General features: G+C 71.1%; 106 protein-coding genes and 16 pseudogenes (2 of these 122 running past the window's edge). 66 read left to right on the top strand and 56 right to left on the bottom strand.

The window, feature by feature from the left end; translation table 11 throughout:
• Positions 1 to 374 carry the 3' portion of a siphovirus ReqiPepy6 Gp37-like family protein gene (locus tag LRS04_RS13425; protein WP_257816799.1) on the top strand. The gene continues 19 nt to the left of window position 1, outside the view, so the window shows 374 of its 393 coding nt (coding positions 20-393); its start codon lies beyond the left edge, outside the window; the stop codon is at positions 372 to 374.
• A 158-nt stretch (positions 375 to 532) separates the two neighbouring features.
• Here the strand turns inward: LRS04_RS13425 and LRS04_RS13420 are convergent, their stop codons facing one another.
• From LRS04_RS13420 to LRS04_RS13410, 3 genes are all read right to left on the bottom strand, one after another.
• Entirely contained in the window at positions 533 to 718 is a 186-nt protein-coding gene (locus LRS04_RS13420) for a hypothetical protein (protein WP_257816798.1), read from the bottom strand.
• 404 nt (positions 719 to 1,122) lie between these two features.
• Positions 1,123 to 1,359, bottom strand: a complete 237-nt coding sequence (locus tag LRS04_RS13415; protein ID WP_257816797.1) for a hypothetical protein — start codon at positions 1,357 to 1,359, stop codon at positions 1,123 to 1,125.
• Positions 1,360 to 1,413: 54 nt separating this feature from the next.
• A complete protein-coding gene (locus LRS04_RS13410) occupies positions 1,414 to 2,601 on the bottom strand; it encodes a tetratricopeptide repeat-containing glycosyltransferase family protein (RefSeq protein ID WP_257816796.1) in 1,188 nt (395 codons plus the stop codon).
• A gap of 90 nt (positions 2,602 to 2,691) precedes the next feature.
• Here LRS04_RS13410 and LRS04_RS13405 point away from each other — a divergent pair, with 90 nt between their 5' ends.
• Positions 2,692 to 3,354: a Crp/Fnr family transcriptional regulator gene (locus LRS04_RS13405; protein WP_257816795.1), complete on the top strand. Its 663-nt coding sequence runs from the start codon at positions 2,692 to 2,694 to the stop codon at positions 3,352 to 3,354.
• On the opposite strand, the gene LRS04_RS13400 is transcribed toward LRS04_RS13405, so the two are convergent.
• The 8 genes from LRS04_RS13400 to LRS04_RS13365 form a co-directional block, all read right to left on the bottom strand.
• Positions 3,351 to 3,578 carry a VOC family protein gene (locus tag LRS04_RS13400; protein ID WP_257816794.1) on the bottom strand — a complete coding sequence of 76 codons (228 nt, stop codon included), beginning with the start codon at positions 3,576 to 3,578 and terminating at the stop codon, positions 3,351 to 3,353. The two genes, LRS04_RS13405 and LRS04_RS13400, sit on opposite strands and share 4 nt — an antisense overlap.
• Positions 3,575 to 3,730, bottom strand: coding sequence for a VOC family protein (locus LRS04_RS13395; protein WP_257816793.1), 156 nt, complete (start codon positions 3,728 to 3,730; stop codon positions 3,575 to 3,577). Before LRS04_RS13395 ends, LRS04_RS13400 begins: the two co-directional genes overlap by 4 nt.
• The gene (locus LRS04_RS13390; RefSeq protein ID WP_257816792.1) at positions 3,727 to 5,352 is read right to left on the bottom strand and encodes a hypothetical protein; all 1,626 of its coding nucleotides are present in this window, start codon (positions 5,350 to 5,352) and stop codon (positions 3,727 to 3,729) included. Before LRS04_RS13390 ends, LRS04_RS13395 begins: the two co-directional genes overlap by 4 nt.
• A gap of 43 nt (positions 5,353 to 5,395) precedes the next feature.
• On the bottom strand, positions 5,396 to 6,049 hold the full coding sequence (locus tag LRS04_RS13385) for a nucleotide synthetase (protein WP_257816791.1): 654 nt from the start codon (positions 6,047 to 6,049) through the stop codon (positions 5,396 to 5,398).
• 1 nt (position 6,050) lies between these two features.
• Entirely contained in the window at positions 6,051 to 7,637 is a 1,587-nt protein-coding gene (locus LRS04_RS13380) for a toll/interleukin-1 receptor domain-containing protein (protein WP_257816790.1), read from the bottom strand.
• Between the two features lie 86 nt (positions 7,638 to 7,723).
• Positions 7,724 to 8,017 carry a hypothetical protein gene (locus tag LRS04_RS13375; protein ID WP_257816789.1) on the bottom strand — a complete coding sequence of 98 codons (294 nt, stop codon included), beginning with the start codon at positions 8,015 to 8,017 and terminating at the stop codon, positions 7,724 to 7,726.
• Positions 8,018 to 8,099: 82 nt separating this feature from the next.
• On the bottom strand, positions 8,100 to 8,624 hold the full coding sequence (locus tag LRS04_RS13370) for a DUF1697 domain-containing protein (RefSeq protein WP_257816788.1): 525 nt from the start codon (positions 8,622 to 8,624) through the stop codon (positions 8,100 to 8,102).
• Between the two features lie 13 nt (positions 8,625 to 8,637).
• A complete protein-coding gene (locus LRS04_RS13365; protein ID WP_257816787.1) occupies positions 8,638 to 9,270 on the bottom strand; it encodes a glutathione S-transferase family protein in 633 nt (210 codons plus the stop codon).
• An 86-nt stretch (positions 9,271 to 9,356) separates the two neighbouring features.
• Between LRS04_RS13365 and LRS04_RS13360 the strand changes: the two genes are divergently transcribed.
• The 3 genes from LRS04_RS13360 (at position 9,357) to LRS04_RS13345 (ending at position 13,067) form a co-directional block, all read left to right on the top strand.
• A complete protein-coding gene (locus LRS04_RS13360) occupies positions 9,357 to 10,877 on the top strand; it encodes an MFS transporter (RefSeq protein ID WP_257816786.1) in 1,521 nt (506 codons plus the stop codon).
• Positions 10,878 to 12,113: 1,236 nt separating this feature from the next.
• Complete coding sequence (locus LRS04_RS13350) at positions 12,114 to 12,764, top strand: hypothetical protein (protein ID WP_257816785.1); 651 nt, start codon at positions 12,114 to 12,116, stop codon at positions 12,762 to 12,764.
• A 102-nt stretch (positions 12,765 to 12,866) separates the two neighbouring features.
• Positions 12,867 to 13,067, top strand: coding sequence for a hypothetical protein (locus LRS04_RS13345; RefSeq protein ID WP_257816784.1), 201 nt, complete (start codon positions 12,867 to 12,869; stop codon positions 13,065 to 13,067).
• Between the two features lie 153 nt (positions 13,068 to 13,220).
• Here LRS04_RS13345 and LRS04_RS13340 read toward each other — a convergent pair whose 3' ends face one another.
• Positions 13,221 to 13,397: a hypothetical protein gene (locus LRS04_RS13340; RefSeq protein ID WP_257816783.1), complete on the bottom strand. Its 177-nt coding sequence runs from the start codon at positions 13,395 to 13,397 to the stop codon at positions 13,221 to 13,223.
• Positions 13,398 to 13,575: 178 nt separating this feature from the next.
• On the opposite strand from LRS04_RS13340, the gene LRS04_RS13335 reads away from it, so the two are divergent.
• From LRS04_RS13335 to LRS04_RS13310, 6 genes and pseudogenes are all read left to right on the top strand, one after another.
• Positions 13,576 to 15,063, top strand: a complete 1,488-nt coding sequence (locus LRS04_RS13335; protein ID WP_257816782.1) for an MFS transporter — start codon at positions 13,576 to 13,578, stop codon at positions 15,061 to 15,063.
• Positions 15,064 to 15,124: 61 nt separating this feature from the next.
• Positions 15,125 to 15,751, top strand: coding sequence for a glutathione S-transferase family protein (locus tag LRS04_RS13330; RefSeq protein ID WP_257816781.1), 627 nt, complete (start codon positions 15,125 to 15,127; stop codon positions 15,749 to 15,751).
• A 136-nt stretch (positions 15,752 to 15,887) separates the two neighbouring features.
• Positions 15,888 to 17,191 (top strand): annotated as a pseudogene (gene purB / locus LRS04_RS13325) (adenylosuccinate lyase).
• A 111-nt stretch (positions 17,192 to 17,302) separates the two neighbouring features.
• A complete protein-coding gene (locus LRS04_RS13320) occupies positions 17,303 to 19,219 on the top strand; it encodes a PAS domain-containing sensor histidine kinase (RefSeq protein WP_257816780.1) in 1,917 nt (638 codons plus the stop codon).
• Between the two features lie 9 nt (positions 19,220 to 19,228).
• On the top strand, positions 19,229 to 19,573 hold the full coding sequence (locus tag LRS04_RS13315; RefSeq protein WP_257816779.1) for an MmcQ/YjbR family DNA-binding protein: 345 nt from the start codon (positions 19,229 to 19,231) through the stop codon (positions 19,571 to 19,573).
• A gap of 36 nt (positions 19,574 to 19,609) precedes the next feature.
• A pseudogene (locus LRS04_RS13310) lies at positions 19,610 to 21,027 on the top strand (coniferyl aldehyde dehydrogenase).
• Positions 21,028 to 21,120: 93 nt separating this feature from the next.
• Here LRS04_RS13310 and LRS04_RS13305 read toward each other — a convergent pair.
• Positions 21,121 to 21,444 (bottom strand): DUF1476 domain-containing protein, encoded by a 324-nt coding sequence (locus tag LRS04_RS13305; protein ID WP_257816778.1) that lies wholly within the window; start codon positions 21,442 to 21,444, stop codon positions 21,121 to 21,123.
• 229 nt (positions 21,445 to 21,673) lie between these two features.
• On the opposite strand from LRS04_RS13305, the pseudogene purC reads away from it, so the two are divergent.
• From purC to LRS04_RS13275, 6 genes and pseudogenes are all read left to right on the top strand, one after another.
• Positions 21,674 to 22,417: pseudogene (gene purC / locus LRS04_RS13300) on the top strand (phosphoribosylaminoimidazolesuccinocarboxamide synthase); the annotation flags it as partial.
• 10 nt (positions 22,418 to 22,427) lie between these two features.
• Positions 22,428 to 22,667: a phosphoribosylformylglycinamidine synthase subunit PurS gene (gene purS, locus LRS04_RS13295; RefSeq protein ID WP_257819107.1), complete on the top strand. Its 240-nt coding sequence runs from the start codon at positions 22,428 to 22,430 to the stop codon at positions 22,665 to 22,667.
• A gap of 410 nt (positions 22,668 to 23,077) precedes the next feature.
• Entirely contained in the window at positions 23,078 to 23,740 is a 663-nt protein-coding gene (gene purQ / locus LRS04_RS13290; protein WP_257816777.1) for a phosphoribosylformylglycinamidine synthase subunit PurQ, read from the top strand.
• Between the two features lie 205 nt (positions 23,741 to 23,945).
• On the top strand, positions 23,946 to 25,694 hold the full coding sequence (locus tag LRS04_RS13285) for a CocE/NonD family hydrolase (protein ID WP_308238137.1): 1,749 nt from the start codon (positions 23,946 to 23,948) through the stop codon (positions 25,692 to 25,694).
• Positions 25,695 to 25,869: 175 nt separating this feature from the next.
• Positions 25,870 to 26,736 (top strand): annotated as a pseudogene (locus LRS04_RS13280) (DEAD/DEAH box helicase); the annotation flags it as partial.
• A gap of 424 nt (positions 26,737 to 27,160) precedes the next feature.
• Complete coding sequence (locus LRS04_RS13275) at positions 27,161 to 27,595, top strand: DbpA RNA binding domain-containing protein (RefSeq protein ID WP_257816776.1); 435 nt, start codon at positions 27,161 to 27,163, stop codon at positions 27,593 to 27,595.
• Here the strand turns inward: LRS04_RS13275 and LRS04_RS13270 are convergent.
• On the bottom strand, positions 27,592 to 28,080 hold the full coding sequence (locus tag LRS04_RS13270) for a pyridoxamine 5'-phosphate oxidase family protein (protein WP_257816775.1): 489 nt from the start codon (positions 28,078 to 28,080) through the stop codon (positions 27,592 to 27,594). The genes LRS04_RS13275 and LRS04_RS13270 overlap by 4 nt on opposite strands.
• A 156-nt stretch (positions 28,081 to 28,236) precedes the next feature.
• Here LRS04_RS13270 and LRS04_RS13265 point away from each other — a divergent pair, with 156 nt between their 5' ends.
• Positions 28,237 to 29,667 (top strand): MFS transporter, encoded by a 1,431-nt coding sequence (locus LRS04_RS13265; RefSeq protein ID WP_257816774.1) that lies wholly within the window; start codon positions 28,237 to 28,239, stop codon positions 29,665 to 29,667.
• Positions 29,668 to 29,706: 39 nt separating this feature from the next.
• Here LRS04_RS13265 and LRS04_RS13260 read toward each other — a convergent pair whose 3' ends face one another.
• The 4 genes and pseudogenes from LRS04_RS13260 to LRS04_RS13240 all read right to left on the bottom strand — a co-directional run bounded on the left by LRS04_RS13260 (position 29,707) and on the right by LRS04_RS13240 (position 34,879).
• Complete coding sequence (locus LRS04_RS13260; RefSeq protein WP_257816773.1) at positions 29,707 to 30,096, bottom strand: DUF885 family protein; 390 nt, start codon at positions 30,094 to 30,096, stop codon at positions 29,707 to 29,709.
• 91 nt (positions 30,097 to 30,187) lie between these two features.
• A pseudogene (locus LRS04_RS13255) lies at positions 30,188 to 31,495 on the bottom strand (DUF885 family protein); the annotation flags it as partial.
• Positions 31,496 to 31,579: 84 nt separating this feature from the next.
• Positions 31,580 to 33,514 (bottom strand): methyl-accepting chemotaxis protein, encoded by a 1,935-nt coding sequence (locus LRS04_RS13245; protein WP_257816772.1) that lies wholly within the window; start codon positions 33,512 to 33,514, stop codon positions 31,580 to 31,582.
• A gap of 150 nt (positions 33,515 to 33,664) precedes the next feature.
• The gene (locus tag LRS04_RS13240; RefSeq protein WP_257816771.1) at positions 33,665 to 34,879 is read right to left on the bottom strand and encodes a serine hydrolase; all 1,215 of its coding nucleotides are present in this window, start codon (positions 34,877 to 34,879) and stop codon (positions 33,665 to 33,667) included.
• 123 nt (positions 34,880 to 35,002) lie between these two features.
• On the opposite strand from LRS04_RS13240, the gene LRS04_RS13235 reads away from it, so the two are divergent.
• From LRS04_RS13235 to LRS04_RS13200, 8 genes and pseudogenes are all read left to right on the top strand, one after another.
• Positions 35,003 to 35,737: a hypothetical protein gene (locus LRS04_RS13235; protein ID WP_257816770.1), complete on the top strand. Its 735-nt coding sequence runs from the start codon at positions 35,003 to 35,005 to the stop codon at positions 35,735 to 35,737.
• A 16-nt stretch (positions 35,738 to 35,753) separates the two neighbouring features.
• A complete protein-coding gene (locus LRS04_RS13230) occupies positions 35,754 to 38,417 on the top strand; it encodes a S41 family peptidase (protein WP_257816769.1) in 2,664 nt (887 codons plus the stop codon).
• Positions 38,418 to 38,474: 57 nt separating this feature from the next.
• Positions 38,475 to 40,666, top strand: a pseudogene (purL, locus tag LRS04_RS13225) (phosphoribosylformylglycinamidine synthase subunit PurL).
• Between the two features lie 2 nt (positions 40,667 to 40,668).
• Entirely contained in the window at positions 40,669 to 42,048 is a 1,380-nt protein-coding gene (locus LRS04_RS13220) for an alanine racemase (RefSeq protein WP_257816768.1), read from the top strand.
• A 272-nt stretch (positions 42,049 to 42,320) separates the two neighbouring features.
• On the top strand, positions 42,321 to 42,764 hold the full coding sequence (locus tag LRS04_RS13215) for an ester cyclase (protein WP_257816767.1): 444 nt from the start codon (positions 42,321 to 42,323) through the stop codon (positions 42,762 to 42,764).
• Positions 42,764 to 43,495, top strand: a complete 732-nt coding sequence (locus LRS04_RS13210; protein ID WP_257816766.1) for an NADP-dependent oxidoreductase — start codon at positions 42,764 to 42,766, stop codon at positions 43,493 to 43,495. The genes LRS04_RS13215 and LRS04_RS13210 overlap by 1 nt, the downstream gene beginning before the upstream one ends.
• Positions 43,492 to 43,797, top strand: coding sequence for a zinc-binding dehydrogenase (locus LRS04_RS13205; RefSeq protein WP_257816765.1), 306 nt, complete (start codon positions 43,492 to 43,494; stop codon positions 43,795 to 43,797). Before LRS04_RS13210 ends, LRS04_RS13205 begins: the two co-directional genes overlap by 4 nt.
• Before the next feature lie 8 nt (positions 43,798 to 43,805).
• The gene (locus LRS04_RS13200; protein ID WP_257816764.1) at positions 43,806 to 44,645 is read left to right on the top strand and encodes a hypothetical protein; all 840 of its coding nucleotides are present in this window, start codon (positions 43,806 to 43,808) and stop codon (positions 44,643 to 44,645) included.
• Here the strand turns inward: LRS04_RS13200 and LRS04_RS13195 are convergent.
• The 5 genes from LRS04_RS13195 to LRS04_RS13175 form a co-directional block, all read right to left on the bottom strand.
• A complete protein-coding gene (locus LRS04_RS13195) occupies positions 44,642 to 46,123 on the bottom strand; it encodes a sensor histidine kinase (RefSeq protein WP_257816763.1) in 1,482 nt (493 codons plus the stop codon). The two genes, LRS04_RS13200 and LRS04_RS13195, sit on opposite strands and share 4 nt — an antisense overlap.
• 350 nt (positions 46,124 to 46,473) lie before the next feature.
• Positions 46,474 to 47,073, bottom strand: coding sequence for a S41 family peptidase (locus tag LRS04_RS13190; RefSeq protein ID WP_257819105.1), 600 nt, complete (start codon positions 47,071 to 47,073; stop codon positions 46,474 to 46,476).
• Positions 47,074 to 47,958: 885 nt separating this feature from the next.
• Positions 47,959 to 48,309: an iron chaperone gene (locus tag LRS04_RS13185; protein WP_257816762.1), complete on the bottom strand. Its 351-nt coding sequence runs from the start codon at positions 48,307 to 48,309 to the stop codon at positions 47,959 to 47,961.
• Between the two features lie 175 nt (positions 48,310 to 48,484).
• Complete coding sequence (locus tag LRS04_RS13180) at positions 48,485 to 49,159, bottom strand: SDR family oxidoreductase (RefSeq protein WP_257816761.1); 675 nt, start codon at positions 49,157 to 49,159, stop codon at positions 48,485 to 48,487.
• A 108-nt stretch (positions 49,160 to 49,267) separates the two neighbouring features.
• Positions 49,268 to 49,597, bottom strand: a complete 330-nt coding sequence (locus LRS04_RS13175; RefSeq protein WP_257816760.1) for a nuclear transport factor 2 family protein — start codon at positions 49,595 to 49,597, stop codon at positions 49,268 to 49,270.
• 105 nt (positions 49,598 to 49,702) lie between these two features.
• Here LRS04_RS13175 and LRS04_RS13170 point away from each other — a divergent pair, with 105 nt between their 5' ends.
• Positions 49,703 to 49,879: a hypothetical protein gene (locus LRS04_RS13170; protein WP_257819267.1), complete on the top strand. Its 177-nt coding sequence runs from the start codon at positions 49,703 to 49,705 to the stop codon at positions 49,877 to 49,879.
• Positions 49,840 to 50,634, top strand: a complete 795-nt coding sequence (locus LRS04_RS13165) for a LysR substrate-binding domain-containing protein (RefSeq protein ID WP_257816759.1) — start codon at positions 49,840 to 49,842, stop codon at positions 50,632 to 50,634. Before LRS04_RS13170 ends, LRS04_RS13165 begins: the two co-directional genes overlap by 40 nt.
• A 30-nt stretch (positions 50,635 to 50,664) precedes the next feature.
• Here the strand turns inward: LRS04_RS13165 and LRS04_RS27930 are convergent, their stop codons facing one another.
• Positions 50,665 to 50,853, bottom strand: coding sequence for a CinA family protein (locus LRS04_RS27930; protein ID WP_374577189.1), 189 nt, complete (start codon positions 50,851 to 50,853; stop codon positions 50,665 to 50,667).
• Positions 50,854 to 50,917: 64 nt separating this feature from the next.
• Positions 50,918 to 51,148: pseudogene (locus LRS04_RS27925) on the bottom strand (CinA family protein); the annotation flags it as partial.
• Between the two features lie 89 nt (positions 51,149 to 51,237).
• Between LRS04_RS27925 and LRS04_RS13155 the strand changes: the two are divergent.
• From LRS04_RS13155 to LRS04_RS13135, 5 genes and pseudogenes are all read left to right on the top strand, one after another.
• Positions 51,238 to 52,470 carry a serine hydrolase gene (locus tag LRS04_RS13155; RefSeq protein ID WP_257816758.1) on the top strand — a complete coding sequence of 411 codons (1,233 nt, stop codon included), beginning with the start codon at positions 51,238 to 51,240 and terminating at the stop codon, positions 52,468 to 52,470.
• Positions 52,471 to 52,518: 48 nt separating this feature from the next.
• Entirely contained in the window at positions 52,519 to 53,133 is a 615-nt protein-coding gene (locus LRS04_RS13150) for a LysE family translocator (RefSeq protein WP_257816757.1), read from the top strand.
• 20 nt (positions 53,134 to 53,153) lie between these two features.
• A pseudogene (locus LRS04_RS13145) lies at positions 53,154 to 53,386 on the top strand (BolA/IbaG family iron-sulfur metabolism protein).
• Between the two features lie 84 nt (positions 53,387 to 53,470).
• On the top strand, positions 53,471 to 53,821 hold the full coding sequence (gene grxD, locus LRS04_RS13140) for a Grx4 family monothiol glutaredoxin (protein WP_257816756.1): 351 nt from the start codon (positions 53,471 to 53,473) through the stop codon (positions 53,819 to 53,821).
• Between the two features lie 10 nt (positions 53,822 to 53,831).
• Positions 53,832 to 54,251, top strand: coding sequence for a thioesterase family protein (locus LRS04_RS13135; protein WP_257816755.1), 420 nt, complete (start codon positions 53,832 to 53,834; stop codon positions 54,249 to 54,251).
• On the opposite strand, the gene LRS04_RS13130 is transcribed toward LRS04_RS13135, so the two are convergent.
• The 3 genes and pseudogenes from LRS04_RS13130 to rpsD all read right to left on the bottom strand — a co-directional run bounded on the left by LRS04_RS13130 (position 54,248) and on the right by rpsD (position 55,809).
• Positions 54,248 to 54,697, bottom strand: a complete 450-nt coding sequence (locus tag LRS04_RS13130; protein ID WP_257816754.1) for a hypothetical protein — start codon at positions 54,695 to 54,697, stop codon at positions 54,248 to 54,250. The genes LRS04_RS13135 and LRS04_RS13130 overlap by 4 nt on opposite strands.
• Positions 54,687 to 55,055, bottom strand: coding sequence for a hypothetical protein (locus tag LRS04_RS13125; protein ID WP_257816753.1), 369 nt, complete (start codon positions 55,053 to 55,055; stop codon positions 54,687 to 54,689). The genes LRS04_RS13130 and LRS04_RS13125 overlap by 11 nt, the downstream gene beginning before the upstream one ends.
• A gap of 135 nt (positions 55,056 to 55,190) precedes the next feature.
• Positions 55,191 to 55,809: pseudogene (gene rpsD / locus LRS04_RS13120) on the bottom strand (30S ribosomal protein S4).
• Between the two features lie 536 nt (positions 55,810 to 56,345).
• Here rpsD and LRS04_RS13115 point away from each other — a divergent pair.
• Together LRS04_RS13115 and LRS04_RS13110 are read left to right on the top strand one after the other, a co-directional pair.
• Positions 56,346 to 57,002, top strand: coding sequence for a DUF4062 domain-containing protein (locus LRS04_RS13115; RefSeq protein ID WP_257816752.1), 657 nt, complete (start codon positions 56,346 to 56,348; stop codon positions 57,000 to 57,002).
• 32 nt (positions 57,003 to 57,034) lie between these two features.
• Entirely contained in the window at positions 57,035 to 57,565 is a 531-nt protein-coding gene (locus tag LRS04_RS13110) for a hypothetical protein (RefSeq protein ID WP_257816751.1), read from the top strand.
• 70 nt (positions 57,566 to 57,635) lie between these two features.
• Here the strand turns inward: LRS04_RS13110 and LRS04_RS13105 are convergent, their stop codons facing one another.
• Both LRS04_RS13105 and LRS04_RS13100 read right to left on the bottom strand, forming a co-directional pair.
• The gene (locus tag LRS04_RS13105) at positions 57,636 to 58,133 is read right to left on the bottom strand and encodes a glycerol-3-phosphate acyltransferase (RefSeq protein ID WP_257816750.1); all 498 of its coding nucleotides are present in this window, start codon (positions 58,131 to 58,133) and stop codon (positions 57,636 to 57,638) included.
• Positions 58,043 to 59,086, bottom strand: coding sequence for an FkbM family methyltransferase (locus LRS04_RS13100; RefSeq protein ID WP_257816749.1), 1,044 nt, complete (start codon positions 59,084 to 59,086; stop codon positions 58,043 to 58,045). The genes LRS04_RS13105 and LRS04_RS13100 overlap by 91 nt, the downstream gene beginning before the upstream one ends.
• Before the next feature lie 278 nt (positions 59,087 to 59,364).
• Between LRS04_RS13100 and LRS04_RS13095 the strand changes: the two genes are divergently transcribed.
• Both LRS04_RS13095 and LRS04_RS13090 read left to right on the top strand, forming a co-directional pair.
• Positions 59,365 to 59,637, top strand: a complete 273-nt coding sequence (locus tag LRS04_RS13095) for a hypothetical protein (RefSeq protein WP_257816748.1) — start codon at positions 59,365 to 59,367, stop codon at positions 59,635 to 59,637.
• Positions 59,638 to 59,773: 136 nt separating this feature from the next.
• Positions 59,774 to 59,956, top strand: a complete 183-nt coding sequence (locus LRS04_RS13090) for a hypothetical protein (protein ID WP_257816747.1) — start codon at positions 59,774 to 59,776, stop codon at positions 59,954 to 59,956.
• A 158-nt stretch (positions 59,957 to 60,114) separates the two neighbouring features.
• Here LRS04_RS13090 and LRS04_RS13085 read toward each other — a convergent pair whose 3' ends face one another.
• Both LRS04_RS13085 and LRS04_RS13080 read right to left on the bottom strand, forming a co-directional pair.
• Positions 60,115 to 61,197 carry a helix-turn-helix domain-containing protein gene (locus LRS04_RS13085; protein WP_257816746.1) on the bottom strand — a complete coding sequence of 361 codons (1,083 nt, stop codon included), beginning with the start codon at positions 61,195 to 61,197 and terminating at the stop codon, positions 60,115 to 60,117.
• Between the two features lie 308 nt (positions 61,198 to 61,505).
• Positions 61,506 to 62,030 (bottom strand): glycine cleavage system protein R, encoded by a 525-nt coding sequence (locus tag LRS04_RS13080; protein WP_257816745.1) that lies wholly within the window; start codon positions 62,028 to 62,030, stop codon positions 61,506 to 61,508.
• 215 nt (positions 62,031 to 62,245) lie between these two features.
• Between LRS04_RS13080 and LRS04_RS13075 the strand changes: the two are divergent.
• Positions 62,246 to 62,924: pseudogene (locus tag LRS04_RS13075) on the top strand (SDR family NAD(P)-dependent oxidoreductase).
• A gap of 140 nt (positions 62,925 to 63,064) precedes the next feature.
• Positions 63,065 to 63,583, top strand: a complete 519-nt coding sequence (locus LRS04_RS13070; protein WP_257816744.1) for a hypothetical protein — start codon at positions 63,065 to 63,067, stop codon at positions 63,581 to 63,583.
• Positions 63,584 to 63,589: 6 nt separating this feature from the next.
• Here LRS04_RS13070 and LRS04_RS13065 read toward each other — a convergent pair whose 3' ends face one another.
• A complete protein-coding gene (locus LRS04_RS13065) occupies positions 63,590 to 64,615 on the bottom strand; it encodes a hypothetical protein (protein WP_257816743.1) in 1,026 nt (341 codons plus the stop codon).
• 456 nt (positions 64,616 to 65,071) lie between these two features.
• Between LRS04_RS13065 and LRS04_RS13060 the strand changes: the two genes are divergently transcribed.
• On the top strand, positions 65,072 to 66,499 hold the full coding sequence (locus tag LRS04_RS13060; protein WP_257819103.1) for an ATP-binding protein: 1,428 nt from the start codon (positions 65,072 to 65,074) through the stop codon (positions 66,497 to 66,499).
• Positions 66,496 to 67,191, top strand: a complete 696-nt coding sequence (locus LRS04_RS13055) for a response regulator (protein ID WP_257816742.1) — start codon at positions 66,496 to 66,498, stop codon at positions 67,189 to 67,191. The genes LRS04_RS13060 and LRS04_RS13055 overlap by 4 nt, the downstream gene beginning before the upstream one ends.
• Here LRS04_RS13055 and infA read toward each other — a convergent pair.
• Positions 67,188 to 67,457: a translation initiation factor IF-1 gene (gene infA, locus LRS04_RS13050; protein WP_257816741.1), complete on the bottom strand. Its 270-nt coding sequence runs from the start codon at positions 67,455 to 67,457 to the stop codon at positions 67,188 to 67,190. The two genes, LRS04_RS13055 and infA, sit on opposite strands and share 4 nt — an antisense overlap.
• Before the next feature lie 90 nt (positions 67,458 to 67,547).
• Entirely contained in the window at positions 67,548 to 67,757 is a 210-nt protein-coding gene (locus tag LRS04_RS13045; RefSeq protein WP_257816740.1) for a cold-shock protein, read from the bottom strand.
• Positions 67,758 to 68,035: 278 nt separating this feature from the next.
• Between LRS04_RS13045 and LRS04_RS13040 the strand changes: the two genes are divergently transcribed.
• Complete coding sequence (locus LRS04_RS13040) at positions 68,036 to 68,182, top strand: hypothetical protein (protein WP_257816739.1); 147 nt, start codon at positions 68,036 to 68,038, stop codon at positions 68,180 to 68,182.
• 42 nt (positions 68,183 to 68,224) lie between these two features.
• Here LRS04_RS13040 and LRS04_RS13035 read toward each other — a convergent pair whose 3' ends face one another.
• The 5 genes and pseudogenes from LRS04_RS13035 to LRS04_RS13015 form a co-directional block, all read right to left on the bottom strand.
• Positions 68,225 to 68,791 carry a S46 family peptidase gene (locus LRS04_RS13035; protein WP_257816738.1) on the bottom strand — a complete coding sequence of 189 codons (567 nt, stop codon included), beginning with the start codon at positions 68,789 to 68,791 and terminating at the stop codon, positions 68,225 to 68,227.
• A 94-nt stretch (positions 68,792 to 68,885) separates the two neighbouring features.
• Positions 68,886 to 69,143: pseudogene (locus tag LRS04_RS13030) on the bottom strand (S46 family peptidase); the annotation flags it as partial.
• 112 nt (positions 69,144 to 69,255) lie between these two features.
• A pseudogene (locus LRS04_RS13025) lies at positions 69,256 to 70,221 on the bottom strand (S46 family peptidase); the annotation flags it as partial.
• A gap of 596 nt (positions 70,222 to 70,817) precedes the next feature.
• Positions 70,818 to 71,408: a hypothetical protein gene (locus LRS04_RS13020; protein ID WP_257816737.1), complete on the bottom strand. Its 591-nt coding sequence runs from the start codon at positions 71,406 to 71,408 to the stop codon at positions 70,818 to 70,820.
• A gap of 93 nt (positions 71,409 to 71,501) precedes the next feature.
• Positions 71,502 to 71,627, bottom strand: coding sequence for a hypothetical protein (locus LRS04_RS13015; RefSeq protein ID WP_257816736.1), 126 nt, complete (start codon positions 71,625 to 71,627; stop codon positions 71,502 to 71,504).
• Positions 71,628 to 71,878: 251 nt separating this feature from the next.
• On the opposite strand from LRS04_RS13015, the gene LRS04_RS13010 reads away from it, so the two are divergent.
• Positions 71,879 to 72,907 carry a glycine zipper 2TM domain-containing protein gene (locus LRS04_RS13010; protein WP_257816735.1) on the top strand — a complete coding sequence of 343 codons (1,029 nt, stop codon included), beginning with the start codon at positions 71,879 to 71,881 and terminating at the stop codon, positions 72,905 to 72,907.
• A 391-nt stretch (positions 72,908 to 73,298) separates the two neighbouring features.
• On the top strand, positions 73,299 to 73,535 hold the full coding sequence (locus LRS04_RS13005; RefSeq protein ID WP_257816734.1) for a hypothetical protein: 237 nt from the start codon (positions 73,299 to 73,301) through the stop codon (positions 73,533 to 73,535).
• A 205-nt stretch (positions 73,536 to 73,740) separates the two neighbouring features.
• Here the strand turns inward: LRS04_RS13005 and LRS04_RS13000 are convergent, their stop codons facing one another.
• The 4 genes and pseudogenes from LRS04_RS13000 to LRS04_RS12985 all read right to left on the bottom strand — a co-directional run bounded on the left by LRS04_RS13000 (position 73,741) and on the right by LRS04_RS12985 (position 77,741).
• On the bottom strand, positions 73,741 to 75,327 hold the full coding sequence (locus LRS04_RS13000) for an amidohydrolase (RefSeq protein ID WP_257816733.1): 1,587 nt from the start codon (positions 75,325 to 75,327) through the stop codon (positions 73,741 to 73,743).
• A 199-nt stretch (positions 75,328 to 75,526) separates the two neighbouring features.
• Positions 75,527 to 76,360, bottom strand: coding sequence for a TIGR00266 family protein (locus LRS04_RS12995; RefSeq protein WP_257816732.1), 834 nt, complete (start codon positions 76,358 to 76,360; stop codon positions 75,527 to 75,529).
• A gap of 32 nt (positions 76,361 to 76,392) precedes the next feature.
• Entirely contained in the window at positions 76,393 to 76,866 is a 474-nt protein-coding gene (locus LRS04_RS12990; protein WP_257816731.1) for a nuclear transport factor 2 family protein, read from the bottom strand.
• Positions 76,867 to 76,963: 97 nt separating this feature from the next.
• Positions 76,964 to 77,741: pseudogene (locus tag LRS04_RS12985) on the bottom strand (RNA methyltransferase).
• On the opposite strand from LRS04_RS12985, the gene bla reads away from it, so the two are divergent.
• Together bla and LRS04_RS12975 are read left to right on the top strand one after the other, a co-directional pair.
• Complete coding sequence (gene bla / locus LRS04_RS12980; RefSeq protein WP_257816730.1) at positions 77,740 to 78,795, top strand: class A beta-lactamase; 1,056 nt, start codon at positions 77,740 to 77,742, stop codon at positions 78,793 to 78,795. The pseudogene LRS04_RS12985 and the gene bla overlap by 2 nt on opposite strands.
• A 93-nt stretch (positions 78,796 to 78,888) precedes the next feature.
• Positions 78,889 to 80,106 carry an NADP-dependent isocitrate dehydrogenase gene (locus tag LRS04_RS12975; protein ID WP_257816729.1) on the top strand — a complete coding sequence of 406 codons (1,218 nt, stop codon included), beginning with the start codon at positions 78,889 to 78,891 and terminating at the stop codon, positions 80,104 to 80,106.
• Positions 80,107 to 80,197: 91 nt separating this feature from the next.
• On the opposite strand, the pseudogene alaS reads toward LRS04_RS12975, so the two are convergent.
• Together alaS and recA are read right to left on the bottom strand one after the other, a co-directional pair.
• Positions 80,198 to 82,862 (bottom strand): annotated as a pseudogene (alaS, locus tag LRS04_RS12970) (alanine--tRNA ligase).
• Positions 82,863 to 83,091: 229 nt separating this feature from the next.
• Complete coding sequence (recA, locus tag LRS04_RS12965) at positions 83,092 to 84,159, bottom strand: recombinase RecA (protein ID WP_257816728.1); 1,068 nt, start codon at positions 84,157 to 84,159, stop codon at positions 83,092 to 83,094.
• A gap of 329 nt (positions 84,160 to 84,488) precedes the next feature.
• Here recA and LRS04_RS12960 point away from each other — a divergent pair, with 329 nt between their 5' ends.
• Positions 84,489 to 84,977, top strand: coding sequence for a helix-turn-helix transcriptional regulator (locus tag LRS04_RS12960; RefSeq protein WP_257816727.1), 489 nt, complete (start codon positions 84,489 to 84,491; stop codon positions 84,975 to 84,977).
• A gap of 55 nt (positions 84,978 to 85,032) precedes the next feature.
• Here the strand turns inward: LRS04_RS12960 and LRS04_RS12955 are convergent, their stop codons facing one another.
• On the bottom strand, positions 85,033 to 85,767 hold the full coding sequence (locus LRS04_RS12955; RefSeq protein ID WP_257816726.1) for an SDR family oxidoreductase: 735 nt from the start codon (positions 85,765 to 85,767) through the stop codon (positions 85,033 to 85,035).
• A gap of 167 nt (positions 85,768 to 85,934) precedes the next feature.
• Between LRS04_RS12955 and LRS04_RS12950 the strand changes: the two genes are divergently transcribed.
• A complete protein-coding gene (locus tag LRS04_RS12950) occupies positions 85,935 to 86,834 on the top strand; it encodes an AraC family transcriptional regulator (protein WP_257816725.1) in 900 nt (299 codons plus the stop codon).
• A gap of 33 nt (positions 86,835 to 86,867) precedes the next feature.
• Here the strand turns inward: LRS04_RS12950 and LRS04_RS12945 are convergent, their stop codons facing one another.
• Together LRS04_RS12945 and LRS04_RS12940 are read right to left on the bottom strand one after the other, a co-directional pair.
• Positions 86,868 to 87,152 (bottom strand): DUF2218 domain-containing protein, encoded by a 285-nt coding sequence (locus tag LRS04_RS12945; RefSeq protein ID WP_257816724.1) that lies wholly within the window; start codon positions 87,150 to 87,152, stop codon positions 86,868 to 86,870.
• Positions 87,152 to 87,718 carry a PadR family transcriptional regulator gene (locus LRS04_RS12940; RefSeq protein WP_257816723.1) on the bottom strand — a complete coding sequence of 189 codons (567 nt, stop codon included), beginning with the start codon at positions 87,716 to 87,718 and terminating at the stop codon, positions 87,152 to 87,154. Before LRS04_RS12940 ends, LRS04_RS12945 begins: the two co-directional genes overlap by 1 nt.
• 119 nt (positions 87,719 to 87,837) lie before the next feature.
• Between LRS04_RS12940 and LRS04_RS12935 the strand changes: the two genes are divergently transcribed.
• The 4 genes from LRS04_RS12935 (at position 87,838) to LRS04_RS12920 (ending at position 92,421) form a co-directional block, all read left to right on the top strand.
• Positions 87,838 to 88,854 carry a hypothetical protein gene (locus LRS04_RS12935; protein WP_257816722.1) on the top strand — a complete coding sequence of 339 codons (1,017 nt, stop codon included), beginning with the start codon at positions 87,838 to 87,840 and terminating at the stop codon, positions 88,852 to 88,854.
• A gap of 47 nt (positions 88,855 to 88,901) precedes the next feature.
• Positions 88,902 to 90,632: an ATP-binding protein gene (locus tag LRS04_RS12930; protein ID WP_257816721.1), complete on the top strand. Its 1,731-nt coding sequence runs from the start codon at positions 88,902 to 88,904 to the stop codon at positions 90,630 to 90,632.
• 188 nt (positions 90,633 to 90,820) lie between these two features.
• Positions 90,821 to 91,117, top strand: a complete 297-nt coding sequence (locus LRS04_RS12925; protein WP_257816720.1) for a hypothetical protein — start codon at positions 90,821 to 90,823, stop codon at positions 91,115 to 91,117.
• A 113-nt stretch (positions 91,118 to 91,230) separates the two neighbouring features.
• Positions 91,231 to 92,421, top strand: coding sequence for an acyltransferase (locus tag LRS04_RS12920; protein WP_257816719.1), 1,191 nt, complete (start codon positions 91,231 to 91,233; stop codon positions 92,419 to 92,421).
• On the opposite strand, the gene LRS04_RS12915 is transcribed toward LRS04_RS12920, so the two are convergent.
• Entirely contained in the window at positions 92,320 to 92,865 is a 546-nt protein-coding gene (locus LRS04_RS12915) for a hypothetical protein (protein ID WP_257816718.1), read from the bottom strand. The genes LRS04_RS12920 and LRS04_RS12915 overlap by 102 nt on opposite strands.
• A 110-nt stretch (positions 92,866 to 92,975) precedes the next feature.
• Between LRS04_RS12915 and LRS04_RS12910 the strand changes: the two are divergent.
• From LRS04_RS12910 to LRS04_RS12900, 3 genes and pseudogenes are all read left to right on the top strand, one after another.
• Positions 92,976 to 94,802, top strand: a pseudogene (locus LRS04_RS12910) (DPP IV N-terminal domain-containing protein); the annotation flags it as partial.
• A 100-nt stretch (positions 94,803 to 94,902) separates the two neighbouring features.
• Positions 94,903 to 95,193, top strand: coding sequence for a prolyl oligopeptidase family serine peptidase (locus LRS04_RS12905; protein WP_374577186.1), 291 nt, complete (start codon positions 94,903 to 94,905; stop codon positions 95,191 to 95,193).
• Complete coding sequence (locus tag LRS04_RS12900; protein ID WP_257819101.1) at positions 95,190 to 95,894, top strand: SDR family NAD(P)-dependent oxidoreductase; 705 nt, start codon at positions 95,190 to 95,192, stop codon at positions 95,892 to 95,894. The genes LRS04_RS12905 and LRS04_RS12900 overlap by 4 nt, the downstream gene beginning before the upstream one ends.
• Here the strand turns inward: LRS04_RS12900 and LRS04_RS12895 are convergent.
• Positions 95,891 to 96,115: a hypothetical protein gene (locus LRS04_RS12895; RefSeq protein ID WP_257816717.1), complete on the bottom strand. Its 225-nt coding sequence runs from the start codon at positions 96,113 to 96,115 to the stop codon at positions 95,891 to 95,893. The two genes, LRS04_RS12900 and LRS04_RS12895, sit on opposite strands and share 4 nt — an antisense overlap.
• A gap of 37 nt (positions 96,116 to 96,152) precedes the next feature.
• Positions 96,153 to 97,235 (bottom strand): alpha/beta fold hydrolase, encoded by a 1,083-nt coding sequence (locus tag LRS04_RS12890; protein ID WP_257816716.1) that lies wholly within the window; start codon positions 97,233 to 97,235, stop codon positions 96,153 to 96,155.
• Positions 97,236 to 97,456: 221 nt separating this feature from the next.
• Here LRS04_RS12890 and LRS04_RS12885 point away from each other — a divergent pair, with 221 nt between their 5' ends.
• Positions 97,457 to 98,929 (top strand): hypothetical protein, encoded by a 1,473-nt coding sequence (locus tag LRS04_RS12885; protein ID WP_257816715.1) that lies wholly within the window; start codon positions 97,457 to 97,459, stop codon positions 98,927 to 98,929.
• Between the two features lie 61 nt (positions 98,930 to 98,990).
• Complete coding sequence (tauD, locus tag LRS04_RS12880; RefSeq protein WP_257816714.1) at positions 98,991 to 99,869, top strand: taurine dioxygenase; 879 nt, start codon at positions 98,991 to 98,993, stop codon at positions 99,867 to 99,869.
• A 181-nt stretch (positions 99,870 to 100,050) separates the two neighbouring features.
• On the opposite strand, the gene LRS04_RS12875 is transcribed toward tauD, so the two are convergent.
• The gene (locus LRS04_RS12875) at positions 100,051 to 100,632 is read right to left on the bottom strand and encodes a TIGR00730 family Rossman fold protein (RefSeq protein WP_257816713.1); all 582 of its coding nucleotides are present in this window, start codon (positions 100,630 to 100,632) and stop codon (positions 100,051 to 100,053) included.
• Positions 100,633 to 100,818: 186 nt separating this feature from the next.
• Between LRS04_RS12875 and LRS04_RS12870 the strand changes: the two are divergent.
• The 3 genes and pseudogenes from LRS04_RS12870 to LRS04_RS12860 form a co-directional block, all read left to right on the top strand.
• Positions 100,819 to 101,016: pseudogene (locus LRS04_RS12870) on the top strand (cold-shock protein); the annotation flags it as partial.
• A 148-nt stretch (positions 101,017 to 101,164) separates the two neighbouring features.
• Positions 101,165 to 101,386, top strand: a complete 222-nt coding sequence (locus LRS04_RS12865) for a cold-shock protein (protein ID WP_257819099.1) — start codon at positions 101,165 to 101,167, stop codon at positions 101,384 to 101,386.
• Positions 101,387 to 101,592: 206 nt separating this feature from the next.
• Positions 101,593 to 102,051, top strand: a complete 459-nt coding sequence (locus LRS04_RS12860) for a hypothetical protein (RefSeq protein WP_257816712.1) — start codon at positions 101,593 to 101,595, stop codon at positions 102,049 to 102,051.
• Here the strand turns inward: LRS04_RS12860 and LRS04_RS12855 are convergent.
• Positions 102,029 to 103,015: a phosphatidylinositol-specific phospholipase C1-like protein gene (locus LRS04_RS12855; protein WP_257816711.1), complete on the bottom strand. Its 987-nt coding sequence runs from the start codon at positions 103,013 to 103,015 to the stop codon at positions 102,029 to 102,031. The genes LRS04_RS12860 and LRS04_RS12855 overlap by 23 nt on opposite strands.
• A gap of 266 nt (positions 103,016 to 103,281) precedes the next feature.
• Here LRS04_RS12855 and LRS04_RS12850 point away from each other — a divergent pair, with 266 nt between their 5' ends.
• The 5 genes from LRS04_RS12850 (at position 103,282) to LRS04_RS12830 (ending at position 108,187) form a co-directional block, all read left to right on the top strand.
• Positions 103,282 to 103,569 carry a hypothetical protein gene (locus tag LRS04_RS12850; RefSeq protein WP_257816710.1) on the top strand — a complete coding sequence of 96 codons (288 nt, stop codon included), beginning with the start codon at positions 103,282 to 103,284 and terminating at the stop codon, positions 103,567 to 103,569.
• A 426-nt stretch (positions 103,570 to 103,995) separates the two neighbouring features.
• Positions 103,996 to 105,339, top strand: coding sequence for an EAL domain-containing protein (locus tag LRS04_RS12845; RefSeq protein WP_257816709.1), 1,344 nt, complete (start codon positions 103,996 to 103,998; stop codon positions 105,337 to 105,339).
• A gap of 205 nt (positions 105,340 to 105,544) precedes the next feature.
• On the top strand, positions 105,545 to 106,873 hold the full coding sequence (locus LRS04_RS12840; RefSeq protein WP_257816708.1) for an elongation factor G: 1,329 nt from the start codon (positions 105,545 to 105,547) through the stop codon (positions 106,871 to 106,873).
• A 15-nt stretch (positions 106,874 to 106,888) separates the two neighbouring features.
• Positions 106,889 to 107,575 carry a hypothetical protein gene (locus tag LRS04_RS12835; RefSeq protein WP_308238136.1) on the top strand — a complete coding sequence of 229 codons (687 nt, stop codon included), beginning with the start codon at positions 106,889 to 106,891 and terminating at the stop codon, positions 107,573 to 107,575.
• Positions 107,576 to 107,776: 201 nt separating this feature from the next.
• A complete protein-coding gene (locus LRS04_RS12830; protein ID WP_257816707.1) occupies positions 107,777 to 108,187 on the top strand; it encodes a VOC family protein in 411 nt (136 codons plus the stop codon).
• On the opposite strand, the gene LRS04_RS12825 is transcribed toward LRS04_RS12830, so the two are convergent.
• Both LRS04_RS12825 and LRS04_RS12820 read right to left on the bottom strand, forming a co-directional pair.
• A complete protein-coding gene (locus LRS04_RS12825; RefSeq protein ID WP_257816706.1) occupies positions 108,144 to 108,785 on the bottom strand; it encodes a glutathione S-transferase family protein in 642 nt (213 codons plus the stop codon). The genes LRS04_RS12830 and LRS04_RS12825 overlap by 44 nt on opposite strands.
• Positions 108,786 to 108,872: 87 nt before the next feature.
• Positions 108,873 to 109,490, bottom strand: a complete 618-nt coding sequence (locus tag LRS04_RS12820; protein ID WP_257816705.1) for a DUF2306 domain-containing protein — start codon at positions 109,488 to 109,490, stop codon at positions 108,873 to 108,875.
• 157 nt (positions 109,491 to 109,647) lie between these two features.
• Between LRS04_RS12820 and LRS04_RS12815 the strand changes: the two genes are divergently transcribed.
• Positions 109,648 to 110,075 carry the 5' portion of a LytTR family DNA-binding domain-containing protein gene (locus LRS04_RS12815; protein WP_257816704.1) on the top strand. The gene runs 328 nt beyond the window's last position, so the window shows 428 of its 756 coding nt (coding positions 1-428); the start codon lies at positions 109,648 to 109,650; the stop codon falls past the right edge of the window.

The raw sequence follows: 110,075 nt of genomic DNA, 5'->3' as shown, positions 1-110,075 counted from the left end.
TGCGCGGCTTCACCGGCCGCCCGGCGGCGATCGGGGCGCATCTGTCCGCCCATGCGGTGAACCCGGCGTCCCAGCCGGTGCTGTCGCGCATCCCCATGCTGACCTTGGCGGAGAGCTATGCGCGCGGGGAGGGATACCAGTATCTCGCCGCCTTCCAGCGCGCCTGCGCCGACGTCCTGGGCGAGGCGCTGGCCCGCACCGTCGTCGCCGACCTCTTGACCCTGCAGGAGACCGGCCTCGACCGGCTCTCCGACGAGCGGAAGGTCCGGCTCGTGGAGCGCTACGCCGCCTTCGACCACCCCGCCGCCCGCGAGGTCGTCGACTGGCTGCAGGGCGGCTACGCCATCACGGGCGAGGCCCTGCAGACGCAGTAGATGGATGGCTCCCTCCCTTAATGGGGAGGGTCGACTCGCCGCCAGGCGAGCGGGGGGGGGGAGTCGTGTCCAGGCCCTGACGCTCAGTCAGCCTCACGCCGCCCCACCCTGGCCGCTGTCGCGGCCTGTCCCTCCCCATTAAGGGAGGGAGGAAAATCTCACGTCCAGCGCAGCGCCTTCCGCACCGCCTCGATCTCGCCTCTGCGGCTGGCGCGGGCCGCGCCGTCGCGGATCAACTCGTCGATCCGGCGCTCGGCGTCGCGGCCGTACCGGGCCCGCAGGCGCCTGGCCTCCGCCTCCGCCTGCTCGGCGGCTTCCAGCGCCTTCATCCAGTAGTCGGTCATCGCCTGCTCTCCATAGAGCCTCCCACCCCTAGGGTAGCGAAGCTTCGCGAGGCGTGGCCTCAAAGCCGCGTGACCTTGGTCACGGTCGCGCGACCTGCCCGGCCCTTGCGCGAAAAACAGTGTTGCAAGCTCGCCAGCGCGTCAGTACAGTATTTACGCAACTAGTTAGTTTGCAGCAACCCTCGTCGCCCGACCTCGCGGCCGCCGGCATGCTTAGCCCCAGGCCCGCGGTCTCCCCCACTCCCCCAAGTGCGCGGGTCGGGCGGCGAGGTCTTGTCTTGTCGAGAGAAGCCCATGGCGTATCCCCCCGCACGCGGTCCTGTGCGCTACGAAATCCGCTGGATCCGCGCCGCCGAACTGGCCGCCGTCTCCGCCTCGCTGATCGCCCTGATCGCCCAGCTCTTCTAGCCGCCCTCGCCGCTGGTCTGGCCGGCGGTGGCGTCGGGCGGCCCGGACACGCCGTTGCGCTCGTCCGGGACCTTTGGCGCCTTGCCCGTCTCGGCTTCCCGGCCTGCGCCAAAGCTGCGGTCCTCCGTCTCGGGGCCCGGCTGCGCGCCGCCGTCCGTCAGGCTGCCTTCCACCTGGTCGCCGCTCACGCGGTCGGTCTGATCCCGGCCCGGGTTCTGGGTCTGCTGGCTCATCGCGTCCTCCTGGTCACCGGCCGCCAACGGCCCGCGTTCGCGGGAGTTCCGGGCTCAGCCCAGCACGGCGCCGAGATCGGCCAGCACGGCCTCCACCTGCGGACCCCAGTCGCCCGGCGTCGCCTGCCGGTAGAGCCTCATGCCCGGATACCAGGGGCTGTCCGTCCGTCCGCGCAGCCAGCGCCAGTCGGTCTTCAGTCCCGGCAGCAGGGTCAAGCAGGGCTTGCCCATGGCGCCCGCCAGGTGCGCCACCGAGGTGTCGATGGAGATCACCAGGTCGAGGCCATCGATGATCGCGGCGGTGTCGGCCATGTCGGCCGCGCCGGTGTCCTCCGGGTGCAGGCTCATCGCCCCGCGGTCCAGGATCCGCTGCGCCAGCGCCAGCGGCAGGCTCTTGTTGGCGCCGTTGAACCCCGTCGGGCTCGCCTGCCACGCGAGACCCACCCGCGCCTTGGGCTTCCAGCGCGCCTTGCGGTCCTCGGACGCGAACAGATAGGCGCCGGGCCAGAGGTCGCCCTCGCCCACGTCCAGCCAGCGCGGCAGGCTGAAGTAGCGCGTCCAGCAGCCCATCGGCTCCAGCCGCGCCTGGGCGCCCGGATCCAGCGCCACGACCGCGTCGACGCCCGGGGCCGTCAGGAACAGCGAGGTCAGCGGACCGCGGCAGCCTGCCACGACCCGCCCGGCGCCCCGCGCCTTCAGAGCCTGGGCGAAGCGGATCATCTGGATCTGGTCGCCCAGCCCCTGTTCCACGTGGATGAACACCGAGCGGCCCTCCAACGGCTCGCCCGCCCACTGCGGCCAGGCGGGGCCGGCCGGGATGACCTCCGGGTAGAGCGCGGCGCGGGCCTCCAGCAGCGGCCAGCCCTCGTCGTAGCGCCCGACCGACAGCAACAGGCCGGCGAGCGCGAGCTGGGCATGGCGATGCTCGGGCGCGAAGGCCAGCGCGGTGCGGAACTCGATCTCGGCCAGCGCGATCTCGCCCGCCGCCGCATAGACGCTCCCCAGCCGCTGGCGGATGTCCGGGTTCGACGGCCGGTGGCGGGCGGCGACCTGCAGCCGGAGGCGCGCCTCCTCGAACTGGCCGAGTTCCGTCAGGCAGACGCCCAGGTTGCCGATCGCCCTGAGCGTCAGCCGGGCCTCCGGCAGCCGGCGGTAGAGGGCCAGGGCGTCGGCCCAGCGCGCCTGGTTCTGCAGCTTCGTCGCCGCGGCGAAGATCTCGGGCTCGTCGGCGGAATCGGCCATGCGCCGGAATCCCTAGCCCAGCCGCGCCGCCTCCGTCGATGGACGCAGGAGCCGCGGCGCCGCACCATGCGCCGAGGGAAGGGGGACAGAGTGCAGCCGGAGCCGGCCCTCGCGGGATTCATCGCCGACGCCTTCGCCTGCCCGGCCGACGTGGCCGAGGCCATCGCCCGGCGCTGCGCCGACCGCAGCTTCCCCGCCCACGCCGCGCTGATCCGCCAGGGCGACGTCCGCGCCGAGACCTTCCTCCTGGTCCTCGGCCTCGCCCACGCCTTCGCCTACGGGTCCGAGGGCCAGGGCGTGCTGCTGCAGGAGTACCGTCCCGGCGACATCTTCGGCGCCGTCGTCGAGCGCCAGACGCCGCCCAGCCCCACCGAGGTCCGCGCCGTCGAGGCGGTGCGCGCCGCCGTCTTCCTGGCGCTCGACTTCCTGGCGCTCGTGGAACTCCATAGCTGCGTCGGCCTCGCCGTCTCGCGGATGCTGCTGCGCCAGCTCCAGGCGGCCACCGCCCGCATGGTCGAGCGCACGACGCTCTCCTCCGTCGGCCGGGTCTATGCCGAGATCCTGCGCCGCGCCGGCGACGCGCGTCGCATCAGCCCTCCGCCGGTGCTCTCCGATGTCGCGGCCCTGGTGAACACCACCCGCGAGACCGCGTCGCGCGCCGTCAACGACCTCGCCCGCCGCGGCATCATCCGCCGCGACGACGACGCCCTGGTCATCCTCAGCCCGCGCCGGCTGGAGGAGCTCGTCGTCTAGGCCTGCGAGAGGCTGAGCACATTGCCGTCGGGATCGGCGAACCAGGCGACCTTCGCCTTGCCGTCCGGGGCGGTCCAGATGCCGAGCTCGTCCTGGCCCAGGCCCTCGTAGATCGTCAGGGCGACGCCGCGCGCCTGCAGGTCGCGGACCGCGCCGACGATGTCCTCCACGTTCCAGCCGAACACCGGGTGCGCGCCGGCCTTGTAGTCGGGCAGAGCGGTCATCCGGACCAGCGCGCCCCGGGCCTCCAGGAAGACCCCGAACGGATCGGGTCGCGCACCGGCAGCCCCAGGGTGTCGCGGTAGAAGGCGAGGCCGCGCTCGCGGTCCGCCACATTGATGAACGCAACCGGTTGTCCCGCCATCGGCGTCGTCACGGCCAGCCCCTCCTGTTCCCGCCCGCCGACAATGGCACGCCCGGCCGGCGCGGCAAGCCTAGCCCACCGCGTGGATCGCCAGGGGCCGGTCGGCCGGCTGGCCCTCCAGCTCGCCCAGCGGCTCGGTCCTCACCGCCGACCCGTGCGCCAACAGCGCCGCGGCGAAGGCCTCGCTGACCTGGGCCGTCCCGGCCAGGGCCGCGCCCGCCAGCCGCCCCGGCAGCTCGGCCGCCTCGCCCAGCAGCAGCTCGCCGGCCCCGAACGGATCGTCCGCCGCCAGCGTCACCCCATAGTGGCCGCCGACCCGGACGCGCTCGCCGAACGCCGCCGTCAGCCGCGCCGCCGCCTCGGCAGCCTGCGCCGGCGTGGCATAGGCGAGGAACAGCCGCCCCTCCGCCCAGCGGGCGATCGCGGCCCCCTCGGCCAGGCCGGCCAGCCTCGGCAGCACCTCGGCCGCGGTCGCCTCGCCGCCGGTGTCGAACGCCGCCGTCAGCATGGCCGCCAGCCTGACGTCGTCCCGCTCCGTCTCCCCGCCCGGCGACGCCGCCGCCGGATCCCGGGGCGCGACGATGACGGTCGAGGCGCCCCCGCCCGGCCGCGGCCCAGGCCGCCCGGCTCCAGGCGCTGCCGCCCGGCTCGCCGGTCGATGGCTCCTCGTCGTCCAGCACCACGAGCTGCGCCGGCGTGGTCGCCAGGGTCCGGGCCTGCATGACCGCCAGCCCCATGGCCGCCTCGCTGGCGAGCTGCAGCGACAGCCTGTGGTCGGGCCCCGCCGCGCCGCCCAGCACGCGGACGCTGGCCGCGGCGTCCATCACCGCGTCGAACCTGGCCGCCCAGCCCTGGCCGAACCGGGCCACCGAGGCCTCGCGGAACGCCGCCCGCGGGCCCGGCAGCACCAGGTGCAGCTCCGCGCCGCGCCGCAGCAGCGCCTCGGCCACGACGATGTCCGCCCCGGCCGCCAGCGCGCCGTAGCCGAAGCCGGCGTTCAGCTCTGCCAGCGCCGCATCGACCCGGACGGCCAGGCCCGCGTCGTCCGGCGCCACCGCCATGTGGCCGGCGAAGGACACCGGCCGGGGCGGCCGGAGCGCGTCCAGCCAGCCGGCGTCCTCGCCCAGCGCGTCGAGCAGCAGCTCGAACTGGCGGAGCGTCGAGGCGTGGTCCGCCCAGGCCTCCGGCGCCTCGGCGATCGCCGCCGCCAGGGCCGCCTTGGCCTCGTCGACCCGGCCCAGCACCAGCAGGGCCTCGGCCGGCGTCGCGGCCCGGTAGTAGGCGGTCTCGTCCGGATCGGGCGGCGTCGCCAGCACCGTCTCGGCCAGCGCCCGCGCCGTCTCCGTCTCGCCCGCCAGCCGGGCCAGGGTCGCGGCGTTGACCAGCGGATAGAGCTCGCCGGACAGCGCGTGCGCCGCCAGATAGGCCTCCGCCGAGCGCCGCCAGAACCCGCGACGGTCGGCCCGCTCGGCCGCCCGCCGGGCCTCGTCCTTCAGCAGCCGGCCCTTGAGCGCCAGCGCCCCCGCATCCTCCACGCCTTCCAGCCCCGCCTCCCGGTAGAGCCGCCAGGCGAGCGCCAGCGCCCCGGCCCGCGCGGCGTGGATGATGGGAGCGAGAGGAAGAGGTGAGGACACGGGCGACTCCGGACCGGGGGTTCTGGCGATGCGGTCGACCGCCTCAGGGCGGGATCGGGAACCCGCCGTTGTTGCCCACGTCGGGATCGAAGATCACCTTGAGGCGGCGCTCGACCTTCTCACCGGGATGGGTCTGCAGGAATTCCACGTGGAAGTTGAAGTACTGGCTGGCGGGGTTGTCCTCCGTGCCCGCGTCCCGGCGGGCGGCGCCGAAGAACAGGAAGCGGCAGCCGTCTTTGGTCACCGGCTCGTTGAGCCCGCCCAGGCCGTCCCGATAGACGTGTCGCAGGCCGAAGTTGTCGCGGCCGTAGTCCTGCTTGGTCGTGCAGCCGAACTCGCCCTTGGTGAACTGCCAGTTCGCCACCCGTGAATCGAGCTCCACCAGCACCCAGCTCTGGCGCTCGATCATGATGTCGTAGGGCGATCGCGGCTCCTTGATCCCGCGTTCGAACGCGAACCCCGCCATCCGCAGGGCATAGTCCTCGATGCTCTCCGCCTTGGGATCCGGCGCCAGGTCAGCGGGGTCGGCGACCTTGAACTGCAGCCAGAGCGGGCCGTCGGCCCCGGGCGAGTCCGCCGGCCCGCCCATGGGTCCGAGGGTGAGGATCGCGTGGACGATCCGCTTCGCCTCGAAGCCGATGTTCGGATCGAAGGTGTCGGGCAGCGGCCGCAGCGCATTGTTCGGCGGTTCAGACATTTCAGGCCCCTTTGTCGATGATGTTCATGGTGCGGACCGAGGCGTCGATCCCGTCGCGGAGTTCGACCCAGGTCTGGTTCTCGGGATCGAAGGCGATCATCTCGAGCACGGTGGCGCGCGCGGCGGTCATCCGCCGCCGGGTCTCGGGCATGTCCCGCTGGACCCAGGCCAGGCCCGCATAGGCGCGCTGCAGGGTCACCCACTTCTCCTTGAGCAACAGGCTCCGGGGATCGGCCTGGATCAGGCCTGCCAGGATGACCTCCTGCCGCTGCCGCTCGGCGCGCGCGCGGGCATAGTCGCCCGATGCGCGATAGGCGTCGGCCAGCCAAGCGTGGCGGTTTGCGAGATCCAGGGCGACGCCCGCGTCGCCCGGCGTCGCCGCCGCGACCGCCTCCATCGCCGCCAGCGCGCGGCCACAGCGATCCACGGCGTCTGCGACGGCCGGGCTGGGTCGGCTCTCCAGGGCCAGCGTGCAGAGGTTGCCCTCCGCGTAGCCCAGCTCGCGGCGCCATTTCGCATTGTCCGGCGCGGTCCGGGTGAGCTGTTCCGCCAGCCGCCGGTAGCTCTCCCAGCTCGTCTTCGCCGGCCCCATCCGGCCCCGGCGGTAGTCCATGTAGCCCACCCAGTATTCGCTCTGGGCGTGGGCGAAGATGCGCTCCGGGTCGTCGGGCCTGGCCGCCAGCAGCGCCGCGGTGGTCCGCCGGGCCTCCTCGAACTGGCCCCGCGCCCGGTCGAGGTCGCCGCGCTTCTCGTCGTCCTCGCCCATGGCGTGCAGCAGCCGCGCGCGGCGCTCCAGCGAACTCGCCGGCAGGCGGTCGAGGTCCTGGCCCGCATAGTAGTCCAGCGCCTGGCGGTTCACGGCGGTCAGCACGTCCAGCCGGCCCACGCCCTCCAGGCGGTCGCGCAGGTCGGTCAGCATGAACTCCACGAGCGCCTCCGCTTCGGCGCGCTGGCGCTCGGCGTCGCGCCGGGCGTCCAGGGCAATGGCCGTGAGCACGCCCATCGCTAGCGTCGCGGCCAGCGCCCCGCCCGTGACGGCCATCACGCCGCGCAGCCGCCGCTGGGCGTCGCGCTGCACCAGTTCGTCGAGCCCGACGCCCGCCACGCCGGCCACCAGCTTCAGGAGCGCCAGCCGCGCACCGTCCTGGCCCGGCCGGAAGTCGGCGGCCAGCGGCTCGGCCCCGCCGGCCCGAAGCGGCGGGCAGAAGGCCTGCGAAGGCTCGCCGTCGATCAGGGCGGCCAGGATCGGCCGGTCGGGATGGAGTTCGCGGAACAGCTCCACCTCGCGCGCGACCCAGGGCGAGCCGGCGGCGTTCGGCGAGCAGACGACGATCAGGGCGCCGGACTGGGCCAGCGCCTGGCGCACCTCCGCCGTCAGATCATGCGCCGCCGACAGCTCCTCGCGGTCGCGGAAGATGGGCGACAGCCTGGCCGGCGCCGGGCCGCGCGGCGTGGCGCGACCGGCCAGCCGCCTCGGCAGCCGATAGCCCTCCAGCCGGCGGTGGAGCCGCCGGCCGAAGGCCGCATCGCGGTGGCTGTAGCTGATGAACGCCCGGTAGCGCTGAGCCGCCGGGGCTTCGCCCTCCATCGCCCCGTTCCCCGAACCACGTTCGCGCCGCACCCTGACAGAGGCGCGGACCGCTTACAACGTGTCCGGAGCGCTGGGGCCGGAGGCTAGTTCTTCAGCGACGGGTTCTCGGTCGACGGGGCTCCGACCACGCCCGGCGAGCCGCCGGCCGTGCCTTGCGGCGGCGTCGGCGAGACCGGCGGCGGGGAGCCGTCGGCGGGCACCCGGCCCGTGGCGCCGGCGTCGGGGGTGGTCAGCGCCATGTTGTCGGACTTGGGCGCCTCGGTGTCGGGCATGGCGGCGGCGACGGCGCTGTCCTGCGGCGCGGTGCCGGTGGCCCCCTCGCAGGCGGCGAGCGACAGGGCGGCCAGCGCGGACGCGGCGACGATCGTGAGCTTCATGGACGGTTCTCCCTGGGGACTGGTCTCGGCCATCAAAGGCCGAACCCTCCGCCGGGGTTCCTGATCTGGCTCTCGGACCGGCCTACTCCGCCGTCAGCGCCAGCAGCTTGCCCACGGTGTTCCAGTTGCGGGCCGTGCCCTTGGCCGCGTCGCCCTTCGCATTGGCCAGCTTCGAGCGCCCCGCCCCGTTCGGATAGGTGATGTAGAGGCAGCGCGGGCCGGCCGCGACCTCCTCCCCCGCCGTCGCCCACCGGGTCAGCGCCGACAGGTCCTCGGGCGGCGCGCCATCGAGGAACACCACCATCGTCCTGCTGGGGTGCTCGGCGGCGAACTTGCCGAACGGGTTGCCGTCCATCGCCGCCTTCAGCCCCGCATGGTCGCGCACGAAGACCTCGGTCCTCAGGCCGAGCTCGGCCGCCAGCGCCGCCTTCACCTCGGCCTCGACCTGGTCGGCCGGCTTGGCTGTCGCCACCACCGCATTGCCGCTGGCCAGCAGGGTCTGCGGGTCCGCGTAGCCCAGCCCGGCCAGCACCCGCTTCAGGTCGCTCATCAGCAGCTTGCCGCCGGCGACGTTGATGGCGCGCAGCAGGATCGCGACCTTCCGCATCGGAGCCCCCCTTTCAGGCCTTGGCGGCCCGCTCCCACTCCAGGAACTCCGGCTGCTCCAGCAGGCGCGCGGCGTACTCGCCCGCCCGGCCGTCGTCGCCGTAGTCCGACAGCCTCACGCCATAGGTCCGGAAGCGTGTCGCGACCGGCGTGTAGAAGGCGTCGGCGATCCCCCAGTCCGTCCCGCCCAGGAATGGCCCGCCGTGCCGGCCGAGCAGCTCCAGCCACAGCGCCACGATCCGCCGGATGTTCTTGTGCGTCGCCTCGGACAGTTCCGCCGCCCTGGGCTCGGCCGCCAGGTCCATGGGGCATTCGCCGCGCAGCGAGGCGAAGCCCGAGTGCATCTCCGCCGCCGCCGCGCGGCAGAGCGCCCTTGCGCCCTCGTCCTTCGGCCACAGGTTCGCCTGCGGATACCGCTCGGCGAGGAACTCGCAGATCGCCAGGCTGTCGACGATGGTCAGGCCATCCACCTTCAGCGCGGGAACGAGTCCGCTCGGGCTATGCGGACGGATCTCGGCCTCGGTCTGGTTGTCCGCCTGGCGCAGCGGGATCAGCGTCTCCGTGAAGTCCGCGCCCGCCCGCTTCGCCACGAGCCACGGCCTCAGCGACCAGGTCGACCACGCCTTCGTGCCGATCACCAGTTCCATCGCGCCAGCTCCAGTTGACCTTCGGGAAGCCCTATTGCCGAACCCGCCGGGCTTCCGTCTAGTGGCAGCCAACAATCAAGGACAGGGTGGAAGCGATCCGTATGACCAGCACAGCGACGCCTGACGCCGAGCCCCACGTCGCCCCGGCCGCCGCCGACGCCGCCCCGTTCAGCCGTGGTTACACCCGCTACGCCATGTGGCTGCTGCTGGGCATCTATGTGGTCAACTTCCTCGACCGCCAGGTGATCAACATCCTGGCCGAACCCATCAAGGAGGACCTGAAGCTCGCCGACTGGCAGCTCGGCCTGATGAGCGGCCTGGCCTTCGCGGTCTTCTACACCGTGCTCGGCATCCCGATCGCCCGCCTCGCGGAGCGCAGCAACCGGGCGGTGATCATCGGGGTCTCGGTGGGCGTGTGGTCGGGCTTCACCGCACTCTGCGCCACCGCCGGCAACTTCTTCCAGCTCGTCGCCTACCGGATCGGCGTCGGCGTCGGCGAGGCCGGCTGCACGCCGCCCGCCCACTCCCTGATCGTCGACTACGTGCCGAAGGAGAAGCGCGCCTCGGCGCTGGCCTTCTACTCCATGGGCACGCCGATCGGCTCCCTGCTCGGCCTCTTGATGGGCGGCATCATCGCTGACCAGTACGGCTGGCGGACCGCCTTCCTCGTCGCCGGCGCCCCCGGCCTGCTCTTCGCGGTCCTGGCGATCTTCACCCTGAAGGAGCCGCGGCGGATCATGGCCCGTCACGCCGCCCAGGTGGCCGGCAACATGGCCACCTTCGGCGAGACGGTGCGCTACCTCGCCACCAAGAACACCTTCTGGTTCATCGCCTTCGCCGCCGCCGTGAAGGCCTTCATCGGCTACGGCCACGCGCCGTTCACCGCCTCCTTCTTCCTGCGCAACCACGTGGCCGAGATCGCCAGCCTCGCCGAGTTCTGGGGTAACCTCCTCGGGCTGAAGCTCGGCCCGATCGGCTTCCTCGGCCCGGCGCTCGGCATCATCACCGGCGTCGCCGGCGCGCTCGGCGCCCTGGACCGGCGGCTGGATCGCCGACCGTTATGGCCGCAACGACCTACGCGCCTACATGGTCACTCCGGCCATCGCCAGCCTGGTCACCATCCCGATCTACATCTTCGCGGTCACCACCGAGTCGGCCGCGCTCGGCCTCTGCACGCTCGGGATCAACGCCTTCCTGGGCACGCTCTGGTATGGCCCGGTCTACGGCACCGGCCAGTCGATCGTGCCGCCGCACATGCGCGCCACCGCCGCCGCGCTGCTGCTGTTCATCATCAACCTGATCGGCCTGGGCCTCGGTCCGCTGGCGGTGGGCGCCGTCTCCGACATGATGGCCAATGTCTTCCTGGCCCCCGACGGTCTCAGCGTCGGCGCCTGCAAGACCGCGGTCGACGCGGCCAAGGCCACCTGCGCCTCGGCCGTGGGCGAGGGCGTCCGCTGGGCCCTCATCCTCTCCGCCGCCTTCGGCATCGTCGCCTTCGCCTGCTTCTGGATCGCGCGCCGCACCATCCGCGAGGACACGGTGAGCTGAGGGCGCTCCGCCGCGGCGACCATCGCGCGACCTTGCCGCCGCCCCTCAACCGGGCGTAGCGTCCTCGTACACGGCCGTCCGCCGTCCGCGTCCGTCCGGACGCAAGTTCAGTTCGCTTCCCGTGATCCGCGTCCCGTCCCGCGTCGCCCTCCTTGGCGCATGCGGCCGGCATCCGTTGGGAGAGAACCCATGAGCCTCGAGGACCTCGTCACGCCCGTCGCGTCGACCGCCCCGGCCGCCTGGACGGTGATCGCCGAAGACCCGGTGCTGGCCCAGCAAGGGCACGCCCCGGTCGCCGGCCAGCTCGGCGGCCGCCTGGGCCTCTGGAGCGGCCAAGGCGTGGCGGTCTCCGACGACGGAAGCCTCACCTGGCGCGGCCTGGCCCAGCCCTGGATGGATATCGCCTATGCCGCCGGCGCCGTGCACGCCGGCCGGGCCTGGCTGCTGGGCGGCTACGTCCGTGGCGCCCACGGCCCGGGCCGCTCGCTGGTCTACAGCTCCCCCGATCTCGCGAACTGGACGCCGGGGCCCGCCGCGCCCTGGGCCATGCGCTCGCGCCATGCGGCCGTCGCCTTCGGCGGCCGGCTCGTGGTGATGGGCGGCATCCTCGAAGGCGCCAACCCCCGCGAGTTCGCCGCCGACGTCTGGGCCAGCGCCGACGGGGCGACCTGGACCCAGCTCACCGGCGCCTTCCCCGCCCGCGCCGAAGCCGCGGTCGCCGTGCTCAGTGGCCAGATCCTGGTGATGGGCGGGCGCCGCGGCCGACCGGCGTCCCTGCGCCGAGACGCTCGCCAGCCGCGACGGCGCGACCTGGACCGCCGCGCCGGCGCCCTGGACGCCGCGCGCCGGCGCCCGCGCGGTCACCCTCGGCGACACCCTCTACCTGATCGGCGGCCGCGACGGCGCGGGCGCCACGCTCACCGACGTCTGGACGACGCGCGACGGCGTCGCCTGGACCCGGCTCGACACGCCCTGCCCCAGCCTGACCGAGTTCGCGGCCTGCACCGCCGCCGGCCGCCTGCTGATGCTGGGCGGCGTCGCGCCCGGCGGGGCCAACCCCCAGGTCTGCGCCTTCAATCCCTATCCCGCCGGCTGGACCCGGCTGGGCGAGTCCGACGATGTGGACCGGCTCGGCGCCCCCCGCCGTCCTGCCGCTGGGCGGCGCCGCCTTCGCCCTCAACGCCAGCGCGCAGGCGTCCGTCGCCCGGTCCGACGACCTCGTCACCTGGACGGGGCTCGGCACGCCGTTCTCCTATCGCCCCGGCGCCGCGGCCTGCCTGCACGAGGGCGCGCTGGTGGTCTCCGGCGGCCGGCGCACGGCCCGGCTCGACTACCAGGAGGTGCTGACCAGCACCGACGGCTTCACCTGGACCTCCACCCAGGCCGGCTGGCGCCAGCGCGCCTTCCACGCCATGGCCAGCCACCTGGGCGACCTGTTCGTCATGGGCGGCGAGGTCCAGGACCTCGGCCTCGGCGGCGACGTCTATGTCTACAATCCGCAGTACGGCTGGGGACAGGAGCGGGCCGGCGCCGTGCCGCCGTTCGCCGAAGCGTCCGCCATCAGCTACCAGAACCATCTCTGGCTGATCGGCGGCCGGACGGTCGCCGGTCCGGTGAACACAGTCTACATGCGCGCGTCCAACGGCGACTGGCTCCCGCGCGCCGCCGCGCCCTGGGCTCCCCGCCGGCGTCCCGCGGTCTTCACCTTCGGCGATGCGCTGTTCGTGGGCCTCGGGCTCGACGGGGCCGGCCAGCCGCTCGACGACATGTGGCTCACCGAGGACGGCCAGACCTGGCGGCCCGCCGACGGCCCGGTCCGCCCGGCGGGGCTGCGCTCGCAGCCCGCCTGGGGCCCCTTCGGCGACGGCCTCCTGGTGCTGGGCGGCAGCACCCTCCCGCCGCCCTCGCCGTCTCCGGTCTACCTCTACCGGCCCTTCGCCGGCTGAGCGTTCAGGCGCCGCCCTCCCGATCCCCGCCGGAGACAGGCTGGGCTCTTGCCGAACCCTCCGGCGTCTGAGCTTCTCCGGGCGGCAAGTCCCGGAGTTCCCATGTCCCTGCGTTGGCTGGCGCTCGCCGCCCTTCTTCTCCTGCCCAGTCCGGCCGCCGCCTGGTCCCCGGACAGCCTCGACGCCACCGTGCGTTCCGTCATGACCGACACCGGCGCCAAGGGCCTCGCGGTGGCGGTGATCGAGGGCGGCCAGGTCCGCGCGGTGAAGAGCTGCGAGACCGGCGTCCCCTGGGCCTGGTAGTACGGCGACCGGAAGCTGCTGGACTAGCGGGGCCATTCCTGCCCCATCGGGGGAGGGGGACCGCGGAACGCGGTGGAGGGGGTCCGCTCAGACGGCGGTTCTGACCCCCCTCAGTCCCTTCGGGACAGCTCCCCCGACGGGGAGCAACTGGATCTAGCGCTTGTCCTGGGTCTTCGAGACCACCACCCCGGCGCCGGCCCCGATCGCCGCGCCCACCGGACCGGCGACGATCAGACCGGCCGCCGCCCCCGTCGCCGCCCGCTGCTCGACGTTGTGCCCGCAGGCGCTCAGCGAGGTCGCGAGGATCAGAAGGGTGAGGACTGCGCGCACGGTCGGATCTCCAGGTTTCGAAGGCTCCGCCTGTTCACCGCCGATTCCGCCGAAATTCGGGCGGCGCGCCTCCCCTACGTCAGCCCCCTTCCCCTCGGCTCCGTTCCGGCCCAACCTCGCGCCCAAGGACACAGCGGCCGCCGACGAGCGGTCGCGCCAGACCGGGGAAGGAACGCCGATGAGCGCCGCCAACGACCGGGGCTCCGCGCCCGCCTTCACCGACGGGTACAAGGGGACGGTGCTGGCGCTGCTGGTGGTCGCCTACACCTTCAACTTCATCGACCGCACGATCATCTCGACCATCGGCCAGGCCATCAAGGAGGACCTGAAGCTCACCGACACCCAGCTCGGCTGGCTGGGCGGCCTGGCCTTCGCCCTGCTCTACACCGCGCTCGGCATCCCCATCGCCCGGCTCGCGGAGCGCAAGAGCCGGGTCAACATCATCGCCATCGCCATCGTCGTCTGGTCGGGCTTCACCGCGCTCTGCGGCACGGCCACCAGCTTCCTGCAGCTGCTGCTCTACCGGGTGGGCGTCGGCGTCGGCGAGGCGGGCCTCTCCCCGCCGGCCCACTCGCTGATCAGCGACTATTTCGAGCCCAAGAAGCGCGCCTCGGCGCTGTCGATCTATTCGCTGGGCATCCCCTTCGGCACCATGTTCGGAGCCATCGCCGGCGGCTGGATCGCCCAGAACGTCTCCTGGCAGGCGGCCTTCATGCTGGTGGGCCTGCCCGGCATCCTGGTGGCGATCGCCATCAAGGTCTTCGTCAAGGAGCCGCCCCGCGGCTGGAGCGAGCGCCAGGCCGTCGCCGCCGAGACCGGGATCGCCGTCGACGAGACCCCCGGGGCGCTGGGCCGCGAGGCGTCCGAAGCCGGCGCCCCCGACGCCGCGCCGCCCGAGAAGACCCCGTCCATGCTGCAGGTCGCCCGGCGCCTGTTCGGCACCTGGGGCATGTTCCACATGGCGGCCGGCATCACCATCGCCAGCTTCGCGGGCTACGGCACCGGCCAGTACGTGCCGCCCTACTTCATCCGCGAGTTCGGCCTGGGCCTCGCCGTCGTCGGCCTGGCCATCGGCCTGATCGCCGGCTTCTCCAACGGCATCGGCACCCTCTTGGGCGGCTACCTCACCGACTGGGCGAGCAAGCGATCGGTGCGCTGGTACGCCCTCGTTCCGGCCATCGGCCTGCTGCTGGCCACGCCGATCTACATCTTCGCCTATACGCGCGACAGCTATCAGCTCGCCTGGGCGATCCTGCTGGTGCCCGGCATCCTGCACTACACCTACCTCGGCCCGACGTTCGGGGTGATCCAGAACGTCATGGACGTGCGCATGCGGGCCACCGCCGTGGCTCTGCTGTTCTTCGTGCTGAACCTGATCGCCCTGGGCTTCGGCCCGCCCTTCACCGGCTGGTGCATCGACATGTTCGCCCAGCATGCGTGGGCGGCCGCGGGCAACGCCGGCGACTTCAACGCCGCCTGCCCGGGCGGCATCGGTCCCGAGGGCGGCCCCGCGGCGCTCGACTCCGCGTGCCGGGAGACCATGGCCGGCGCGACCCGCTCCGGCATCGTCTCCAACCTGCTGATCTACGCCTGGGCGGGCATCCACTACCTGCTGGCCGCGATCACCCTGCCGCGCGACATCGCCCGAGCGAAGGCCCAGGCCTAGGACGGGAAACCTTCGAGCTCGTTCGTGTGGTTCGGCTGGTTCGTGGACCTATACTGATCAAATGCTCCGCATCCTCGGCCGCACCTCCTCGCTCAACGTCCGCAAGGTGCTGTGGACCGCGCACGAGTGCGCCCTCCCCTTCGTCCAGGAGCCGGAGTGGGCCGGCGAGCGCTCGTCGCGGGAGCCGGCCTTCCTGGCGCTGAACCCCAACGGCCTCGTCCCCGTGGTCATCGCCGACGAGGGCGTGCTCTGGGAGAGCAACGCCATCGCCCGCTACTTCGCCAATATCGCCGGCCGCGACGACCTCCTGCCCGCGTCCCCCTTCGCCCGCGCCGAGGTGGAGCGCTGGATGGACTGGCAGGCGACCGAGCTGAACCGCGCCTGGGGCCCGGCCTTCCTGGCGCTTGTCCGCAACAGCCGGCCGCACCAGGCCGACCCCGAAGGCGTCGCGAAGAGCGCCCTCGACTGGACCGCCCACATCCTCATGCTCGAGGCCCAGGTCGTCCGCACCGGCGCCTATGTGGCGGGCGAGACCTTCACCCTCGCCGACATCGTCCTTGGCCTCTCCGTCCAGCGCTGGCGGCTGACCCCCATCGCCCACCCGCCGACGCCCGCCCTCGACGCCTGGACCGACCGCCTGCGCGCCCGCCCCTCGGCCGCGCCGGGCTTCGACCCCACGATCCCCTGAGGCCGGGACGCGGCCGGGACGCGGCCCTGACCGACCTGGACGTCCCCCGGAGCCAGCGCGCGGCCCGGCGCGCCGGCCGCACTTTTTTGCCTCGGAGGTTTGACTTTCCGCCCCCCCGCCGGGATATCCCGCCCCCATGATCCCCCGTTACGCCCGCCCCGAGGCCGCCCGCATCTGGGACCCCCAGACGCGCTTCAAGATCATGTTCGAGATCGAGGCCCACGCCGCCGACAAGATGGCCGAGCTGGGGGTGATCCCGAAGGAAGCCGCCCGGGTCATCTGGGAGAAGGGCCGCGACGCCATCTGGAACGTCGACCGCATCGACGCCATCGAGCGCGAGGTGAAGCACGACGTCATCGCCTTCCTGACCCATGTCACCGAGATCGTCGGTCCCGAGGCCCGCTTCCTCCACCAGGGCATGACGTCCTCGGACGTCAACGACACCACCCTGGCCGTCCAGCTCGTCCGCGCCACCGACTTCCTGCTGGAGGACGTCGACCTGGTGCTGGCCGCCCTGAAGAAGCGCGCCTTCGAGCACAAGCTCACCCCCACCGTCGGCCGCAGCCACGGATCCACGCCGAGCCCACCACCTTCGGCATCAAGCTCGCCGGCCACTACGCCGAGTTCCAGCGCGCCAAGGAGCGGCTGGCCATGGCGAAGTTCGAGATCGCCACCTGCGCGATCTCCGGCGCGGTCGGCACCTTCGCCAACGTCGCGCCCGAGGTGGAGGAGTACGTCGCCGCCCAGATGGGCCTGGCCGTCGAGCCGGTCTCGACCCAGGTGATCCCGCGCGACCGCCACGCGGCCTATTTCGCGGCGCTGGCCGTCGTCGCCTCGTCCGTCGAGCGCCTGGCCGTCGAGATCCGCCACCTGCAGCGGACCGAGGTCCTCGAGGCCGAGGAGTTCTTCGACGTCGGTCAGAAGGGCTCGTCGGCCATGCCGCACAAGCGCAATCCGATCCTCACCGAGAACCTGACCGGCCTCGCCCGCCTGGTCCGCTCCGCCGTAACACCGGCCATGGAGAACGTGGCGCTCTGGCACGAGCGGGACATCAGCCACTCCTCGGTGGAGCGCGGCATCTGCCCCGACGCCACCGTGCACCTCGACTTCGCGCTCCGCCGCCTGGCGAACGTCGTCGACCGCCTGCTGATCTATCCGGAGAACATGCAGAAGAACCTCGACCGCCTCGGCGGCCTGGTTCACTCCCAGCGCGTGCTCCTGGGCCTGACCCAAAAGGGCCTCTCCCGCGAGGCGAGCTATGCGGCGGTCCAGCGCAACGCCATGAAGGTCTGGCGCGGCGAGGGGAACTTCCTCGACTTCCTGAAGGCCGACCCGGAGATCACCCTGTCCGACGCGGAGCTCGAACAGCTCTTCGACCTGGGCTACCACTTCAAGAACGTGGACCGGATCTTCGCCCGGGTCTTCGGCGAGCAACCCTAGCGGCCCTCGCGCCGTTCCGTTTGGCTGGCTGGAGCGTTCGGTCAAAAGAGCGGAGGGCGGAGGGAAAAGCTGAGTAGTCCGCGCCACAAGTTCCTTCTGGGCGGAGGCGAGATGGGCGAGCGGATGCGCGCCCATGACTGGTCGACGTCATCGCTGGGCCCGCCGGAGACCTGGCCGCAATCCCTGCGCACCACGGTCTCGATCCTGCTCAACTCCGGCCACCCGATGTTCGTGGCCTGGGGCCCCGACCTCGGCTTCATCTACAACGACGCCTACGCCGTGATCCTCGGCGACAAGCATCCGGACGCGCTCGGCCGCCCCTTCGCCGACATCTGGGCCGACATCTGGACCGACATCCTGCCGCTGATCGAGACGGCGCTTTCCGGCGAGGCCACCTGGTCCGAGGACCTCTACCTCCGCATGTTCCGCCACGGCTATTGGGAAGACACCTGGTGGACCTTCTCCTACAGCCCGGTCCGTGGCGAGAGCGGCGGCGTCGGCGGCATGTTCTGCGCCTGCACCGAGACCACCGCCAAGGTGGTGGGCGAGCGCCGCCTGAAGTTCCAGCTGGCGCTCGGCGAGCGGCTGCGGCCGCTGACCGCCCCCGGCGAGATCAAGGGCGCCGCCACCCGATTGCTGGGCGAGGTCCTCAGCGCCGGTCGCGTGGGGTTCGCCGAGATGGAGGCCGACGAGAGCTGGCTGACCATCGAGGACGACTGGGCGCAGGGCGATCTTGGGCCCATCGGCGGCCGTTACCGGCTCGAGGACTTCGGTCAGGGACTGGCCGACTGCGTCCGCGCCAACCGGGTCCTGCGGGTGGACGATGTCGAGACCGATCCGATCACCGCCGGCCAGGCCGCCAACTTCGCCGCGATCGGCATCCGCGCCGTGCTGGGCATCCCGCTCGTCAAGGCCGGCCGGCTCGTCGCCCTGCTGTCCGTGAACATGGCCGCCCCTCACGCGTGGACGGACGACGACGAGGCGATGGCCCAGGAGGTGGTCGAGCGGACCTGGGGCGCGGTGCAGCGGGCGCGCGCCGAGAACCGCCTGCGCGAGAACGAGGAGCGCCTGCGGATGGTCCAGGCGGCGGGCGGCGTCGGATCCTTCGACTGGGACATGGTCTCCGGCCGCATCCACCGCTCCGCGGAATATCTCGAGCTCCAGGGCCTTTCGGAGGCGGCCGGCGACACCAGCGCCTATACCGACGACTGGCTCACCCGCATCCATGCGGAGGACCGCGACCAGGTGGCGCGCTGGTTCCAGGAAGACCGGGCGCGCACCGGCCCGTTCGACCGGGAGTACCGGATCGTCAGGCCGTCGGACGGCGAGGTGCGGTGGATCCACAACCGCGGGCGGATCGACGCCGACGCGGCGGGCCGGGCGGTGCGGCTGCTGTCGGTGCAGACCGACATCACCGACCGCAAGCGCGACGAGGCGCGCCAGCGGCTGCTCATCAACGAGCTGAACCACCGGGTGAAGAACACCCTGGCCGCCGTCCAGTCGATCGCCGGCCAGACCCTGCGCAACGCCCCGTCCGTCGCCCAGGCGAGGAGCGGATTCGAGAGCCGGCTCATGGCCCTGTCGCGGGCCCACGACGTCCTGACCCGCCGCACCTGGGAAGGCGCCGAGGTGGCCGAGATCGTGGCGGGCGTCGTCCAGTCGTTCGGGGCGGACAGCTTCGAGGTCGAGGGTCCCAACCTCAACTTGCCGCCGGGCGCGGCGCTCTCCCTCGCCATGGCGCTGCACGAACTGGGCACCAACGCCGCGAAGTACGGCGCCCTCTCCGTGGCGGAGGGCCGTGTGGCGGTGCGCTGGGAGCGGGAGGACGGCGCCCTGCAGCTCGTCTGGCAGGAGCGGGGCGGGCCGCCCGTCGTTCCGCCGACCCGTCAGGGCTTCGGCAGCCGGCTGATCGAGCGCGGCCTCCCCCGCGAGCTCGGCGGCAGGGCCCGGCTGGAGTTCGCGCCGGGCGGCGTGCTCTGCGAGATCTGCGTGCCCCTGCCGGATGACGCCTCCCGCCGCGCCGGCTAGGCTCCGGCCATGGCCACGCTCGACGACCTGCGGACGGCGGCCCTCGCGCTCCCGGGCGCCGAGGAGGTCTCCTATCGCGGCGAGGCCTGGTTCAACGTCGGCCGGAAGACCTTCGCCCTGACCTCCGGCGAGCGCGCGATCCTCAAGCTGGAGCGCGGCCATCAGGAGCTGCTGTTCGAGATCCGGCCGGAGACCTTCCAGCCCTGCCCGGTGGCGACGGTGAAGTGGGCTTACGTGGCCTACGACGGCCTCGACGCGGAGGAGCTCGCCCAGCTCCTGCGCGAGGCCTGGGCGCAGATCGTGCCCAAGAAGGTCAGCCGCCCCTATTTCGAGCGCTTGACGGTCGCAACGTAAGGGCCCGTCCTCTCCTCGCCGAGGGAGGACGCCACAATGGACATGCAAGCGATCCTGGCCGCCCAGAAGGCGGCCCATCTGCGCGACGGCGAACCGAGCGCCCAGACGCGCATCGACCGCATCGACCGCTGCATCCAGCTCCTGGTCGACAACCGCCGCGCCATCGAGGACGCCCTGAACGCCGACTTCGGCTCGCGCTCGAAGGAGGCCACCGCCTTCACCGACGTGGCCGGCTCCATCGGGCCGCTGAAGCACGCCAAGGCGAACCTCAGGAAGTGGATGAAGCCGGAGAAGCGGAAGCCGACGCCCGCCATCCTCGGCCTCTTCGGCGCCAAGGCCGAGGTCCGCTTCCAGCCGAAGGGCGTGGTCGGCGTGATCAGCCCCTGGAACTTCCCGGTGAACCTGACCTTCGCCCCGCTGGCGGGCATCCTGGCGGCGGGCAACCGGGCGATGATCAAGCCCTCGGAATACACCCCCGCCACCTCCGACCTGATGAAGGCGATGTTCGGCAAGGCCTTCTCGGAGGAGGAGATCGCCGTCGTGGTCGGCGGCCCCGACGTCGGCGAGGCCTTCGCCCACCTGCCCTTCGACCACATGATCTTCACCGGCGCGACGTCCATCGCCCGCCACGTCATGCGCGCCGCGGCCGACAACCTGGTGCCGCTGACGCTCGAACTGGGCGGCAAGAGCCCGGTGATCCTGGGCGAAAGCGCCGACCTCCCGGTGGCGGCCGCGCGGATCATGAACGGCAAGACGCTCAACGCGGGCCAGATCTGCCTCGCCCCGGACTACGTCCTGGCCCCGAAGGACAAGGTCGACGGCTTCGTCGACGCGGCCCGCGCCTCGGTCTCGAAGATGTTCCCGACCATCAAGGACAACCCCGACTACACCTCCATCGTGGCCCAGCGGCACTACGCCGCATCAAGGGCTATGTGGACGACGCCCGCGCCAAGGGCGCCCGGATCGTCGAGCTGAAGCCGGAGGGCGAGGACCTGACCCAGCAGGAGCACCGCAAGATCGCGCCCACCCTGATCCTCGACCCCACCGACGACATGAAGGTGATGCAGGAAGAGATCTTCGGGCCTGTCCTGCCGGTGAAGGGCTACACGAGCGTCGACGAGGCCATCGCCTATGTGAACGGCCGCGACCGGCCGCTCGGCCTCTACTACTTCGGCGCCGACGCCGCCGAGCAGGAGAAGGTGCTGGGCTCGACCACGCCGGGCGGCGTCACCGTCAACGACGTGATCATGCATGTGGCCCAGGAAGAGCTGCCGTTCGGCGGCGTCGGCCCTTCAGGCATGGGCAGCTACCACGGCCACGACGGCTTCAAGGAATTCAGCCACCGGAAGGCGGTGTTCAGCCAGATCAAGAAGGACATCGGCCCGCTCCAGGCGCTCCGCCCGCCCTACGGTCCCGGCATCCGAAAGTACCTGGAGGGCGCGATCAAGGCTTAAGGCGCGCCGATTTGGCTCGGCCGCTCAGTTCCACTCCTCTCCCCCCGCGAAGCGGAGAGGGAGAGGGTAGGGAGAGGGCCTGACCGGAGAGCCTCAGCCCTCGTTGCGGACGCTCTCGCGCGCCTGGGCCAGCAGTTCGGCCATCTTCATGCGCACTTCGCCTTCGGTCGTGGAGCCGCCGGCGCCCTTCAGGTCCTCGAAGACCTTGCGGAACACGTCCTCGTCGCCCGGCTGCTCGAAGTCGGACTTCACCACCGCCTTGGCGTACTCCGCGATCTGCGGCCCCTGCAGGCCCATCAGGCCCGCGGCCCATTCGCCGAGCATGCGGTTGCGGCGCGCGGTGGCCTTGAACTCCTGCTCCTGATCGAGCGCGAACTTCTTCTCGAAACCCCGTTCACGTTCGTCAAAGGTCGTCATGTGGTCCCCGAAAGCGCGGAAAGCGGGCGACCACATATCCCGGCAGGCCCCGGGCCGCAATCGAAAGCGGGGCTCGCGTCCCCACGTTTGCGCGACGCCCTGGCATCCGCTAATTTCCGCCCGCCTTGAATTGAGCGAGAGGCCGAGTCGGATCCGCGCGCGCAGGGATCAGCCGCGCGCGTTTTTCGTTTCACCGACCGGCAAGTCCTCGCGCGGAGAAGGCTGAGAGATGACCCGCCGTAAGAAGATCTACGAAGGCAAGGCCAAGATCCTCTACGAAGGGCCCGAGCCAGGCACGCTGATCCAGTACTTCAAGGACGACACCACTGCATTCGACGCGACCAAGAAGGCCGTGCTCGAGGGCAAGGGGGTGATCAACAACCGCATCAGCGAGTACATCATGACGCGGCTGAACTCGATCGGAGTTCAGAACCACTTCATCAAGCGTCTGAACCTGCGCGAGCAGCTCATCCGCGAGGTGGAGATCATTCCGCTGGAGGTGGTCTGCCGCAATGTGGCCGCCGGCTCGCTCTCCAAGCGCTTCGGCCTGCCCGAGGGCCAGGCCCTGCCCCGCTCGATCATCGAATTCTACCTCAAGGACGACAAGCTCCACGACCCGATGGTCGCCGAGGAGCACATCACCGCCTTCAACTGGGCGTCCACCCAGGAGATCGACGACATGATGGCGCTCACCCTCAGGGTGAACGACTTCCTGACCGGCATGTTCGGCGCGGTCGGCATCACCCTCGTCGACTTCAAGATCGAGTTCGGCCGCATCTGGGAGAACGACTACGCCCGGATCATCCTGGCCGACGAGATCAGCCCGGATTCGTGCCGGCTGTGGGACAGCCAGACGAACGAGAAGCTCGACAAGGACCGCTTCCGCCGCGACCTCGGCAACGTCATCGAGAGCTACACCGAGGTTGCGCGTCGGCTCGGGATCATGAAGGAGATGCCCACCGTGATTCAGGGGGCCTCCACTAGTGCGCGCGAAGGTTCACGTCTTCCTCAAGCCCGGCGTCCTCGACGTCCAGGGCAAGGCCGTCGAGCAGGCCCTGCACGGCCTGGGCTGGCCCTCGGTCGAGCACGTCCGCGTCGGCAAGACCATCGAGTTCGACCTGAAGGGCTCCGACCCCGCCGCCGCCGAGGCCGAGGTCAAGGCCATGTGCGAGAAGCTCCTCGCCAACACGGTCATCGAAAGCTACCGCGTGGAGGTGGCGTGAAGGCGCACGCCTTCGCGCTCCTCCCGATCCTCACCCTCATTGCGTGCTCTGAAGCCGACGCGCCCGCCGCGCCGCCGCTGCCGCTCGACTGCGGCAAGCCCTTCGAGGCCCAGGTCGCCGCCGTGACCGCCCAGGCGCTCACCAAGGCGCCCGGCGACCCGGCCGAGCCCTACCACTACTACTCCACCCCCGACGGCAAGGCCTCCTACCTGGTCACCCGTGAGGGCGCTCCCGGCCATCCCGCGATCATGATGCAGCAGGTGAAGGGCGCCGACGTGGTCACCACCGGCTGCCCCTACGGCGACAAGGCCGGCTACGACCAGCTCCACGCCTATCTCGACAGCCTGAAGAGCTGGAAGCGGCAATGACGCCCTTGACCTTCCGCCCAACCCCCGCCACGTGAGCCCGCCATGAAAGCCGCCGTCATCGTCTTCCCGGGGTCCAACTGCGACCGTGACTGCAAGGTCGCCATCGAGCGGTCGACCGGCGCGGATGTGGCCATGGTCTGGCACGGCGACACCGAGCTGCCGAAGGGCCTCGACCTGATCGTCCTGCCGGGCGGCTTCTCCTACGGAGACTACCTGCGCTGCGGCGCCATGGCCGGCCTCTCGCCGATCATGGCCGAGGTGAAGGCGGCTGCGGAACGCGGCGTCGCCACCGTCGGCATCTGCAACGGCTTCCAGATCCTCTGCGAGGTCGGCCTCCTGCCCGGCGCCCTGCTGCGCAACGAGGGGCTGAAGTACGTCTGTAAGCCGGTCGAGCTCGAGGTCACCAACGCCCAGACCCGCTTCACCGCCGGCTACCAGGGCCGTCGCGAGGTGACCATGACGGTCGGCAACGGCGAGGGGAATTTCTTCGCCGACGCCGAAACCCTCGACCGCCTCGAGGGCGAGGGCCAGGTGGTCTTCCGCTACCTCGCCAATCCGAACGGCTCGTCGCGGGACATCGCCGGCATCGTCAGTCCGGCCGGCAATGTGCTGGGCCTCATGCCCCACCCCGACCGCGCCTTCGAGGCCGAGCTCGGCTCGGCCGACGGCGCCATCCTCTTCCAGAGCGCCCTCGCCAGCGCCTGAGCTTGAGCTTCCCCGGGCGGCCCCGCTAGGGTCGTCCGCATGAAGCGCATCCTGCTCGCCGCCGCCACGGCCGTCGTCGCCCTCGCCGCCCCCGCCCGCGCCCAGACTCCCCCGATGACGCCGGACATCCCAGCGTCGTTCAAGGCGCCCACCGACCGCTTCGACTACGAGAAGCGCGAGGTGATGATCCCCATGCGCGACGGGGGTGAAGCTCTACACGGTGATGATCGTGCCCAAGGGCGCGAAGGACGCGCCGATCCTGCTGACGCGCACGCCCTACAACGCCAAGCGCTCGGCGGCCCGCAACCTCTCGCCCTACGCCGGCGCCACCGGCAGCCAGATGGACGAGGACTTCCTCGCCGACGGCTATATCCGCGTCTACCAGGACGTCCGCGGCAAGTACGGGTCCGAGGGCGACTACGTCCTCACCCGCCCGGTGCGCGGGCCGCTCAACGACACGCCCATCGACCACGCCACCGACGCCTACGACACCATCGAATGGCTCACGAAGAACACGAAGGAGGCCAACGGCCGGGTGGGCATGATCGGCTCGTCCTATCCGGGGTTCACCACGGCCATGGCGCTCACCGACCCGCACCCGGCGCTGAAGGCCGCCGTGCCGCAGAGCCCGATGATCGACGGCTGGATGGGCGACGACTGGTTCCAGAACGGCGCCTTCCGCCAGACCATGCTGGGCTGGTTCGTGAACCAGATGACCGTGCGCGGCATGGGCGAGGGCATCCCCAAGGAGGCGCTCGACGACTACGAGAACTTCCTGCGCGCCGGCTCCGCGGGCGCCTTCGCCAGGCAGGTCGGCGTCGACCAGATCCCGGCCTTCCGCAAGATGACCGAGCATCCGGCCTATGACGCCTTCTGGCAGGAGCAGGCGCTCGACAAGATCCTGGCGAAGCGGCCGCTGAAGGTCCCCACCCTCTGGGTCGGCTCGCTCTACGACCAGGAGGACATCTACGGCGCGATCCACGCCTACCGGGCCACCGAGGCGAAGGACACGAACAACGACATGAACTTCCTGGCGCTCGGCGCCTGGCGCCACTCCGGCGTCAACTACGAGCAGCGCCAGATGGGCGCCCTGAAGCTGCCCGGCGACACCGCCACCGAGTTCCGCCGCAAGGTGATGAAGCCGTTCCTCGATCAGCACCTGAAGGCCGGCGCGCCCAGGGCCGACATCCCGCCGGTCACCATCTTCCAGACCGGGACCATGCAGTGGACCCAGCACCAGACATGGCCGCTGGCCTGCGAAAACGGCTGTCCGTCCGCCATGCGCCCGCTCTACCTCCAGCCCGGCCTGAAGCTCGGCTTCGAGGCGCCGAAGGGCGGCGCCGCCTTCGACGAATATGTCTCCGACCCGGCCAAGCCCGTGCCCTACGTGCCCCAGCCGGTGCGCACGGACGTCGCCGACCAGTGGCGCTACTGGCTCTCGTCCGACCAGCGCCACGCCGCCTCGCGGCCCGACGTCCTGACCTACGTCTCCGAACCCCTGACCGCGCCGCTGCAGATCTCCGGCGAGCCGATCGTCAACCTCTTCGCCTCCACCAGCGGCACGGATAGCGACTGGGTCGTGAAGCTGATCGACGTCCAGCCGGACTTCGTGGCCTCGGACCTCGACATGAGCGGCTACCAGCTCCCCATCGCCATCGAGATCTTCCGCGGCCGCTATCGGGACAGCCTGGAGAAGCCCACCGCCATCCCGGCCGGCAAGGTCCAGAAGTACCGCTTCGAGCTCCCGACCACGAACCACGTCTTCCTGCCGGGCCACCGGATCATGGTCCAGGTGCAGTCGAGCCTGTTCCCGCTCTACGACCGCAATCCGCAGGCGTTCGTCCCCAACATCTTCTTCGCGAAGCCCGAGGATTACCGGAAGGCGACCCAGCGCGTGTTCCACACGACCGGCCAGGCCAGCGCCATCGAACTGCCGGTGGTCGCGGCCAAATAGCCGTTAAGCTCGCGGAAGGGGCGGGTTTCTGCTAGGAGCCCGCCTCGTTCCACTAACGCCACGTTCTTCGAGGCGACCTTCAAGGACCGCCCGATGCCGTTCCCCGCGACCCACCCTGCCCTTGCGCGCGCTAGAAGCCCAGGGCTACGCCGAGCCGACCCCCGTCCAGGCCGCCGTGCTGGAGGCGCCGGTCGACCGCGACCTGCTGGTCTCGGCCCAGACCGGCTCGGGCAAGACCGTCGCGTTCGGCCTCGCCGCCGCCCACCAGCTGCTCGGCGACGCCGCCGTCTTCGGCCCGGCCGAGGAGCCGTACGGCCTGGTCATCGCCCCCACCCGTGAGCTCGCCCTGCAGGTCGCCCGCGAGCTCGAATGGCTCTACGCCCCGGCCGGCGCGAAGATCGTCACCTGCGTCGGCGGCATGGACGCGCGCCGCGAACAGCGGGCCCTGGCCGCCGGCAGCCACATCGTCGTCGGCACCCCCGGCCGCCTGCGCGACCACCTCGAGCGCGGCAACCTGATCCTCAAGGACCTCCGCGTCGCCGTCCTCGACGAGGCCGACGAGATGCTCGACATGGGCTTCCGCGAGGACCTGGAAGAGATCCTCGACTCCACGCCGGTCGGCCGCCGCACCCTGCTGTTCTCGGCCACCCTGCCGAAGGACATCGTGGCGCTCGCCCGCCGCTACCAGCGCGACGCCCACCGCATCGACACCATCCGCCGCGACGAGGCCCACGGCGACATCGAGTACCGCGCCGTCCGCTGCGCGCCGACCGAGATGGAGAACGCCGTCGTCAACCTGCTGCGCTGGTTCGAGGTGCCGGGCGCGCTGATCTTCTGTTCGACACGGGAATCCGTCCGCCATCTGCACAGCGCGCTGCGCGAGCGCGGCTTCGCCGCCGTCCAGCTCTCCGGCGAGCTGTCGCAGAAGGAGCGCGCCGACGCGCTCCAGTCGCTGCGCGACGGCCACGCCCGGGCCTGCGTCGCCACCGACGTGGCCGCCCGCGGCCTCGACCTGCCCGACCTGGGCCTGGTGATCCACGCCGAGCTGCCGATCAACAAGGCGGCCCTGCTCCACCGGTCGGGCCGCACCGGCCGGGCCGGCAAGAAGGGCGTCTCCGTCCTGCTGGTGCCGCACAACCGCCGCCGCAAGGCCGAGCAGCTTCTCGACTCGGCCGGCGTCGAGGCCGAGTGGTCCGGTCCGCCCACCCCCGACGAGGTCCGCGCCCGCGACCAGGAGCGGCTGCTGAAGGACCAGCTTCTCATCGAGGCCCCGAACGAAGCCGACCTGGCGCTGGGCCGCCGGCTGCTTGAAGAGCGCGGCGCCGACGCCGTGGCCGCCGCCCTGATCCGCCTCTACCGCGCCCGTCTGCCCGAGCCGGAGGAGATCCTCGAGGACGTGCCGCACGCGCCCTCGCCCCGCGACCGGGCCGAGCGGCCGGCCCGCGGCGCCCTCGACCTACGAGGTGATGGACGCCTCCTGGTTCCGCATCAGCCTGGGCCGCAAGAACAACGCCGATCCCAAGTGGCTCATCCCGCTGATCTGCCGGCTCGGCCACGTGACCAAGGCCGACATCGGCCAGATCCGCATCTTCGACCGCGAGACCAAGTTCGAGATCACCCGCGCCGCCGAGGCGCGCTTCCGCCAGGCGGTGTCGCAGGCCACCGACGACCGGGACCTGCAGATCGAGCCGGCCGGCGATCCCGGCCCGAACGAGCGCGGGCCGCGGACCGGCGGTCCCCGTCGCGGTCCGCCGCCGCGCCGCGGCAACGACGCCCCGCCGCGCAGCCAGGACGACCGCCCGCGCAAGCCCTATGCGGGCAAGCCGGGCGGCAAGCCTCCCGGCGGCAAGCCTCCCGGCGGCAAGCCGCCGGGGGCCAAGCTGCCCCGCAAGCCGCGCTAGAGGCGGACTTCAGCGGTCTTGTCGGCGTAGTCCTTCTTCGGGTCGCGGCCGAGCAGGACCTTGAGGCCGGCGAACAGGCTGTTCTCGTTCAGCCAGATCTGCGCGTGGTCCGGCTCGAAGCGCAGGAGCTGCAGCTTCGGATCGTCCTTGCCGCCCTCGTACCAGGCGGCCACGAACGGGTTCCACAGGCGATCGATCATCGCCCGGTCGTTGTCCTCGATCAGCTCGCCCTCCACGGCCGCGAACAGGTCGTGGCCCTTCGAGGCGAACTGGATGTGCGCCGCGCCGCGGCCGCCCAGCGCCTGGACGAGGTCGGTGTCCTTGGCGGTGAAGATGTAGAGCGGCCCCTCCGGGCGCTCGTCGTCCAGCAGGACGGTCATGGGCTGGCCCATGTCGTCCTCGACGCCGTGCAGGCCCAGCATGACGGTGCGGTCGGACTTGACCGCCTTCCAGAACTTCTCGGTCAGCTCGCGGGTGTCGGCCATGGGGAGGGTCTCCGTTCCTTGTTGGGGAAGGGAAACACCGAAGCCCCCCTGTCGGGTCCCCGAGCCGCGCCGTGACGCGTTGCGAACGCCTCGAAGCGTCGGTACGGTCGCCGCCCTCAGCGGAACACCGCGAGGCGTCAGAAGGGGATCCCAGGCATGAGCACGACCACGGCGAACACCGCCGACGGCCACATCACCGGTTTCGGCTCCAAGCCGTACCGCAGCTACGTGCTCACCGCGCTCTTGGTCATCTACATCCTGAACTTCATCGACCGCGGCCTGCTCTCCGTCGTGGCGCCGCAGATGAAGCCCGAGCTCGGCATCTCCGACACCGCCTTCGGCCTGCTCACCGGCTTCGGCTTCGCCCTGCTCTACACCGTCGTCGGCATCCCGCTCGCCCAGTTCGCGGAGACCCGGCACCGGGTCTGGATCATGAGCGTCTGCGTGGCGCTCTGGTCGCTGATGACCGCGCTCTGCGGCTTCGCCGCCGAGGTGACCATCGGCTCGGTGACCATCGGGGCCTTCTGGATCCTGCTGGCCTGCCGGGTCGGCGTCGGCATCGGCGAGGCGGGCTGCACGCCGCCCGCCAACTCCCTGATCGCCGACTACTATCCGCCCAAGGCCCGCTCCACGGCGCTCGGCTACTACGCCATGGGCGTGACGCTGGGCGGCCTCCTGGCGAACCTGATCGGCGGCCCGATCACCGACGCCTTCGGCTGGCGGACCGCCTTCTTCGTGCTCGGCCTGCCGGGCATCGCCGTCGCCGTCATCCTGAAGCTCACGGTGAAGGAGCCGCCCCGCGGCTACACCGACCCGCCGGGCACCATCCGCCGCGACCGCCCGAAGTTCTCCGACGGCCTGAAGGAGCTGGCGTCCAAGCCCTCGTTCTGGACCATGACGGTCGCCGCCACCATCGCTGCCTTCTGCGGCTACGGCATCTCGTCCTTCTCGTCCCTGTTCCTGAACCGCAGCTTCAACCTCACCGCCGGCGAGGCCGCGGTGATGATCAACGTCCCCGTGGCCCTGGCCTCGGCGGTGGGCACGCTGTTCACCGGCTGGCTGGCCGAGAAGCTCTCCAAGCGCCACCCGAACGCCATCGCCTGGCTGGCCGGTATCGGGCTCACCGCGTCCGTGCCCTTCTACTTCCTGGCCTTCACCACCCAGAACCTGATGCTCTGCCTGTTCGGCCTGGTCGTCGGCGGGGCCATCAAGTACGGCTACCTCGCCGCCCAGTACACGATCGGCCAGGGCGTGGTGTCGGCCCAGGTCCGCGCCGTCGCCACCGCCATCCTGCTCTTCGTGGTCAACCTGCTGGGCTACGGCCTGGGCCCGCTGTTCATCGGCGCGCTCAGCGACTTCATCTTCAACCTGCAGGTGACCGACCTCGGCGCCGCCGACCTGACCCGCAAGGCCTGCGAGGGCGCCGCCCGCGCCGCCCTCGCCCAGGCCCAGCAGGACGTCTGCGCCATCGCCCACCCGCAGAGCCTGCAGCGCTCCCTGCTGATCACGTCCGCCCTCTACGCAGTGGGCGGCCTGTTCTTCTTCCTCACCTGCCGCTGGCTGAAGCGCGACATGGTGGCGAAATAGGAAATCCGCTCATCCCGGCGAACGCCAGGGTGAGCGGACCTAGGGTCGGCTGGCCTGCTCGGCGATCCAGGCGTTCACGTGTGCGTCGACCACGTCCAGCGGCGCGGCGCCGTTCTCCAGCACGGTGTCGTGGAAGCGGCGCAGGTCGAACTTCGGACCCAGCGTCGTCTCCGCCTTCGTCCTGAGCTCGCGGAACTTTAGCTCGCCGGTCTTGTAGGCCAGCGCCTGGCCGCTATCGACCATGTAACGGTGCACCTCGGCCTCGATGTTGGCCCGCGACAGCGCGGTGTTCTCCACCATGAAGTCGATGGCCTGCTCGCGGGTCCAGCCCTTGGAATGCAGGCCGGTGTCGACCACCAGACGGCAGGCCCGCCACATCTCGTAGGACAGGCGCCCGAAGTCTTTGGCCGGCGTGTCGTAGAGCCCCATGTCGATGCCCAGCCGCTCGGAATAGAGCCCCCCAGCCCTCCGAGAAGGCCGTGAACGAGGTCCCGTGCTGGCGGAACGCCGGCAGGTCCAGCTCCTGCTGGATGCTGCGCTGCTGGTGGTGGCCCGGCACCGCCTCGTGGACGGTCAGCGCCGGCATCTCGAACAGCGGCCGCTGATCGAGCTTGGTGGTGTTGACGTAATAGATCCCCGGCATGGCCGCGGCCTCGCTGCCGCGGTTGTAGTAGGCCGTCGTGGTCCCCGCGGCGATCGACGCCGGCACCTCCCTGACCGTGTAGGGCAGGCGCGGCAGGCGGCCGAACAGCTTCGGCATCTCGCCGTCGATCTTCTTGGCGAGGAACGACGCCTCGCGCATCAGTTCGTCGGCGCTCTTGGGATAGTAGCGCGGGTCGGTGCGCAGGTGCTCCGCATAGGCCCGGCGGTCGCCGGCGAAGCCCGAGCGCTTCACCACCTCTTCCATCTCGGCCCGGATGCGCGCCACCTCCGACAGGCCGAGCTGGTGGATCTCCTCCGGCGTCCGGGTCGTCGTGGTCATCAGCCGGACCTTGTAGGCGTACCACTCACGCCCCTGCGGCATGCCCGCGTCGCCATGATCCTTGCGGCAGCGCGGCGCGTACTCGGTTGCGTAGAACCGCTGGAAGTCGCGGTAGGCCGGGACGATGTCGCTGACGATCAGCGCCCTGGCCCGGGCCGACATCGCCGCCCAGTCCGCCTCGCCGATCGTCGCTGGCCGAGCCTTGCGGAACGGGGCGTAGAAGTCCGACGTCGTGGGGTCGTCGACGATGTGGGTGGCGATGGACTTTTCGAAGCCGCCCATGGCCGCACAGGGGTGCGTCGCGCCAGCCTTCACCAGGCTGCGGGTGGTCTCGATGGCCGCGCGGTTGAAGGCCGGATAGGCGGCGAGCCTGGCCAGATAGTCCTCGTGGTCGGCCTTGTTGAACATCGGCGTGTCGGTCGCCGCGCTGGCGAACGACAGGTGCCAGCCGCGCCGGTTGGAGAAAAGCTGCGCCCGCTGGACGAAGCGGTTTTCCTCCACCCTGTTCGCGAGATCGAGCCGGAGGATCTGGTGGCTCACCCGGTCGGCGGGCGAGAGCTGGGCGACCGGGATCGCGTCCAGGCGCTTGATGAACGCCGCCGCCTCCGCCGCCTCGCGGTCCATGCCGGCCAGCGACGGGTCGCCGAGCTGGCGGGCGTATTCCTTGTGGCCGAGCCGGGCGGCCTGCTGGGGATTGTTCCGGAGATACCAGGCCCAGTGGTCGGCCAGCACCTGCCGGAACGCCGCCGTCACCGGCGCCTCGGCCCGGGCGGCGGGCGCCTGCGCCGTCGCCTGAGAGACCGGCGCCGCTGCCAGCGCCGCCGCAACCAACACCGCCCGGATCATCGTCACGCCCCCTGAACTTCGAGGGAGCGAACAGACCGCGCCCCGCCCCGGGAGGTCAAGGTGGGCGCGGTCAGGGCCTGCGGATCAGAACTCTTCCCAATTGTCCGCGGCCGGGGCGGCGGAGGGCGCGGGCCGGCGCACCGCGGCCTCGCCCGTGCCAACGGTCTTCATGGCGGTGACGGTGCGCGGCGGCGGCGCGGCCGGGCGGGCCGGGGCAGCCTTCTCCCCGCCGCCGCTCACCTTGAAGCGCGCCACGGAGCGGTCCAGCACGTCGGCTTCCTGGCTGAGCGCATGGCTGGCGGCCGTGCTCTCCTCCACCATGGCGGCGTTCTGCTGGGTGAGCTGGTCCATCTGGTTCACCGCGGTGTTCACCTCGGCGATGCCCTTCGACTGTTCCTGGGCGCCGGCGGCGATCTCGCCCACCAGGCCGTCGATCTGCGCGACGCGCTCGACGATCCGGTCGATGAACGAGCCCGTCCGGTCGACCAGCTCCACGCCGCGGCCCACGTGGCCGCTCGACGCCGAGATCAGCGTCTTGATCTCCTTGGCGGCCTCCGCCGAACGCTGGGCCAGCGCGCGGACCTCCATGGCCACGACCGCGAAGCCCTTGCCGGCCTCGCCGGCCCGCGCCGCTTCCACCCCGGCGTTCAGGGCCAGCAGGTTGGTCTGGAAGGCGATCTCGTCGATCACCCCGATGATGCTGCCGATCTCGCCGGCCGACTTCTCGATCTCGCTCATGGCGGCGACCGCCTCGGCCACCACCGTCCCGCTCGACTGGGCGTCGCTGCGGGCGTCCTGCACCACCTGGGCGCATTCGATGGCGCCCTCGGCCGACTTGCGGACCGTGGCGGTGATCTGGTCGAGCGCCGCGGCGGTCTCCTCAAGGTTCGCCGCCTGCTGCTCGGTGCGGCGCGACAGGTGGTCGGCGGCCTGGGCGATCTCGCCCGAGCCGGAGCGGATGCCGCGGACATTGCCCAGCACCGCGGCCATGGCGGCCTCGAGCTGGCCCATGGCCTCGTTGAAGTCGGCCTTCAGCTTCGCGTACTGGTCCGGGAAGGCCGCGTCGATCCGTTGCGTCAGGTCGCCGGCCGACAGGCGCTCCAGCCCGGTCCCGAGCGCGGCGACCACGGCGGCCAGTTCCTCGGCCGCCTTGGCCCTGGCGGCCTCGTTCTGGGCCCGCTCCTCGTCGGCGGCCTTGCGCTGTTCGGCGGTCAGCCCCTCCAGGCGCAGCTTCTCGATCCCGGCGTCCTTGAACACCAGCACCGCGTCCGACATCTGGCCGAGCTCGTCCTTGCGGCCCCGGGCCGGCACGTCGGCGGTGAAGTCACCGGCCGCCAGCTTGCGCATGGCCGCCGTCAGCTGGGTCACCGGCCGGGCGATGGCGCGGGTCAGCAGGACACCCAGCGCCGCGGCGATCAGCACGCCCAGCGCGATGCAGCCGGCCAGCGACAGGTAGGCGAACCGGGTCATCTTCTCCTGGGCGGCGGCGAGCGCCTCGCCTTCCTTGGTCTTGGCCTCGAACAGCGCCTCGATGCCGTCCTCGACCGGCGCGATCAGGCTGTCGGCGGCGCCGTCCGGGCCGACCATGTCGATGGCCTGCTGGCGGGTCGCCGGATCGGCGGCCAGCACCTGGCCGCCCTCCACCACCTGGGCGTGCCAGTTGTCGGCGGCGACGCCCACATCCTTGATGGTCTTCACCGCGTCCGGCTGGGCGGAGACCAGCTCGGCGACCGCGTCCAGGCGCTTCTTGAAGTTCCCCCGGTGCTTGGCGATCCGCTCCAGGTAGTAGGGGTTCGCCGACAGCAGGAAGCCGCGGTAGCTGTTCTCCTGGCGGGCGAGGAAGAACTTCGCCTCCTCCAGCCGCGCCGTCACCTCGGCCGCCTGGGCCGCTTCCGACCGGGCCGTCTCGAGCGCGTTCAGCGTGTAGAACGTCGAGCCGCCCATGCCGATCATGGTGAGAACGACAGCGGCGAAGCCGAAGGTCAGCTTCCGCGAGATCAGGAGGTTGTCCAGAAACATAGCGTGATAACTATTCTTGGCCGGAGGGACGTTGACCAAGGCCAATACTGTGTCAATTCCGAATAAGCCGTTACCTGATCACCGGTAACGCGTTATGCGGAGTTCGTGACACCCGCGTCAGCTTAGAAGTATTGGAATGTACTTCGTCGGCTATACTTTCCGCTCTCTTCGTGAGCCCACCGCGTGGACCTGCAGGATCGCGTCATAGACCGCCAGCCCGACGCCACGGGAGAGCTGCGCCAGTTCCAGGTGGTTGTGCGCCAGGAAGACCATCGCCGAGCCGTCGGTCGGGTCGGCCTGCCACCAGCCGCCGAACGCCCCGGGCCACCCGACGGTCCCGATCCCGCCCTGGCACCGCGTCGCCGGCGCCTTCGCCGGGTCCATCACCACCGCCAGGCCGAACCCGAAGCCATGGCCCTCGAAGGCCGGCAGGCCGAGCAGTTCGCCCCGCGCCCGCTGCTCCGGCGTGAGCTGGTTTTCGGACATCAGGGCGACGGTGTCGGGCTTCAATAGCGGCGCGCCGCCCTCCAGGAACAGCCGCGCGAACCGCAGGTAATCCTCCGCCGTCGACCACAGCCCCGCGCCGCCGGAGACGTATTCCATGTCCGCCGGGCGCTCGGGATAGAACGGCCCGTCCGAGGCCCCCACGTAGGGCGTCAACCGGCCGTCGTCGTCGAAGCCGTATAGGGTGGCGGTTCGGCCGCGATCCGCCGGGACGAAGCCGGTGTCCGCCATGCCGAGGCGATCGAACACCCGGGCCTTCAGCACCTCGCCGAGCGGCCGGCCGTCCATCCGCGCCAGCAGGAAGCCCAGCAGGTCGAGGGACGCCCCATAGTGGAACCCCGCCCCCGGCTGGTCGATGAGCGGCAGCCTGGCGAGCGCCGCGATCCAGGCCTCCGGCGGCACGGGACTGTCGATGTCCGGGCCCAGCGCCTCACGATACGCCCCGCCGATCGGCCCGGCATGGAAGTCGCCGTAGCTGATCCCCGAGCGGTGGGTCAGCAGGTCCCGGAAGGTGATCGGCCGCTCGGCCGGGGTCGTGTCCTCCAGCGGCCCATCGGGGCTCGCGAGCACCCGCATCTGCGCGAACTCCGGCGCCCAGCGCTCGGCGATCGGCTCGTCCAGCCCGAACCGCCCCTCCTCCCAGAGCGTCATCGCCGCCACGGCGGTCACCGGCTTGGTGAGCGAGGCGATGCGGAAGATCGTGTCGCGGGTCATCGGCGTGTCCGACTCCAGGTCCCGCCAGCCCACCGCCGCCTGGCCGGCCAACGCCCCGTCACGCCAGACCAGCGCCACCGCGCCGGCAAGCTGGCCGGCCGTCACCACGTCCTCGATCGCCTCGGCGAGTTCATGGTCCAGGCCCACGTGACGTCCCCCTTGGATATCGCCGTTATACACGCCCTGACCGCCAGCCCATCGCACGCGGCCCCAGATTGCCAAGGATTGATCCGTAGTCGAATGTCCCGCCCTTGCATCGGGAGGGCGGCTTTGCGTCTCAATCTTCTTCACCGGCTCGCCACCGCGAGCGTGTTCGCCCTCATGGCCGCCGGCGCCGCCCAGGCCGCCCCGCAGATCCTGCAGCAGCCGGCGCTCAGCCGTGACCTGATCGCCTTCACCTACGGCGGCGACATCTGGACGGTGGCCCGCACCGGCGGCCGCGCGACCCGGCTCACCACCGGCGTCGGCGCCGAAAGCGGCCCGATGTTCTCCCCGGACGGCCAGACCCTGGCCTTCACCGGCGACTACGACGGCAATGTCGACGTCTTCACCGTCCCCGTCTCCGGCGGCGTGCCGAAGCGGATCACCTGGCACCCCGCCCCGGACGTGGCCACCGGCTGGTCGCCCGACGGGACCAAGGTCGTCTTCCGCTCCGACCGGGCGGCCGGCAACCGCTACACCCAGCTCTTCCAGGCGCCCGTGGCCGGCGGCCAGGCGTCCGTCCTGCCGCTCCCCATGGCCCACGCCGGCCAGATTTCGCCGGACGGCGGGTCCATCGCCTACAACCCGCTGGCGCCCGGAAGCGGCTTCGAGCAGAACCGCTACGTCTCCTGGGGCAACTACCGTGGCGGCCGGGTCTCGACGATCTGGCTGACCAGCCTGCCGGGCCTCGACTCCCAGCAGATCCCCCCAGGCCGAGGCGTCGGACTTCTCGCCGGTCTTCCTGGGCGGCAAGGTCTACTTCCTGTCGAACCGGAACGGCCCGGCCTCGATCTTCGCCTATGACCCGGCGACCCGGCAGGTGGCCCAGGTCTACGCCAACACCGGCTCCGAGATCCGCAGCCTGGCCACCGACGGCCGCACCCTGATCTTCGACCGCCTGGGCGAGCTCTTCCTCCTGGAGCCCGGCGGCCAGCCGCAGCCGGTGTCGGTCACCGTCGCCGGCGACATGCCCGACGTCCGCCCGCGCATCCTCAACGTCGCCGGCGAGGTCCAGAAGGTCGCCGTCTCCCCCACCGGCCTGCGCGCCGTCGTCGAGGCGCACGGCGAGATCCTGACGGCGCCCGCCAAGAACGGCCCGGTCCGCAACGTCACCAACACGCCCGGCGTCATGGAGCGCGAGCCGGCCTGGAGCCCGGACGGCCAGTCCATCGCCTATTTCTCCGACGAGAGCGGCCGCTATGCGCTCCACGTGGCGCCCCAGGCCGGGGAAGGCGCGATCCGCAAGTTCCCGCTCGTCGCCGAGCCCGCCTACTTCTTCGAGCCCCTGTGGTCGCCGGATTCGAAGAAGCTCGCCTTCTACGACAACCGGCTCAGGACCTACGTCCTCGACCTCGTGACCGGCCGGCTGACCACCGTCGGCGAGCCCCACGTGTTCGGCGGCTTCGCCAACGTCTCCAACAACATGGCCTGGTCGCCGGACAGCCGCTGGCTGGTCTATCCCCGCGGCCAGAAGAACCACCTGACCTCGCTGATGCTCTGGTCCGCCGAGCGCGGGACCATCACCCAGCTCACCGATCCCATGGGTGACGCCCGCGACCCGGCCTTCGACCGCAGCGGCACGCACCTCTACTTCCTGGCCAGCAACAACGCCGGGCCGACCGTCTACGGCCTGGACATGACGTCCAACCTCTACACCCCGACCACCTCGATCTACGCGCTGACCCTGAAGGCCGGCGCGCTCTCGCCGGTGGCCCCGCAGGTCGACGACGAGAAGAGCCCGGCGGAAGCCAAGGCCGCCGCCGACGCCGAGACCGACGCCACCCCCGCCGGGCAGGCCGGCGACGTGAAGGCCGCCGCCAAGGGCCGGTCCAAGGCCGCGACGAAGCCGGTCGCCGCCAAGCCCACCGAGATCGACCTCGTCGGCCTGCCGCTGGCCGAGATCACCCGGCGCACCGTCGCCCTGCCGATCCCCGCCCGCGCCTATTCCGAGCTCAGCGCCGGCAAGCCGGGGGTCATCTACTTCCTCGAACAGGTCGGCGACGGCGAGCCGGGCGCCGGCCCCGACCTCGCCCTCAACCGCTTCACCCTCGAGGACCGCAAGGTCGAGAAGCTCGCCGACCGGGTCTCGAGCTACGAGCTCACCGCCGACGGCGAGAAGATGCTGCTCGCTACCCTGCCCCCGCCGCGCCCCCTGACCGCGCCGCCGGGCGGCCCGCCGCGAAAGCCCTCCTGGTCGATCGTCCCGGCCAACGCCCCGCCCAAGGCCGGCGACGGCGCGCTAGCCCTCGACGGGCTGGAGGTCCGCGTCGATCCGAAGGCCGAGTGGGCCCAGATGTACCGCGAGGTCTGGCGCATCCAGCGCGCCTACTTCTACGACCCCGGCTTCCACGGCCTCGACATCGACGCCGAGGAGAAGCGGCTGGAGCCCTACGCGGCGGGCGTCCTCTCCCGCGCCGATCTCAACTACGTCTTCCAGGAGGGCCTCACCGGCCTCTCGGTCGGCCACCTGCGCGGCACCTTCGGCGCCGTGCCGTCGGCCCGCCGCGTGCCGGGCGGCCTGCTGGGCGCCGACTATGTGGTCCGCGACGGCCGCTGGTGCATCTCGAAGGTGCTCACCGGCGGCGCCTGGTCGCCCGACGCGATCGCGCCGCTCGCCCAGCCGGGCCTTAACGTCCGGGCCGGCGAGTGCATCCTGGCCATCGACGGCCGGCCGCTGACCGCCGCTGTCGACATCCAGCTCCCCCTGGAGGGCACGGCCGGCCGGGTGATCACGCTGAAGCTCGGCCAGCCGAACGGCGCCGGCGCCCGCGACGTCACGGTCGTCCCCGTGGCCAGCGAATACCGCCTGCGCCACCTCGACTGGATCGAGACCAACCAGCGACGCGTCGACGAGCTCTCCGGCGGCCGGCTCGCCTACGTCTACCTGCCCGACACCGGCCAGGGCGGCTTCACCAGCTTCAACCGCTACTACTTCGCCCAGATGGACCGCCAGGGCGCCGTCATCGACGAGCGCTTCAACGGCGGCGGCCAGATGGCCGACTACATCATCGAGGTGCTGGGCCGCCGCCTGCAGAGCTGGTGGCAGCCCAGATACGGCGCCATCGAGCGCACGCCCGCCCACGCCATCCTCGGCCCCAAGGTGATGATTGCCAACGAGGTCTCCGGCTCCGGCGGCGACGCGCTCCCCTGGATGTTCAAGCAGAACAAGCTGGGCCCCCTCGTCGGCAAGCGCACCTGGGGCGGCCTCGTGGGCATCGGCGGCACCCCCGTCCTGATGGACGGGGGCACCGTCACCTCGCCGTCGGTCGCCTTCTTCAACCCGCAGGGCCAGTGGGACGTGGAGAACTTCGGCGTCGCCCCCGACTATGTGGTCGAGCAGGACCCCAAGGCCGTCGCCGCCGGCCGCGACCCCCAGCTCGAAGCCGCCGTGGCGCTGGCGATGGAGGCCCTGAAGACCACCCCCGCCCCGCAACCCAATCGCCCGCCCTACCCGGTCTATCCGCTCAAGCCGAAGGGCCAGTGAGCGCTAAATCTCCCGGGCATCTCGCGTGCCCGGGAGAGTCCCGCTAGAAGGCGCGCCATGAGCGCCGCGCCTGAAAAAACCCTCGTCGAGACCGCCGCCGAATTCGGCCTGAAGCGGGACGAGTACGACCTCATCGTCCGCCGCCTGAACCGCGAGCCGAACCTCGTGGAGCTGGGCGTCTTCTCGGTCATGTGGTCGGAGCACTGCTCCTACAAGTCCAGCCGCAAGCACCTGGGCAAGTTCCCCACCACCGGCCCGGCGGTGATCTGCGGTCCGGGCGAGAACGCCGGGGTCATCGACATCGGGGATGGGCAGGCCTGCATCTTCAAGATGGAGAGCCACAACCACCCCTCCTACATCGAGCCCTACCAGGGCGCGGCGACCGGCGTCGGCGGCATCATGCGCGACGTCTTCACCATGGGCGCGCGGCCCGTGGCGCTCCTGAACGCGCTCCGCTTCGGCGATCCGAGCCATCCGAAGACCAAGCGCCTCGTGGCCGGCGTCGTCGCCGGCATCGGCGGCTACGGCAACTGCGTGGGCGTGCCCACCGTGGCCGGCGAGACCAACTTCCACCGCGGCTACGACGGCAACATCCTGGTCAACGCCATGTGCGTGGGCCTCGCCGACGCCGACAAGATCTTCTACTCGGCCGCCCCGGCGCCCGGCCTCAGCGTCGTCTACTTCGGCTCCAAGACCGGCCGCGACGGCATCCACGGCGCCACTATGGCCTCGGCCGAGTTCGACGACGCCTCGGACGAGAAGCGCCCCACCGTCCAGGTCGGCGACCCGTTCGCCGAGAAGCTGCTGATCGAGGCCACCCTCGAGCTGATGGCCTCCGGCGCCGTCGCCGCCATCCAGGACATGGGCGCCGCCGGCCTCACCTCCTCCTCGGTCGAGATGGCCGGCAAGGGCGGCGTCGGCATCGAGCTCGACCTCGACCACGTGCCCCAGCGCGAGGAGGGCATGACCGCCTACGAGATGATGCTCTCGGAGAGCCAGGAGCGGATGCTGGCCATCCTGAAGCCCGGCCGCGAGCGCGACGGCCATGCGATCTTCGAGAAGTGGGGCCTCGACGCCGCGATCATCGGCGTCACCACCGAGACCGGCCACCTGGTGCTCAAGCACAGGGGCGAGGTCGTCGCCGACGTGCCGCTGGCCCCCCTCTTCGACGACGCCCCGCTCTACGACCGCCCCTGGGTCGCGCCGGCCGCCCAACCCATACTGACCGCCGCCGACGTCCCCGCCCCCCACCGACTGGAAGGCCGCCGTGCTCCAGCTCATGGGCGCCCCGGACATGGCCTCCAAGCGCTGGATCTGGGAGCAGTACGACCGCCACGTCATGGCCGACACGCTCGAGGACAGCGCCACCGGCGCCGACGCCGGGATCGTGCGCGTGCACGGCACGCAGAAGGCGCTGGCCGTCACCTCCGACGTGACCCCGCGCTACGTCCAGGCCGACCCCTACGAGGGCGGCAAGCAGGCGGTCGCCGAGGCCTGGCGCAACCTCACCGCCGTCGGCGCCGAGCCCATCGCCATCACCGACAACCTGAACTTCGGCAACCCCGAGCGCCCGGAGATCATGGGCCAGATCGTCCGCGCCATCGAGGGCATGGCCGAGGCCTGCCGCGAGCTCGCCTTCCCCCGTCGTCTCCGGCAACGTCAGCCTCTACAACGAGACCAATGGCGCCGCCATTCCGCCGACCCCCACCGTCGGCGGCGTCGGCCTCCTGAAGGACAGCTCCAAGCGCGCCGACTTCTCCAACCTCAAGGCCGGCGAGCGCCTCGTCCTGATCGGCGAGACCGAGGGCTGGCTGGGCGCGTCCATGTACCTGCGCGAGGTCCAGGGCCGCGAGGACGGCGCCCCGCCGCCGGTCGACCTCGCCGTCGAGAAGCGCAACGGCGACCTGGTTCGCCGGCTCATCCAGTCGGGCGCCGCCGTCACCGTCCACGACCTCTCCGACGGCGGCCTGATCGCCGCCGCCGCCGACGTGGCGCTCGCCTCCAAGGTCGGGATCACCCTCGCGGCGGGCGACCACGCCCAGCTGTTCGGCGAGGACCAGGCTCGCTACCTCGTCGCCGGCCCCGACGCGGACGCCATCCTCGCCGCCGCCAAGGCCGCCGGCGTCCCCGCCCAGGTCATCGGCCAGGCCGGCGGCGAAGCCCTCGCCGTCGACGGCCTCTTCACCCTCCCCCTCGCCGAGCTGCGCCAGGCCCACGAGGGCTGGATGCCGGCCTACATGGGCGGCTGAGGGTGGAGCGGCCGCACCTCGCCGCCGCCCAGGCGCTGATCGGCCAGCCCGGTTCGCGCCACCTGATCCCGACGCCGGCCGCCGTCCTCGACCTCGACGCCTTCGAGGCGAACCTCGCGCGGATGGCCGAGCGCGCCCGCCGCGCCGGCCTTGCGCTCCGCCCCCACGCCAAGTCCCACAAGTCCGCCTGGATCGCGCGCAAGCAGATGGAGGCCGGCGCCGTCGGCGTCTGCTGCGCCAAGCTCGCCGAGGCCGAGGCCCTGGCCGCGGAGGGCGTCGGCGCGATCCTGGTCACCTCGCCGGTCGCCGGCCCCGCCAACGCCCGGCGCGCCGCCCGCCTCGCCGGCCAGATCCCCGACTTCCGCATCGTCGTCGACCATGTGGACGGGGTCGGCGAGCTCGCCGCCACGGGCGCCGCCCTCCAGGTGCTGATCGACGTGGACGTGGGCCTCGGCCGCACCGGCGTCCACGACCCCGACCAGGCCGCCGACGTCACGCGCGCCATCCTGCGCCACCCCAACCTCACCCTGCTCGGCGTCCAGGCCTACGGCGGCCACTGGCAGCATGTGGAGGGCGCCAATTCCCGCGCCGCCTATGTCGCCGACGGCATGGCGAAGCTGGCCGTCGTCATGGCCGCGGTGCGCGAGGCCGGCGGCACGACCTTCATCGCCACCGGCGGCGGCACCGGCACCTTCGAGGCCGACGCCGCCCAGGGCGTGCTCACCGAGGTCCAGCCCGGCTCCTACGCCTTCATGGACCGCGAGTACCGCGACGCCCTCGGCGACGACCCCGACGGCGCCTTCCGCCAGGCCCTGTTCGTCGCCACCACGGTGATCAGCGCCAACCATCCGAAGTGGGTGACGGTCGACGCCGGCCTGAAGTCCATGTCCACGGACGGCCCCCTGCCAGTCCTCGCCGACCCGAGCCTCGAGGGCGCCGCCTTCCGCTTCTTCGGCGACGAGCACGGCATGGTCTCGCGCGCCCCCCGCCCGCCCCCTCCACCGCGGCGACCGCCTCGACCTGATCCCCGGCCACATCGACCCCACCATCGACCGCCACGACCACCTCTGGGCCGTCCGCGGCGACGTCCTCGAAGCTCTGATCCCGGTGGATGCGCGCGGGGCCTCGCAGTAGCGCCTACTTGCGCAATGCTTCTCTTTTTGTTCTCGCCTTCTCCTCTCCCAGGCGCGCAGCGCCGTGGGGAGGAGCGGTTGGCTAGCGACCTTCGCGGCTCCCGACGAAGGCCGCACCGCCCCCGAGCTGTATCTGTCAGGATGGGGCGTTGCTACGCCACCACAGGAACCTGGCTCCTGAATAAAGAAGCCCCATCAATGCAAGCAGCGATACTCCGGCGTAGGTCGCCATACCGATCTGGCCGATAGGTCCGATGACCCCGACGATGGCACGCGCCAATACGATCGCGACCAAGAATGGAAGGAGCACCAAGTGCAACCTCGCGTTCAGGCGGCTCTTGGAAACGGCCTGCGCCTGGCGCCGAAGATAAAGATCGTACTTGGTCCAAAGACTCATTGTCTGCCACCAAGGCCCTTCAGATCAAAGCTATGCTGGAGGCTCCGCAAGCGGCAAGCTCGCCGTCGAGGTTCGACCGTCGCGATCTGGTAGCCGCCCCGCTCCGATCGGCTAAGCTTGTCGGATGACCGACGCCGCCCCGACCCTCGCCGAACGCCGCATCCAGGTGGTGCGCGACCACATGCACCTGGAGACCGTCCACGACTGGGACGGGGTCATCGCCACCTTCGACCACCCCCGCTACGAGATGTACGGCTCGGGCGCGGTGTTCGACGGCGAGGCCGCCGTGCGCGGCTACTTCGCGGCCTCGCGAACCCCCTTCCCCGACCAGGGCAACGAGATCATCGCCATCGCCCATGCCGGCGACACCGTGCTCGTGGAGTTCTGGCTCACCGGCACCCACCTCGGCCCCCTGAAACTGAAGACCGGCGTCGTCGAGCCCACCGGCCGCAGCTTCCGCGTCCGCATGGCCGCGACCTTCGAGTTCCAGCCGGACAGCGACCGCATCCTCTGCGAGCGGCCCTACTTCGACCAGGCGGCCGTCACCCGCGCCCTGGGGATCGCCTGATGGCCGGGACCTACCGCTACTGGACGCTCGCTCCCGGCGAGGTGCCGCCCTGGCCGCGGCCGGGCACCTTCGAGCTGCGCGAGGCGCCGATCCCCGCGCCGGGTCCCGGCCAGGCGCTGACCCGGACGATCTACGTCTCGCTGGATCCCTACCAGTGGGGCTACAAGCGCCGCCGCGTGGAGCCGGAGGGCGCGCCCTGCCACGCGCGCACGGTCGCCCAGGTGGTCGAGAGCCGTATCGACGGCCTCGCCCCCGGCGACTTCGTGTTCAACACCAACGGCTGGGCGGAATACGGCCTGATGGGCGAGGGCGTCGCCCGGCCCGGCTACATGGTCCCCCGCAGGCTCGACCCCGCCGCCGGCCGCATCTCGCAAGCCGTCGGCGTGCTCGGCATGCTGGGCCTCACCGCCTATGCCGGCATGATCCTCCAGCTCGACCCGAAGCCCGGCGAGACCGTCGTCGTCTCGGCCGCGGCCGGCGGCGTGGGCCAGATCGCCGGCCAGCTTGCGAAGCTCAAGGGCGCGCGCGTCGTCGGCATCGTCGGCCAGCCGGACAAGGCCCTCTACGTGAAGGAGGCCCTGGGCTTCGACGCCGCCGTCCTGCACGCGGCCCCAACCTTCGCGGCCGATCTCGCCGCCGCCTGCCCGGACGGCGTCGACGCCTATTTCGAGAACGTCGGCGGCGCGGTCTTCGACGCCGTCCTGCCGCTGTTCAACCCGGGCCCCGGATGACCATCTGCGGACTGATCGCCCACTACGGCGACACCGCCGGCGACGCCCGCGCCGCCGAGGTCGCCCGCGCGCAAGGCCGCGGCGTCACCGTCCACGACCTCTTCGTCGGCGACTTCGTGGAGACCCACCACGACGCCTTCCTGGCCGAGATGGGCCCCTGGGTCGCCGCCGGAAAGGTCCGCTACCGCGAGGACATCCGCGAGGGGCTCGACGCCATTCCCGCCGCCTTCGCCGACATGCTGAAGGGCGGCAACTTCGGCAAGACCCTGGTCCGCATCGCCCCCGACCCGACGCTCGCCTAGGACGCCCTGTGGAAGCGCTGCTCCTGCTTGTCCTCGTGCTCGGCGTCGTGCCCCTGGTCGCCGGCCTCGTGCTGTCGAGGCCCGGCGGCGAGGCCCGCCCGCCGCTCGCCTCGGTGCTCCTCTGCGCGCTCGCCTTCAACCTGACCTTCTTCTGGCAGGAGCTGTGGCTGGTCCTGCCCAAGGCCATGGCCGGCCTCCAGCCCACCCTCTTCCACAACGACCACGCCTGGAGCGTCCAGGCGCCCAGCGCCGAGCTGCTGCAGGGGACCGGCGCGCTGGCCACGCTCTCCAGCGGCCTCGCCTTTCTGGCCCTGCTGCGGTTCGGCCGGCTCTCGCCGACCTGGCGCCTCTTCGCTTTCTGGATGGCCGCCCAGGGCCTCTTCCAGGCGCTGAGCCAGCTCGCCATCGGCACGCAGATCGCGGGCAACGACGTCGGCCGCGCGCTCGCCTGGCTCGCCGTCCCCGACGCCGGAAAGCTCGCCCTCCTGGCCCTCGCCGCCGCCGGCCTGGCCGCCGCCGGCGCCGCGCTGGCCCGGCTCTCGCCCCTGCCGCTCGGCGGGCGCGGCGCCGCCCTCGCCCTGCTCGCCGCCGCCGCGATCGCCGTGCCGCTGATCCTGCCGTTCCGCGTGCCCCGCCACCCCGTCGAGGTGGCCCCTCATCCCCGCCGTGGTGAACCTCATGGCCGCCGCCTGGATCGTCCAGGGCGCCGCGCTTACGAAGCCCGCCGCCCCGGAGCCCACGCCCGTGGACTGGAAGTGGCCCGCCGCGGCCCTCGTCGTGCTCCTGGCGATCTTCCAGCTCGTCCTGCGCCCGGGGATCGCGTTCTGGCGGCCCGGCGGGCGGCCTAGTGGGCATGCTCGCTCTTGCGATCGATGACCAGCGAGCCGCCGCGCCCCTTCTCCTTCAGGCCTTGAAGACGCCGCGAGACGAAGGCCAGGGCGAGCTCCCGCGAGGCGAACTTCCGCTCGCCGCCGCGCTCGTCGGTGAGCCACCATCCGTCCGGTCCGGAGCCCAGGCGGTAGCGCGCCGCGTCCGGCTGCGCGACCTCCAGGCCGAGCTCGATGTGGCAGACCACGCCTTCCGGCCGATAGTCGATGCGGATCGCGCTGTGGCTCTCGGCCGCCAGCGCCCGCTCGATCAGCCGGGTGCCGAAGCCGCGGCGCTCCGGCGGCGTCACCACGGGCCCGCCGGTCTCCTGCCACTGGATCTTCAGCAGCGCCCGGTCGCCCAGCTCGACCACGTCCCAGGCCAGGTGGACCCGCCCGCTGTTGTTCGACAGGGCCCCGTACTTCGCGGCGTTGGTGGCCAGTTCGTGCAGGGCCAGCGAGAGGCCGATCGCCGCGGCCGGCGCGATGTGGACGGCCTTCCCACGGATGACGAAGCGCTGCTCCCGCCCGCCCGAGCGGTAGGGCATAGCCGTGTCGCGGGCGACCGCCAGCAGGTCGGCGTGCACCCACTGTTCCTGGGTCAGCACATTGTGCGCCGCGCTGAGCGCCATCAGCCGGGCGGTCAGCGCCTCCCGGGCCCCGGCGGCGGCGCTGTCGCCGCGCAGGGTGAAGGCGACGATCGACTGCACCGTGGCGAGCGTGTTCTTCACCCGGTGGTTCAGCTCGTTCAGCATCAGGCGCATGTGCGACACGGCCTGGCGCGACGCCGTCACATCGGACAGGACGCCGAACAGCCGCGCCCCGTTGCCGGTCGTGTGCGCCGCGCACAGCAGGACCCGTTCGCGGCCGTCGGCGCTCGTGAACACCAGCTCGGCCTCCACCTCGTGACGGTCGGCGTCGCTGCGCTGGAGGATCGCGTGGAGGTTCGCCGCATCCGCGGCCCGGAAGCGGTCGAGCAACTCGTGCGAGGCCAGATCCCCCTCGGCGGGCAGCTCCATCATCTCCCGCCCGCGGGCGTCGAGGACGAGCGTGCCGCCCTCGAGGTCGATCTCGAAGGTCGAGAGCTGCGCCACTTCCAGCGCCGCGCCCAGCCGCCGCTCCCGGTCCTGCAGGGCGTGCTCGGCGAGCTTCAGGTCATGGATGTCGGTGCAGGTGCCGTACCAGCGGACGATCTCGCCCGTCGGCGCGCGGATGGGCTGCGCGCGCCCCAGCACCCAGCGGTACTCTCCGGAGCGGTGCCTCAGGCGGTACTCGATGTGGTAGGGGTCGCCGGACTCCAGGGAGGCCCGCCAGACGCTCCAGGCCCGCTCCTGGTCGTCCGCGTGGAACATGCCGTTCCAGGCCGCGCCGTCCGTCGATCCGGCCGGGACGCCGGTGAACTCGTACCAGCGCGCATTGTAGTAGTCGTGGAAGCCGTCGGGCCGCGTCGACCAGATCATCTGGTCCACGGGAATCGGCCAGCGCCCGGAAGCTGCTGTCCGGGCCGGATTCCAGGTGGGCGGCGTTCCAGTTGGATCCCGCGCGCGCCTCGCGCAGTTCCGCGCGCAGGCGCTCGTTCTCTTCCGTCAGCCGTGCGATTTCCTCAGCGGCGCTGGCGGAGCCGGGCCTTGTCCGCCCGCTCAAACCGTTCGTCCCGTCGACACTTCAACCCGCCTCGCCCTCGCAACAATGACCGCCTATCCCGCCCGGCCCGCGACCACAACGCCGTTCAACCGGTCAGGCTCCGCGCCAGGCCGCTTCCGGCCAAGGTTTCAGCAACAGGCAGCCGTTCCTGCCGGCCGATCCCGCGTCAGCGCACCCTGTCGCGCGCGCCGCGGACCAGCGCCAGCGCCCGGTCGAGGACGGCGTCCGTCGCCGTCGCGATCGGTTCCCGCTCCAGCGGATGGTCGGGCAGCACGCCCACCAGCCGTTCGTCCCCGCTCGGCCGCACGATCCGGCTCTTGGGATAGGTGACGACGATCCCCGACGGCAGCGCGAACTGCAGGACCGAGGCGTAGGTCGTCGGCACGTCGGCGGTCTCCTCGCCGATCACCTCGCCGAAGCCGTAGTCCTGGATGAGGGCCGCGACCGACGCCGCGTTGGAATAGCTGTGCCGGTTCACCAGCACATAGACCTTGCCCGCGAAGCGGGGCTCGGCGCGCGGCGGATTGAGCGGCAGGTCGAAGGCGTAGCGGGCGCCGTCCGGCTGCGCCGCCTCGGCCTCGGCCAGGGCCGCCAGCATGGGATCGACCTCGCCCTTGGCCAGCCGCTCCCGGTACCAGGCCTTGGCCTGGGGGCTCGCCTTGAGGCGGAAGCTGGAGGCGAAGCGGAACGGCCGGTCCGCGAACCAGGCGACCATGGGATCGCTGAAGCCGTTGTCGCCGCCGGGATTGTTGCGGAGATCGAGGATCAGGTCGCGGGCCGGCGGAGAGCAGGGCGCGGAAGCTCTCGTCGATGAAGCCCCGGAAGGCGCCGGGCGCGTCCCCCGCCGCCTCGGCGAAGGGGCCCGGCCTGAGATAACCCACCCCGTCGTCCAGCATCCGGAACTCGCGGGCGTTGAAGTCGACGGCCAGCCGCGGCGTGTGCGCCGCCAGCACCCGCCGCTCCGCGAGGGTCACCGACCGCACCTCCGTCCGGACCGGCGCGCCCAGGGCGTCGCGGCCGGTCACCCGGGCGCGCTCGACGTCGCCGAGCATGAGCCAGAGCACGGCGGGAAAGGCCTGCTCGAGCAGGGCCTGGGTCATGTACGGCCGCTCGGCGGAGACCAGCGCCCCGGCCCGCTCCAGCCAGACCGCGATCGGCTCGTCCTGCAGCGTCAGCAGCTCGACCCCGGGGGTCAGCGGCCCGTCGAGGCCGGCGTGGTGGGTCAGCAGCACCCGTCCCTGGTCCACGCGGATGAACAGCGGCAGGAACCGGCCGTTGTCGTTCAGGTGACGCCGGAACGACAGCATGGGCGCGTCGATCCGCGCATGGCCGACCCGTCCATAGGCCGCGAAGCGCTGCAGCAGGGTCTCCGCCTCGGCGGCCGCGATCGGCGCGGTCAGCCCGTCCAACAGCACCTTGTAGAGCTGGTCGTACTCCGCCCGCGTCCGATGGGCGTAGAGATCGTAATGCGCCGCCTCGAGCCCGCTCCGAAGCGCGCCCAGGTCCGTCCGGACGACGGCCGCCGGGTAGGTCGCCGGCGCCGCCGCCCGCGCCGCCGCACGTCAGCGCGAACGCGACCGCCCACCCCAGGATGGACTTCATGCCTGCGCCTCCACCCCGTCGCGGCAGGGCCTGCCGTGGAACGCGGCCCTCAGAGCTTCTGCTCCCGTCTCGACGCCAGGGCGAGCTGGCGGACCAGGGCGTCCGGGATCGGCTGGCTGGGCGAGAAGGTGACGCCCGTCTTCGTCGCCTTCAGCCCCGCCGCGGCGATGTCGCCGGCGTGCGCGGCGATGGCCGCCGGCGCCACATAGAGGCCGCACTGCTTGCTGAACGCCGCATAGCCCGCCACCACCGAGGACCCGATCCGGAACCCCGGCATCCTGTAGGCGATGACCTCGTCCGCGTCCGGCAGGGCTGCCGCGAGTTCGCCGCGCAACCGGATCAGCAGCGGCCGGAGGGCTTCCGCAGCCTCGGCGATGTAGGCGTCGTGATCGGCGATCATGGCTGTCCGCTGGCCCGCCCCTCGGGACCATCACTCTCGACCGGCCGCCCCTCCGGATCAACCCATCGGCAACCAGGCCACGCCCTCCGCTCATCCCCGCGAAGGCCGGCGCCCCGGCCTGTCCGGCGTCTGTCCACGCCTGGCTGTGCGGGCCCAGCGTGGACGGGCGCGAGGCTCAGACGGTCGGAACGGTCCCGCCGTCGATGACGAACTCGGCGCCGTGGATCGCCGCGGCCCGGTCGGAGGCCAGGTAGGCGATGACGTCGGCGACCTCACGGGGCTCGGCCGCACGGCCGATCGGGATGCCGCCGAGACTCTCGAGGACGGCCTGCTGCGCCTCCTCGACCGTGCCGCCGTTGGCGGACTGCAGGCGCTTCAGGAAGTCGACCGAGGCCTCGGTCATGATCCAGCCGGGGGAGACGGTGTTCACCCGCACGCCCTTGGGACCCAGGTCCTTGGAGATCGACTTGCTGTAGGTCCGCAGCGCGGCGTTGGCGCTCGCGTAGGCGGTGGTCGACTCGGGCAGCGGCAGGACGGACTGGATCGAACCCACATGCACCACCGCCCCGGCCCGCCGTTCGATCATCTGCGGAACGAGCAGGCGGTCCAGGCGGACCGTGGCCAGGAGGTTCAGGTTCAGCTCGGAGAGCCAGTGCTCGTCGGTGAGGGCGAGGAAGCCGCCGCCCGGCGTCGTCGAGCCGCCGACCACATGGGCCAGGATGTCGACTCCGCCGAGACGCTCGAGCGCGGCCTTGGCCAGACCCTCGCCGCCCTCGGCCGTGGTGAGGTCCGCCTCCACGAACTCGACGCCTTCGATCGGCGCCGTGGCGGCGCGGGCCGCGGTGATCACCCGGGCCGCCGGCCCGGAAGCGCTCGACCGTGGCGCGGCCGAGGCCCTTGGTGCCGCCGCTGACGAGGACGCGCTTGCCCGCGAACTCGGTGGGATCCGCAGGCGCGCTCATGCCGTGATCTCCAGGGCGGTGATGGCGTCGTTCTCGAGGGTGAAGCGGTAGGTGAAGCGGATCGGGCTGCCCGGGTAGTCGCCGTGGGCCGGGCCCCTCGACGACCACCTGGCCGTGCTCGTGGCGCAGGAGTCCGGCGAGAAGATCGCCTTCACCGGGATGACCTCGGCGTCGAACAGGCGGCGGAGTTCCGCGTGGCCCCGCAGGACCGCGCCGTTGTCGCGAACGACGGCGTCGGCCGCGAAGGGCGCCAGCATGGCGTCCGCGTCCAGGCGGGCGTTGGCCGCCACATAGGCGGCGATCGGGGATGGAAGGTCGAGCGACATGGATTTGCGTCCTGCTTGCTGCGGTCGCCGATCAAGCTAGCGATAGACAGGTGGCGCGATAATCGGGACAAATGGGGACGTCTCATCACGAAAGTCGGGATAATCGTGAGCCGCAGCCTGAGTGAACTGGACGCCGTCCTGATGGTCGCCCGCTACGGGAAGTTCCGCGCCGCGGCCCTGGAGCTCGGGGTCTCGACCACGGCGCTGAGCAATGCGGTCGGAATCTGGAGCGCTCGCTCGGCGTGCGGCTGTTCAACCGGACGACCCGGAGCGTCTCGCTGACCGAGGCCGGCCAGAGGTTTGTCGCGCAGGTGGCGCCGGCCGTGCGGGACATCCATGAAGCGATGGACGTGGCGCGCTCCCAGCAGGCGACGCCATCGGGCACACTGCGCATCAACGCCTTCCCGACGGCGGCGCGGGATATCTTCGCGCCGCTCGTCCTGCCCTTCCTGCGCGCGCACCCCCAGGTCCACGTCGACATCGTCACCGAGGGTCGCCTCGTGGACATCGTCGCGGGCGGCTTCGACCTCGGCGTGCGCGCCGCCGACCTTGTGCCCGCCGACATGATCGCGCTGCCGCTAGGTGGGGTGCGGCGCAATGTCGTGGTGGCCACGCCGGCCTATCTGGAAGCGCGCGGGATCCCGCGGGGGCCGCAGGACCTCGCGGCGCATTCCTGCCTCCGCGTCCGGCTGCCCAACGGCGCGATCCACCGCTGGCCGTTCGAGAAGGCGGGCAGATCGGTGCACATCGACGTCGAAGGCGCCGTCACGCTCGACGAAGCGAGCCTCGCCCGCACCGCGGTTCTCGCGTCGCTGGGCCTGGGCCTGATGATGGAGGCCGACGTGCGGGACGACATCGCCGCGGGCCGCCTCGTCCGCGTGCTCGAAGACTGGACGCCGACCTTGTCGCCCCTGAGCCTCTACTACCCGAGCCGGCGCAACCCGACCGCCGCGTTCCGGGCCTTCATCGATTTCGCGCGGAGCCAGGGCGGCGCCCACGATGCGCCCAGGCCGTCCACCGGTCGTCATGCGCCGTAGTCGGACACTCGCTTCCCGGCGCCCTGACCCCTACCCCAACGCCCGCTTCAGCAGGTCCAGCACCCCCGCCGCGAAGGCCCGCATGTTGGCGCTGCGATCGTCCGAGCCCGTCTCGATGGTCAGCACATGCTCCACCGGGCCGGACACCGCGATGCAGGTGTGGCCGGGCGCGTCGCCGTAGGGGTTGCCGGTCGGGCCCGCGGCGCCGGTCTCGCTGATCCCCCCAGGTGGCGCCGAACCGCTCCCGCGCCGTCCGCGCCAGCAGCAGGGCGTAGGGTTCGCTCGCCGAGCGCATGCCGGTCAGCGCCTCCTTGGGGATCTCCATCAGCATCACCCGGGCCTTCGGCGTATAGACCACCGCCCCGCCGAGGTAATATTTCGAGGCCCCCGGCACGGCCAGCAGCGCCGCCGAGACCAGGCCGCCGGACGAACTCTCGGCCACCGCCACCGTCTGCCCGGCCGCCTTCAGCGCCTCACCCACCTCGCCCGCCAGGGCCTCCAGCTCGTCGATCATCTAAGCCTCTCCCCTTGGCGCGCGGCCCGTTCGGCGCCCATGATGACGGCCATTAGAGCGAAGAGCCAATTTCCGAGGGAGGGATTTCGATGGACGCCCAATCGCAGTGGACGGGCCTGGACGCGACGCGCCTCGAGCGCATCACCGACCACCTGGAGCGGAACTACATTTCCAACGGCAAGATCGCCGGCTGCCAGGTCACCGTCGCCCGCCACGGGCACATCGCCTATGCGAAGAACTTCGGCCTGATGGACCGCGAGCGCGGCAAGCCCGTCGCCGACGACACCATCTTCCGCATCTATTCCATGACCAAGCCCATCGTCTCGGTGGCGCTGATGACCCTCTACGAGCAGGGCTATTTCCAGCTCAATGACCCGGTCAGCCGCTTCGTCTCGTCGTGGAAGGCCCACCGCGTCTGGGTCTCCGGCGAGGGCGACGACATGGTCACCGAGGCCCCGGACCGCCCGGTCAGCTTCCGCGACGTGCTCTGCCACACGGCGGGGCTCACCTACGGCGGCGGCCTGCCGGGCGTCGGCGTCCAGCATCCCATCGACCACATCTACCGCGCGCTGAAGATCCGCAGCTTCGACGCCGCCGACACCATGCAGGGCTTCCTCGACAAGCTCGGCCAAGTGCCGCTGCGCTACCAGCCGGGCACGGCCTGGATGTATTCGCTGGCCACCGACGTCTGCGGCGCCCTCGTGGAGGTGATCTCCGGCAAGCCGCTGGCCCAGTACCTCGACGAGGCGATCTTCCGGCCGCTCGGCATGAAGGACACCGCCTTCTGGGTCCCGGAGGGCAAGCAGGACCGCCTCGCCGCCAACTACCAGCGCGGCCCCGACAAGCAGCTCAAGCTGATCGACGACCCGGCCAATTCCAACTTCACCCGCGAGCCGGCCTTCAAGTCCGGCGGCGGCGGCCTCGTCGGCACCAGCGCCGACTACCTGCGCTTCTGCGAGATGCTCCGCCGCGGCGGCGAGCTCGACGGCGCCCGCATCCTGGGTCCCCGCACCATCGAGCTGATGACCCTGAACCACCTGCCGGGCGGCCGTGAGCTCACCGAGCTCGCCATCGGCGGCTTCTCGGAGACCGCCTACGACGGGGTCGGCTTCGGCCTGGGCTTCGCCTCCACCCTCGACCAGGTCCGCTCGGGCGGCCTGGGGGTCGGCGACTACTACTGGGGCGGCGCCGCCTCGACGATCTTCTGGGTCGACCCGAAGGAGGACCTCTCGGTGGTCTTCATGACCCAGCTCATGCCGTCCGGCACCTTCAACTTCCGCGGCCAGCTCAAGAGCCTGATCTACGGCGCGATCGTCGACTGAGGGGAATGCTGACACCCCCTGTCAGCGAGACTCGGCTACTGAGCGGCGATGGACGCCCACCTCCTCGCCCTCGGCTCGCTGCTGGCGGTCTCGATCGCCACCTCGCTGATCCCCGGGCCGACCAACTTCCTGATCATCCGCATGGCCATGCGCCGCGGCCGCGCGGCCGCCGTGGCCGCGGCGCTGGGGACCACCCTCGGCTGCGTGGTCTGGTGCCTGGCGGCGATGATCGGGCTGGCCGCCCTGCTCGCCGCGGTCCCCTGGCTCTACCAGGCGCTCCGCATCGCCGGCGGCCTCTACCTCCTGTGGTTCGCCTTCACCCTCTGGCGGGCCGAGCCCGAGTCCATCGCCGAGGACGGCCCGCCGCCGGCCGGCGGGGCGTTCTGGACCGGCTTCGCCATCTGCCTGACCAACCCCAAGTCGGTGCTGTTCTTCGCCTCGATCTTCTCGGCCTACGTCGGCCCGGACAGCCCGGGTGGATGCACCTCGCCGCCGTCGGCGTGGTCTGCACGACCTGCCTCGTCTGGTGCCTGGCCCTGGCGTGGCTGTTCTCCACGCGCGCCGCCGCGGCCTCCTACGCCCGCGCCCAGCGTGTCGCTGGACCGCCTCGCCGCCGCGGTGATGGCGGTGTTCGGCGTCGGCCTCCTCTGGACCTTCGGCTGACCTCAGCCTAAGTCCCGCCCATGCCGATGACCCAGCCCGACCTGGAAGCCGCGCTCCGCGAGGCTTCCCCGACGCCGAGATCGAGATCACCGACCTCGCCGGCGACAACGACCACTACCGCGCCCGCATCGTCTCCCCGGCCTTCGCCGGCCTGCCGCGCGTCAGGCAGCACCAGCTCGTCTACGCCGCGCTGAAGGGCAAGATGGGCGGCGAGCTCCACGCGCTCGCCCTGGAGACTAGCGCGCCGGCCTGATCGCGCGGTCCTGACGCGCTTGACCCTGGGGGCCCGCGTCCCTAGCTCTTGGCCACTGAATTCCCGCGCCGAAAGGGCGACCCGATGACCGACGCCGCCACCACCGCCTCGAACCCCGTCCACGACTGGATCGCCAACGCGGTCGCCGAGAACCCGGTGATCCTGTTCATGAAGGGCGACCCGGAACAGCCGCGCTGCGGCTTCTCCGCCACCGTGGTGCAGATCCTCGACCACCTGGGCGTGGACTTCGTCGGCGTCGACGTCCTGCAGAGCGAGCCGCTCCGCGAAGGCATCAAGGCCTTCTCCGACTGGCCGACCATCCCGCAGCTCTATGTGAAGGGCGAGTTCGTCGGCGGCTGCGACATCGTCCGCGAGATGTTCCAGACCGGCGAGTTGAAGGGCTTCCTCGAAGGCCAGGGCGTCCTGGCCCAATAGGGCCGGAGCCTTGACCCGGCTGCTCGAACCGCCCGAGGGCCGGCAGGTCTTCACCCAGGCGTTCGAGCCCCGTCCCGAGCACATCGACGCCAACGGCCATGTGAACAACGTGGTCTATCTGGGCTGGGCCCAGGACCTCGCCATCGCCCACTGGGACAGCCTGGCCCCGGCCGAGGCCCGCGCCCAATGGGCCTGGATCGCGCTGCGCCACGAGATCGACTACCGCCGCGCCCTCCTCCTCGGCGAGACCGCGACCGGCCGCACCTGGGTCGCCGACACGGCGGAAGGCCCCCGCTTCGACCGCTTCATCCGCATCGACGGCCCCGACGGCGCCATGTGCGCCCAGGTCCGCACCACCTGGGTGCTCATCGACCAGGCCACCGGCCGCCCGAAGCGCGTGCTGCCCTGGATGCTGGAGATGTTCGCCTAGTCCCGCAGCAGCGGCCTCAGCAGCGCCGCCCGGGCGTGGTCCTTCTCCCGCCCGAACAGGGCCAGGATCTCCAGCTGCTCCGCGACGCTCGGCGTGAACACCCCCGCCACCGCCACCCGCGTTCTCGGGACCAGCGGCCGCCAGCCGTCCGGCGTCATCACGTGGAAGCCGGCCATCACGTCCACCGGCACGGGCGGCGCGTCCCACTGGAAATAGACCTCGGAGCGGAAGCGCGGATTGGGCGCCGCCGGCCGGATGGGCGCCCGCCAGCGCCGCGCCAGCGCGAACGCGTCCCGGGGCGAGACCAGCAGGTCCACGTCGGCCACGGTGATCGGGGCGGCGCCGCTAAGCGCCATGGCCGCGCTGCCGATCAGCCACCAGTCGTCCTGCAGGTCCGGCGTCGCCTCGGCGAGGCGCGCCAGGGTCTCGGCGAGATCAGGGCTCATGAGACGGGTTGAGGAGCACGATCCGCGCGCCCGGCGCAATCCCCAGCTCCGGCCACGAATACGCCAGCTCCGCCGTCCCGCCGGGCAGCCCGCGGCAGAGGTCCAGCCGCCGACGCGCGAACGCCAGCGCCACGGCCTCTCCCCGGGGCTCGCGCCACACCGCCCAGTCCGCCTTCCCTGTGCACCCGTTCGACGCCACGGTGAGCCTGAGCCCCTCGCGCCCGACAACGGCGCTCACCGCCTCCAGCTCCGGCAGCGTCTCGCCAGGCGCCAGAACCGGCGGCGCGGGCGCCTCGGCCGGAACCGTCGCGCAACCCGTGGCGGCCAGGGCGGAGAGGACGAACATCCGGCGATTCATGTGCCCCGCACTCCCGCCACAGCGAGCCCGGAACGAGAACCCCGTTCGTGGGCTCGTGGCCCCAAAGCAAAAAGGCCCCGGATCGCTCCGGGGCCTTCGCAAATCTCTGAGCTTTCGGCTCGAATTCGGCGCCGGTTACGACGCGTAGAATTCGATGACGAGGTTGGGCTCCATCTTCACCGGGTACGGCACCTCGGCCAGTTCCGGCATGCGCACATAGGTGGCCGCCATCGCCTTGGTGTCGACGGTGATGTAGTCGGGGTGGTCGCGCTCGGACGACTGCAGGGCTTCCAGCACCAGGGCCATGTTGCGCGAACGCTCGCGCACCGACACCACGTCGCCCGGCTTCACGCGGTACGACGGGATGTTCACGCGCTTGCCGTTGACCAGCACGTGGCCGTGGTTGACGAACTGGCGCGCGGCGAACGGGGTCGGCACGAACTTGGCGCGATAGACCACCGCGTCCAGGCGGCTTTCCAGCAGCGCGATCAGGTTCTCGGAGGTGTTGCCCTTACGGCGCGCGGCCTCTTCGTAGATCTTGGAGAACTGCTTCTCGGTCAGGTTGCCGTAGTAGCCCTTCAGCTTCTGCTTGGCGCGGAGCTGCAGGCCGAAGTCTGACACCTTGCTCTTGCGGCGCTGGCCGTGCTGGCCCGGGCCGTAGGCGCGGCTGTTGATCGGGGGACTTCGGGCGACCCCAGATGTTTTCGCCCATCCGGCGGTCGAGCTTGTACTTGGCGCTATGGCGCTTGGACATCAGTCACTCTTCATCTGACCCGGGCCGGCGCCCCCGCGAGTGGGAGCACGATTGCAACGGCGGCGTCCGCGTCGATCCGTCATGGATATCCGAGCCCTCCGGGCGAACCCGGCGGCTGGAAGGGCGCGGTTATGATGGGGAGTGGTGGGAGGTCAAGGCGGGGCCCGTTTTGAGACCGGCCGCTCCTGCCTATTACTGTACCCGGAGACTAGTCACCGCAGCCACTGCCCAACCGCCAGCGGCACCATCTCTTCGGACGGGAACCTTATTGAGCGTGCGGCACGGTTCGTGAAGAGATGTCGATCAAGATGCTTCGCGGACTACACGGTTCGGACCCGAGGTGCAGCGGCGACGAGGCCTTGCATTCCGCTGCGGCCGCGCTGCAGCAGCGAGCTTTGATCCGATCCGCTTCTCGGATTTCAACCCACAAGATTTACCCAGCTCACTTCTAGTCTCTAACGCCGCACGTGGATCGCAGTCTGGATGTTAGCTTGTGTAGGAGATAGAATATAGCGGAGAAAACGGAGGTCCCTCTCTTGCCCTATGAAGCGAAGGTATTTCGCGTTTTGATCGCATCTCCATCGGATGTCGATGACGAGAGGGAGATGGTGGCCGCCACCATCCAGTCGTGGAACGACCTTCACTCCGCTAGCCGCAAGATAGTCCTATTGCCACTTCGCTGGGAGACCCACTCCGCGCCGGAATACGGCGTCAGGCCTCAGGAAGTCATCAACCGCGCTATCGTAGATGACTGCGATCTACTCGTTGGCATTTTCTGGACGCGTATCGGCTCACCTACTGGAAAGGCTGATAGCGGAACTCTTGAGGAAATTGATCGGGTAGGCAAGGCTGGCAAGCCGGTCATGCTATATTTCTCTCGAATACCTGTAGATCCAGAAACCATTGACTTGGAACAGGTTGAGAAGCTAAAGAAATTCAAGAAGAATACTTATCCTCAAGGGCTTGTAGAAAGCTACAAGAGCCTTACCGATTTTCGCGAGAAAATTAGTCGACAACTCGAGTTAAAAGTACGCGAACTCCAACGACGGGAAACCTCTGGCCCACCTCCCGTTTCTTTTTCTCTTATATCTACTGAAACTAAATTGCCCGCCGGCGCTGAACTTAGCGCCACAATCTACGATCACTCCGTGGCCGATCTCAGCGAGGTTCCAGAAAAGATCGTCAGGAAATAAGAGAGTTAATCCAACAACGTCGAGAATTTGAAATGACCCATCCGGTCATATTTGGATTCGAAAATGCGACATCGGCTGCAATCAGAAATTTGTTCATTGAAGCCACAATTACATCAAGCGAATCTTCCGCAAAGATATCCACAAGCATCCAGAGCAACTCTTGGAATTATCTATTATATAGTACGTTGCTTGATAAGCAGTATTCGAGCACCCATTCTCACGTACAAGAAATATTGGAAGAATATGAGTCCGAAGGGCTAAGAAAGATCGGTAACGAATGGAAATTGACGATGCAATGGGATGCGATCCAGCCCCAACGCATGCGACTCCTAAAGCCACCCATCTATATTTCTACGGATAAATCGTCGATTATATCTATCAATGGTAAGCTGTACAGCGACTCTATTGCTGCGCCGCTAGACTTTTCTGCAAAAGTCACTATAATTGTAAAGAAAGAAGCCGTTAGCTTACAAGATCTCATCCCAGACTGGAAGGATAAACTAAAGACTGAAAAATCTACGGTTCGATATTTCAATAAACGCGGGTCCGTAACTAAACCGTGAGGTCTATCAGAATATATCTTTGCTTCAAGCTTAGGTCATCGTTGACTGCCTCGGATCATGGCATCCTATCTCACCCCGCCCCCACCCGCGGCTCCATCCCCGCCAGCAGCCGGCGCACGTTCGCCCGGTGGCGCGCCACCACATAGACCGCCCCCACGGTGACCAGCAGCCGGGTCGGGAGCGGCGTCTCCAGCATCCACACCAGCCCCACCGCCGCCACGGCGCCGGCCATCGACGCCAGCGACATGATCCGCCAGACGGCCAGCACGACCGCCACCACCGCCGCCGCGCCGAGCGCCACCGGCCAGGCCAGGGCGGCCAGCACGCCCAGCCCCGTCGCCGCGGACTTGCCGCCGGTGAAACCCAGGAAGACCGAGCGGCTGTGGCCCACCAGCGCGGCCAGCCCCGCCAGCGCCACGGCCCAGGCCGTCCAGCCCGGCGTCGCCCCGGCCCAGCCCAGCAGCCCCCGCATCAGGGTCACGGCGCAGATCCCCTTTCCGAGGTCGACCGCCAGCACGCCAAGCCCCGGCCCCGGCCCCAGCGTGCGCAGCGCGTTGGTGGCCCCCACCGACCCCGAGCCGTGCTCGCGGATGTCGATCCCTTGAGCCAGCGTCCCGCCAGCCACGCCGTCGGGATCGCCCCCAGCAGGTAGGCGGCGGCGAGCGCCGCCGCAGCCACGATCCAGACGGTCATCCTATCCCCCCCGGTCCCCCGCCATCGGCCCCGGGGCGACATGCCGAACGCCCGCAGGTACTCGAACCCCAGGGTGTTGGTCGGCGGCGGATCGCCGGGCTTCGCCTCCACCATGCCGACGGGCGCCCGGCGCGCCGGCCGGCACGGTGAACAGGTAGAGGTTGCCCCGGTAGCCCCGCCGCCATCGCTTCTTCGGCGCCCCTGGGGGTCACGAACGGGTCGAAGAACCAGTAGGCGCGGTAGCCGGCGTTCGCGAACACCTCGGTCAGGCCCGGATCGGAGTACTCCACCAGCCAGCGCGGCCGCCCCTCGGCGAGCAGCCGCCGGGCGCCCCCGCAGCACCTCGCGCTCGTGGCCCTCCACGTCGATCTTCACGAAGGCGGTGTCGGGCGGCGCCACCTCGTCCAGCGCCACCACGTCGACGGCGGCGCGCGGCAGCTCGGCGTCGGCGAAGCTCAGCGCGCCGAAATTGCGGGCGGACTCCAGCGGCGGGTCCGGAAAGTCCGCCCGGCCGGGCGCGGCGCCGGCCGCGGCGCTCACCACCCGGACGTTGCCCAGCCCGTTGGCCTCGACGTTCCGCTGCAACAGGCCGGCCAGCCCGGCGTGCGCCTCGATCGCCACCACCGACCGGGCGGACCGGGCGACCGGCAGGGTGAAGGCCCCGATGTTGGCGCCCACGTCCAGGAACGTCCGGCCGCGCGCGAGCTGGGCCGCGAGGGTCACGCCGGGACGCGAGAACTCGCCGTATTCCCGAAGGCACGCGCCCACCGCGGTGTCGTGGGCCGGATAGGCGAAGGTCAGTCCATAGGCCTCGGTCGTCGCGATCATCCCGCCTCCCTAGCACGCCCTGCGGCGCGAGCGAGGGGGCCAGGTCGCCCCCTCGCCGTCATCCTTTCCGCGCCGGCTCCCAGCCCACTCCCTACCCTCTCCCTCTCGGGCTTCGCCCCGGGGGGAGAGGAGTGGAGCTGAGAGTCAAAGCCATCACCTCCTCTCCCCCCGCGCAGCGGAGAGGGAGAGGGTAGGGAGAGGGCCTGCAGCCGAAAAACCTTGACTTTGCCGGCTCCGTATGTTCTCGTTTCGTTCTCATGTCCGTCGATCCCGAGCACATGGCCGAAGACCGTCACACCGTGACGCTCCGCGCGCTCGCGGGGATGAGCCTGGAGCTCTGCCGCGACCTGCAGCAGCGGGCGCTGAACGCCGAGAGCCCCGAGGACGCCGTCCGCCTCGCCACCGCCTTCCACCGGGTCAGCCGCGGCCTGCGCCAGACGCTCGCCCTCGAACTCAAGCTGGTCCGCTACAAGGACGAGCTGCACTTCAAGGCTCAGGGAGAAGGCCGACCTCGCCGAAGCCCGGGCGAAGGCCGAGGCCCAGACCCATGAGCTCGCCGTCGACCAGCGCCGCGACGGCGTCTGGACCCGGGTCGGCGACTGCTTCTGGTCCGAGCACGAAGGCGCCGACTGGAACCTACCCGACGACGGGATCGACAAGCCCGACCGCCCGCCGCCCGAAGATCCCATGTGGGACAGGCTCGAGGCCTTCCTCGATGAACAGGAAGCCAAGCCCGACTTCCTCACCCGCGACTTCGACCTCCTGGTCATCGAAGCCTGCGACGCCATCGGCGCCGACCCCACCCTCATCTACGACATCCGAGGCAGGGACCGGGCCGAACCCGAGCCCGCAACCGCTGACTCCAGCTAACCCCCACTCCGCTCATCCCGGCGAAAGCCGGGATCCAAGCCGAGTTCGCAGCCGCGTGCGCGCGGAATGAACCACAGAACCACACAGAACCACACAGAAGGCGGGCCACCCCATGGCTTGGCGCCTCCATCACCATGCGCGCCTTCCAGGCGCGCGAGTCAGCCCTCACCGACCTCGGCCGGCTCGCCCCTTCTGTGTCCTTCTGTGCTTTTCTGTGGTTCCAAAACAGGACCGCACCGAGCCAGCCGGCCAGGGTCCGTGTATTCCGTGGTTCCAAACCCGGACCGCGCCGAGCCCGCCGGCCAGCGCCCGGGCAACCCGTGGTTCCATCCCATCCTCAGCCTGGATCCCGGCTTTCGCCGGGATGAGCGGAGGAGGGGCAGATCAATGTCGTGTCTTTCGTGTCCTTCGCGCCCTTCGTGGTTCCAACCCGGACCGCACCGAGCCCGCCCGTGACGCCCGGCGTCCCGCCCCCTCACGCGCGGTCGAGCTTCTCCCAGATCGCCAGCACCCCCCAGTTGCGACAGGCCGGTGAACAGGCGGCGCAGGTGGCGCTCGTTGTCGGCGACGAAGGTGATGACGTGGCCGCGCAGCAGGCCCTCCGCCGGCGCCACCAGTCCTGCCGGCGTGCGGACAAGCGAGCCGCGCTCGACCATGGCGGCGGCGTAGCGGCGGACGGTCTCGGCGGGCAGGCCCAGCCGGCGGGCGAGCTGGGCGGCCTTGACCGGCCGGCGGTGGCGGTCGTCCAGGGCGCCGTCAGCGCCGAGCTGGTCCTCCGGCTCGGCGCCGCGGCCCAGGTGCTCGGTGTTGCCGCGGAACACCTCGAGGAGGACGAGGCAGGTGATCACGTCGCCGAACGCGGTCTGGGCCCCGTCGACGGCGCGCAGCACATAGTCGGTGACGAGGCGGGCGACCGCCCGGACCAGCGCCATGCCGTCGCCCAGGTCCACGGTCGGCGGCGGCAGGTCGCGCAGCGCGCCCAGGCTGACCAGCTCGCGGTGGAAGGCCCGGATGCGCTCGTAGCCGGCGAAGGCCAGGGTCAGGTACTCCGGCGAGGCGAGGATGGCGGTGGGCACGACCACGCCCTCGGCGCTCACCTGGCAGAGGCCGGCGGCCGAGAGGTTGTGGATGCGCCGCCGGACGCTCTCGAACGGCAGGCGCAGCGAGGTGGCGAGCGCATTCATGCTCACCGGCCGGCGCTGCGCGTCGGACGGCGGGGCGTCGGCGGCGGCGTGGCGCACCTGCAGGTCGGCCTGGCCGGCGATATGGGCGACGTTGGCCTGGATGGTGACGCTGAGCAGCAGGGCGTCCAGCGGGTGGCGGCCGTTGCGGGCGAGGGCGATGAGATCGAGCAGGAAGGCGACGCCGGCGCGGTTCAGGATGCGACGGGTCTGCGGATCCGTCGGAAAGCTGGGCGTCGGAAAGCCGGCCGCCGGGACGGCAGGCCGGAGGGGCGTGGGACCTCGGGCTCATGGTCAAGCCGTAGCAGGAGTCCGCCGGCGTGTCCTTTGAACCTTCGGTCTGTTCGCGGCGCGGCGCCGCGCCGTCCTCAGCCGGCCCTGGCCGGGATCAGGGCGATGTCGACCATGATCTCCGCGGAGATCTGCTCCAGCGCCGCCTGCAGCGTCGCCGCCGAGACCGCCGACGGCAGGCGCAGCCGGGCGTCCAGGTGGAACAGCGGCGCCCCGGAGTGCGGCTCGGGCGCCAGCCGGGTGTCCAGCGCCTCGATGTTGACGTCGAGCCCGCTGATCGCCGACGTCACCTGGCGCACGATGCCCGGCCGGTCCTGGCCCACGAGGCTGAGCTGCAGGGCCTCGCCGGCCGCCTCCGGCGCCTCCACCGCTGGCGTGATGCGGACCTCGAGGCCCTCCGCGTCCACCGCGCGGACCGCGGCGCGCAGGGCATCCACCTTGCCGTCGTCGATCTCCACCAGGGCCGAGCCCACGTACAGGCCGCCCAGCCGCGACAGGTGGCTCTCCAGCCAGTTGCCTCCGGCGGACAGCACCGCGTCGGCGAGGATGCCGGTGAGGCCGGGCCGGTCGCTGCCGACAACGCTCAGGATCACGGACGCCATGGGTGTCTCCAATGCGGCGTGGGAACGAGCCACGCCGGGCCGCGCCCGTCAATCGGCTGGACGCTCGCCCTCCGCCACGTCAGCCGGTCCAGGCTCCTGCGAAACCAGGGACCCCGCCATGACCTATCCGCTGCCCAACGCCTCGCACGACCTGACCGGCCAGACCGCGCTCGTCACCGGCGCCTCCCTCGGGCCTCGGGGCCAGGTTCGCCCGGGTGCTGGCGGCGGCCGGCGCGAAGGTGGCGGTGGCGGCGCGGCGTCTGGACCGGCTGGAGGCCCTGGCGGTGGAAATCCGGGCGTCCGGCGGCGAGGCGGTGGCGCTGACCGCCGACATGACCGCGGCCGAGGAGCTGCCGGATCTAGTCGCCCGGGCCGAGGCGGCGCTGGGACCCGTCACCATTCTCGTCAACAACGCCGGCATCCCCCGACGCCCAGCGGGCCGTGAAGATGCCGCTGGAGCTCATCGACCGGGTCCTGGACGTCAACGTCCGCGCGCCGTTCGTCCTGTCCTGCGAGGTGGCCCGGCGGCTGATCGCGGCCGAGCGGCCGGGCCGGATCGTCAACATCGCCTCGATGGCGGCCTACGACTACTCGGGCGGCGGCGCGGCGCTCTATTCGGTCAGCAAGGCCGCGGTGGTGAGGATGACCGAGGCCCTGGCGGTCGAGTGGGCGAGGTTCGGCATTAACGTCAACGCCATCGCGCCCGGCGCCTTCGCCTCCGAGATGATGGACGGGATGCTCGCCCGCGTCGGCGACTTCTCCGCGAGCCTGCCGCGCAAGCGGATCGGCGACCCGGCCCAGCTCGACTCCACCCTGCTCTTCCTGGCCGCCCCGGCCTCGGACGCGGTGACCGGGACGGTGGTCAAGGTCGACGACGGCCAGGGCCGGCGCTGAGGCGTCGCGTGGCGGCCGTCGCCTGTCGCTCGGTGCTTGCAGGCGGGCCGTGGACCGGCAGGCTGGGCCGATGAGATTCCCTGTCGCCCCCCTTCGCCGGGCTCCTCCTCGCGGCCTGCGCCATCGCTCCGACGCCGCGGGTGATCGGCGGACCGGACCTGCGCCTGCCGCCGGACCTGGCGGCCGGGGCCCGGGTCGTCCGGCTGGATATCGAGGCCCCCTGGCCGGTCGTCGACCGCTATGCGCAGACCCTCGGACGCGAGACGCTGCCGGCTGGCGAGCCCGTCGTATACGGCCCTGACCGGTCGAGCGACGAGCAGGCGCTGGAGTGGGCCGTGTCCGCCGAGATCGAGCCGGAGCTGTCCCGCTGCGCCGCCGGCGCCCGGCCGCTCGAGGCCCGGATCCGGATCGACGCGCTGACCTATGACGACCGGTTCGCCTCGCTCTGGGACGGCCGCGGCCGCGACCGCATCGAGGGCCTGGTCGAGTTCGCCGACCCCGCCGCCGGCGGCGCGATCGTCGGCCGCTACCGGATCGTGGCCGAGACCCCGTCCGGCAAGGCCCTGACCCGGATCGTCTCGGACCGCACGGACGCGCTCGCCGAGGCGTTCGGACGCCGGCTCTGCCTGGAGGCGTTCGGGCGCGATGGGCCGGACTGAGGCGCCTCACCCGCCCCGTCCGCGGCGTTCGGCCGAAGACGGAGCGGGCCGCCCGCTTCGCGCCACGGGAATGGCGCAGGGGGACGGGCGGAGCGCCGGGCCTTGGGCCAGGATGCTGACCCTTCGCCCGGCGATCGGCCGGGACGGCGGGGGGAGCCGCCCCGGAAGCGGGTCAGCCGAACGGGTCCGGTTCGAAGAGGGAGCCGGCCGACGCGGCGGCCGGGTCCGGGTCGGGGATCGGCTCCAGGGGGCCTCCGGCTCCGGCCGGGGCTCGGGATCCGGGGTCCCGGTCCCGCCGCCCGTGCCGTGCCAGATGTCCGGCGGCGGCTGCCAGCCCTCGTAGGGCGGCTTCCAGTCGGGGAAGAGCGCCGGGTGGTTCCACGGATCGTCCGCCGGGTCGTGGACCGGCGGACCGGGGTCGGAAGGTTCACCAGGACCGCTCGGCCCGCCGGGTTGCTCCTCGCCGGGCGGACGCTGGCTGTAGCCCTGCTTCTGACCGTAGGTGACGTACCAGTACTTTGCGTAGTCCTCGACCGTGTCGCCCCCCACCCGGTCGATCCAGGCGTTCGACTTTCGGTCGTTGTTCTCGCCGTAGAACTCCTCGTAGTAGGCGCGGAAGACGTCGGGTCGTTCGTCCAGCAGGCGCGTGACGTCGATGGCCTCGGCCGCCGCCTTGTCCGACTGGGAGTAACCCTCCCAGCGCCCGTACTTTTCGTACCAGTACCGGGCGTAGTCTTCGGCCGTCTCGCCGCCGACGCGCTTGCTCCAGGCGTCGGAGTTCTTGTCGTTGTTCGCGTAGTAGGCCTCGTAATAGGCGCGCAGCACGTCGGGGCGCTCGGCCAGGATGCGCTCGGCCGAGATGGTGTCCTGCGCCGTGGTCTCTCCCTGGGCGTAGCCCTCCCAGCGGCCGTGCGCGAAGTACCAGAACTTCGCATAGGCCTCCGGCGTGGCCTCGCCGACGCGTTCGGCCCAGGCGGTCGAGTTCCGGTCGTTCCCGGCGCCGTAATAGGTCTCGTAGAAGCCCTTCAGCACGTCCGGCCGGTCGATCAGGATCTGTCCGAAGTCGATCGTGTCGGGGCCGGGATTGGGAGTGTGGACCGGCGGCGGCTGGGGCGCCGGATCGACGGGCGGCGGCGGTTCCTCGTCCGGATCGGGACCCGGCTCCGCGCCGGCGGCTCCGGTTCGGGATCGGCGACGTCCACCGGATCCGGCTCGGCAGCCTCCTCGGGCAGGCCGGCGCCGCCCGACGGCAGGCCATCGGCCGGGCCTTCGTCGGCGGCGAAGACGAGATCGTCTTCGTTCACGGCCAGGATGGAGATCAATCGACTGCGCATGGCGCCCCGGAGTGCGAAGCAAACGAGGGACGGAAGATGTCAGCCTGTTCCGGCAGGCCAACCATAAGGAAATTATAAGTTTAACGGCCGCGGGGGCTGTCCATAAGCCTCGCATAATTGACGTCGGGGATGCGCGATGGTGTCACCGGTGAAGATGACCCCCTCCCCCATGCCGTCCTGGCGGCGCTATGCCGCGTCGCTGGCGATCGTGGCCGTAACGACGCTGGCGGCCGAAGCGCTGTTCCGGGTGACCGGCAGCACGCGGTTGTCGATGGTCTTCCTGGCGGGCGTGCTCGTCACCGCCTTCCTCTATGGATCGGGACCCGCCTGGCTTGCCGCCGGCCTCGCCTTCCTCGTGTACAACTTTTACCTGGTGGAGCCCCGGTTCTCGCTGTCGTTCGAGGCCGAGGACGCGATCAACCTGACGGTCTTCCTGGCGGTGGCCATGCTGACCGGCCTGCTCACCGGCCGGGTCCGCGACGCGGCGAAGCGGGCCGAGGCGCGCGCCCACGCCACCCGCGTGCTGTTCGACGCGACGCGGGACTTCTCGGCCTCCTCGGACGAGACCTACATCCGGGACCGCCTCGCGCACCACCTGGCTGCGGCGGCAGGCGGGCCGAGCGCTGTGGAGGACGCCGCCCGGGCGCCGGGCGCGATCCCCGGGGTCTCCCCCGAGGCGGTGGCCGTCTCTATGACCGAACCGACGGCGCGGACGGCCACGCACGGCGGCTGGCGGCTGCGCCCGCTCCGGGCCGACGGCGAGGTCTGGGGCCTGGCGGCCTGGGCGCCCTCCGCCGATCCGCCGCCCGAGCCGCAGCTCATCGAGATCCTGGTGGACGTCGGGGCCGCGGCGATCTCCCGCGCCCATCTCGCCGCCGCCAAGTCGGAGGCGGAGACCCAGGCCCGGACAGAGGCGCTGCGCAACGCGCTGCTGTCCTCGATCTCCCACGACCTCAGGACGCCGCTGGCGGCGATCATGGCCTCGGCCTCGAGCCTGCAGGAGTACGGCCACGCCTTCGAGGAGCCGGTGCGCGCCGACCTGGCCGCCACCATCCAGGAGGAGGCCGCGCGGCTGGACAGCTTCGTCGCCAACCTGCTGAACATGACCCGCCTGGAGGCCGGCCAGCTCAAGGTGACGACCTCGGCGTTCAGCGTCGCCGAGGCGATCGAGCGGGCGGCCGAGCGGCGGGCGGCAGGCAGGTTCGTGCAGCTCGCGGCGCCGGCCGACCTGCCGGAGGGCCTCGGCGACGCCGTGCTCTTCGAGCAGGCCGTGGGCAATGTGGTGGAGAACGCCGCGCGCTACACGCCCGCCGGCGGGGCGATCACGGTCACCGCTGCGGTCCGGGACGGCATGGTGCGTGTCGAGGTGGCCGACGAGGGACCCGGGGTGCGCGAGGCCGAACTGGAGCGGATCTTCGAGAAGTTCTACCGCAGCGACCGGACGGCACGGACGCCGGGCACCGGCCTGGGGCTCTCCATCGCCCGGGGTCTTCTGGAGGGCATGGGCGGGCGGGTCGAGGCGCTGAACAGGACGGACGGCGGCGGCCTGCGGGTGACGCTGGCCGTGCCGGCGGCGGCATGAGCGGGGCCCCTGTCCGCCTGCTGCTGGTCGACGACGAGCCGCAGATCGTGCGCGCGCTGAAGCCGGCGCTGATCGCGGCGGGCTATGCGGTCGAGGCCGTGGAGACCGGCGAGGCGGCGCTGGAGACCATGGCGGCCGACCCGTGCGACGTGGTGATCCTCGACCTCGGCCTGCCGGACATGGACGGCAAGCAGGTGATCTCCCGGCTGCGGGAATGGTCGGACGCCCCGGTGATCGTGCTCTCGGCCCGCGACCTGGAGGACGAGAAGATCGCGGCCCTGGACCTCGGCGCCGACGACTTCGTCAACAAGCCGGTCGGCGTGGGCGAGCTGCTGGCCCGGGTGCGGGCCAGCCTGCGCGGGCGGGAGCGGCGGTTCGCAGCCCAGGCGGTGTTCCGGTCCGGCGACCTGGAGCTCGACTTCGCGCTCCGGCGGGTGCAAATCCTGGGCGAGGAGGTGAAGCTGACGCCCCGGGAGTACGACCTTCTGCGGACGCTCGCGCGGCACGCCGGACGGGTGGTCACCCATCGTCAGATCATCGCCGCGGTCTGGGGCGCGGGCGCCCAGGTGGACGCCCAGTTCGTGCGCGTGCTGGTCGGCCAGCTCCGCCAGAAGCTGGAGGCCGAGCCGTCCAGTCCCCGGCTGGTGCTCACCGAGCCGGGGGTCGGCTACCGCCTCAGGTCCGACGACTAGCGCTTGCGGTAGACGGGGCGCGGGGCGCCGCCGATGCGCGGGCTGGTGTCGCGGTGGCGGAAGATGATCCGGCCCCGGTCCATGTCGTAGGGAGTCATCTCGACCGTCACCTTGTCGCCCACCATCGAGCGGATGCGGTGCTTCTTCATCTTGCCTGCGGTGTAGGCGAGGATCTCGTGGTCGTTCTCCAGCTTCACGCGGAAACGGCCCTCAGGCAGCAGCTCGACGATCTGTCCGTCGAACTCCACCAGTTCTTCCTTGGCCATGCGGCCCCTCCCTTGGAATGACATGAAAAACGGGCCGGCTACCGCCGGCCCGTCAGAATTTCAAGGGCGGGCTGTGAGGCCCGCCGCAGCTCAGACGGCCTGGAGCTGGCCGGCCGACATCTTGCCGCTGCGCTGGTCGCGCTCCAGCTCGAAGCCGATACGCTGACCTTCGTTGAGCGAGCCGATGCCGGCGCGTTCGACGGCCGAGATGTGCACGAACACGTCCGCGCCGCCCTCTTCAGGTTGGATGAAGCCAAAGCCCTTGGTGGGGTTGAACCACTTCACGACGCCGATTTGCATAGATAGTCCCTTTCCGGACAGAATTCCCGCGCCCAACACGGACGGCGAGATCAAATTTTCGGAGAGGGTCGGAGGCAGATTCGCGGGCGGGCCGAAGCAGTTCCGCGAGTGGCAGGCGAGCCAAAACGAATTTTGATCGCGTCAATATGGGAGATTGTCCTTCGCGCGACAAGCGCCACGCAGGTTTTTCCCGCATCCGGCCCGACTTATGCTAGGGGTTCGCGATGAAAATTGAACGACTTATCATCACGGTATGCCGCCACGACGGAGGCTGGGCCGTGGAGGAAGAGGGCCGGTTCTTCGGCCATTCCGCGGACAAGGACGTGGCCAAGGCGTCGGCCAACAAGCGCGCCCGCGAGGCGCAGGACGCCGGCAAGCCCTGCCTCGTGCGAATCTCCGGCGAGAACGGCTTCTTCGCCGTCTGAGCCCCGCCGGGCGGCCATGGGCCGCCCGGACCTCCCCTTCCCCTAGCGCCGCTTCGCCGTCAGTTCCTTCACCAGGCCGGTGAGGCCGTAGACCTTGTTGAGCGCCTCCGTCGCGGCGGCGGTGGAGACCACCACCGTGCGGTTGATGGTCCCGTCGTAGCCGTAGGCGCCGCCCAGCGAATGGATGTTGCCGTCGAAGGCCGCGCCCAGCACCTCGCCCCTGGCGTTCACCACCGGCGAGCCGGAATTGCCGCCGATGATGTCGTTGGTGGTGACGAAGTTGTAGACAATCGACTTGTCCAGCTTGCCCTCGGCCTCGGCCCAGCGCGGGGCGAGCTGGAAGGGCTCGGCGCCAGTGGCCCGCTCGTAGAGGCCGCCGATCGTGGTGACGGCCGGCACCTCGACGCCCCGGTGCGTCCAGCCCGCCACCTTCCCGTAGGAGAGGCGCAGGGTGAAGGTGGCGTCGGGATAGACCTGGTCGCCATAGGCGGCGAAGCGGGCGCGGGCGATGCGCTCGGCGGCCCGGTCGGTGGGGCCGGTGACGTCGGTCTCCCACGCCTTGCGGATCTCGCGGGCCGCCGGGTCCAGACGCAGCGCGAGCTGGATCATCGGGTCGTCCGAAGCCTGGACCGCGGCCAGGCCCCCCTTCCCAGAGCCGGCGGCGTTCCAGCGGATCGGCGAGCTTCGAGCCCGTCACGACGCGCGCCGACAGGCCTTCCGGGCTCTCCTTGCCGAGCACCAGCTTCACGGCGGGATCGTCGACCGTCAGGTACTCGCGGGTCTTCAGCAGCCAGTGCTGGAGGTAGATCTGCTCCAGCGGCGCATCGACCGGCTTCATGTCGAGCAGGGTCTTCTCGAGCAGGGGCAGGCGGGTGTCGGCATAGGCCGGCAGGCGCTCGGCCGAGGGCTTGGCGCGCTCCTGGGCGGCGCGGACCAGGTCGCGGGCGTAGTTGAACAGCACCGAGCCGCCGCCGGCAGCCTGCTCGAGCTGGCGGTAGCGGACGAAGTGGGCCGGACGCGGCCTGGGCCGCGGCGATCTCGGCCCAGGGGTCGCCGATCTCGGCGGCGAGCTTCGGATCGGCGGCGACCTTCGCCTTGAGTTCGGCCTCGGCCTGGCGCTTGACGTCCATGAAGGCCGGGTCGCTGAGCGCGAACTGGCGGCCGAAGAACACCTTGTAGGAGTTCTCCAGGCCGGTCAGGGGGTCGGTGGCGATGCGCTTCTCTTCGGCGCCCTGGCCGGAGAACTGGATCAGCCGGCCGCGCAGCTCGGAGCGCTGGAGCTGGCCGACCGGGATGATGAGGTCGCGCTGGCTCTCGAGCTGGGCGACGGTGAGCATGCGGTCGGTGGAGCCCGGGTTGCCCGAGACGAAGGTGACCTCGCCCTCCTTGGGCGCGCGGCTGACCCAGGTCAGGTGCTGGGGCGTCTTCACCGGCTTGCCGTTCTCGTAGAGTCGCAGGAAACCCATATCGAGGTTGAAGCGCGGGAAGTTGAAGTTGTCCGGGTCGCCGCCGAAGAAGGCCGTGGCGTACTCCGGCGCGAAGGCCAGCCGGACGTCGGCGTACTTGCGGTACTTGTAGAGCTTGAACTGGCCCCCGCGGTAGAGGCTGACCACCTGGCAGCGGAGCGTGCTGTCGCCGCCGCAACCAGCCTTCTCGGCGGCGGCCATGGCGGCGTCGCGGGCCCGGACGAAGTCGGCTCCGGTCTTGCCGGCGCTGGCCGCGCGGATCTGGTCGGTGACGTCGGTGATGGTGGTGAGGATCTCGGCCTGCATGCCGGGGCAGGTCCGCTCCTCGGTCCGGGTGGCCGTGAGGAAGCCGTCCTTGACGTAGTCGGCCTGCGGCGAGGACAGGTCCTGGACGCATTCGATCACGCAGTGGGCGTTGGTCAGCACCAGGCCGTCGGGCGAGACCAGCGAGGCCGAGCAGCCGGTGGTCAGGCGGACGGAGGCGGACCGCACCCGGTCGAGCCACGGCTGGTCGACGGTGACGCCGTAGGTCTCCTTCACCTTGGCCGAGGGGAAGTTGTCGTAGGTCCACATGCCTTCGTCCGCGAAAGCGGGTGCGGGCGCCGAGGGCGGCGGTGGCGAGGGCGGCGACCGAGGCCGCGGTGGCGAAACGCATGGTGAGGACTTCCCCGTGAGCGGGCCTTCGGACGGGCCCCGAGCGAGCGGTTTTAGCGCAAGGCGTGGCGGCGGCAACGCGTGCGGTGGCTTGAAGGAATGGAACCGCGGATTTCACGGATGGCCAGTGGACGTGGGCGGGTGTCGGGGTTGGGGCCACGAGAGGCGCGAAATTGATCCGCCCCTCCTCCGCTCATCCCGGCGAAAGCCGGGATCCAGGCTGAGGTCGCTTTGGAACCACGGATTTCGCGGGTGTGGCCGGCGGGCTCGGTGCGGGCCGGGTATGGAACCACAGAAACACACAGAAACACACAGAAGGGGCTGAACAGGTTGAGGTCGGGGGAGATGGCAGGCGTGACTCGCGCGCCTGGAAGGCGCGCAACGACGATCGAGGCGCCTAGCCATCCGGGTGGCCCGCCTTCTGTGTGGTTCTGTGTGTTTCTGTGGTTCGACTTGCGCGCGGAGCGCGCTGGCTGAGTCAGCTTGGATCCCGGCTTTCGCCGGGATGAGCGGAGTTAGGAGGAGTCGGCGGTTGCGGGCTCGGGCTCGGCGGGTTCGCGGCCGCGGATGTCGTAGATGAGGGGTGGGGTCGCCGCCGATGGCGTCGCAGGCTTCGATGACCAGGAGGTCGAAGTCGCGGGTGAGGAAGTCGGGCTTGGCTTCCTCGGCGTCGAGAGGGCCTCGAGCCGGTCCCACATGGGGTCTTCGGGCGGCGGGCGGTCGGGTTTGTCGATCCCGTCGTCGGGGAGGTTCCAGTCGGCGCCTTCGTGCTCGGACCAGAAGCAGTCGCCGACCTGTTCCCAGACGTCCTTCCGGCGCTGGTCGACGGCGAGTTCGCGGGTCTCGGCCTCGGCCTTCACCCGGGCTTCGGCGAGGTCGGCTTTCTCCTGAGCCTTGAAGTGCAGCTCGTCCTTGTAGCGGACCAGCTTGAGTTCCAACGCCAGCGTCTGGCGCAGGCCCCGGCTGACGCGATGGAAGGCGGTGGCGAGGCGGACGGCGTCCTCGGGGTTCTCGGCGTTCAGCGCCCGCTGCTGCAGGTCGCGGCAGAGCTCCAGGCTCATCCCCGCGAGCGCGCGGAGCGTCACGGTGTGACGGTCTTCGGCCATGTGCTCGGGATCGACGGGCATGAGAACGAAACGAGAACACAAGAGGCTGCCGAAGTCAAGCCTCTCCGGCGCGCTCCAGCATGGCGGTGGGCGTCAGCGCGTGCTGCGCGGATCGTTGAGCAGGGTCTTCTGGACCTTGGGAGCGGGCGCCGCGGAGGAGCGCGCATCGACGAGATCGCGCCTGGCCGGGGTCAGGCGGGTGGAGGGGAAGATCTTCATGGGGAGGGCCTTTCCGGCCGGCCGGCGCGAAAGTCGCATCGGCCAAGCCCGATACTAGCCCCTGTGGGTCGCGATCGCCACATAAATCCCACTCTGAACAAGTATTCATTGTCACCTGTAGGGATATGGTTCCGAAACGCTCCAGAAATATATTCGAGTAATATAACAAGTAATTCTTGCTATGGCGAAGCCTGATCTTATATAGATCCACGGCGGGAGGGGGTATTTCCTCTCCCCAGGAGCTTCACCCAATGCGAATTCAAATCCTGGTCGCCGGCGTCTGCGCCGCGGCCCTCCTTCCTGCCGCGGCCCTCGCGCAACAGACGTGCGAGCAGCGGCAGTCCAACCAGACCATGGGCACGCTGGCCGGCGCCGGACTGGGCGCCCTGGCCGGAAGCGCGGTGGCCGGCCGCGGCGACCGCACCGAAGGCGCCGTCATCGGCGGCATCGCCGGCGCGCTGATCGGCAACCAGGTGTCCAAGGGCAAGCCCGACTGTTCGCGCGCCTACGGCTACTACGACAACAACGGCGCCTGGCACGCCACCGCCACCCCGAGAACCAACGCCGCCGGCTACTACGACCGTACCGGCGCCTGGATCGACGGCGCGCCGCGCGGCTACTACGCCAGCGACGGCCGCTGGGTGCAGGCGGACACCGACGCCCAGGCCTCCGGCTATTACGACACGCGCGGCCACTGGGTCCCGGCCTCGGCCACGGGCTACTATACCCACGACGGCCGCTGGGTCGCGTCCACGGCGCCCGGCCGCTACGACCGGTCGGGCCGCTGGATCGCGGGCCCCGCGACGGGCCGCTACAACGCCGACGGCGTCTGGATCGCCGGCGAGGCGAACGGCCGGCGGGACGCCAACGGCGTGTGGATCGCCGATCCGCAGCCGGGCTACTACCGCGACGGCCGATGGGTCCGCGGCGAGGCGGTCGGCTACTACGACGCGCGCGGCCGCTGGATCTCCACGGACAACCGCCCGTCGCAGGGCGGCTACCGCGGCGACAACGGGATGCAGAGCATCGACGAGCGCCAAGCCGACCTCGACCGGCAGATCCGGCGCGGGATCGACAACCGCAGCCTGAGCCGCGCCCAGGGCGACCGCCTGCTGCGCTCGCTCGCCGCCATCGAGCGCGAGGAGCGCTCGCTGCGCAATCGCCAGGGCGAGCTCGGCCCGCGTGGCCGCGCGACCATCAGCGCGCGCCTCGACAGGCTGAGCGACAGCCTGGGCCAGATGAGCCGCAACGGCCGCGCCGAGCGCTACGGCAGCCGCTGAGACGGCAGCCCCCGGCCGAGGACGGCCGGGGGCGTCGGCTCAGAAGACTGACGATCGCGGGCCCTTTGTCCCGCTCGCCCCCACGGGCTGAGCAGGCGGCCCGCGGGATCCGCCGCCGGGTATCGCGGCGGACGCCAGGGATCCCCGCGCCGGCCAAGGGCACGGGGCTCTCCCGCCCGCCGCCCTGGCCACCGGGCGCCGGCAAGACCCTTGTGTACCCCCAGGCGCCGCCGGGCGCGTGCCGCCAGCGAAGCGGTCGATCACGTCCGGCGCGGCGTCCCGTGAGACCCGCCATGTCCATCCTGTTCGTCGCGTCCGCCCTCTGCGTCGCCGCCGCGCTCCTCCTTCCCGCCCTCACCCGACTGACCGCGCCTAGCCTGGCGCGACGGACGTGAGTCTGCTCGACGCCCGGCCGCGGGACTGCACCTTCCGGGCGATCCTGCGCTCGGGCGTCTGGTCGGTGACCCGCGACCACGTGTTCTACGGCGACTTCCTCACCCGGGCCGAGGCGCTGCGCCAGGCCTGCGCCGCCGCCATCGCAGTCGAGGCCCTGGGCGGCACGGCCCGGGTGCTGGCCCCGCCCGGCGAGACCCTCGTGCCCCACCGCGGCGTGAAGCCGCCGTCCTGACCCTTTCCGGAGATCCGCCCATGCCCCCGCTCGACAAGGCCCGCTTCCTCTCCCCGCGCAACGTGCCGCTCTGGGTGGCGGTGGGATTGGCCGTGGTGTTCGCGGCGAAGATATTCTGGCCTGGGTGAGGGGGCCGGGGCTCAAGCGCGCCCTCCCCGCCCCGCTCGCCGGCCGGCGAGCGGGCCATCCCCATTGAGGGCGGGGGCTACTTCGCCTCGGCGGGCTTCTCCAGGGTCGGCCACTTCACGCCGAGCTGGTCGAGGTAGGTCGGGTATTTGGCGGCGTCGTAGTAGAGCGGCCGCATCTGGTCGCGGAATTGGGCCATGACGGCGGCGTTCATCTCGATGGGCGGCTTGTCGGCGGCGCCGATCATCGGAACGTATTTCTCGTCCTTGGTCTGAACGTCGGTGAAGTAGGCCCTGGCGGCGGCCCTGAGCTTCGGCTGGGTCAGGAGGTCGAGCGTGGTCATGGCGACCACCTTCGACCCGGCCACCACGCCCTTGTGGGCGATCGGCGTCGCCATGGAGATGGCGTTGGCCCAGTTGTGGCCCGGCAGGCCCGGGATGTTCGACGGATAGCGGATGGTGATGGTCGGCAGGGTCCAGGAGATGTCGCCGATGTCGTCCGAGCCGCCGCTCTCGGGCCTCTCCTTGGGCGGCTCCAGCTTGTCGAGCTCGGTGTCGAGGCCCTTGTCCTTGTCGGCGCCCACCGACTTCTGGACGGCCTTGGCGAAGGCCTGGTCGTCGGCGGACCACCTGGGCAGGCCGACCTGGCGGATGTTGGCGTAGGCGGCTTCCGCCATGGGCCGGTTGAAGTGGCGCGGCGCGGCGGTCCCCAGCACCCGGCGGGTAACCGTGGTGTCGGTCATCATGGCCGCGCCGTCGGCGATCTTGTTGCCGACCGCATAGAGGTCGGCGATCCCCTTGAAGTCCTGCTCGCGGAAATAATACCAGACGCTGGCGCGCTCCGGCACGACGTTGGGCTGGTCGCCGCCGTCGCGGATCACATAGTGCGAGCGCTGCTCGGGCCGGATGTGCTCGCGGCGGTACTCCCAGCCGGTGTTCATCAGGCTGACGGCGTCGAGCGCCGACTTGCCCATCCACGGCTTGCCCGCCGAGTGGGCGGTGGACCCCTTGAAGGTGTACTCCACCGAGACGAGCCCCGTGCCGGACGGCTTGCCCCAGGTCGTGCCGAGGTTGTCGCCCACGTGGGTGAAGATCACCGCGTCCACGTCCTTGAAGACCCCGTCGCGGACCATGAAGGCCTTGCCGGCCACCAGTTCCTCGGCGACGCCCGGCCAGAGCATCAGCGTGCCGGCGATGCCCTCCTTCTGCATGATCTCCTTCACCGCCAGCGCGGCGACGACGTTCACCGCCTGGCCGGAGTTGTGGCCCTCGCCGTGGCCCGGCGCGCCCTCCACCTGCGGCTGGCGCCAGGGGATGCCAGGCGTCTGGGAGGCCTTGGGGATGCCGTCGATGTCGGAGCCGAGCGCCACGACCGGGCCGCCGGTCTTGTTGGTCCAGGTCGCGACCCAGCCGGTGGGCATGCCCGAGACGCCGCGGGTCACGGTGAAGCCGTTCTTCTCCAGGACGTCGGTGATGTAGCGGGAGGTCTCCACCTCCTGGAAGCCGAGCTCGCCGAACGAGAAGATGCTGTCGTTCATCTGCTGGGCGAGCCGGGCGCGGGCCTCCACACCGGCGATCGCCTGCTGTTTCATGGCCGGCAGCGAGGCGGCGTTCGCCGACGTGCAGGCGAGGATCGCGGCAAGCGCGAGCGGCAGCGTGGTCTTCATCTGGAAAAGCTCCCCGGGTACTCAAGGGCGCGAAGCTGGACGAGGCGGGTGGGGGTGTCCAGTCACGGACGCAATTCCTCCCCATCGGGGGATGGTGGATCGCCGCGGAGCGGCGAGACGGAGGGGGTCATGCCCGCCGTTTGAGCGCACCCCCTCCGGCCCTTCGGGCCACCTCCCCCGAGGGGGAGGAACCTGGGCGTCAGCGGTTGCCGCCGATGATGTCGCCGAGGCCGCCGAGGACGGAGCCTTCGCCGCGGTTCTGGCCGCCCACGCCGCCGGCGGCGGCGAGCATCCGGCCGGCCAGGCGGGAGAACGGCAGGGACTGAATCCAGACCTTCCCGGGGCCGGTGAGGCGGGCGAAGAACAGGCCCTCGCCGCCAAAGATGACGCTCTTCACCCCGCCGGCCATGACGAGGTCGAAGTCGACGCTGGGCGTATAGGCGGCCAGGCAGCCGGTATCGACGTGGATCTCCTCGCCGGCCGCGAGCTCGCGCTCCACCACCGTGCCGCCCATCTGGACGAAGACCCAGCCGTCGCCGTCCAGGCGCTGCATGATGAAGCCCTCGCCGCCGAACAGGCCGGTCATCATCCGGCGCTGGAACTGGATGCCGATGGAGACGCCGCGGGCGGCGGCGAGGAAGGCGTCCTTCTGGCAGATCAGGGTCCCGCCGAGCTCGCCCAGGTGCAGCGGCAGGATGGCGCCGGGCGTCGGCGAGGCGAAGGCGACCTTGGCCTTGCCGCCGCCGTTGTGGGTGAAGACGGTGGTGAACAGGCTCTCGCCGGTGATCAGCCGCTTGCCGGCGCCCAGGAGCTTGCCCATGAAGCCCGCGCCCTCGCCGCCCGAGCCGTCGCCGAAGACGGTGGTCATGCCGACCGAGGCGTCCTTCCAGACCAGGGCGCCGGCCTCGGCGATGGCGCTCTCGCCGGGATCGAGCTCGATCTCGACGAACTGCAGCTCCTGGCCCTTGATGTCGAAGTCGATGTCGTCGGCCAGGGCGGCCGTGCGGTGGTGGCTCCAGGGACCTTGGCTCATGGAGGACTTCCTAGCTTGAGGGTTCGGACGGATCAGGCGGGCTCGGAGCCATGGAACAGGCGCCACTTCCACTGGCCGTGATGCAGGGCGAAGACGCCGGTCAGGCGGTAGGCGCGGCGATGCTCGGTCGCGCCGGCCTCGCGCACCACGGCGTGGCCCTCGGCGTGCAGCCAGGCGATGGGCCCATGCACCGAGACCTCCACCTCCCGCCAGTCGAAGACCAGGGTGTCGGTGCGGTCGAAGAGCGCCTGGAAATGCCGGCGCAGGCCGTCGGGGCCGCGGGCGACCTCGCCGAGCTCCGAGCCAACCAGCAGGGTGTCGTGGTCCGGCATGAACTCGTCCACGAGGGCGAGGTCGCGCTTCGCGAGATGCTGGTTGAGCCGGATCAGCGCCTGGCGGACGCCGCGCTCGGCGCCCTTCTGCGACGGGGCGGCGGCGCGCTGGCCGAGGCCCAGCACCAAGGCCAGGGCGGCGCTGCCGGCGAGGAAACGTGTGACGGCGCCCATGGCGCGAACTCCTGATGCCCGGCGGGGGGCGATGTTTCGCCTGCGAACGGTTGGAGGGCAAGAGGGGGGTTCGCCATTCTCCCCATCGGGGGAGGAATTAGCCGTCCGTCTTCTTGGCGAGCTTCTCCAGCACCTTGCCGCGGCCGCGGGACAGCGCGGTGACGACGCCGCGCAGGGTGCGGACCTCCTGGTCGGTGAAGCGGGCGCGGCCCAGCGCGGCGCGCAGGTTCTGGACCATGGACGGCGTCTTCTCCGGCGGATGGAAGAAGCCGGCGGTCTCCAGCTCGCGCTCCAGGTGCTCGTAGAGGCCCATCAGCGCGGCGCCGTCGGCGGGCGGGGGCGCCGTCGCGGAACCTGGGCGGCGGGGCGTCGGCGACGGCGACGGTCCGCCATTCGTAGGCGTTGATGGCGACGGCCTGGGCGAGGTTCAGCGAGTGGAAGCGCGGGTCGATGGGGATGGTCACCACCGCCTGGCAGAGCGCGATGTCCTGGGTCTCCAGCCCGGCGCGTTCGCCGCCGAAGAGGAGGCCGACGCGCTCGCCCTGCGCCGTCGCCTCGGCGAGCTGGGCGGCGGCCTGGCGCGGGGTGATCACCGGGAGCTGCAGCTCGCGCGGCCGGGCGGTGGTGGCGTAGACCTGGTGCAGGTCGTGGATGGCGGAGGCGACGTCGTCGAACACGCGGGCGGCGTTCAGCGGCCAGTCGGCGCCGGAGGCCGACGCCCAGGCCTTCTCCTGCGGCCAGCCGTCCCGGGGGCTGACGAGGCGCAGCTCGTCCAGGCCGAAGTTGGCCATGACACGGGCCACCGCGCCGATATTCTGCGCAAGCTGCGGCGCGTTCAGGATCACGACAGGTTTTTCGGGAGACGTTGCGGCCATGGCGCCTTTTCCGTCGCGGAGCCCCGCCCTGGCAACCCTTCCCCGACGCGGCGTCCTCGCCGTGGGCCTCGGCGCGCTCGTCGCCGCCTGCAGCCGCAGCGAGCCGCTGACCGCGTCCACGACGCCGCCGCTCGACATGGCGCGGCTGAACAAGGGCGCGGCGGAGCTGGCCGAGCGGGCGAAGCCGGGCGTGCTGGGCGTCGCCCTGACCAACCTGGAGAGCGCGGAGAGCTTCAGCTTCAACGGCGGCCGGCGCTTCCCGATGTTCAGCGTGTTCAAGGCGCCGCTGGCCGCCGCCGCCCTGGCCGAGGTGGACGCGCGGCGGCTGAACCTCGACGAGATGGTCAGGCTGGAGCCCGAGGACCTGTCGCCGCCGCTGTCGGCCATCGCCGAGGCGTTCCCGGCGCGGCGGGACTACAGCCTGCGCGAGCTGATGGCCGCCGCGGTCGTCGACGGCGACAACACCGCCGCCGACGTCCTGATGAAGCGGATCGGCGGGCCGGGGACGGTGAGCGCTTGGCTGAGCGCCAAGCGGCTGAACGACATCCGCATCGACCGCTACGAGCGCGAACTGGCGCCGGAGGCCTATGGCATGGCCTCGTTCCGGCCGGCCTGGAAGGGGGCGGGCTTCCGCGCCGCCTACGACAGCGTGCCGGACGCGACGAAGCTCGCCGCCATGCGCCGCTTCCTGGCCGATCCGCGCGACACCGCCACGCCGCAGGGCGCGGTGGACTTCCTGATGGCGTTGGACCGCGGGGAGCTGCTGTCGCCGGCCTCGACCCGGATGCTGATCCAGATGATGCGCGAGACGCCGCGCGCCGCCGACCGGCTGAAGGCGGGATTTCCGGCCGGCGTCGCCTGGGCCCACAGGCCGGGGACGTCGGGCCTGGACCTCGGGATCAGCCTCGCCTTCAACGACATCGGCCTCTTCACCCTGCCCGACCGGCGCAGCTACGCGGCGGCGGCCTTCCTCTCCGGCGCGACGCTCTCCATGGAGGCCCAGGCGGCGCTGTTCGCCGATCTCGGCCGGCTGATGATCCGTTCCGTGGGGTAAAGTCGCAGGCTCTAGCCTTTGCGTCGGCGCGCGTGGCGGCTATACGGCCCCCGCACATTTCAAGAAGTTCCCCCCCTCGGAGCGCCTCGCCACATGGCCAAGATCAAAGTCGCCAACCCCGTCGTCGACATCGACGGCGACGAGATGACCCGCATCATCTGGAAGCTCATCAAGGACAAGCTGATCTTCCCGTTCCTGGATATCGAGCTCGAGTACTACGACCTGGGCGTCGAGGCGCGCGACGCGACCAACGACCAGATCACCATCGATGCGGCCGAGGCGATCAAGAAGCACGGCGTGGGCGTGAAGTGCGCCACCATCACCCCGGACGAGGCGCGGGTGAAGGAGTTCAACCTGAAGGAAATGTGGAAGTCGCCGAACGGCACGATCCGCAACATCCTGGGCGGCGTGGTCTTCCGTGAGCCGATCATCTGCAAGAACGTGCCGCGCCTGGTGCCGTCCTGGACCCAGCCGATCATCATCGGCCGCCACGCGTTCGGCGATCAGTACCGCGCCACCGACTTCAAGGTGCCGGGCGCCGGCAAGCTGAAGATCTCCTGGGAAGGCGACAACGGCGAGAAGATCGAGAAGGACGTCTTCACGTTCAAGGACTCCGGCGTGGCCATGGCCATGTACAACGTCGACGAGTCGATCCGCGACTTCGCCCACGCGTCGTTCGCCTACGCCCTGAACCGCAACTACCCGCTCTACCTCTCCACGAAGAACACGATCCTCAAGGCCTATGACGGCCGCTTCAAGGACATCTTCCAGGAGATCTACGAGACGGAATACGCCGAGAAGTACAAGGCCGCCGGCCTGACCTACGAACACCGGCTGATCGACGACATGGTGGCCGCGGCCCTGAAGTGGTCGGGCGGCTTCGTCTGGGCGTGCAAGAACTACGACGGCGACGTGCAGTCGGACACGGTGGCCCAGGGCTTCGGCTCGCTCGGCCTGATGACGTCGGTGCTGATGACGCCGGACGGCAAGACCATGGAGGCGGAAGCCGCCCACGGCACCGTCACCCGCCACTTCCGCCAGCACCAGCGCGGCGAGAGCACCTCGACCAACTCCATCGCCTCGATCTTCGCCTGGACCCGCGGCCTGGAGCACCGGGCCAAGCTCGACGGCAACGAGGCGCTGTCGAAGTTCGCCAAGACCCTGGAGCAGGTCTGCGTCTCGACCGTCGAGAGCGGCTCGATGACCAAGGACCTGGCGCTGCTGGTCGGCGACACCCAGGGCTGGCTGACCACCGAGGGCTTCATCGACAAGGTGGCCGTGAACCTCGAGAAGGCGCTCGCCGAGGCGTAAACCTCGGCCTCGAGCCGGATAAGAAGACGGCGGCCGGAGCGATCCGGCCGCCGTTTTCTTTGCGTTCCTCCCCCTCGGGGAGGAATTTGCGTTACGCCCCTTCGAGCATCGTCTTCACGGCCGAGAGCCCTTCGGCGGCCTTGGAGCCGTCGGGGGCGCCGCCCTGGGCGAAGTCCGGCCGGCCGCCGGCGCCCCTGGCCGCCCATGGCGATCACGGCGGCCTTGGCGAGCTCGGCGGCGTTGAACCGGCGCTGGGCCTGGCCGGTGACGGCGACGGTGATCGCCGCCTTGCCGTCGGCCACGCCGACGAGGGCGATGACGCCGTCGGGAAGCTGCTTCTTGAACTCCTCCGCGATGGGCCTGAGGTCCTTGCCGCCGACGCCGTCCATGACGCGGGCCATGACCTTCACGCCGCCGATCTCCTCGGGCCCGGCCTGCGCCGCCCCGCCGCCGCCGCCCATGGCGAGCTGGCGCTTGGCGTCGGCCAGATCCTTCTCGAGCCTCCGGGCCTGGGCCTGCAGGGCCTCGATCCGGGCGGAGACCTCGGACACCGGGACCTTGAACTGCTCGGCGAGCGACTTGGAGACGGACGCCTGCTCCAGCAGGTAGCGGCGGGCCGCCTCGCCGGTCAGGGCCTCGATGCGGCGCACGCCCGCGGCGATGCCCTGCTCGGAGACGATCTTGAAGAGGGCGATGTCGCCGGTGCGGGCCACGTGGGTTCCGCCGCAGAGCTCGACCGAATAGTCGCCCTGGCCGTCGAGCGCGCGGCCGAGGGTGAGCACGCGGACGCTGTCGCCGTACTTCTCGCCGAACAGGGCCATGGCCCCGGCCTCGATGGCCTCGGCCGGCTTCATGTCCTTGGTGACGGCCGCGAGGTTCTGGCGGACCACGGCGTTCACCTCCGCCTCGATGCGGTCGATCTCGTCGGCCGTCAGCGGCTGGCCGTGGCTGAAGTCGAAGCGGATCCGCTCGCCGTCGACCATCTGGCCCTTCTGGGTCACGTGACGGCCGAGCACATTGCGCAGCGCCGCGTGCAGCAGGTGGGTCGCGGAGTGGTTGGACCGGGTGGACTGGCGACGCTCGGGGTCGACGGCGAGACGCGCGCGGGCGCCGGCCTTCAGCACGCCCTCGGTGATCTCGATCTCGTGGACGTGGAGGTCGCCGGCCTGCTTCTGGACGTCGAGGACCCGGCCCTTGCCGCCCGTCCCATCAGAATTGGCCCATTCCACCTCGCCCTGGTCGCCCGCCTGGCCGCCGCTCTCGGCGTAGAAGGGCGTGCGGTCGAAGAGGGCCTGGACGGTCTGGCCGGCCTGGGCTTCCTCCACCTCCTGGCCGTCGGCGACCAGCACCAGCAGCTCGGCGTTGGCCTCGGTGGTGTCGTAGCCGGTGAAGTCGGTGGGGCCGAGGCGGTCGCGGATGGCGAACCATTCGGCCGCCGCCGCCACCTGGCCGGAGCCCTTCCAGGCGCCGCGCGCCATCTCGCGCTGGCGGCCCATGGCCGCGTCATATTCCTCGAGGTCGACGGTCAGGCCCTTGGCCCGGACCGCGTCCTGGGTGAGGTCGAGCGGAAAGCCGTAGGTGTCGTAGAGCCGGAAGGCGGTCTCGCCGGAGAGCACGTCGCCGTCCTTCAGCCCCGCCGTCGCCTCGTCCAGAAGCGTCAGGCCGCGGCCGAGGGTGACGCGGAAGCGCTCCTCCTCCTGGCGCAGGGTGTCGACGATCGCCGGCTCGGCGCGGCGCAGCTCCGGATAGGCGTCGCCCATCAGGTTGACGAGCGTCGGGGCGACCCGGTGCATCAGCGGGGTCTCGGCGCCCAGCAGGTGGGCGTGGCGCATGGCCCGGCGCATGATCCGGCGCAGGACGTAGCCGCGGCCCTCGTTCGACGGCATGACGCCGTCGGCGATCAGGAAGCTCATGGAGCGCAGGTGGTCGGCAATCACCCGGTGCGACGGCGTGGTCTCCGAGCCTTCGGCGTGCAGCTCGCGCTTGGCGGACGCGATCAGGTCCTTGAAGAGGTCGACGTCGTAGTTGTCGTGCACGCCCTGCAGGACGGCGGCCACGCGCTCCAGGCCGGCCCCGGTGTCGATCGAGGGCTTGGGCAGGGGCGTCCGCTGGCCGTCGGCGAACTGCTCGAACTGCATGAAGACCAGGTTCCAGATCTCCACGAACCGGTCGCCGTCCTCGTCGGGCGAACCCGGGGGGCCGCCGGGGATGTGGGCGCCGTGGTCGAAGAAGATCTCCGAGCACGGGCCGCAGGGCCCGGTGTCGCCCATGGACCAGAAGTTGTCCGAGGTGGCGATGCGGATGATCTTGTCGTCCGGCAGGCCGGCGATCTTCTTCCACAGGCCGAAGGCCTCGTCGTCGGTGTGGTAGACGGTGACCAGCAGCTTCTCGGGCGGGAGCTTGAACTCCTTGGTCAGCAGCTCCCAGGCGTGGCTGATCGCCTGCTCCTTGAAGTAGTCGCCGAAGGAGAAGTTGCCGAGCATCTCGAAGAAGGTGTGGTGGCGCGCGGTGTAGCCGACGTTGTCGAGGTCGTTGTGCTTGCCGCCGGCGCGGACCGCCTTCTGCGACGAGGCGGCGCGCGGCCAGGGCGGCGTCTCGGCGCCGGTGAAGTAGTTCTTGAACGGCACCATGCCGGCGTTGACGAACAGCAGCGTCGGGTCGTTCTGCGGCACCAGCGGAGCCGAGGCGACGACCTGGTGATCCTTGCTTCCGAAGAAGTCGAGGAAGTGGGTCCGGATCTCGTTCAGGGTCGCCATAGGGATTCCAACGCGAATGTGGGGTCAGCCAGCCCCCCTATCTGGGGTGCGGCGTGGGTTTACGAAACTCAGCCGCGTCCGCGCAAAGAAAAAGGACGCCTGAGGGGGCGGCCCCCAGGCGTCCTGGTCTCGCCCGGCGTCCCCGCGTGGGGTTGGCCTGGGCCGGCTGGGTTGGCGGTGGGCCGGCCGTCGGGCCGCACGGACCGCCGGGCGAGAAGCCGTGAGGCGGCTATTCCTCGCCCTCTTCGGGACCGCCGACGAGGAGTTCCTCCTCGATGACCGCCTTGGCGCCGCGCACCGCCTTCTCGATCTCGGCGGCCATGTCCGGGTTCTGCCTCAGGAACTCGCGGACGTTGTCGCGGCCCTGGCCGATGCGGGTGGAGTTGTAGGAGAACCAGGAGCCGGACTTCTCGATGATCCCGGCCTTCACGCCCAGGTCGATGATCTCGCCCAGCTTGGAGATCCCCTGGCCGTACATGATGTCGAACTCCACCTCGCGGAACGGCGGGGCGACCTTGTTCTTGACGACCTTCACGCGGACGTTGTTGCCGATGATCTCGTCGCGGACCTTCACCGAGCCGGTGCGGCGGATGTCGAGGCGCACCGAGGCGTAGAACTTCAGGGCGTTGCCGCCCGTGGTGGTCTCGGGCGAGCCGTACATGACGCCGATCTTCATCCGGATCTGGTTGATGAAGATGACCAGCGTCTTGGCCTTGGAGATCGAGCCGGTGAGCTTGCGCAGCGCCTGGCTCATCAGCCTCGCCTGGAGACCGGGGAGCTGGTCGCCCATCTCGCCCTCGATCTCGGCGCGAGGCGTCAGCGCCGCCACGGAGTCGATGACGATCACGTCGATGGCGCCCGAGCGGACGAGGGTGTCGGTGATCTCCAGCGCCTGCTCGCCGGTGTCCGGCTGCGAGACCAGCAGATCGTCCAGGTTCACGCCCAGCTTGTGGGCGTAGGACGGATCGAGCGCGTGCTCGGCGTCCACGAAGGCGGCGGTGCCGCCGGCCTTCTGGACCTCGGCCACCACGTGCAGGGCGAGCGTCGTCTTGCCCGACGATTCCGGCCCGTAGATCTCGATGATCCGGCCCTTCGGCAGGCCGCCGATGCCGAGCGCCAGGTCGAGGCCGAGCGAACCGGTCGAGACCGACTCGATCTCCACCACCTTGCCCTTGTCGCCCAGCTTCATGACGGAGCCCTTGCCGAAGGCCCGGTCGATCTGCGCCAGCGCCGCCTCGAGAGCGCGCTGCTTGTCTCCGTCTTCTTTACCCACGAGCCTCAAAGCCGATTGCGACATGTTTCCAAGCCCCTCTTATCCCACGATTCCGCCAACCCGGCTGGATCGGTGCAACGCGCCGGAGGACTCAACCTGTACCGGTTTCGTTCTCTGTTCGCAAGATGTTCCGGTTCCGCGACTTGCGGCGCGCGACGTCCAGGTTGCTTCGGGGGCACCACGCTCCCGACACCAGGGACCCTATCGGGGTCATACGTCAGAATCGGTCGCAGATGCTGGGGCAGGGGAGGTTGTTGGAATCGCGCGGGTCTCCGGCCGATGTCGGCCAAATGCCGTGGCGCGACGGGCGCGCGCCGCGCAGGATCGCACCGCGACAGGCGGAGGTTTGGCGGATGGTCATCCGGACGATGCGGCGGGAGCGGGGTTGGACGCAGGAACGACTGGCGCTGATCCTCGGGATCAACGTCCGGACGGTGCAGCGCCTCGAGAACGGCGGCGCGCCGAGCCTGGAAACGGCTCAGGCCCTGGCCAGCGCGTTCGGGTGCGACGCCCGGCTGTTCGTGGCGCCGGACCCCGCCCCGCAGACCCCGGCGACACTCCCGGCCCGGGCCCCGAGGGAGCCCCTGGTCCGCGGATCACCGCCGGACCGCGCCGGCCGAACCGCCCAGGCCCGGTACGCGGCGGCCCTCCTGCTCGTGGGCGGCAGCGTCGCCGCCATTCTCATCCTGGCCCTGCTGATCGCGGGACCGTCCTCGCCCGGGTTCATCGCCACCTTGCTGGGCGCGATGCTCTGCCTCGCCATCTGCATAGGCGGGGCGCTCCAGCAAAGCGCCGCCCCTGGCGGCCCAATGTCGGACCATGCCGGCGAGGGGCGCCTCTGAACGCCCTCCGCCCCCTCCCGCGCCGGCGAGAAGGGGCGGCCTCGCCGGAAGGTCGTCAGAAGGCGCCGCCCATTGGGCGGACGATGATCTCGCCGACGCCGACTTCCGGCGGCTGTTCGATGGCGTAGCGGATCGCCCGGGCGATGGCGTCGGGCTTCAGGGCCACCTTGCGCGCTTCCTGGATGGCGGCCGCCGTCGTCGGGTCGGTGATGGTGTCGGCCAGTTCGCTTTCGACGACGCCCGGCGAGATGATGGTCGCGCGGATGTCGGGATGCTCCTGACGGAGGCCCTCGGTGATCGCCCAGACAGCGTACTTGGTCGCCGAATAGACCGCCGTCGTCGGCCAGACCTGGTGGGCGGCCACGGACGCGACGTTGACGACGTGCCCGCCGCCCTGGGCCTGGAAGCGCGGCAGCGCCGCGGCGATGCCGTTCAGGACGCCACGAATGTTGACGTCGATCATGCGATCCCACTCGTCGGTCTTCAGGGCGGCCAGCGGGGACAGCGGCATCAGGCCGGCGTTGTTGACCAGCACGTCCAAGCGCCCGAAGCGGGCCTCGGCGTGGGCGACGAAGGCCTCGACGTCTTCGCGCCGGGTGACGTCCATCGCCCGGAAATCCGCTTCGCCGCCAGCGGCGCGGATGTCGTCGACCAGCGCCTGGAGGCGGGCCTCGCGGCGGGCGCCGACGAGGACCCGCATGCCGGCCGCGGCCAGGTGGCGGGCGGTGGCCTCGCCGATGCCGCTGCTGGCGCCGGTCAGGGCGACGACTTTGTTGGCGGGGGTGGTCATGGTGTTCGTGCTCCTTTCGGCCGCCGCGTCATGCGGATCGGCGATGGAGACGTTGTGGCCGGCCAGGCGTCGGGGACGGTAGAACGCCTCTCCGGGATTCTTGCACGATCCTGCAAGTTCGCCGCTCGCCCGCTTGCACGTGAAAGACGGGCGCGGAACAATCGGCCATGGTTCAGATCGACGAAATCGCCGCGTTGATCGCCCGGCACGCGACGGAGGACGGCTTCTATCCCTCGTCGCTTCCGCGCCTTAGCCTTGTGCGATCCTCCCGCCCTACCCAGTCGACGCCGGCGGTCTACAAGCCCTCGCTTTGCCTCATCGCCCAGGGCCGCAAGCAGGTGGAGCTCGGCGGACGCAGCTATCTCTACGACGAGGCGACCTATCTGGCGGTGTCGGTCGACCTGCCGCTCACCGGCGCGATCCTCGAGGCCAGCCCGGAGCGGCCTTACCTGTGCATGGTGGTCGACATCGACCTGCCCACGCTCTCCGAGCTGATGCTGCAGCACACCCTGGACCCGGGCCCCGAACCCGTCGGGCCGGCGCTGGGGGTCAGCGCCACGGAGCCCGGCCTGCTGGAGGCCGCGCTGCGCCTGGTGCGCCTGCTGGATGCGCCGGCGGACGCGCCCTATCTCGCGCCCCTGGCCGAGCGCGAGATCCTATACAGGCTGCTGTCGGGGGCGCAGGCGCCGTCGATCCGCCGGATCGCCGCGGGCGAAAGCCGCCTGCGGCAGGTGAGCCGGGCGATCGCCTGGCTGAAGGACAATTATGCCCGGCCCGTCAGCGTCGAGCGCCTGGCGGCGGAGGCCGGCATGAGCGCCTCGTCGTTCCACAGCCACTTCAAGGCGGCGACGACCATGAGCCCCCTGCAATACCGCGCCCGGCTGCGGCTGCAGGAAGCGCGGCGGATGATGGTGATCGAGGCCGTCGACGCCGCCAGCGCCGGCTTCGCCGTCGGCTACGAGAGCCCGTCGCAGTTCAGCCGCGAGTACAGCCGGGTCTATGGCGCGCCGCCCTACCAGGACGCCCTGCGCCTGCGGAGTTCGCCCGACTACGCGCTCGTGGCCTAGCCTTTCCCGCGCCAGCCGCGGGCGCGCGATCGCTCAGGCGTCCCGCCAGTCGAAGACAAGCTCTTCGCGGAAGGCGAAGCGGACGAGGTGGCGGGCGACGACGTCCTTGAGCGGGTCGAGCTGGCCGGCGTCGGGCGAGGTGAGCGTGATCCGCAGAGTCCCGCTCTCCGCCAGCAGGTCGGCCTGGCCGAGGCCGAGGGTGATCCGGCCGGCGTCACCCGCCTGCTTGACGGGAAGCTTGTGGGCCCAGTGCTTGCAGAGCTGGACGAGGTACTTCGCCGCGTGGGCGGTGGCGACGTCGGCGACCGCGCCGGCCATTAGCTGCGCTCCACGGACTGGGCGGCGGCGTCGAGGATGGCGGCGATCTTCTCGGCGGCGTCGGCGTCGAGGTCGCCGCGGCGCATGCGCAGGCGCAGCGCCATCTTCAGGTTCTCCATGCCGCGCAGGACGGGCGCGGGGGCGTTGCGGCGGGCGTGGCGCGTCTCGGCGTCGCCGCCGGCCCGGGCCTTCAGCATGGCCACGGTTTCGGCGTTCTCCGCCAGGAAGGCCTGGCCCTCGGGCGTCGCGGTGTAGCGCTTGCGCCCGCCCTCCTCGACTTCCGCGACCGCGTAGCCGCTGTCGTCCAGCCAGGCCAGCGTCGGGTAGATGACGCCAGGGCTTGGGGAATAGGCGCCGCCGAACTGCTCCTCGATGCCCTTGATCAGCTCGTAGCCGTGCGCGGGCCGCTCGGCGAGCATGGCCAGGATCAGCAGCCGCAGCTCCCCGTAGTCGAACAGCCGGCCGGCGCGCGGTCCGCGGCGGTGATGGCCGTGGCGGCCCCCGTGACGATGCCCCTGGGCGTCGTCGGTGGCGCGGAAATGGCGGCCGCGTCCGCAGTGATGCATGTGCTTCATGGCGACGATATAGGTTTCGATATATCTTCAGTCAAGATATATCGAGACACATGTCTTTATCCTCGCCGCCTGTAGCGCTCAGCGTGCGGACGGCGCAGGATGCGAACCCGATGGCGCTCCCCCTCCCGCTCCGGCTTCTGGCCGTCGCAGCGCTGCTGCTCTCCGGATGCGAGGACGCCGCGCCGCCGATCCGCCATGGCTTCAAGACCTTCACGCTGGAGGTCCCCGAGCGCGGCGGCTGCCGCCCCAGCGGCGTGGAGGGCGACGGCGTCCGCCTCAAACTGCGGCCACCCGATCCGGCCTGGCTGGCGCAGACCGGCTCGAAGCTCGCCGTCCCGCCGTTCGCCGACCGGCCTTGCCCGGCCCCCGAGATGGCGCTGGACGTGCGGCTGCATGGCCTGGACGGCGGCTCGCCCGCGATCGGTCCCGGCAACCTCCTCTCGGACGCGCCCGACGGCCCGCCCCTCGCCCTGCCCGCGCTTCCGCTCTCGCGGCGGGAGATGGCCGTGCTGCGGCCGTTCTTCGGGACCCGAACGCCGCGTCCCCTGGCCGGCCGGTCACCACCGGCTCTCTACGCCTGCGACCCGGAGGACTGCCGCGTCGCCTTCGGCCACGGCTCCGCGATCGTCACGGTGCGATGGGAGCGGACCGCGACGGATGGGCCTCCCTACGCGATCGTCAGCTATGTGGCCGACCACCTGATCGCGTGGTCGCGGCGCGAGCCGTGCGAGGACGTGGCCGATTGCGAGGTGCGTGTCCGCTGGGCGTACGAGACCGGCCGGGCCGCGGCTCAGGCGGCGTTCGCCCGCGGCGACGTCCGCGGCGTCACCGTGGTCTCGATGGACCCCGAGGGTGGAAGCCACGACATCGCGCCGGGATTCCTCTGCCTGTCACCGCCTCCCACGACCCTACGGCCCATGGGCGCGGGGGAGCCGCAGCTGTCTCCGCAGGAGCGCAACGACTGGGCCCTGGGCTTCAACGACCGCATCTGGCAGCTCGGCGGGGGCCTGAAGCGCGCCGGCTGCCGACCGTCCCCCCGACGTCGCGACGCTGCGAACGCCGCCGCCGGCGCGGCAGCGCGCCCTCGACTAGTCGGGAAGACCACGTTCTTCGAAACGTATCGTTAGGCGCCGGTGTGGTCAGGTGAGCGGTCCAACCGGGAGATCGAGGTTCGATGCGGGCCGGCCGCGACTTCGCACTGATCGCACGGGCGCGGGCCCAGGCGCGGTTCACGCGCCTCGGGGCCGCGGCGGTCATGGTCGCGCTCAGCATGGTGCTCGCGCCGTCGATCTGGCCGCTACTCTGGTTCGCCGCCGTCGCCCTGGCGCAGATCCCCGACGCGCTCGCCTTCGGGCCGTTCCTGAAGTCCGAGGCCCCGCCGACGCCGCGCCAGCGGCTCCACTGCGCCGGCGCCACCCTGCTCAGCACCGGGGTCTATTCCGCCATCGCGCCCTACCTGTGGGTCCAGGGCGGCCCGGCGGGCCAGGCGGTGATCGTCATCCTGGTGGCCGCCAGCCTGCTGCACGTGGGCGTCCACATGCACCACGACCGGACCATACTGGCGGTCGGCATCGCGCCGTTCCTGCTGCAGTGGTTCGCCCTGCCCTGGCTGACCGCCAGCCAGCTCGGCCCGGTGGGCGTCGCCTGCGTGCAGATCGCCGGCGTGGTCTTCGTGGCGCACATCTGGGTGGCGATCCGCAACGGCTGGATGAACGCCGAGGCGCTGATGGACGCCCGCGACGAGGCCGACGCCGCCAACCACGCCAAGAGCCGCTTCCTGGCGACCATGACGCACGAGATCCGCACGCCGCTGAACGGCGTGCTGGGCATGGCCCAGGCGATGGCGGCGGACCCGCTGCCGAAGACCCAGGCGGCGCGGCTGGCCGTGATCCGCCAGTCGGGCGCGGCGCTGCTGGCGATCCTCAACGACGTGCTGGACCTCTCGAAGATCGAGGCCGGCAAGCTGGAGATCGAGACCGTCGCCTTCGACGCCGCCGAGGTGGTGACGGGCGCGGTCCAGGCCTATTCGAGCGCCGCGGACGCCAAGGGCCTGCGCCTGGTGCTGGAGATCGAGCCCGGGGCCGAGGGCCGCTTCCTGGGCGACCCGGCGCGCATCCGGCAGATCGCCTACAACCTGATCTCCAACGCCGTGAAGTTCACCGAGGAGGGCGCGGTCCACGTGACGCTGGCCCGCGCCGGAGACCGGTCCGAGCTGCGGGTGGACGACACGGGCCCGGGCCTCTCCGAGCAGCAGCTCGCGGGCCTCTTCCGGCCGTTCGCCCAGGCCAAGGCCTCCGACTTCCGCCGGCATGGCGGCACGGGCCTCGGGCTGGCGATCTGCAAGGAGCTGGCCGGGCTGATGGGCGGCGAGATGCGCGTCGAGAGCGCGCCGGGCGAAGGCTCGACCTTCATCCTCGCCGTGCCGCTGGCGCCCGCGCCCAAGGGCGAGGCGGCCGAGCCGGCCCGCAGCCCTGCCGCCGCGATGGACCGCAAGCTGCGGGTGCTGGCGGCCGAGGACAACGCCGTGAACCGGCTGGTCCTGCAGACCCTGCTGCAGCAGGGCGGCATCGAGCCGACCCTGGTCGAGGACGGGACGGCGGCGCTGGCGGCCTGGCGCGGCCAGGACTGGGACATCGTCCTGCTGGACAGCCAGATGCCCGGGATGGACGGGACCGAGGTCGCGCGCGCCATCCGCGCGGAGGAGGCGACCACCGGCCGGGCGCGGACCCCGATCCTGGCGCTGACGGCCAACGTCATGACCCACCACCTCGCCGAATACCGCGACGCCGGCATGGACGACTGCGTCGCCAAGCCGCTCGAGGTCCAGCGGCTCTACGAGGCCATGGCGACGGCGCTGGAGGCGCCGGCGGACGCGCCGAAGCGCAAGGCGCGCGGGGCGGCCTAGAGCCATCCCTCCCCTGAAGGGGGAGGGGGCGAGGCCGCGCCCCGCGGCCGGGGTGGGGAAGTGTGGGCCAGGCCTGGACTCTCCGCTTGAACGTGACTCCCCCCACCCGGATCGCTGCGCGATCTCTCCCTCCCCTGAAGGGGAGGGATGGGCCAGGATCGTCCTGCGGACGCGCAGGGAGGAACCGCATGGCGACGTCGGAGAAGATCGAGGTCCTGAACCCCCATACGCCCGGCCGGTCCGAGCGGGTGAACGCCGAGAAATACCTGGCCATGCGGGAGGCGATGCTGGCGGTCCTGCCGGCCGCGGCGCCGGGCGCGACGGTCGACGAGCTCAAGGCCCAGATCCTGCCCCGCCTGCCGGACGCCCTGTTCCCGGGCGGCTCGACCGCCGGCTGGTGGCTGAAGTGCGTGCAGCTCGACCTCGAGGCCCGCGAGGTGATCACCAGGGCCAAGGGCTCGCCGGTTCGGCTCTATCGCCTCTGAACGGCTCGGCCCGAGGGCGGACCACCTAGGGATCAACCTTGGCCGCGCCGTCCTAGGAGCGGGAGTCGGGGGATTCCGGGTGCTGGGTCTCTCCCAGCAGAGTGGCGGGGCTTATGACCGACGTGCATCCGCGGAGCGGGAGCTTCGACACCATCCGGCTGCTTGCGGCCCTGATGGTCCTTCACAGTCACATGTTCGCCCTGGCGGGACTGGACCAGCCCACCCTGCCCGGCGGCTCCTACGGCGCGATCGCCGTGGTGATCTTCTTCGTGGTCAGCGGCTACTGGGTGAGCCGCAGCGCGGTGCAGCGGAGCCTCGCGGCCTATGCCTCGGCCCGGGCGCTGCGGATCGTGCCGGGCCTCGCGGTCTGCTGCGCCGTCACCGTGCTCGCCTGCGCGCTGGCCACCTCCCTGCCGGTCAATGACTACCTGCGCCACCCGAAGACCTGGGCGTACCTGTGGAACGCGGTCCCGTTCTTCCATGTCCCGGTGCTGGGCATGCCGGGCGTGTTCGAGGACGGCGCGGTGAAGGATGCGCCGAACGGCTCGCTCTGGACGCTGCGCTACGAGGTGATGTGCTACGTGCTGGTGGCCCTGGCGGCGGTGTTCGGGCCGAAGGGCGTGCGGGCCTTCGTGGCGGCCGCTGCGATCTTCGGCCTGGCGGTGGCCGCCCAGGCGCTCGGCGGGGCGTTCGACGCGATCAACGCCCGCTACGTCGTCCTGACCGACTTCCTGCAGGTCGGCTGGATCGCCATGTTCGTCGGCGCCTTCGCCTTCGGGGCCTGGCTGCAGGAGGCCGACGAACGCCGGCTGCGCCAGGCCATCGGCGTCTCGGCCGCGGCCATGCTGCTCGGCCACCACGATGCGACCTTCGCCCAGGTGATCAGCATCTTCCTCTACGGATCGGTGGCCGTCTGGGTCGGGCGCAACCTGAACCTCGACCGGCGCGTGACGCGCGGCCAGGACATCTCCTACGGGGTCTATATCTACGCCTTCCCCTGCCAGCAGCTCGCCGTGCGCTGGATCCCCGAGGCGGCCGGCGCGGGCTTCCTCACCTACTATGCCGTGGCGCTGGGCGGGACGGTGGTGCTGGCGTGGCTGTCCTGGGTGCTGGTCGAGCGCCCAGCCCTGCGGCTCAAGGGCCCGGCGGCCGGCGCGCTGGAGCGCCTGACCGCCGCGGTCGCCGGGCGTTGGGAGGTGCGCTCAGGGAATGGGGGCGACCTCGCCCAGCAGGCAGGCCGCCCGGGCGCCCTCGTCGATCCCATAGACGCGGACGCCGTTCTTCGCCGGAGCGCCGGTCACTAGCGACCAGCCGGCCCGCTGGTAGGTGACGTCAGGGGCTTCGGCGACGGCCGGCCGGGTCTGGCCGCCTTCGCCGAAGCCGACGAAACGGCCCTTGCGGTTCACCGCGACCACGCGCGCCACGGGGGCCTTGGCCTCGGTGTTCCAGGCCCAGCCGGTGACGGTCACCGCGTCCTGGTAGCGGTCGCCCAGGCCGTCCACCCCGCCCTCGCACGGCAGGGCGTTCGGGAAGACGGCGGTGAGCTCCTGACCGAGCAGGGCCGGCGCCCAGCCAGGCGGCTTCGGCGCGGCGGGCATCGGCGGCGCGGCCGGGGCGGCGGGCGGCGCGGCGTCGCCCTCCTTCGCCTTCTTGCTCAGCGGGCCCGGCCCGTCGCAGGCCGCCAGCGCCAGGACGCCCGCCAGCAGCACGACGGCGCGCACGCCGCCCGTGGTCACGTGAAGACTCATGCCGTTCTCCCCCTCGGTCACGCGGGAGACGTCGCAAATCGGGGGACGATTGCCAAGCGGTCGCCGGGCTGGTGAAACGCACGCTCCGTTCCTGGGGAAACCTCCGCATCATGTCTCGCCTCGTCGCCGCCAGCCTCGCGGCCGCCCTCCTCGCCAGCCCGGCCGGCGCCGAGCAGCTTCCGCCGCAGCGGATCTTCGAAAGCCCGGACCTCAACGGGCCGCGCGCGCAGGGGGTGAAGCTGTCGCCCGACGGCAAGGCGGTGACCTATGTGAAGGTGAAGGCCGACGACCTGAAGGTCACCGACCTGTGGATCGCCGACGTGGCCGGCGGCGAGCCCCGGATGCTGCTCGACGGACGCAAGCTGGCGCCGGCCGAGCGGGAGCTCTCCGAGGCCGAGAAGGCGCGGCGCGAGCGGGCCGGCGTGGCGACGCGGGGCGTGGTGGACTACGCCTGGGACGACCAGGGCCGCTTCATCCTGGCGCCCGTGGAAGGCGACGTCTGGCTCTATGAGCTGGCGGCCGGCCAGGCGCGGCAACTGACCAAGACGCCGGGCGACGAGATCGACGCCAAGGTCTCGCCGAAGGGCGGCTTCGTCTCCTACGTCCGCGACGACAACCTCTATGTGGTCCCCACGGCGGGCGGGGCGGAACGGGCCGTGACCCAGGGCGGGACCGAGCTGAAGAGCTGGGCCACCGCCGAGTTCATCGCCCAGGAGGAGATGGACCGGCTGACCGGCTACTGGTGGAGCCCGGACGAGGGGCGGATCGCGCTGACCTTCGTCGACCAGACCGGCGTCGACATCGTCGACCGGCCGGAGGTCGGCGCCACCGGCGCGAAGGTGGTGGCCCAGCGCTATCCGCGCGCCGGGCGGCCGAACGCGCGGGTCGAGCTCCATGTCGCCGACCTGGCGACGGGGGCGCGGACCAAGATCGATTTGGGGGCCGAGACCGACATCTACCTCGCCCGCGTGGACTGGGCGAAGGACGGGCGGACGCTCTACGTGCAGCGCCAGAGCCGCGACCAGCGCCGGCTCGACCTGCTGGCCGTGGACCCGGCGACGGGGGCGGCGAAGGTCATCCTCACCGAGACCAGCGACCACTGGGTGGACCTGACCAACGACCTGAAGCCGCTGAAGGACGGGACGTTCCTGTGGTCGTCGGAGCGGTCGGGGACGCGGCAGCTCTACCTCTACTCAGGCGCCGGCCGGCTGATCCGTCAGGTGACGAAGACCGGCTGGCCGGCGCACCAGATCTCGGGGGTCGACGAGGACCGGGGCGTGGTCCTGTTCCTCGGCAGCGAGGACGACGGGGTGAGCCGCCGGCTCTACTCGGCGTCCTACCGCAAGGCCGGGGCGGCCAGGGCCCTGACCTCGGCCGGCGGCTGGTGGAACGTGACCGTGGCGCCGAAGGGCGGCGCCTTCACCGGGACCTACGAGGATCCGAAGACCCCGCCGCAGACCGCGCTCTACCGGGCCGACGGGACCCGCGTGCGCTGGATCGAGGAGAACAGGCTGGCCAAGGGCCATCCGTACTTCCGCTACGCCGACCGGCTCAGGGTTCCGGAGTTCGGCACGATCAAGGCGGCGGACGGCCAGTCGCTGAACTGGTCGCTCAGGACCCCGCCGGGCTTCGACGCCGCGAAGAAGTATCCGGTGATCGTGCAGGTCTATGGCGGGCCGTCGGGGCCCAGGGTCTCCAAGACCTGGCACACGGTGGAAGACCAGATCCTGCTGGACGCCGGCTACATCCTCTTCCGACTGGACAACCGGGGCGTCGGCGAGCGGCCGACGAGGTTCAAGCACGCCATCGACCGCAAGCTCGGCCAGCTCGAGGTGGTCGACCAGCTGGCCGGCGCGGCGTGGCTGAAGACCCTGCCCTATGTGGACGCCGACCGGATCGGCGTCACCGGCTGGTCCTACGGCGGCTACATGACGCTGCTTCTGCTCACCGCGCCGGACAGTCCGTTCAAAGCCGGGGTGGCGGGGGGCGCCGGTCACCGACTGGAGCCTCTACGACACCCACTACACCGAGCGCTTCATGGGGACGCCGGCCGACAACAAGGCGGGCTACGAGGCGACGGAGGTGGTCCGCAGGCTGGACCGGCTGAGGCCCGGCGCCCTGCTGCTGGTGCACGGTATGGCCGACGACAACGTGACCTTCGACCATTCGACGCGGGTGATGTTCGACCTGCAGGCCAAGGGCACGCCGTTCGAGACCATGGTCTATCCGGGCCTGCGCCACCGGGGCGGCTGGACGCCGATGAACCGCTACCACCGGGCGATGGCCAGCCTGGCGTTCTTCGACCGCAAGCTGAAGGGCGCGGAATGACCCACATCCTCGTCACCGGCGCCACGCGCGGCATCGGGGCGGCGACCGTCGCGGCGCTCGCCGCCAAGGGGGCGCGGGTGATCGGGCACGGGACGACGGCCGGCGACGGCGTGCTGGGGGTCGACCTCGCCGACCCGGCGGCGGCGGACGCGCTCTGGGACCGGGCGCTGGCGGCGCTGGACGGCCGGATCGACGTGCTGGTCAACAACGCCGGGGTGTTCGAGGCCGCGCCGGTGGAGGCGTCGCTGGAAGAGTGGCAGGCGGCCTGGGGCCGGACGCTGCAGATCAACCTGCAGGCCGCGGCCGACCTCTGCCGTCGCGCCGTGCAGCAGTTCCGCGCGCAGGGCGGCGGGCGCATCGTCAATGTGGCGAGCCGGGCGGCCTATCGCGGCGACAGTCCCGCCCACTGGCACTATGCGGCCTCGAAGGCCGGGATGGTCGGCATGACCAAGTCGATCGCCCGGGGGTTCGCGCGCGACGGCGTCCTGGCCTTCGCGGTCTGTCCCGGCTTCACGATGAACGACGAGCCCGAGGCCTATATGGCGAGCCGCGGCGGCGAGAAGCTGCTGGCCGACATCCCGCTGGGCCGCGTGGCGATGCCCGACGAGGTGGCGAACGCCATCGCCTATCTCGCGCTGGAGGCCCCGGCCGCGATGACCGGGGCGGTGCTCGACATCAACGGCGCGAGCTACGTGCGCTAGGACGCGAGCGCGGCCTCGGTCGCCTCGATCTCGTCCTTGATCCAGTCGTGGCCGGTGGTGACGAGGACGCCCTCGATCGCCGAGATGTGGCCGCGCAGGCGGTCGCGGATATCGGCCGGCACGTCGTCGCGGGTGGCGATCCAGCGGGCGATCTGGTGGACCGCGAAGACCCCGTGCAGGGCCAGCTTGTTGCGGTCTTCCTCGGAGAGCGTCTTCTTCATGCGGGGCTCCTCCCTGGTGCTCGCCACCATAACACGGTCAGCGGCCCGTGGGCTCCGAGCGCTTGAGCAAGGCCCTCAGCTCGTCCTGCCACAGGGCGGCCTGGGTATGGGTCCCGTGGCCGCGGGTCTTCTCGCTGGCGGGGATCAGGACGAAGCGGGCGCGGCGCATCTTCTTCTCCTCGCGCTCGGCGATGCCCAGTTCGGGCGGGTTGATGAAGTCGTCGGCCGAATTGATCCAGGTGACGGTGGCGGTGACCTTCCCGAGGTCCTTCGAGGGGTCGTAGGTGCGCGAGCTGTCGAGCTGGTAGATCAGGTCGTTGGCGTCGGCCGCCGCCATGCGGGCCGGAAGCTCCCTGGCCAGCCAGGCCTCGACGGCGGCGCGGGTCGGCATGGCGGCCTGCATCTGGATCGGGGCGGAGCCGGCGAGGATCAGCAGGTCCTGGGCGGTGCGCAGGCCCTGCTGCGGCTGGGCCGTGTAGTTCCCGCCGTTCCAGGCCGGGTCGGCCTCGATGGCGTCGATGGCCATCTTGCGCCACATCCGGTTGCGGCCGGCGATCTCCACCGGCTGGCAGGCGAGCGGCATGGCGGCCTGGGCGCTCTCCGGCCACTGGGTGATCCACATGAAGCTGTGCATGCAGCCCATGGACGTCCCCATGATCAGGCGCAGGCGCTTCACGCCCAGGTGCTCCTGCACCAGCCGGCGCTGGGCCTCGACCATGTCGCCGTAGTCGTACTTCGGGAACTTCGTCCGCAGGCCGTCCGAGGGCTTGGACGAGCCGCCGTGGCCGAGGTTGTCCGGCATGATGATGAAGTACGTCGCCGGGTCGAGGGCGCCGCCCGGGGCGAACAGCACGTCGGCGAAGATCGGATTGGCGAAGGACCGGCCCGAGCCGCCGGTGCCGTGCAGGACGAGGACGGCGTTGGTGATGTTCCCGGCGGCGTCGCGCCTGGGCGTCCCCAGGGTGTGGTAGCGCAGCTTCAGGGCCGGGAGGCGCTCGCCGGAGCGGAAGGCGAAGTCGCGGAGGGTCCAGTCCGCGGTTGTCGGCGTGGGCGCGGCGGCGGCAGCGGCCGTCCCGAGGCCGAGCGCCAGGGCCAGGCCTGTGATGAGCGTCCTGAACATCGTCTTCCCCGGAACCTCCAGCCAATGTCCCGCCGGATTTTCCCGCCTCCCGGGCCGGATGGGAAGGGCTTGCGTGACGCCTCGGCCGGCAAGGACCCCGGTCACACCGCGCAGGCCTCTCCCGGCGCAGGATGCCTGGCGGGCCCGACCTGAGGCCTGACCTGCCGACGGGTCCCTCCGGGCCCTCCTGGGGCGGCGAGCGCGAAACCGGAGTGCGCCCCATGCCCGACCTCTACGCCATCCTCACATCCCCCGAGACCGACCGCGCGACCCTGACGAAGGCCGTCGTCGCGCTCGGCAGGACCGCGGTGGTGAAGCACCTGAAGGCCGCCGGCCTCGACGCCGAGGCCCTGCCTGACGATCCCGACCTGCTGGCCGAGCTGCTGCTGAGCCTCCACCGGCCCGAGCCGCTGGAACGGCTGGACAAGCCAAGGACGATCGAAGACCTCGCCGAGGGCCGGGTCTACGCCTCCGACCCGCCGACGCTGGTCCGGCGGTTCGGCGTCCCCAAGCCGGACGGCGGCATGGCAATCGTGGCCCTGCACCGGGGCGACGGACCGCCCCGGCTGGTGGCCGACGTGGACCTGCCGCCGAACGTGGTCCCCGGGCCCGAGCCGGTCCCGCATGAGGCCTGGCCGGACATCGACCTGACGCCCGGGACCATCGAGGTGGGAAACGAGCGCCACCTGCGCGTCGACATCAAGGTGGTGTTCTGGATCCCCTACCACGCCAACACCGCGCCGCTGCCGACCCGGCGGATGCCCGCCGCCACCGGCTGGGAAGACGCGACCATGACCCAGGAGATGCGGATGGGCGGCCGGGCCATGCTGGCCACCGGCAACCCGACGCCGCCGGACGGCTTCGCGAACCTGCAGGAATGGGCCGCCTTCCGGAGCAGCAAGGAGTACCGCGGCTACCTGTGGCGTGACCTCTATGTCTGTTGCCCGAACGAGCACAGGAAGGTCTCGCGCGAGCTCGACACCGACGCCGGTTACACGCCTGCGCAGGCCGACGTGCCGGAGGACCCGGCGGCGACGCTGGCCCAGCGGCTGGCGGCCTATCACGGCGATCACCAGAACATCGGCTCGATCGCCACGGGCCTGGCCCAGAGCCCGGGCGGCGGCGCCCTGGCCGGCAAGCTGGCCGCGCCGGTCGCCCCTGACCAGTACCGCGACGCAGTGGTTGTCATGCGCAAGCTCTGCCCGCCGACAAACGAGACCTACAGCCAGGGCGAGCTGCACAGTCCGCCGCAGGTGCTGACCGGCGAGTGCCTGAGCGGGAGCTGGGAGCTCTTCGTGCGCGTCGGCAAGGCGCACAACCTCTTGAGCTATGCCGCCACCGGCAAGCTGCTGCGCTTCCAGGGCGGGGTGATGACCTTCAAGCTCTGCTGCGACGGCAAGCTGAAGCTGAGCTTCAGGCACTCGGCGATCCCGTCGTTCCGGGTCTATGTCAACAACCACGCGGTCGGCGGCTACGACATGCTCACCTCGCCCTGGAGCGAGGTGGAGAAATGCTTCTACGCGCCCACCACCGCGGTGACGCAATGGAGTTCGACGGAGCTTGAGAACGCGCTCGGCCAGATCGAGAAGGCGCCGCCGCTGCCGGCCGCCTGGGAACGGGAGTTCACCGTGCCGTTCCGCGACGGTTGCCCGGGCGACACGCCGCCCAGCGAGTGGCTGACCAACCGGCTCTAGGCGCCTCCAGCTTTGACGACCGCCTCCGGATGGGGTTCCGTGGCCCATCCGGAGGTCCGCCATGCCGTTCCAAGTGAAGCCGCTGACGCCGACGATCGGCGCCGTGATCGAGGGCGTCGATCTTTCGCAAGCCTTGTCCGACGACCTGGTGGGCGCGGTGCGCGCGGCGCTGCTGAAGCATCAGGTGATCTTCTTCGAGGACCAGCGGCTGACCCCGGTCCAGCACCGGGACTTCGCCGCGAGGTTCGGCGACCTGCACACCCATCCGCTCTATCCGGGCGTGCCCGAGGCGCCGGAGCTGTTCATCCTCGACAACCACGCCGGCAACCCGACCGACAACGACGCCTGGCACACCGACGTGACGTTCATCGAGACGCCGCCGATGGCGTCCATCCTCTATGCGAAGCTGCTGCCGGAGAGCGGCGGCGACACGCTCTGGGCCAACATGAAGGCGGCCTACGAGGCGCTGTCGCCGACGATGCGGGACTTCCTCTCCGGACTGGACGCGGTCCACGACTTCGCGCGCGGGTTCCCCACGCGGGGGATCGTCGCCAATGCGGCGGGCGCCGAGAAGCACGCCAGGGCGGTCGCCGAGCATCCGCCGGTGCTGCACCCGGTGGTCAGGACCCACCCCGAGACCGGCGAGGACGGCCTCTTCGTCAACTACGGCTTCACCGAGCGGATCAAGGGGCTGCGGCGCAAGGAGAGCGACGCGATCCTGAACATGCTGTTCGACCACGTGCTGAAGCCGGAGTTCCAGGTTCGCTGGCGCTGGAGCCCGAACGCCATCGCCTTCTGGGACAACCGGGTGACCCAGCACTATGCGGTCAACGACTACCTGCCGGCCAGGCGGGTGATGAACCGGGCGACGGTGCTGGGCGACCGGCCGTACCACCGCTCGCGCATGCCGCAGAGCGCGGAGCGGGTGGCGGCGGAGTAGTCTGGTCCCTCCCCTTCAGGGGAGGGGCACGCGCAGCGGCTGGGGTGGGGAAGCCGCGACCAGGCGCAGCGCTCTTCGGGAAGGACGCCCTTCCGGTCCACGCCGCGCCCGGACCTGACACCCCCACCCGGCGGCGCGTACGCGCCGTCCACCCTCCCCTGAAGGGGAGGGATGATCGCTTCTAAGGCTTCACGCCCTGGCCGCTCCACTTGGGCGGGGGCGGGACGTAGGCGCGGAAGGCGTCGAGGGCTTCGGCGGTGTCGCGGGCGTAGATCAGCATCTCCACGTAGGGCTGCTGGGAGAAGCCCTTGTCGGCCATCTGCTGGATGAGTGCGCGGGTCAGGTCGTAGTAGCCGTTCACGTTGACGAAGCCGCACGGCTTGGCGTGGATGCCGAGGAGCGCCCAGGTCCACTGCTCGAAGATTTCCTCGAAAGTGCCGGGACCGCCCGGCAGGCAGAGGAAGCCGTCGGCGAGCTCGGACATCTTCAGCTTGCGCTCGTGCATGTTCTTCACGACGTGCAGCTCGGTGAGCCCGGTGTGGGCGATCTCGCGGGCCACCAGGTCCTCGGGCATGACGCCGACCACGCGGCCGCCGGCGGCGAGCGCCGCGTCGGCCACGGCGCCCATCAGGCCGACCCGGCCGCCGCCGTAGACGAGGGTCAATCCCTGGTTGGCGATCAACGTCCCGGCGCGGACGGCCTCGTCGAGAAAGGCGGGATCGGCGCCGGAAGCCGAACCGCAATAGATACAGATGCTTTGCACGGTGCTAGACTGTCCCGGAGGCGTGGCCAAAGGCGCACGCTGATAGGCCGATTGTCTGCTTCTGTCACGGCGCCGCTGGTCTAAGGCGTTTTCCACAGCTACATAGCGTGCACGGCCCACCAAACTCGGTGGCCGGCCGGGCGCCGGTTGGCGTCGGAAGACTTCTATCTCGGTTAGGTCACGCGAATGGCGAGCGGCACGGTCAAGTGGTTCAATACCGCTAAGGGCTTTGGTTTTATTCAACCGGACGACGGCGGCTCCGACGTCTTCGTCCACGTTTCGGCGGTGGAACAGGCAGGCCTGCGCGGCCTGAACGAAGGCGATCAGGTTTCGTACGAGCTTGAGCAGGACCGTCGGTCCGGCAAGCTGTCGGCCGGTCAGCTGGTGGTGACGGGCCAAAGGCGCCCCGGTCGCCCGCAGCGGCGGCGGCGGCTTCGGCGGCGGCCCGCGCGGCGGCGGCGGCGGCTTCGACCGCGCCCCCCGTGGCGGCGGCTTCGGCGGCGGCGGCGGCGGCGGCCGCACCCCCGGCCAGATCTCCGGCTCCGGCGACGGCACGGTGAAGTGGTTCAACCCCACCAAGGGCTTCGGTTTCATCCAGCCCTCGGACGGCGGCCAGGACATCTTCGTCCACATCTCCGCGGTCGAACAGGCGGGCCTGCGCGGCCTGAATGAAGGCCAGACGGTCTCCTACGATCTCGAGCAGGATCGTCGGTCGGGCAAGACCTCGGCCACGAACCTCCGGGTCCAGGGCTGATCCCAGCCTGAGGCTGGCGGGCCCGTGGCGACACGGGCCCGACCCAAGCTCAGCTGAACCGGCGTCCTCCAAAGACGTTCTTACCCCCTCGCAGGGGGACGGGAAGTCTTTGGAGGTGCGCCCATGCGTACGACGCTGATCGCGGCCCTGGCGGGCGCCCCCTCGTCTTCTCTGGGGCTCTGCCGGTCGCGGCGAACGCGCAGGCGTTGGCCGCGCCGCTTGAACAAGCGCCCGCGCCGCCGCTCGAAGAGCTCCCCCAGCACGTCGACATCCCACCGCCCGACGGCCCGCCGTCGGCCGAGGTTCCGACCGTGGCGGTCCCCGCCGATCCCGCGGTGGCCGGCCCGCAGCCGGGCGATCCGGCGCCCCCGCCTCAGGCCGAGGGCAAGTCCAAGAAGAAGAAGCTCGACGTCGCCAAGACCGGCGGCGGCATGGCCGGCGGCCTGGTGGGCAAGACCCTGGGCGCCGCGGGCGGCCCGGTCGGCAGCATCGCCGGCGGCATGGTCGGCAACACCCTCGGCAAGGCCACCGTCAGCGTCGCCCGCAAGGTGCTGGGCGGCGACAAGAAGAAGAAGGACAAGGCCGAGGTCGAGGTGGCGGAGGCCCCGCCGGCCACCGACGTGGCGGCGACCGAGCCCGCCCCTATCGCGACCGCGCCGGACTGATCCGCGCCACGCCGCCGCCCGGCAGGCGGGCGGTGTAGGCGGGGAAGCGCGGATCGGGCTGCATGTAGTCCGTGGAGACGTACTGTGCGCCGGAGGCGAAGGCCGCGGCCTGGCGGCGGCGGTCGCCGGTGCGGGCCTCCACGGTGTCCGCGTCGGCGCGGGTGCGGACGATCAGGCCGGCGCGGACGGCGGCGGCGATGCGGGCCTGCTGCTCCACCGGCTCGTTCAGGGTGATGTAGGCGGCGGCCGGCGCGTCCTCCCCGATGTTCACGAAGGCCGCGCGGCCCTCCAGCGAGGGCCGGTCGCCCAGGTAGCGCGCGACCTGCTCCGGCGGGCAGTCGCAGGCGAACATCACCTTGCCCCGGGCGGCGCCAAGGGTGGGCCAGGCGCCGGCGGCGACGGCGGCCTTCAGGGTCGGGTGGCGGCCGCGCACGCTGTCCGGGGTGATCAGGGCGGTCTCCGGAAAGGCGGCGCGGATCTCGGCGTCGATCCGGTCCATGGCGGCGGCGTCGAACACCGGGGCCACCACGCCGCCCGGCACGCCGGTCGGACCTTCCTTGAGGTTCAGCAGGATCAGCAGGGGGACGTGGTCGGGATGGGCCTGCGACCAGGCGCGGATCTCGCCGAGGCAGTCGGCGAAGAGGTTGCACACCGCGCGGTAGTCGACGTCCTGGGCGTGGAGCACCTTGAGGCCGGGCTTCCGCAGGGCCGTGAAGTCGTAAGGGTCGCCGTCCTTCGCCAGGCGGTGGAACACGGGGTCGGCGTAGCGGCCGGTCTCCGGGTCGAGGAGGAGGTCGATCTCGAGCTGGCGGGCGCCGTCGTCGAGCTGGGCGGCGAGCGGGCGGTGGCTGTAGTCGAGGGTGTCGGCGGTCCTCGGATTGGCCGCCCTGAGCAGCGCCATCTCCTTCGGCGCGATGGCCAGCTTGTAGGAATTGTGGGTGCCGACCGCCTGCAGGGCGTTCATCGGCAGGGCGTCGGCGGCGGCGCGCGTGCAGCCGGCCTCCCCCGAGGGGACGCTCCAGGTCGCACGCGGCGGAGACGGCGGGGCTGGCGAGCAGAAGCGGGGCGAGGAGGGCTGAGACGATCATGGGGCTGACGGTCGCAAGCCTGGACCGGTTCGGCGACAGAAATTTCACCGCCCGCTAACCATAAACCCCCAGTTGCGATAGCTAAACTTTAAGACGTGAACCACTAGCCTGCTAACGACTGGAGTAGGCCGAGGCGTCCGAGATGAACGACGACATCGCCGCCAGCCGCCGCGACCTCGTCGCGCGGGTGGCGACCCTGGAGCTGCTGGTCTCAGACCTGATCGACCTGCTGTGGAAGGTCGACGCCGAGGGCATGGAACGGCTGGCGGCCGAGGCCGCGCAGGACCTGGAGATTCAGAACAGCCGGGTGCTGGGCGCCGCCGAGCATCAGCGCGAGCGGCTGTTCACCGTGCTGGCCGAGCGGAAGCGCAAGCTGAAGCATCGCCGGCGCGGCGCCCGCGAGGACGAGCCGCAGGCGATCCCGGCCTAGATCCTGGCGAGATGAGACGCCCTTCCCGTCCGGCGCAACCGCGGGAAGGCGGTTGGAGGGCGCCGGGTCAGAGCTCCCCGCCCGGGCCGGCGCCCCCCTTTTCTCCTGATCGGACAACCGGTTCGGCGGCAACCGAGGGTTAATCGCATCCCTGTAGCTTGCCGGCCGACAGTCTCGCCTGGGAGGGCTCCTTGACGATCGCCGTGTCCCGGCTGCTCGGCCTCGCGTTCGCGAACGCCGACCTCCTGCTGGAGGTCGGGGCGGACGGGCGCATCGCGCTGGCGCTCGGCGCCAGCGAGGTCGTCTCGGGCGCCGCCGAGGGCGAGCTGGTGGGCCGCGCCTGGGCCGACTTCATCCACGCCGACGACATGGCCATGGTCGAGGCCCTGTTCGAAGGCCTCGAGGAGGGGCGCCCGCAGCCGCCCGGTGATCGCCCGCCTAGCCGCGCCCAGGGACGGCGGCGACCGGGCGGTCTCGATCTGCGCCTTCCGCCTGCCGGAGAACGCCGGCGCGGTCTCCTGCTCGCTGTCGCGGGCCTCGACCGGCAACGCGCCCAGGAGCGGCGCGCTGCAGGACCGCGAGGCCTTCGAGGAGCTGGCGGTCACCCTGCTCAAGACCGCCCAGTCGGACGGCCACGAACTCGAACTGGCCATGGTCGACATGGAAGGCCTGGAGGCCGCCCGGAAAGGCGCCTCCCCGGCCGACCGCGCGGCCCTGGACCGCAAGCTCTCCGGCGCGCTGCGGGCCGAAGCCTATGGCGGGGCGGCGGCGACGGCGCTGGGCGACGAGCGGTTCGCCCTGGTCCGCGCCCGCGGCGAGGCCATGAGCGCCCTCGTCCAGCGGGTGACCAAGCTGGTCAACGCCGGGACCGCCGGCCAGATCACCGCCACGGCCGAGGCAGTGCCGCTGAAGTCGGACGGCGACCGCCAGGCGGTGCGGGCGCTGCGTTACTGCCTCGACACCTTCCTCAAGGAGGGCCCGGGCGCGAACATGCCGACGACGCTGAGCGACGCCCTGTCGAAGTCGATGGAGAAGACCCTCGACGAGGTCGGCGCCCTGGGCTCGGCGATCCGCAACCGGGAGTTCCACCTCGTGTACCAGCCGGTGATCGCGCTCCAGACCGGCGGCCTGCACCATTACGAGGCCCTGGTCCGGTTCGGCGACGGCAGCCCCTTCCCGCTGATCCGCATGGCCGAGGAGATGGATCTGATCGAGAGCCTCGACCTGGCGATCCTGGAGCGCGCGCTCGAGACCCTGGTCCAGCGGCCCGGCCTGAAGCTGGCGGTCAACGTCTCGGGGCGAACCATCGCCAGCAGCGACTTCATCGAGAACGCGACCCGGGCGATCGCCGCCTATCCGAAGGCCCGCGGGCGGCTGATGTTCGAGCTCACCGAGAGCGCGGCGCTGGAGGACCTGAAGGTCGCCGACCGGCACCTGGGCGCGCTGCGCGACCAGGGCTGCGAGATCTGCCTGGACGACTTCGGGGCCGGGGCGGCGTCGCTGGCCTACCTGCAGCAGCTCAGGCTGGACGTGCTGAAGATCGACGGCCGCTACATCCGCGACCTGCAGCGCGGCGGCCGCGAGGCGACCTTCGTCAAGCACCTGGTCTCCATGTGCCAGGAGCTGAAGATCCGCACGCTCGCCGAGATGGTCGAGACCGAGGAGGCCGAGGCCGCCGTCCGCGAGGCCGGCGTGGACTACGCCCAGGGCTGGTTCTACGGCGCGGCCTCCGACGACCTCGACTGGTCGCCGGGCAAGAAGGCGGCGTGAGCCCTACCCCTCCCCTGAAGGGGAGGGATGGCTGCGATCACCGGCCCGTGAACGCGGCGCCGCTAGCCGACGGCAATCCACAGGCGTAGCGTTTTCCCAGAGGCGGCGTCGGCCAGCCTGTTCTGGTCCCTGACCGCCCTTTCATCGCGCCGAGGAGGCGTCGTCGGAGTGCCTCCCAGCGCCACAGGTGATGGGAGGACCCAACATGCCAATCCAGACCCAGGGGTCGGTTCGGGCGCTCGCGCTCGTCGGCCCCACGAGCGCCGGCAAGACCACGCTGATGGAAGCCCTGCTGCTGGCGACCGGCGCGACGCACGCGCGGGCCGGCGGCGGCGGCGAGATGGTGGGCGACTCGAGCCCCGAGGCGCGCGCCCGCGGCCATTCCGTCGAGCTGAACCTCGCCGGCTTCGACTTCATGGGCGACCGCTATGCGGTGATCGACTGCCCGGGCTCGCTGGAGTTCTGCGCCGACACGGACGCGGCGCTGGCGGCGGTGGACCTGGCGATCGTCGTGGCCGAGCCCGATCCCAACAAGGCCCAGCTCCTGCAGCCGACCCTGCGCGAGCTGGAGCGGCTGGGCGTGCCGCACGCCCTCTTCATCAACAAGATGGACCAGGCCCGCGGCTCCCTGCAGGAGCTGCTGGACGCGCTCGCACCCGTAAGCTCCGCGCCTCTGGTGGCCCGGCAGATCCCGACCTGGGAGGGCGAGCACGTCACCGGCTTCATCGACCTGGCCCTGGAACGCGCCTTCGTCTACCGGCCGGGCGAACCCCTGCAGGTGGAGATCCCCGCGGACCTGAAGGACGCCGAGGCCGAGGCGCGCTTCCACATGCTGGAGCAGATCGCCGACTTCGACGACGACCTCCTGGAACAGCTCCTTTCCGACGTGACGCCCTCGGTGGACGCGGTGTTCGGCGACCTGGTGCGCGAGATGCAGGAAGGGCTGATCGTGCCGGTGTTCTTCGGCTCGGCCTCCAACGGCTTCGGCGTGCAGCGCCTCCTCAAGGCCCTGCGCCACGAGGCGCCGCTGGCCGACAAGGCGGCGGAGCGGCTGGGCGTCACCAAGGGCGCCTATGTGCTGAAGGCGGCCTATGCGGGCCAGTCCGGCAAGCTCGCCTATGCGCGGGTGTTTGGCCAGAAGCTGGACGACGGCGCCGAGCTGGTGCTGCCCACCGGCGACCGCTCGCGGGTCGGGGGCCTGTTCTCCGTGCAGGGCGCGACACTGAAGAAGGTCACCGCCGCGCCGGTCGGCGAGGTGGTGGCGATCGGCAAGGTCGAGCAGGCCTCGGCCGGGCAGATCCTGTCGCTCACCGGCCAGGCCCAGCAGCTCAAGAACGAGGTGCGGCCGAGGCGGCCGCTGTTCGCCGTGGCGCTCTCGGCCCACAACCGCAAGGACGACGTCAGGCTGTCCGGCGCGCTCAACAAGCTGATCGAGGAGGACCCGGGCCTGTCGCTGACCCACGACGCGGAGGCCCGCCAGGTGCTGCTGGCCGGCCAGGGCGAGGGCACCTGCGGTTGGCCCTCGAGCGGCTGAAGCGCCGGTTCGGGGGTGGAGATCGACACCGCCGACCCGAAGACGCCCTACCGCGAGACCATCCAGCGGGGCGTCGCCCACCGGGCGCGGCACAAGAAGCAGTCCGGCGGCCACGGCCAGTTCGCCGACGTCTCCATCGAGGTGAAGCCCCTGCCCCGCGGCTCCGGCTTCTCGTTCGTCTCCAAGGTGGTCGGCGGCGCGGTGCCCAAGCAGTGGATTCCGGCCGTCGAGCAGGGCGTCCGCGACGGGTTGGAGAAGGGGCCGCTGGGCTTCCCCGTCACCGACCTGGAGGTGACCCTGGTGGACGGCCAGACCCACAGCGTCGACTCCTCCGAAATGGCCTTCCGGATCGCCGGGAAGCTGGCCATCGACGAGGCGCTCAAGCAGTGCGGCTCGACGCTGCTGGAGCCGATCGAGAAGCTGACGGTCTATTCGCCGAGCCCCAGCGCCTCGAACGTGACGTCCGCGCTCACGGCCCGGCGTGGCCAGATCCTGGGGCTCGCGCCCCGCGAGGACTGGCGCGGCTGGGAGCGGATCGAGGCCTACCTGCCGCAGAGCGAGCGCCAGCACCTGATCGCTGAGCTGCGCGGCCTGACCCAGGGCCTGGGCGCCTTCGAGGCCGACTTCGACCACATGAGCGAACTGACCGGGCGGCTGGCCGAGGAGGCGTCGAACGCCGCGCGGGCGGGGGCGACGGCCTGACCCCCACTCCTCCCCTGCGCAGCGGGGGAGGGGGGACCGCTCGCCGAGGCCGGCGCAAGCCGGCTGAAGAGCGCGCGGTGGAGGGGGCGAGCCGCGCGCACGGCCGGCCTCCGCCCCCTCCACCATCGGCTCTCCGCTACGCTCGGCCGACGGTCCCCCTCCCCCGTTCGCTGCCGCTCACAGGGGAGGTAAAAGGGGCGCATGACCCAGCGCCTGTCCCTCACCGCCCTGCTCGTCCGCGACTATGCGGAGGCGCGGGACTTCTACGTCGGCAAGGTGGGCTTCGACCTGGTCGAGGACACCGACATGGGGGGCGGCAAGCGCTGGGTGGTGGTGCGGCCGCCAGGGTCGGACGCCGGCCTGCTGCTGGCCAAGGCCAATGCCGAGCAGGCGCGCGCGGTGGGTGACCAGGCGGCGGGGCGGGTGTTCCTGTTCCTGGAGACCGACGACTTCGACCGCGATCATGCGCGCATGACCGCGGCCGGGGTCCGCTTCCTGGAAGAGCCGCGACGGGAGCCCTACGGGACCGTCGCGGTGTTCGAGGACCTCTACGGCGCCAAGTGGGACCTTATTCAGCGGGCTCCGGCTGCGGCTGCTGCGCCGCCGCGATGAGGCCGTCGTCGATCTCCGCCGCCCGCTTCGCCGCGGGCCTGGAGGTGTGGCGCTCAGCATAGGCCTCGAAGGCCGGGCGCTTCTCGAGCGTTCCGAACTGCATGCCCCAGGCGAGGTGAGAGGCGAGGTAGAGGTCGGCGGCGGTGAACGCGTCGCCGGCCACGAAGGCGCGGCCGTCGAGGGCGCCTTCCAGGGTGTCGAGCACACGGTCGAGATTGCCGTAGCCCAGCATCATCTCGCGCTCGGGCGGCGCCTCCCAGCCCATCGACTTGGCGCCCACCGCCTGCTCGATCGGGCCGGCGGCGAAGAACAGCCAGCGATAGTAGGGACCGCGGTCCTTGCTGCCAGGAGGCGGGGCGAGCCCCGCCTGCGGGAAGGCGTCGGCCAGGTAGGCGCAGATCGCGCCGCATTCGGTGACGACGGTGTCGCCGTGCTTGATGGCGGGCACCTTGCCCATGGGGTTCACGGCGAGGAAATCGGCGGACTTGTTGGCCCAGTCGACGAGCACCGTCTCGTAGGGCTGGCCCACCTCCTCGAGCATCCACCGGATGATCCGGCCGCGGGACATGGGGTTCGTGTAGAAGACGAGATCGGACATCGGGGTCTCCCTTCGGGGCTTCGTTCCAGCCAACCTTTGGGCACCCTAGACCCGGACTGCTGACAGCGGCATGTCAGCAGCGCGTGATCACGCGGCGGCCAGCGGGCGGAACAGGGTCCCGCGGCGCATCCAGAGCTCGACGACCAGCAGGTTGGGGATCCAGGAGATCCAGGCGGTGGCCACGTAGATCTGCTCGAAGGTCAGGCCGGCCATGATGCCGATCGGCAGGTAGAGGCGCAGCGTCACCGCCGCGAAGGTGAGCGCGAAGGAGCGGATCATCCAGCGGCGGTGCTCGTCGAAACGCCGGGCGCGCGCGGTCAGCCAGCCCTGGGCGGTGGTGTAGATCCAGGCGGGCGCGAGCAGGCCGAAGCCTACGGCCGCGATCGTGCCGGCGGTGGTCCCCATGGCCAGGACCAGACCCGAGACCCCGCCGACCAGGCAGGCGACGGCATAGGCGCGGCCGGCGTAGCGGTGGACGCGCGGCGCACGCCGGCGGAGCGCCGGCAGGAACTGGAAGGGGCCGAGCAGCAGGGCGGTGGCCGCGCCGCCCGCATGCACCATCAGCCAGGGCCGCGCAAAGAGGTTGGCCAGCACGCCGTCGGCCATCGGCCCGACCTGCGGCAGGTAGCGGTAGGAATAGATGGCCACGCCCATGCTCAGGAAGGCGGCGAGGCTCCAGCCGGCGGTGGCGAGGGGACGGCTCATGCGACGCTCCGGTTTCGACGGGCGCTGGATCGCCGGAACCGCCGTCGGGCGTCGAGGGGCGAACCCGCGAATGGCGCCGTCGCTTCGCGAACGGATGCGGGCTTTTCGCAAGTCGTGCAGGATCGGACGCGAACGATTCACCGGGTCCGGAGCCTGGATGCCGCCGACCGCCCTGCCCGCCTGGACGCGCCGCCTGGCCGCCGACGTCGCGCTCTATGTGGCGATCGGCGTGGTCATGGCCTTCCTCGGGCCCTTCGGGTCGTCGCAGCGGCCGCTGGAGGAGCGCTTCGTCTACTGGTTCGTCTGCATGGTGGGCGGCGGCCTGATCGGCACGGCGATCGACGAGCCGCTGCGCCGCGCGGTCAACCACTTCTGGCTGCGGGTGACGATGGCCAGCGTGCTGATGACGCCGTTCGTGACCGTGCTGGTGGGCGTGACCAACCATGTGATGACCGAGATGCGGCTGGGACCCGAGAACATCGCCCAGCCGTGGTTCCAGGTGTTCGTGGTCAGCTTCGCCACCATGACCTTCCGCCAGTTCGCCTGGGCCCACAGGCCGGTGGTGGTGGAGGTGGAGCGGCCGCC

It is taken from the genome of Phenylobacterium sp. J367 (genome assembly GCF_024699985.1).
GTDB lineage: Bacteria > Pseudomonadota > Alphaproteobacteria > Caulobacterales > Caulobacteraceae > Phenylobacterium.
Note: the sequence above shows the minus strand (reverse complement) of the source record. Positions and strands in the feature narration are given on the sequence as shown.

Excerpts from the sequence above, each read along its gene's own strand:
- LRS04_RS13420 (WP_257816798.1), bottom strand. The coding sequence starts at position 718 with ATGACCGACTACTGGATGAAGGCGCTGGAAGCCGCCGAGCAGGCGGAG.
- LRS04_RS13415 (WP_257816797.1), bottom strand. The coding sequence starts at position 1,359 with ATGAGCCAGCAGACCCAGAACCCGGGCCGGGATCAGACCGACCGCGTG.
- LRS04_RS13410 (WP_257816796.1), bottom strand. The coding sequence starts at position 2,601 with ATGGCCGATTCCGCCGACGAGCCCGAGATCTTCGCCGCGGCGACGAAG.
- LRS04_RS13400 (WP_257816794.1), bottom strand. The coding sequence starts at position 3,578 with ATGACCGCTCTGCCCGACTACAAGGCCGGCGCGCACCCGGTGTTCGGC.
- LRS04_RS13385 (WP_257816791.1), bottom strand. The coding sequence starts at position 6,049 with ATGTCTGAACCGCCGAACAATGCGCTGCGGCCGCTGCCCGACACCTTC.
- LRS04_RS13380 (WP_257816790.1), bottom strand. The coding sequence starts at position 7,637 with ATGGAGGGCGAAGCCCCGGCGGCTCAGCGCTACCGGGCGTTCATCAGC.
- LRS04_RS13375 (WP_257816789.1), bottom strand. The coding sequence starts at position 8,017 with ATGAAGCTCACGATCGTCGCCGCGTCCGCGCTGGCCGCCCTGTCGCTC.
- LRS04_RS13370 (WP_257816788.1), bottom strand. The coding sequence starts at position 8,624 with ATGCGGAAGGTCGCGATCCTGCTGCGCGCCATCAACGTCGCCGGCGGC.
- LRS04_RS13365 (WP_257816787.1), bottom strand. The coding sequence starts at position 9,270 with ATGGAACTGGTGATCGGCACGAAGGCGTGGTCGACCTGGTCGCTGAGG.
- LRS04_RS13345 (WP_257816784.1), top strand. The coding sequence starts at position 12,867 with ATGTCCCTGCGTTGGCTGGCGCTCGCCGCCCTTCTTCTCCTGCCCAGT.
- LRS04_RS13335 (WP_257816782.1), top strand. The coding sequence starts at position 13,576 with ATGAGCGCCGCCAACGACCGGGGCTCCGCGCCCGCCTTCACCGACGGG.
- LRS04_RS13330 (WP_257816781.1), top strand. The coding sequence starts at position 15,125 with ATGCTCCGCATCCTCGGCCGCACCTCCTCGCTCAACGTCCGCAAGGTG.
- LRS04_RS13320 (WP_257816780.1), top strand. The coding sequence starts at position 17,303 with ATGGGCGAGCGGATGCGCGCCCATGACTGGTCGACGTCATCGCTGGGC.
- LRS04_RS13315 (WP_257816779.1), top strand. The coding sequence starts at position 19,229 with ATGGCCACGCTCGACGACCTGCGGACGGCGGCCCTCGCGCTCCCGGGC.
- LRS04_RS13305 (WP_257816778.1), bottom strand. The coding sequence starts at position 21,444 with ATGACGACCTTTGACGAACGTGAACGGGGTTTCGAGAAGAAGTTCGCG.
- purQ (WP_257816777.1), top strand. The coding sequence starts at position 23,078 with ATGAAAGCCGCCGTCATCGTCTTCCCGGGGTCCAACTGCGACCGTGAC.
- LRS04_RS13275 (WP_257816776.1), top strand. The coding sequence starts at position 27,161 with ATGGACGCCTCCTGGTTCCGCATCAGCCTGGGCCGCAAGAACAACGCC.
- LRS04_RS13270 (WP_257816775.1), bottom strand. The coding sequence starts at position 28,080 with ATGGCCGACACCCGCGAGCTGACCGAGAAGTTCTGGAAGGCGGTCAAG.
- LRS04_RS13265 (WP_257816774.1), top strand. The coding sequence starts at position 28,237 with ATGAGCACGACCACGGCGAACACCGCCGACGGCCACATCACCGGTTTC.
- LRS04_RS13260 (WP_257816773.1), bottom strand. The coding sequence starts at position 30,096 with ATGGGGCTCTACGACACGCCGGCCAAAGACTTCGGGCGCCTGTCCTAC.
- LRS04_RS13245 (WP_257816772.1), bottom strand. The coding sequence starts at position 33,514 with ATGTTTCTGGACAACCTCCTGATCTCGCGGAAGCTGACCTTCGGCTTC.
- LRS04_RS13215 (WP_257816767.1), top strand. The coding sequence starts at position 42,321 with ATGACCGACGCCGCCCCGACCCTCGCCGAACGCCGCATCCAGGTGGTG.
- LRS04_RS13210 (WP_257816766.1), top strand. The coding sequence starts at position 42,764 with ATGGCCGGGACCTACCGCTACTGGACGCTCGCTCCCGGCGAGGTGCCG.
- LRS04_RS13205 (WP_257816765.1), top strand. The coding sequence starts at position 43,492 with ATGACCATCTGCGGACTGATCGCCCACTACGGCGACACCGCCGGCGAC.
- LRS04_RS13195 (WP_257816763.1), bottom strand. The coding sequence starts at position 46,123 with ATGATCTGGTCGACGCGGCCCGACGGCTTCCACGACTACTACAATGCG.
- LRS04_RS13185 (WP_257816762.1), bottom strand. The coding sequence starts at position 48,309 with ATGATCGCCGATCACGACGCCTACATCGCCGAGGCTGCGGAAGCCCTC.
- LRS04_RS13175 (WP_257816760.1), bottom strand. The coding sequence starts at position 49,597 with ATGTCGCTCGACCTTCCATCCCCGATCGCCGCCTATGTGGCGGCCAAC.
- LRS04_RS13155 (WP_257816758.1), top strand. The coding sequence starts at position 51,238 with ATGGACGCCCAATCGCAGTGGACGGGCCTGGACGCGACGCGCCTCGAG.
- LRS04_RS13150 (WP_257816757.1), top strand. The coding sequence starts at position 52,519 with ATGGACGCCCACCTCCTCGCCCTCGGCTCGCTGCTGGCGGTCTCGATC.
- grxD (WP_257816756.1), top strand. The coding sequence starts at position 53,471 with ATGACCGACGCCGCCACCACCGCCTCGAACCCCGTCCACGACTGGATC.
- LRS04_RS13130 (WP_257816754.1), bottom strand. The coding sequence starts at position 54,697 with ATGAGCCCTGATCTCGCCGAGACCCTGGCGCGCCTCGCCGAGGCGACG.
- LRS04_RS13125 (WP_257816753.1), bottom strand. The coding sequence starts at position 55,055 with ATGAATCGCCGGATGTTCGTCCTCTCCGCCCTGGCCGCCACGGGTTGC.
- LRS04_RS13110 (WP_257816751.1), top strand. The coding sequence starts at position 57,035 with ATGACCCATCCGGTCATATTTGGATTCGAAAATGCGACATCGGCTGCA.
- LRS04_RS13100 (WP_257816749.1), bottom strand. The coding sequence starts at position 59,086 with ATGATCGCGACGACCGAGGCCTATGGACTGACCTTCGCCTATCCGGCC.
- LRS04_RS13095 (WP_257816748.1), top strand. The coding sequence starts at position 59,365 with ATGGCCGAAGACCGTCACACCGTGACGCTCCGCGCGCTCGCGGGGATG.
- LRS04_RS13090 (WP_257816747.1), top strand. The coding sequence starts at position 59,774 with ATGTGGGACAGGCTCGAGGCCTTCCTCGATGAACAGGAAGCCAAGCCC.
- LRS04_RS13080 (WP_257816745.1), bottom strand. The coding sequence starts at position 62,030 with ATGGCGTCCGTGATCCTGAGCGTTGTCGGCAGCGACCGGCCCGGCCTC.
- LRS04_RS13060 (WP_257819103.1), top strand. The coding sequence starts at position 65,072 with ATGACCCCCTCCCCCATGCCGTCCTGGCGGCGCTATGCCGCGTCGCTG.
- LRS04_RS13055 (WP_257816742.1), top strand. The coding sequence starts at position 66,496 with ATGAGCGGGGCCCCTGTCCGCCTGCTGCTGGTCGACGACGAGCCGCAG.
- infA (WP_257816741.1), bottom strand. The coding sequence starts at position 67,457 with ATGGCCAAGGAAGAACTGGTGGAGTTCGACGGACAGATCGTCGAGCTG.
- LRS04_RS13045 (WP_257816740.1), bottom strand. The coding sequence starts at position 67,757 with ATGCAAATCGGCGTCGTGAAGTGGTTCAACCCCACCAAGGGCTTTGGC.
- LRS04_RS13035 (WP_257816738.1), bottom strand. The coding sequence starts at position 68,791 with ATGATCCAGCTCGCGCTGCGTCTGGACCCGGCGGCCCGCGAGATCCGC.
- LRS04_RS13020 (WP_257816737.1), bottom strand. The coding sequence starts at position 71,408 with ATGGCCGAAGACCGTCACACCGTGACGCTCCGCGCGCTCGCGGGGATG.
- LRS04_RS13015 (WP_257816736.1), bottom strand. The coding sequence starts at position 71,627 with ATGAAGATCTTCCCCTCCACCCGCCTGACCCCGGCCAGGCGCGATCTC.
- LRS04_RS13010 (WP_257816735.1), top strand. The coding sequence starts at position 71,879 with ATGCGAATTCAAATCCTGGTCGCCGGCGTCTGCGCCGCGGCCCTCCTT.
- LRS04_RS13000 (WP_257816733.1), bottom strand. The coding sequence starts at position 75,327 with ATGAAGACCACGCTGCCGCTCGCGCTTGCCGCGATCCTCGCCTGCACG.
- LRS04_RS12995 (WP_257816732.1), bottom strand. The coding sequence starts at position 76,360 with ATGAGCCAAGGTCCCTGGAGCCACCACCGCACGGCCGCCCTGGCCGAC.
- LRS04_RS12990 (WP_257816731.1), bottom strand. The coding sequence starts at position 76,866 with ATGGGCGCCGTCACACGTTTCCTCGCCGGCAGCGCCGCCCTGGCCTTG.
- bla (WP_257816730.1), top strand. The coding sequence starts at position 77,740 with ATGGCGCCTTTTCCGTCGCGGAGCCCCGCCCTGGCAACCCTTCCCCGA.
- LRS04_RS12975 (WP_257816729.1), top strand. The coding sequence starts at position 78,889 with ATGGCCAAGATCAAAGTCGCCAACCCCGTCGTCGACATCGACGGCGAC.
- recA (WP_257816728.1), bottom strand. The coding sequence starts at position 84,159 with ATGTCGCAATCGGCTTTGAGGCTCGTGGGTAAAGAAGACGGAGACAAG.
- LRS04_RS12960 (WP_257816727.1), top strand. The coding sequence starts at position 84,489 with ATGGTCATCCGGACGATGCGGCGGGAGCGGGGTTGGACGCAGGAACGA.
- LRS04_RS12955 (WP_257816726.1), bottom strand. The coding sequence starts at position 85,767 with ATGACCACCCCCGCCAACAAAGTCGTCGCCCTGACCGGCGCCAGCAGC.
- LRS04_RS12950 (WP_257816725.1), top strand. The coding sequence starts at position 85,935 with ATGGTTCAGATCGACGAAATCGCCGCGTTGATCGCCCGGCACGCGACG.
- LRS04_RS12945 (WP_257816724.1), bottom strand. The coding sequence starts at position 87,152 with ATGGCCGGCGCGGTCGCCGACGTCGCCACCGCCCACGCGGCGAAGTAC.
- LRS04_RS12940 (WP_257816723.1), bottom strand. The coding sequence starts at position 87,718 with ATGCATCACTGCGGACGCGGCCGCCATTTCCGCGCCACCGACGACGCC.
- LRS04_RS12935 (WP_257816722.1), top strand. The coding sequence starts at position 87,838 with ATGGCGCTCCCCCTCCCGCTCCGGCTTCTGGCCGTCGCAGCGCTGCTG.
- LRS04_RS12930 (WP_257816721.1), top strand. The coding sequence starts at position 88,902 with ATGCGGGCCGGCCGCGACTTCGCACTGATCGCACGGGCGCGGGCCCAG.
- LRS04_RS12925 (WP_257816720.1), top strand. The coding sequence starts at position 90,821 with ATGGCGACGTCGGAGAAGATCGAGGTCCTGAACCCCCATACGCCCGGC.
- LRS04_RS12920 (WP_257816719.1), top strand. The coding sequence starts at position 91,231 with ATGACCGACGTGCATCCGCGGAGCGGGAGCTTCGACACCATCCGGCTG.
- LRS04_RS12915 (WP_257816718.1), bottom strand. The coding sequence starts at position 92,865 with ATGAGTCTTCACGTGACCACGGGCGGCGTGCGCGCCGTCGTGCTGCTG.
- LRS04_RS12905 (WP_374577186.1), top strand. The coding sequence starts at position 94,903 with ATGGGGACGCCGGCCGACAACAAGGCGGGCTACGAGGCGACGGAGGTG.
- LRS04_RS12900 (WP_257819101.1), top strand. The coding sequence starts at position 95,190 with ATGACCCACATCCTCGTCACCGGCGCCACGCGCGGCATCGGGGCGGCG.
- LRS04_RS12895 (WP_257816717.1), bottom strand. The coding sequence starts at position 96,115 with ATGAAGAAGACGCTCTCCGAGGAAGACCGCAACAAGCTGGCCCTGCAC.
- LRS04_RS12890 (WP_257816716.1), bottom strand. The coding sequence starts at position 97,235 with ATGTTCAGGACGCTCATCACAGGCCTGGCCCTGGCGCTCGGCCTCGGG.
- LRS04_RS12885 (WP_257816715.1), top strand. The coding sequence starts at position 97,457 with ATGCCCGACCTCTACGCCATCCTCACATCCCCCGAGACCGACCGCGCG.
- tauD (WP_257816714.1), top strand. The coding sequence starts at position 98,991 with ATGCCGTTCCAAGTGAAGCCGCTGACGCCGACGATCGGCGCCGTGATC.
- LRS04_RS12855 (WP_257816711.1), bottom strand. The coding sequence starts at position 103,015 with ATGAACGCCCTGCAGGCGGTCGGCACCCACAATTCCTACAAGCTGGCC.
- LRS04_RS12850 (WP_257816710.1), top strand. The coding sequence starts at position 103,282 with ATGAACGACGACATCGCCGCCAGCCGCCGCGACCTCGTCGCGCGGGTG.
- LRS04_RS12840 (WP_257816708.1), top strand. The coding sequence starts at position 105,545 with ATGCCAATCCAGACCCAGGGGTCGGTTCGGGCGCTCGCGCTCGTCGGC.
- LRS04_RS12830 (WP_257816707.1), top strand. The coding sequence starts at position 107,777 with ATGACCCAGCGCCTGTCCCTCACCGCCCTGCTCGTCCGCGACTATGCG.
- LRS04_RS12825 (WP_257816706.1), bottom strand. The coding sequence starts at position 108,785 with ATGTCCGATCTCGTCTTCTACACGAACCCCATGTCCCGCGGCCGGATC.
- LRS04_RS12820 (WP_257816705.1), bottom strand. The coding sequence starts at position 109,490 with ATGAGCCGTCCCCTCGCCACCGCCGGCTGGAGCCTCGCCGCCTTCCTG.